This window comes from Spirillospora sp. CA-142024, from assembly GCF_050942325.1.
Taxonomy (GTDB): domain Bacteria; phylum Actinomycetota; class Actinomycetes; order Streptosporangiales; family Streptosporangiaceae; genus Spirillospora.
The window spans coordinates 8338498-8451119 of sequence record NZ_CP192077.1 but is presented as its reverse complement, the minus strand read 5'-3'; the positions used below and the strand labels follow the sequence as shown (position 1 = coordinate 8451119).

The 112622-nt window shown below is 69.0% G+C and carries 113 protein-coding genes, 4 tRNA genes and 2 pseudogenes (2 of these 119 only partly in view); 66 read left to right on the top strand and 53 right to left on the bottom strand.

Annotated elements, in window-relative coordinates; all coding sequences use genetic code 11:
* The 3 genes in view from ACQPZP_RS39955 to ACQPZP_RS39945 are tightly spaced (at most 49 nt apart) and all read left to right on the top strand, a layout consistent with a single transcriptional unit that may run on beyond the window.
* A protein-coding gene (locus ACQPZP_RS39955) for an NADH-quinone oxidoreductase subunit M (protein ID WP_433474814.1) crosses the window boundary here: on the top strand, positions 1-1472 show its 3' portion. Its footprint begins 109 nt before the window's first position; the window shows 1472 of its 1581 coding nt (coding positions 110-1581); its start codon lies off the left edge, out of view; its stop codon occupies positions 1470-1472.
* Entirely contained in the window at positions 1469-3064 is a 1596-nt protein-coding gene (nuoN, locus tag ACQPZP_RS39950; RefSeq protein ID WP_433474813.1) for an NADH-quinone oxidoreductase subunit NuoN, read from the top strand. Before ACQPZP_RS39955 ends, nuoN begins: the two co-directional genes overlap by 4 nt.
* Positions 3065-3113: 49 nt before the next feature.
* Positions 3114-4115, top strand: coding sequence for a polyprenyl synthetase family protein (locus tag ACQPZP_RS39945; protein ID WP_433479753.1), 1002 nt, complete (start codon positions 3114-3116; stop codon positions 4113-4115).
* A gap of 85 nt (positions 4116-4200) precedes the next feature.
* Here ACQPZP_RS39945 and ACQPZP_RS39940 read toward each other — a convergent pair whose 3' ends face one another.
* From ACQPZP_RS39940 to ACQPZP_RS39895, 10 genes are all read right to left on the bottom strand, one after another.
* Positions 4201-4815: a GTP-binding protein gene (locus ACQPZP_RS39940; RefSeq protein WP_433474812.1), complete on the bottom strand. Its 615-nt coding sequence runs from the start codon at positions 4813-4815 to the stop codon at positions 4201-4203.
* Positions 4796-5236, bottom strand: coding sequence for a DUF742 domain-containing protein (locus ACQPZP_RS39935; protein WP_433474811.1), 441 nt, complete (start codon positions 5234-5236; stop codon positions 4796-4798). Before ACQPZP_RS39935 ends, ACQPZP_RS39940 begins: the two co-directional genes overlap by 20 nt.
* A complete protein-coding gene (locus ACQPZP_RS39930) occupies positions 5233-5655 on the bottom strand; it encodes a roadblock/LC7 domain-containing protein (RefSeq protein ID WP_433474810.1) in 423 nt (140 codons plus the stop codon). The genes ACQPZP_RS39935 and ACQPZP_RS39930 overlap by 4 nt, the downstream gene beginning before the upstream one ends.
* Entirely contained in the window at positions 5655-8018 is a 2364-nt protein-coding gene (locus ACQPZP_RS39925) for a nitrate- and nitrite sensing domain-containing protein (RefSeq protein WP_433474809.1), read from the bottom strand. The genes ACQPZP_RS39930 and ACQPZP_RS39925 overlap by 1 nt, the downstream gene beginning before the upstream one ends.
* 326 nt (positions 8019-8344) lie before the next feature.
* Positions 8345-10045, bottom strand: coding sequence for a prenyltransferase/squalene oxidase repeat-containing protein (locus tag ACQPZP_RS39920; protein ID WP_433474808.1), 1701 nt, complete (start codon positions 10043-10045; stop codon positions 8345-8347).
* Entirely contained in the window at positions 10042-10986 is a 945-nt protein-coding gene (locus tag ACQPZP_RS39915; RefSeq protein ID WP_433474807.1) for a terpene synthase family protein, read from the bottom strand. The genes ACQPZP_RS39920 and ACQPZP_RS39915 overlap by 4 nt, the downstream gene beginning before the upstream one ends.
* Positions 10987-11009: 23 nt before the next feature.
* Complete coding sequence (locus ACQPZP_RS39910; RefSeq protein ID WP_433479752.1) at positions 11010-12359, bottom strand: cytochrome P450; 1350 nt, start codon at positions 12357-12359, stop codon at positions 11010-11012.
* A gap of 383 nt (positions 12360-12742) precedes the next feature.
* On the bottom strand, positions 12743-13096 hold the full coding sequence (locus ACQPZP_RS39905) for a hypothetical protein (protein WP_433474806.1): 354 nt from the start codon (positions 13094-13096) through the stop codon (positions 12743-12745).
* A 47-nt stretch (positions 13097-13143) separates the two neighbouring features.
* Positions 13144-13296 (bottom strand): hypothetical protein, encoded by a 153-nt coding sequence (locus ACQPZP_RS39900; RefSeq protein ID WP_433474805.1) that lies wholly within the window; start codon positions 13294-13296, stop codon positions 13144-13146.
* Between the two features lie 151 nt (positions 13297-13447).
* Positions 13448-13609, bottom strand: a complete 162-nt coding sequence (locus tag ACQPZP_RS39895) for a hypothetical protein (RefSeq protein ID WP_433474804.1) — start codon at positions 13607-13609, stop codon at positions 13448-13450.
* Positions 13610-13672: 63 nt separating this feature from the next.
* On the opposite strand from ACQPZP_RS39895, the pseudogene ACQPZP_RS39890 reads away from it, so the two are divergent.
* Both ACQPZP_RS39890 and ACQPZP_RS39885 read left to right on the top strand, forming a co-directional pair.
* Positions 13673-13864 (top strand): annotated as a pseudogene (locus ACQPZP_RS39890) (peptide-methionine (S)-S-oxide reductase); the annotation flags it as partial.
* A 118-nt stretch (positions 13865-13982) separates the two neighbouring features.
* Positions 13983-14970 (top strand): annotated as a pseudogene (locus ACQPZP_RS39885) (IS481 family transposase).
* Here the strand turns inward: ACQPZP_RS39885 and ACQPZP_RS39880 are convergent.
* On the bottom strand, positions 14967-15305 hold the full coding sequence (locus tag ACQPZP_RS39880; RefSeq protein WP_433474803.1) for an NUDIX hydrolase: 339 nt from the start codon (positions 15303-15305) through the stop codon (positions 14967-14969). The pseudogene ACQPZP_RS39885 and the gene ACQPZP_RS39880 overlap by 4 nt on opposite strands.
* Before the next feature lie 67 nt (positions 15306-15372).
* Between ACQPZP_RS39880 and ACQPZP_RS39875 the strand changes: the two genes are divergently transcribed.
* Together ACQPZP_RS39875 and ACQPZP_RS39870 are read left to right on the top strand one after the other, a co-directional pair.
* On the top strand, positions 15373-15522 hold the full coding sequence (locus tag ACQPZP_RS39875) for a hypothetical protein (protein WP_433474802.1): 150 nt from the start codon (positions 15373-15375) through the stop codon (positions 15520-15522).
* A 449-nt stretch (positions 15523-15971) separates the two neighbouring features.
* Positions 15972-17156 (top strand): cytochrome P450 family protein, encoded by a 1185-nt coding sequence (locus ACQPZP_RS39870; RefSeq protein WP_433474801.1) that lies wholly within the window; start codon positions 15972-15974, stop codon positions 17154-17156.
* A 284-nt stretch (positions 17157-17440) separates the two neighbouring features.
* On the opposite strand, the gene ACQPZP_RS39865 is transcribed toward ACQPZP_RS39870, so the two are convergent.
* The 5 genes from ACQPZP_RS39865 to ACQPZP_RS39845 form a co-directional block, all read right to left on the bottom strand.
* Positions 17441-17812 (bottom strand): MerR family transcriptional regulator, encoded by a 372-nt coding sequence (locus ACQPZP_RS39865; RefSeq protein ID WP_433474800.1) that lies wholly within the window; start codon positions 17810-17812, stop codon positions 17441-17443.
* Positions 17813-17838: 26 nt separating this feature from the next.
* Positions 17839-18591: an SDR family NAD(P)-dependent oxidoreductase gene (locus ACQPZP_RS39860; RefSeq protein ID WP_433474799.1), complete on the bottom strand. Its 753-nt coding sequence runs from the start codon at positions 18589-18591 to the stop codon at positions 17839-17841.
* A gap of 176 nt (positions 18592-18767) precedes the next feature.
* Positions 18768-19406, bottom strand: coding sequence for a class F sortase (locus ACQPZP_RS39855; protein WP_433474798.1), 639 nt, complete (start codon positions 19404-19406; stop codon positions 18768-18770).
* The gene (locus tag ACQPZP_RS39850) at positions 19393-19875 is read right to left on the bottom strand and encodes a hypothetical protein (protein WP_433474797.1); all 483 of its coding nucleotides are present in this window, start codon (positions 19873-19875) and stop codon (positions 19393-19395) included. The genes ACQPZP_RS39855 and ACQPZP_RS39850 overlap by 14 nt, the downstream gene beginning before the upstream one ends.
* 253 nt (positions 19876-20128) lie before the next feature.
* Positions 20129-20569, bottom strand: coding sequence for a hypothetical protein (locus ACQPZP_RS39845; RefSeq protein WP_433474796.1), 441 nt, complete (start codon positions 20567-20569; stop codon positions 20129-20131).
* Positions 20570-20761: 192 nt separating this feature from the next.
* Here ACQPZP_RS39845 and ACQPZP_RS39840 point away from each other — a divergent pair, with 192 nt between their 5' ends.
* Entirely contained in the window at positions 20762-21325 is a 564-nt protein-coding gene (locus ACQPZP_RS39840) for a hypothetical protein (RefSeq protein WP_433474795.1), read from the top strand.
* A 58-nt stretch (positions 21326-21383) separates the two neighbouring features.
* On the opposite strand, the gene ACQPZP_RS39835 is transcribed toward ACQPZP_RS39840, so the two are convergent.
* The 5 genes from ACQPZP_RS39835 to ACQPZP_RS39815 form a co-directional block, all read right to left on the bottom strand.
* A complete protein-coding gene (locus tag ACQPZP_RS39835) occupies positions 21384-21518 on the bottom strand; it encodes a hypothetical protein (protein ID WP_433474794.1) in 135 nt (44 codons plus the stop codon).
* 41 nt (positions 21519-21559) lie between these two features.
* Positions 21560-21820, bottom strand: coding sequence for a hypothetical protein (locus tag ACQPZP_RS39830; RefSeq protein WP_433474793.1), 261 nt, complete (start codon positions 21818-21820; stop codon positions 21560-21562).
* Positions 21817-21999, bottom strand: coding sequence for a hypothetical protein (locus tag ACQPZP_RS39825; RefSeq protein WP_433474792.1), 183 nt, complete (start codon positions 21997-21999; stop codon positions 21817-21819). The genes ACQPZP_RS39830 and ACQPZP_RS39825 overlap by 4 nt, the downstream gene beginning before the upstream one ends.
* Before the next feature lie 99 nt (positions 22000-22098).
* Positions 22099-22560 carry a peroxiredoxin gene (locus ACQPZP_RS39820; protein ID WP_433474791.1) on the bottom strand — a complete coding sequence of 154 codons (462 nt, stop codon included), beginning with the start codon at positions 22558-22560 and terminating at the stop codon, positions 22099-22101.
* A gap of 68 nt (positions 22561-22628) precedes the next feature.
* Positions 22629-23627 (bottom strand): zinc-dependent alcohol dehydrogenase family protein, encoded by a 999-nt coding sequence (locus ACQPZP_RS39815; RefSeq protein ID WP_433474790.1) that lies wholly within the window; start codon positions 23625-23627, stop codon positions 22629-22631.
* 132 nt (positions 23628-23759) lie between these two features.
* Between ACQPZP_RS39815 and ACQPZP_RS39810 the strand changes: the two genes are divergently transcribed.
* On the top strand, positions 23760-24092 hold the full coding sequence (locus ACQPZP_RS39810) for an ArsR/SmtB family transcription factor (RefSeq protein WP_433474789.1): 333 nt from the start codon (positions 23760-23762) through the stop codon (positions 24090-24092).
* A gap of 4 nt (positions 24093-24096) precedes the next feature.
* Here the strand turns inward: ACQPZP_RS39810 and ACQPZP_RS39805 are convergent, their stop codons facing one another.
* A complete protein-coding gene (locus ACQPZP_RS39805) occupies positions 24097-24771 on the bottom strand; it encodes a hypothetical protein (RefSeq protein ID WP_433474788.1) in 675 nt (224 codons plus the stop codon).
* A 169-nt stretch (positions 24772-24940) separates the two neighbouring features.
* Here ACQPZP_RS39805 and ACQPZP_RS39800 point away from each other — a divergent pair, with 169 nt between their 5' ends.
* Genes ACQPZP_RS39800 through ACQPZP_RS39790 form a run of 3 tightly spaced genes read left to right on the top strand, consistent with a single transcriptional unit; the run spans position 24941 to position 27089 of the window.
* The gene (locus ACQPZP_RS39800) at positions 24941-26041 is read left to right on the top strand and encodes a sensor histidine kinase (RefSeq protein WP_433474787.1); all 1101 of its coding nucleotides are present in this window, start codon (positions 24941-24943) and stop codon (positions 26039-26041) included.
* Positions 26038-26691 carry a response regulator gene (locus tag ACQPZP_RS39795; protein WP_433474786.1) on the top strand — a complete coding sequence of 218 codons (654 nt, stop codon included), beginning with the start codon at positions 26038-26040 and terminating at the stop codon, positions 26689-26691. Before ACQPZP_RS39800 ends, ACQPZP_RS39795 begins: the two co-directional genes overlap by 4 nt.
* 14 nt (positions 26692-26705) lie before the next feature.
* Positions 26706-27089 carry a thioesterase family protein gene (locus ACQPZP_RS39790; RefSeq protein WP_433474785.1) on the top strand — a complete coding sequence of 128 codons (384 nt, stop codon included), beginning with the start codon at positions 26706-26708 and terminating at the stop codon, positions 27087-27089.
* A gap of 276 nt (positions 27090-27365) precedes the next feature.
* Here the strand turns inward: ACQPZP_RS39790 and ACQPZP_RS39785 are convergent, their stop codons facing one another.
* From ACQPZP_RS39785 to ACQPZP_RS39775, 3 genes are all read right to left on the bottom strand, one after another.
* Positions 27366-28196: an ABC transporter permease gene (locus tag ACQPZP_RS39785; protein ID WP_433474784.1), complete on the bottom strand. Its 831-nt coding sequence runs from the start codon at positions 28194-28196 to the stop codon at positions 27366-27368.
* On the bottom strand, positions 28193-30670 hold the full coding sequence (locus ACQPZP_RS39780) for an alpha/beta fold hydrolase (RefSeq protein WP_433474783.1): 2478 nt from the start codon (positions 30668-30670) through the stop codon (positions 28193-28195). Before ACQPZP_RS39780 ends, ACQPZP_RS39785 begins: the two co-directional genes overlap by 4 nt.
* Before the next feature lie 89 nt (positions 30671-30759).
* Positions 30760-31368: a TetR/AcrR family transcriptional regulator gene (locus ACQPZP_RS39775; protein WP_433474782.1), complete on the bottom strand. Its 609-nt coding sequence runs from the start codon at positions 31366-31368 to the stop codon at positions 30760-30762.
* 145 nt (positions 31369-31513) lie between these two features.
* Between ACQPZP_RS39775 and ACQPZP_RS39770 the strand changes: the two genes are divergently transcribed.
* A complete protein-coding gene (locus tag ACQPZP_RS39770; protein ID WP_433474781.1) occupies positions 31514-34117 on the top strand; it encodes an MFS transporter in 2604 nt (867 codons plus the stop codon).
* Between the two features lie 70 nt (positions 34118-34187).
* Positions 34188-35015 carry a YceI family protein gene (locus tag ACQPZP_RS39765; RefSeq protein WP_433474780.1) on the top strand — a complete coding sequence of 276 codons (828 nt, stop codon included), beginning with the start codon at positions 34188-34190 and terminating at the stop codon, positions 35013-35015.
* A 16-nt stretch (positions 35016-35031) separates the two neighbouring features.
* Here ACQPZP_RS39765 and ACQPZP_RS39760 read toward each other — a convergent pair whose 3' ends face one another.
* The 5 genes from ACQPZP_RS39760 to ACQPZP_RS39740 all read right to left on the bottom strand — a co-directional run bounded on the left by ACQPZP_RS39760 (position 35032) and on the right by ACQPZP_RS39740 (position 42588).
* Positions 35032-35892 carry a SecDF P1 head subdomain-containing protein gene (locus tag ACQPZP_RS39760; protein ID WP_433474779.1) on the bottom strand — a complete coding sequence of 287 codons (861 nt, stop codon included), beginning with the start codon at positions 35890-35892 and terminating at the stop codon, positions 35032-35034.
* Positions 35893-36288: 396 nt separating this feature from the next.
* On the bottom strand, positions 36289-37392 hold the full coding sequence (locus ACQPZP_RS39755; RefSeq protein ID WP_433474778.1) for a 2-oxoacid:ferredoxin oxidoreductase subunit beta: 1104 nt from the start codon (positions 37390-37392) through the stop codon (positions 36289-36291).
* A complete protein-coding gene (locus ACQPZP_RS39750) occupies positions 37385-39238 on the bottom strand; it encodes a 2-oxoacid:acceptor oxidoreductase subunit alpha (protein ID WP_433474777.1) in 1854 nt (617 codons plus the stop codon). The genes ACQPZP_RS39755 and ACQPZP_RS39750 overlap by 8 nt, the downstream gene beginning before the upstream one ends.
* A gap of 426 nt (positions 39239-39664) precedes the next feature.
* The gene (locus ACQPZP_RS39745; RefSeq protein WP_433474776.1) at positions 39665-41257 is read right to left on the bottom strand and encodes a hypothetical protein; all 1593 of its coding nucleotides are present in this window, start codon (positions 41255-41257) and stop codon (positions 39665-39667) included.
* A gap of 260 nt (positions 41258-41517) precedes the next feature.
* The gene (locus ACQPZP_RS39740; protein ID WP_433474775.1) at positions 41518-42588 is read right to left on the bottom strand and encodes a hypothetical protein; all 1071 of its coding nucleotides are present in this window, start codon (positions 42586-42588) and stop codon (positions 41518-41520) included.
* A 364-nt stretch (positions 42589-42952) separates the two neighbouring features.
* On the opposite strand from ACQPZP_RS39740, the gene ACQPZP_RS39735 reads away from it, so the two are divergent.
* Genes ACQPZP_RS39735 through ACQPZP_RS39720 form a run of 4 tightly spaced genes read left to right on the top strand, consistent with a single transcriptional unit; the run spans position 42953 to position 45902 of the window.
* A complete protein-coding gene (locus ACQPZP_RS39735) occupies positions 42953-43324 on the top strand; it encodes an NADH-quinone oxidoreductase subunit A (RefSeq protein ID WP_433474774.1) in 372 nt (123 codons plus the stop codon).
* A gap of 28 nt (positions 43325-43352) precedes the next feature.
* The gene (locus tag ACQPZP_RS39730) at positions 43353-44366 is read left to right on the top strand and encodes an NADH-quinone oxidoreductase subunit B (protein ID WP_433474773.1); all 1014 of its coding nucleotides are present in this window, start codon (positions 43353-43355) and stop codon (positions 44364-44366) included.
* Positions 44363-44956, top strand: coding sequence for an NADH-quinone oxidoreductase subunit C (locus ACQPZP_RS39725; RefSeq protein WP_433474772.1), 594 nt, complete (start codon positions 44363-44365; stop codon positions 44954-44956). Before ACQPZP_RS39730 ends, ACQPZP_RS39725 begins: the two co-directional genes overlap by 4 nt.
* Positions 44949-45902, top strand: coding sequence for a complex I subunit 1/NuoH family protein (locus ACQPZP_RS39720; RefSeq protein ID WP_433464793.1), 954 nt, complete (start codon positions 44949-44951; stop codon positions 45900-45902). Before ACQPZP_RS39725 ends, ACQPZP_RS39720 begins: the two co-directional genes overlap by 8 nt.
* Positions 45903-45905: 3 nt before the next feature.
* Here the strand turns inward: ACQPZP_RS39720 and ACQPZP_RS39715 are convergent, their stop codons facing one another.
* Entirely contained in the window at positions 45906-46502 is a 597-nt protein-coding gene (locus tag ACQPZP_RS39715; protein WP_433474771.1) for a ComEA family DNA-binding protein, read from the bottom strand.
* Positions 46503-46916: 414 nt separating this feature from the next.
* On the opposite strand from ACQPZP_RS39715, the gene ACQPZP_RS39710 reads away from it, so the two are divergent.
* The 7 genes from ACQPZP_RS39710 to htpX all read left to right on the top strand — a co-directional run bounded on the left by ACQPZP_RS39710 (position 46917) and on the right by htpX (position 54172).
* Positions 46917-47363, top strand: a complete 447-nt coding sequence (locus ACQPZP_RS39710) for a 4Fe-4S binding protein (protein ID WP_433474770.1) — start codon at positions 46917-46919, stop codon at positions 47361-47363.
* 37 nt (positions 47364-47400) lie between these two features.
* Positions 47401-47946 (top strand): NADH-quinone oxidoreductase subunit J family protein, encoded by a 546-nt coding sequence (locus ACQPZP_RS39705; RefSeq protein WP_433474769.1) that lies wholly within the window; start codon positions 47401-47403, stop codon positions 47944-47946.
* A complete protein-coding gene (gene nuoK, locus ACQPZP_RS39700) occupies positions 47946-48332 on the top strand; it encodes an NADH-quinone oxidoreductase subunit NuoK (protein WP_433474768.1) in 387 nt (128 codons plus the stop codon). The genes ACQPZP_RS39705 and nuoK overlap by 1 nt, the downstream gene beginning before the upstream one ends.
* Complete coding sequence (locus ACQPZP_RS39695; RefSeq protein WP_433474767.1) at positions 48329-50281, top strand: NADH-quinone oxidoreductase subunit 5 family protein; 1953 nt, start codon at positions 48329-48331, stop codon at positions 50279-50281. Before nuoK ends, ACQPZP_RS39695 begins: the two co-directional genes overlap by 4 nt.
* Complete coding sequence (locus ACQPZP_RS39690) at positions 50278-51786, top strand: complex I subunit 4 family protein (protein WP_433474766.1); 1509 nt, start codon at positions 50278-50280, stop codon at positions 51784-51786. The genes ACQPZP_RS39695 and ACQPZP_RS39690 overlap by 4 nt, the downstream gene beginning before the upstream one ends.
* Entirely contained in the window at positions 51786-53249 is a 1464-nt protein-coding gene (locus ACQPZP_RS39685) for an NADH-quinone oxidoreductase subunit N (protein WP_433474765.1), read from the top strand. The genes ACQPZP_RS39690 and ACQPZP_RS39685 overlap by 1 nt, the downstream gene beginning before the upstream one ends.
* A 68-nt stretch (positions 53250-53317) precedes the next feature.
* Positions 53318-54172 (top strand): zinc metalloprotease HtpX, encoded by an 855-nt coding sequence (htpX, locus tag ACQPZP_RS39680; protein ID WP_433474764.1) that lies wholly within the window; start codon positions 53318-53320, stop codon positions 54170-54172.
* A 109-nt stretch (positions 54173-54281) separates the two neighbouring features.
* On the opposite strand, the gene ACQPZP_RS39675 is transcribed toward htpX, so the two are convergent.
* Positions 54282-54770, bottom strand: a complete 489-nt coding sequence (locus ACQPZP_RS39675) for a YajQ family cyclic di-GMP-binding protein (protein WP_433464784.1) — start codon at positions 54768-54770, stop codon at positions 54282-54284.
* Positions 54771-54920: 150 nt separating this feature from the next.
* On the opposite strand from ACQPZP_RS39675, the gene ACQPZP_RS39670 reads away from it, so the two are divergent.
* A tRNA-Tyr gene (locus tag ACQPZP_RS39670) sits at positions 54921-55002 on the top strand.
* A gap of 121 nt (positions 55003-55123) precedes the next feature.
* Here the strand turns inward: ACQPZP_RS39670 and ACQPZP_RS39665 are convergent.
* From ACQPZP_RS39665 to ACQPZP_RS39630, 8 genes are all read right to left on the bottom strand, one after another.
* Positions 55124-56515 (bottom strand): tyrosine-type recombinase/integrase, encoded by a 1392-nt coding sequence (locus ACQPZP_RS39665; protein ID WP_433474763.1) that lies wholly within the window; start codon positions 56513-56515, stop codon positions 55124-55126.
* Positions 56515-56712, bottom strand: a complete 198-nt coding sequence (locus ACQPZP_RS39660; RefSeq protein WP_433474762.1) for a helix-turn-helix transcriptional regulator — start codon at positions 56710-56712, stop codon at positions 56515-56517. The genes ACQPZP_RS39665 and ACQPZP_RS39660 overlap by 1 nt, the downstream gene beginning before the upstream one ends.
* A gap of 250 nt (positions 56713-56962) precedes the next feature.
* Entirely contained in the window at positions 56963-58945 is a 1983-nt protein-coding gene (locus ACQPZP_RS39655) for a DUF3987 domain-containing protein (protein ID WP_433474761.1), read from the bottom strand.
* Between the two features lie 89 nt (positions 58946-59034).
* Positions 59035-59307 (bottom strand): hypothetical protein, encoded by a 273-nt coding sequence (locus tag ACQPZP_RS39650; protein WP_433474760.1) that lies wholly within the window; start codon positions 59305-59307, stop codon positions 59035-59037.
* A gap of 144 nt (positions 59308-59451) precedes the next feature.
* Complete coding sequence (locus ACQPZP_RS39645) at positions 59452-61662, bottom strand: cell division protein FtsK (protein ID WP_433474759.1); 2211 nt, start codon at positions 61660-61662, stop codon at positions 59452-59454.
* Entirely contained in the window at positions 61659-62708 is a 1050-nt protein-coding gene (locus ACQPZP_RS39640) for a DUF2637 domain-containing protein (RefSeq protein WP_433474758.1), read from the bottom strand. Before ACQPZP_RS39640 ends, ACQPZP_RS39645 begins: the two co-directional genes overlap by 4 nt.
* A 74-nt stretch (positions 62709-62782) precedes the next feature.
* Positions 62783-63094 carry a WhiB family transcriptional regulator gene (locus ACQPZP_RS39635; RefSeq protein WP_433474757.1) on the bottom strand — a complete coding sequence of 104 codons (312 nt, stop codon included), beginning with the start codon at positions 63092-63094 and terminating at the stop codon, positions 62783-62785.
* 80 nt (positions 63095-63174) lie between these two features.
* A complete protein-coding gene (locus ACQPZP_RS39630; protein WP_433474756.1) occupies positions 63175-63342 on the bottom strand; it encodes a hypothetical protein in 168 nt (55 codons plus the stop codon).
* A 141-nt stretch (positions 63343-63483) separates the two neighbouring features.
* On the opposite strand from ACQPZP_RS39630, the gene ACQPZP_RS39625 reads away from it, so the two are divergent.
* The 3 genes from ACQPZP_RS39625 to ACQPZP_RS39615 all read left to right on the top strand — a co-directional run bounded on the left by ACQPZP_RS39625 (position 63484) and on the right by ACQPZP_RS39615 (position 65857).
* A complete protein-coding gene (locus ACQPZP_RS39625) occupies positions 63484-64350 on the top strand; it encodes a winged helix-turn-helix domain-containing protein (RefSeq protein WP_433474755.1) in 867 nt (288 codons plus the stop codon).
* The gene (locus ACQPZP_RS39620; protein ID WP_433474754.1) at positions 64347-65033 is read left to right on the top strand and encodes an HAD family hydrolase; all 687 of its coding nucleotides are present in this window, start codon (positions 64347-64349) and stop codon (positions 65031-65033) included. Before ACQPZP_RS39625 ends, ACQPZP_RS39620 begins: the two co-directional genes overlap by 4 nt.
* Before the next feature lie 359 nt (positions 65034-65392).
* A complete protein-coding gene (locus ACQPZP_RS39615) occupies positions 65393-65857 on the top strand; it encodes a phosphotransferase (protein ID WP_433474753.1) in 465 nt (154 codons plus the stop codon).
* Positions 65858-66142: 285 nt separating this feature from the next.
* Here ACQPZP_RS39615 and ACQPZP_RS39610 read toward each other — a convergent pair whose 3' ends face one another.
* Positions 66143-66766 carry a hypothetical protein gene (locus ACQPZP_RS39610; protein ID WP_433474752.1) on the bottom strand — a complete coding sequence of 208 codons (624 nt, stop codon included), beginning with the start codon at positions 66764-66766 and terminating at the stop codon, positions 66143-66145.
* A 459-nt stretch (positions 66767-67225) separates the two neighbouring features.
* On the bottom strand, positions 67226-67873 hold the full coding sequence (locus ACQPZP_RS39605; protein WP_433474751.1) for a GntR family transcriptional regulator: 648 nt from the start codon (positions 67871-67873) through the stop codon (positions 67226-67228).
* A gap of 416 nt (positions 67874-68289) precedes the next feature.
* On the opposite strand from ACQPZP_RS39605, the gene ACQPZP_RS39600 reads away from it, so the two are divergent.
* From ACQPZP_RS39600 to ACQPZP_RS39590, 3 genes are all read left to right on the top strand, one after another.
* Positions 68290-68589 carry a GntR family transcriptional regulator gene (locus tag ACQPZP_RS39600; protein ID WP_433474750.1) on the top strand — a complete coding sequence of 100 codons (300 nt, stop codon included), beginning with the start codon at positions 68290-68292 and terminating at the stop codon, positions 68587-68589.
* 532 nt (positions 68590-69121) lie between these two features.
* Entirely contained in the window at positions 69122-71734 is a 2613-nt protein-coding gene (locus tag ACQPZP_RS39595) for an N-6 DNA methylase (protein WP_433479751.1), read from the top strand.
* A gap of 14 nt (positions 71735-71748) precedes the next feature.
* Positions 71749-72741, top strand: coding sequence for a ComEC/Rec2 family competence protein (locus ACQPZP_RS39590; protein WP_433474749.1), 993 nt, complete (start codon positions 71749-71751; stop codon positions 72739-72741).
* A gap of 224 nt (positions 72742-72965) precedes the next feature.
* Here ACQPZP_RS39590 and ACQPZP_RS39585 read toward each other — a convergent pair whose 3' ends face one another.
* From ACQPZP_RS39585 to ACQPZP_RS39570, 4 genes are all read right to left on the bottom strand, one after another.
* Positions 72966-73268 carry a hypothetical protein gene (locus ACQPZP_RS39585; protein ID WP_433474748.1) on the bottom strand — a complete coding sequence of 101 codons (303 nt, stop codon included), beginning with the start codon at positions 73266-73268 and terminating at the stop codon, positions 72966-72968.
* Between the two features lie 420 nt (positions 73269-73688).
* Positions 73689-75023 carry a phospholipase D-like domain-containing protein gene (locus ACQPZP_RS39580; protein WP_433474747.1) on the bottom strand — a complete coding sequence of 445 codons (1335 nt, stop codon included), beginning with the start codon at positions 75021-75023 and terminating at the stop codon, positions 73689-73691.
* Positions 75024-75135: 112 nt separating this feature from the next.
* The gene (locus ACQPZP_RS39575) at positions 75136-76446 is read right to left on the bottom strand and encodes a tyrosine-type recombinase/integrase (protein ID WP_433474746.1); all 1311 of its coding nucleotides are present in this window, start codon (positions 76444-76446) and stop codon (positions 75136-75138) included.
* Between the two features lie 183 nt (positions 76447-76629).
* On the bottom strand, positions 76630-77229 hold the full coding sequence (locus ACQPZP_RS39570) for a hypothetical protein (protein ID WP_433474745.1): 600 nt from the start codon (positions 77227-77229) through the stop codon (positions 76630-76632).
* 554 nt (positions 77230-77783) lie between these two features.
* Here ACQPZP_RS39570 and ACQPZP_RS39565 point away from each other — a divergent pair.
* A complete protein-coding gene (locus tag ACQPZP_RS39565) occupies positions 77784-78581 on the top strand; it encodes a GNAT family N-acetyltransferase (protein WP_433474744.1) in 798 nt (265 codons plus the stop codon).
* 443 nt (positions 78582-79024) lie between these two features.
* Here ACQPZP_RS39565 and ACQPZP_RS39560 read toward each other — a convergent pair whose 3' ends face one another.
* From ACQPZP_RS39560 to ACQPZP_RS39550, 3 genes are all read right to left on the bottom strand, one after another.
* A complete protein-coding gene (locus tag ACQPZP_RS39560) occupies positions 79025-79531 on the bottom strand; it encodes a hypothetical protein (protein ID WP_433474743.1) in 507 nt (168 codons plus the stop codon).
* Between the two features lie 66 nt (positions 79532-79597).
* On the bottom strand, positions 79598-80437 hold the full coding sequence (locus tag ACQPZP_RS39555; protein WP_433474742.1) for an alpha/beta fold hydrolase: 840 nt from the start codon (positions 80435-80437) through the stop codon (positions 79598-79600).
* A gap of 46 nt (positions 80438-80483) precedes the next feature.
* Positions 80484-81083 (bottom strand): cadmium resistance transporter, encoded by a 600-nt coding sequence (locus ACQPZP_RS39550; protein ID WP_433474741.1) that lies wholly within the window; start codon positions 81081-81083, stop codon positions 80484-80486.
* Between the two features lie 71 nt (positions 81084-81154).
* On the opposite strand from ACQPZP_RS39550, the gene ACQPZP_RS39545 reads away from it, so the two are divergent.
* Complete coding sequence (locus tag ACQPZP_RS39545) at positions 81155-81886, top strand: MerR family transcriptional regulator (RefSeq protein WP_433474740.1); 732 nt, start codon at positions 81155-81157, stop codon at positions 81884-81886.
* Complete coding sequence (locus tag ACQPZP_RS39540) at positions 81880-82545, top strand: hypothetical protein (RefSeq protein ID WP_433474739.1); 666 nt, start codon at positions 81880-81882, stop codon at positions 82543-82545. Before ACQPZP_RS39545 ends, ACQPZP_RS39540 begins: the two co-directional genes overlap by 7 nt.
* On the opposite strand, the gene ACQPZP_RS39535 is transcribed toward ACQPZP_RS39540, so the two are convergent.
* The gene (locus ACQPZP_RS39535) at positions 82514-83899 is read right to left on the bottom strand and encodes an MFS transporter (RefSeq protein WP_433474738.1); all 1386 of its coding nucleotides are present in this window, start codon (positions 83897-83899) and stop codon (positions 82514-82516) included. The genes ACQPZP_RS39540 and ACQPZP_RS39535 overlap by 32 nt on opposite strands.
* A gap of 145 nt (positions 83900-84044) precedes the next feature.
* Between ACQPZP_RS39535 and ACQPZP_RS39530 the strand changes: the two genes are divergently transcribed.
* Positions 84045-84572, top strand: coding sequence for a TerD family protein (locus tag ACQPZP_RS39530; RefSeq protein WP_433474737.1), 528 nt, complete (start codon positions 84045-84047; stop codon positions 84570-84572).
* 96 nt (positions 84573-84668) lie between these two features.
* Entirely contained in the window at positions 84669-85391 is a 723-nt protein-coding gene (locus ACQPZP_RS39525) for a protein phosphatase 2C domain-containing protein (protein WP_433474736.1), read from the top strand.
* Here ACQPZP_RS39525 and ACQPZP_RS39520 read toward each other — a convergent pair.
* On the bottom strand, positions 85388-86419 hold the full coding sequence (locus tag ACQPZP_RS39520; protein ID WP_433474735.1) for a hypothetical protein: 1032 nt from the start codon (positions 86417-86419) through the stop codon (positions 85388-85390). The two genes, ACQPZP_RS39525 and ACQPZP_RS39520, sit on opposite strands and share 4 nt — an antisense overlap.
* 80 nt (positions 86420-86499) lie before the next feature.
* On the opposite strand from ACQPZP_RS39520, the gene ACQPZP_RS39515 reads away from it, so the two are divergent.
* The 9 genes from ACQPZP_RS39515 (at position 86500) to ACQPZP_RS39475 (ending at position 92303) form a co-directional block, all read left to right on the top strand.
* Positions 86500-87627: an acyl-CoA dehydrogenase family protein gene (locus ACQPZP_RS39515; RefSeq protein WP_433464776.1), complete on the top strand. Its 1128-nt coding sequence runs from the start codon at positions 86500-86502 to the stop codon at positions 87625-87627.
* An 80-nt stretch (positions 87628-87707) separates the two neighbouring features.
* Positions 87708-87780: transfer RNA gene (locus ACQPZP_RS39510), tRNA-Thr, on the top strand.
* Positions 87781-88051: 271 nt separating this feature from the next.
* Positions 88052-88125, top strand: a tRNA-Met gene (locus ACQPZP_RS39505).
* Positions 88126-88245: 120 nt separating this feature from the next.
* On the top strand, positions 88246-88410 hold the full coding sequence (rpmG, locus tag ACQPZP_RS39500) for a 50S ribosomal protein L33 (RefSeq protein ID WP_026404241.1): 165 nt from the start codon (positions 88246-88248) through the stop codon (positions 88408-88410).
* 232 nt (positions 88411-88642) lie between these two features.
* A complete protein-coding gene (locus ACQPZP_RS39495; RefSeq protein ID WP_433474734.1) occupies positions 88643-89080 on the top strand; it encodes a MaoC family dehydratase N-terminal domain-containing protein in 438 nt (145 codons plus the stop codon).
* Positions 89080-89505: a MaoC/PaaZ C-terminal domain-containing protein gene (locus ACQPZP_RS39490; RefSeq protein WP_433474733.1), complete on the top strand. Its 426-nt coding sequence runs from the start codon at positions 89080-89082 to the stop codon at positions 89503-89505. Before ACQPZP_RS39495 ends, ACQPZP_RS39490 begins: the two co-directional genes overlap by 1 nt.
* A gap of 92 nt (positions 89506-89597) precedes the next feature.
* Positions 89598-90665 carry a UDP-N-acetylmuramate dehydrogenase gene (locus ACQPZP_RS39485; protein WP_433474732.1) on the top strand — a complete coding sequence of 356 codons (1068 nt, stop codon included), beginning with the start codon at positions 89598-89600 and terminating at the stop codon, positions 90663-90665.
* A 240-nt stretch (positions 90666-90905) separates the two neighbouring features.
* The gene (locus tag ACQPZP_RS39480) at positions 90906-91487 is read left to right on the top strand and encodes a TMEM165/GDT1 family protein (RefSeq protein ID WP_433479750.1); all 582 of its coding nucleotides are present in this window, start codon (positions 90906-90908) and stop codon (positions 91485-91487) included.
* A 105-nt stretch (positions 91488-91592) separates the two neighbouring features.
* A complete protein-coding gene (locus tag ACQPZP_RS39475; protein ID WP_433474731.1) occupies positions 91593-92303 on the top strand; it encodes a GntR family transcriptional regulator in 711 nt (236 codons plus the stop codon).
* Here the strand turns inward: ACQPZP_RS39475 and ACQPZP_RS39470 are convergent.
* Positions 92300-93412 carry an adenosine deaminase gene (locus ACQPZP_RS39470; protein WP_433474730.1) on the bottom strand — a complete coding sequence of 371 codons (1113 nt, stop codon included), beginning with the start codon at positions 93410-93412 and terminating at the stop codon, positions 92300-92302. The genes ACQPZP_RS39475 and ACQPZP_RS39470 overlap by 4 nt on opposite strands.
* 222 nt (positions 93413-93634) lie before the next feature.
* Between ACQPZP_RS39470 and ACQPZP_RS39465 the strand changes: the two genes are divergently transcribed.
* From ACQPZP_RS39465 to ACQPZP_RS39455, 3 genes are all read left to right on the top strand, one after another.
* Positions 93635-94627, top strand: coding sequence for a hypothetical protein (locus ACQPZP_RS39465; RefSeq protein WP_433474729.1), 993 nt, complete (start codon positions 93635-93637; stop codon positions 94625-94627).
* 97 nt (positions 94628-94724) lie between these two features.
* Complete coding sequence (locus ACQPZP_RS39460) at positions 94725-95234, top strand: SigE family RNA polymerase sigma factor (protein WP_433474728.1); 510 nt, start codon at positions 94725-94727, stop codon at positions 95232-95234.
* Between the two features lie 3 nt (positions 95235-95237).
* Positions 95238-95987, top strand: coding sequence for a hypothetical protein (locus tag ACQPZP_RS39455; protein ID WP_433474727.1), 750 nt, complete (start codon positions 95238-95240; stop codon positions 95985-95987).
* A 160-nt stretch (positions 95988-96147) separates the two neighbouring features.
* On the opposite strand, the gene ACQPZP_RS39450 is transcribed toward ACQPZP_RS39455, so the two are convergent.
* Positions 96148-97359 carry a pyridoxal phosphate-dependent aminotransferase gene (locus tag ACQPZP_RS39450; RefSeq protein ID WP_433474726.1) on the bottom strand — a complete coding sequence of 404 codons (1212 nt, stop codon included), beginning with the start codon at positions 97357-97359 and terminating at the stop codon, positions 96148-96150.
* A gap of 302 nt (positions 97360-97661) precedes the next feature.
* Here ACQPZP_RS39450 and ACQPZP_RS39445 point away from each other — a divergent pair.
* From ACQPZP_RS39445 to ACQPZP_RS39365, 17 genes are all read left to right on the top strand, one after another.
* Positions 97662-97734 (top strand) — tRNA-Trp (locus ACQPZP_RS39445).
* Between the two features lie 122 nt (positions 97735-97856).
* A complete protein-coding gene (secE, locus tag ACQPZP_RS39440; RefSeq protein ID WP_433464765.1) occupies positions 97857-98111 on the top strand; it encodes a preprotein translocase subunit SecE in 255 nt (84 codons plus the stop codon).
* 80 nt (positions 98112-98191) lie between these two features.
* The gene (gene nusG / locus ACQPZP_RS39435; protein ID WP_433474725.1) at positions 98192-99031 is read left to right on the top strand and encodes a transcription termination/antitermination protein NusG; all 840 of its coding nucleotides are present in this window, start codon (positions 98192-98194) and stop codon (positions 99029-99031) included.
* Positions 99032-99387: 356 nt separating this feature from the next.
* Positions 99388-99816 (top strand): 50S ribosomal protein L11, encoded by a 429-nt coding sequence (rplK, locus tag ACQPZP_RS39430; protein WP_433474724.1) that lies wholly within the window; start codon positions 99388-99390, stop codon positions 99814-99816.
* A 59-nt stretch (positions 99817-99875) separates the two neighbouring features.
* Positions 99876-100592, top strand: coding sequence for a 50S ribosomal protein L1 (rplA, locus tag ACQPZP_RS39425; protein WP_433474723.1), 717 nt, complete (start codon positions 99876-99878; stop codon positions 100590-100592).
* Positions 100593-100785: 193 nt separating this feature from the next.
* Positions 100786-101658 (top strand): hypothetical protein, encoded by an 873-nt coding sequence (locus tag ACQPZP_RS39420; protein WP_433474722.1) that lies wholly within the window; start codon positions 100786-100788, stop codon positions 101656-101658.
* A gap of 153 nt (positions 101659-101811) precedes the next feature.
* Positions 101812-102663: a hypothetical protein gene (locus ACQPZP_RS39415; protein WP_433474721.1), complete on the top strand. Its 852-nt coding sequence runs from the start codon at positions 101812-101814 to the stop codon at positions 102661-102663.
* Positions 102664-102753: 90 nt separating this feature from the next.
* Complete coding sequence (locus ACQPZP_RS39410; protein WP_433474720.1) at positions 102754-103632, top strand: LppX_LprAFG lipoprotein; 879 nt, start codon at positions 102754-102756, stop codon at positions 103630-103632.
* A gap of 322 nt (positions 103633-103954) precedes the next feature.
* Positions 103955-104503 carry a 50S ribosomal protein L10 gene (rplJ, locus tag ACQPZP_RS39405; protein ID WP_433474719.1) on the top strand — a complete coding sequence of 183 codons (549 nt, stop codon included), beginning with the start codon at positions 103955-103957 and terminating at the stop codon, positions 104501-104503.
* A gap of 55 nt (positions 104504-104558) precedes the next feature.
* Positions 104559-104951, top strand: coding sequence for a 50S ribosomal protein L7/L12 (gene rplL / locus ACQPZP_RS39400; protein WP_433474718.1), 393 nt, complete (start codon positions 104559-104561; stop codon positions 104949-104951).
* Positions 104952-105448: 497 nt separating this feature from the next.
* Complete coding sequence (locus tag ACQPZP_RS39395) at positions 105449-106558, top strand: ABC transporter ATP-binding protein (RefSeq protein ID WP_433474717.1); 1110 nt, start codon at positions 105449-105451, stop codon at positions 106556-106558.
* Positions 106558-107409 (top strand): MlaE family ABC transporter permease, encoded by an 852-nt coding sequence (locus tag ACQPZP_RS39390; protein WP_433474716.1) that lies wholly within the window; start codon positions 106558-106560, stop codon positions 107407-107409. The genes ACQPZP_RS39395 and ACQPZP_RS39390 overlap by 1 nt, the downstream gene beginning before the upstream one ends.
* 41 nt (positions 107410-107450) lie before the next feature.
* Positions 107451-108257, top strand: a complete 807-nt coding sequence (locus tag ACQPZP_RS39385) for an MlaE family ABC transporter permease (protein ID WP_433474715.1) — start codon at positions 107451-107453, stop codon at positions 108255-108257.
* Positions 108258-108318: 61 nt separating this feature from the next.
* Positions 108319-109623 (top strand): MCE family protein, encoded by a 1305-nt coding sequence (locus ACQPZP_RS39380; protein ID WP_433474714.1) that lies wholly within the window; start codon positions 108319-108321, stop codon positions 109621-109623.
* Positions 109620-110651 carry an MCE family protein gene (locus ACQPZP_RS39375; RefSeq protein WP_433474713.1) on the top strand — a complete coding sequence of 344 codons (1032 nt, stop codon included), beginning with the start codon at positions 109620-109622 and terminating at the stop codon, positions 110649-110651. The genes ACQPZP_RS39380 and ACQPZP_RS39375 overlap by 4 nt, the downstream gene beginning before the upstream one ends.
* Positions 110652-111749 carry an MCE family protein gene (locus ACQPZP_RS39370; protein ID WP_433474712.1) on the top strand — a complete coding sequence of 366 codons (1098 nt, stop codon included), beginning with the start codon at positions 110652-110654 and terminating at the stop codon, positions 111747-111749.
* Positions 111746-112622: the 5' portion of an MCE family protein gene (locus tag ACQPZP_RS39365; protein ID WP_433474711.1), read on the top strand. 431 nt of this gene lie beyond the right edge of the window; only the first 877 of its 1308 coding nucleotides appear in the window; its start codon is at positions 111746-111748; its stop codon lies off the right edge, out of view. The genes ACQPZP_RS39370 and ACQPZP_RS39365 overlap by 4 nt, the downstream gene beginning before the upstream one ends.

Below are 112622 nucleotides of genomic sequence, written 5' to 3'. Positions count from 1 at the left end.
TCGGCGTCTCCCTCGTCGTCGCCGCCCTCACCGGCGTCATGGCGGCGGACTTCGACGCGGGCGGGCCGCGCTTCCAGTTCACCGAGAAGTACTGGTGGATCAAGGAGTTCGGCGTCCACTGGGCGGTCGGCGTCGACGGCGTCGCGCTGGTGCTGATCCTGCTGTCGGTGATCCTCGTCCCGCTGGTCATGCTGGCGTCGTGGAGCGAGGCCGACCGGTCCGGCGGCGTGGACGTCCCGGCGAAGCGGTCGGTGAAGACGTACTTCGCGCTCCTGCTGTCGCTGGAAGCGGCCATGATCGGCGTCTTCGCGGCGACCGACGTGTTCCTCTTCTACGTCTTCTTCGAGGCGATGCTCATCCCGGTGTACTTCATCATCGGGTACTACGGCGGCGCGCAGCGCTCCTACGCGGCGGTCAAGTTCCTGCTGTACTCGCTGTTCGGCGGGCTGCTGATGCTCGTCGCCGTCATCTGGCTGTACCCGCTGTCGGCCAAGTCCGTCGACGACGGCGGCCTCGGGCACGGGACGTTCATGTTCGACGAGCTGTCGAAGATGAACGTCGACCCGACGACGGCGAAGTGGCTGTTCCTCGGCTTCTTCGTCGCGTTCGCGATCAAGGCGCCGATGGTGCCGGTGCACACCTGGCTGCCGGACGCGGCGCAGCAGTCCCCGGCCGGTGCGCTGGTGCTGGTCGTCGGCGTCCTCGACAAGGTCGGCACGTACGGGATGCTCCGGTTCTGCCTGGAGCTGTTCCCCGGCGCCGCCAAGTGGGCGACCCCGGTCGTGCTCGGGTTCGCGGTGCTCAGCATCATCTACGGCGCGATCCTCGCGATCGGCCAGGTCGACATGAAGCGCCTCATCGCCTACACGTCGGTGTCGCACTTCGGGTTCATCGTGCTCGGCATCTTCGCGATGACGTCGCAGGGGCAGTCCGGCGCCGCGCTGTACATGGTGAACCACGGGTTCTCCACCGGCGCGCTGTTCCTCATCGTCGGCTTCATGATCGTCCGGCGGAGGTCGGCGCGGATCTCCGACTTCGGCGGGGTGCAGAAGGTCGCGCCCGTCCTCGCCGGGATGTTCCTGATCGCCGGCCTGTCCGCGCTGTCGCTGCCCGGCCTGTCGACGTTCGTGTCGGAGTTCCTCGTCATCGTGGGGACGTTCAGCCGCTACGAGTGGGCGGGCGCCCTCGCGGTCAGCGGCGTCGTGCTCGCCGCCGTCTACGTCCTGTGGATGTACCAGCGGACCATGGGCGGCCCGAAGGTGCCCGCGGTCGAGGGCATGAAGGACCTGTCCGCCCGGGAGAAGTGGGCCGTCGCCCCGATCATCGCGATCATCGTGGCGATGGGCTTCTTCCCGCAGCCGGTGCTGCACGTGATCAACCCGTCGGTGGACCACACGCTGGCCCGGGTCGACAGGCACGATCCGGCGCCGGACATCACCGGTAACGTCGCCGAGAACGGAGCCCGTCCATGAGCACCACCAGTCAGGTGAGCGGCGTCCTCGCGCAGGGGGGTGACATCCCCGCGCCGCACATCGAGTACGGGCAGATCGGCCCGCTGCTGCTGGTCCTCGGCGTCGCCGTCGCCGGCGTGCTGGTCGAGGCGTTCGTCGGCCGGAACGGGCGGTACTACGCCCAGGTGCCGCTCGCGTTCCTCGGCCTCGCCGGCGGCTTCGCCTGGACGATCGCGCTCGCGTGGCGCGACAACCCGCACCACGTCGCCGCCGAGGGCGCGCTGGGCGTGGACGGCCCCACACTGTTCATCCAGGGCACCATCCTGGTGCTGGCGCTCGTCAGCCTCCTGCTGATCGCCGAGCGGGGGAACGGCAAGTCCGGCATCGTCGGCGGCCACTTCGCCGCGCAGGCGTCCGCCCTGCCCGGCAGCGAGGCCGAGCAGCGCACCACCGAGGCCGGGATCACCCAGACCGAGGTGTTCCCGCTGATGATGTTCGCCGTCGGCGGCATGATGATGTTCCCCGCCGCCAACGACCTGCTCACCATGTTCGTGGCGCTGGAGGTCATGTCGCTGCCGCTGTACCTGCTGTGCGGGCTCGCCCGCCGGCGGCGCCTCCTCTCCCAGGAGGCGGCGGTCAAGTACTTCCTCCTCGGCGCGTTCTCCTCGGCGTTCTTCCTGTACGGGACGGCGCTGCTCTACGGGTACGCCGGGTCCGTCCGGCTGTCGGACATCTCCGCGCAGATCAGCAAGGACGCGGGCAGCGAGACCCTGCTCCTCGCGGGCGTCGCGCTGCTGTCCGTCGGGCTGCTGTTCAAGCTCGGCGGCGTTCCGTTCCACATGTGGAAGCCGGACGTCTACCAGGGCGCCCCGACCCCGATCACGGCGCTGATGGCGTCCTGCACCGTCGTCGCCGCGTTCGGCGGGATCCTGCGCGTCTACTACGTCGCGTTCGAGACGCTGACGTGGGACTGGCGGCCCTTCATGTGGGGTGTGGCGATTCTCACCATGATCGCCGGGTCGATCATCGCGATCACGCAGACCGACATCAAGCGGATGCTGGCCTACTCGTCCATCGCGCACGCGGGCTTCCTGCTCATGGGCGTGATCGCCAGCTCCCCGGACGGCCTGTCGAGCACCCTGTTCTACCTGGTCGCCTACGGCTTCACCTCGATCGGCGCGTTCGCCGTCGTGACGATGGTGCGGGACGCGGGCGGCGAGGCCGGGCACCTGTCCCGCTGGGCGGGGCTCGGCAAGCGGTCCCCGGTCGTCGCGGGCGTGTTCGCCTTCTTCCTGCTGGCGTTCGCCGGAATCCCGCTGACCAGCGGGTTCACCGGGAAGTTCGCGGTGTTCAAGGCGGCCGTGGAGGAGGGTGCGACGCCCCTGGTGATCGTCGCGGTGATCTCCTCCGCCGTCGCCGCGTTCTTCTACGTCCGTGTGATCGTCGTCATGTTCTTCAGCGAGCCGGACGCGGAAGGGCCGGTCGTGGTGGCCGGGCCGGCGACCGCGGTCGCGGTGGCCCTCGGTGTGACGGCTACTGTGGTACTCGGCGTGATTCCGCAGCCCGTTCTGGACCTCGCGGGAACCGCCACGACCCACATGTTCGTCCGGTAGGGAGTCTTGGGTGAGCAACCCATCCGCTGAGAAGTCCGGCGGGCCGGCCATCGAGGAGACCGGCCCGTTCGGGCTTCCCGTCGACGCCGCGCTCGCGGCCGACGCCAAGGAGCGCCTGGCCTCCGTGGAGGCACTCCTCCAGGAGTGCGTGCGCGGCGAGGATCCGCTGCTCAGCGAGGCCTCGCGGCATCTCGTCGAGGCGGGCGGCAAGCGGTTCCGGCCGATGCTGGTGCTGCTCGCGTCCCACTTCGGCGACCCGTCGGCGCCCGGCGTCGTCCCCGCCGCCGTCGTCGTCGAGCTGACCCACCTCGGCACCCTCTACCACGACGACGTCATGGACGAGGCGACCGTCCGCCGCGGCCAGCAGTCGGCGAACTCCCGCTGGACGAACACCGTCGCCATCCTCACCGGCGACTACCTGTTCGCCCGCGCGTCCGACCTGCTCGCCGACCTCGGCCCCGAGGCCGTCCGCATCCAGGCCCGCGCGTTCGCCCGCCTCGTCCGCGGCCAGATCCAGGAGACCGTCGGCCCCACCCCGGACGCCGACCCCCTCAAGCACTACCTGCAGGTCGTCGCCGACAAGACCGCGTCCCTCATCGCCGTCTCCGGTCAGTTCGGCGCCCTGCTCTCCGGGGCCCCCGCCCACGTCGTCGACACCGTGACCTCCGCCTGCGAGAAGATCGGCATCGCCTTCCAGCTCTCCGACGACATCCTCGACATCGACTCGGAGACCGAGAAGTCCGGCAAGATCCCCGGCACCGACCTTCGCGAAGGCATCCGCACCCTCCCGATGCACCACGTCCTCGCCGGTATCGGCTCCGGCCCGGACGACGCCCGCCTCCGCGACCTCCTCGTCCAGGACCTCACCGACGACGCACTCCACGCCGAGGCCCTCGCCCTGCTGCGCGCGCACCCCGCCATGGACCGCGCCCGCGCCGACCTCCGCCGCTGGGCCGAGGACGCCCGCACCGAACTCCTCACCCTCCCCGAAATCCCCGCCCGCGAAGCCTTCACCAACCTCTGCGACTACGTGGTAAGCCGCACGGGCTGATCCCACCCCCGCGCCCGTGTCACTACGCGGGGCCGTGTGCGGCGCCGACGTCGGTCGGCACCGCACACGGCCCCGCGTCTGTGTTTCAGGCGTTCTGGGGTTCTGGTTCTTCGGTGACTCCGCGGGACTTCATGGCGTGCAGGACGAGCTTGATGAGGACCTCCTTGCAGGAGGCGAGGCGGCGGGCGTCGCAGAGCATGACGGGAACCTTGGGGCCCAGGTTGAGGGCCATCTGGATCTCCGCCAGGTCGAAGCGCTTGGCGCCCTCGAAGCAGTTGACGGCGACGACGAACGGGGTGTTGCGGCGCTCGAAGTAGTCGACCGACGGGAAGCAGTCGGACAGGCGGCGGGTGTCGGCGAGGACGACGGCGCCGAGGGCGCCGAGGGCGACCTCGTCCCACATGAACCAGAAGCGTTCCTGGCCGGGGGTGCCGAACAGGTAGAGGACGTACTCGTCCCGCATGGTGATGCGGCCGAAGTCCATCGCGACGGTGGTGGTGTTCTTGCGCTCCACCCCGGAGATGTCGTCCACGCCGATGCTCTCATCGGTGAGGATCTCCTCGGTGCGCAGCGGCTGGGTCTCGGAGACCGTGCCCACCATCGTGGTCTTGCCGACCCCGAAACCACCCGCGATCACGATCTTGACCGCGGTGGGGAGCCGACGGGCGCGCATGTCGCGCCTAGAGGGCCCGGAGACCATCGATCACCGCCTTGTAGAGCCTGATGTCGTGCATGTCCGCCTCCGGTTCGGGTTCCTGCATGGAGACGAACCCCTTGTCGAGCAGGTCGCCGAGCATCACCCGCACGGTCGCGACGGGCAGGTCGAGATGGCCGGTGAGCTCGGCGACCGACATGACGTTCTGGCAGAGCTGGATGATCGCCAGATGCTCGGGCCCGAGCCCGATGGTGGTGTCCGGTTCAGCGTGGACCGAGACCACGAGAGTGATCAGATCGAACTTGCCGCGGGTCGGCTCGATCCGTCCGCTCGTCATCACGTAGGGACGCACCATGGGGCCGGCCTGGTCGTCGAGCCAGCGCTCCGGTGTTTCGGGCTGCGGCTGCGGCTGAAGCGACGGATCCTCCGGCCAGAGATCTGAGGTGGGATCTTCGGGCGGCATCATGTGGGGCGGCCCTCCGCGGGGGTCTCCGAACGCGACGGCGAGGTGAGATGTTCGCCCATGCTCGTGACGAGCATCGCCATCTCATAGGCGATGAGGCCGACGTCGGCGTCCTCGTCGGCCAGCACGGCGAGGCAGGCGCCCTTGCCGGCCACCGTCACCAGCATGAACTGCGACTGCATCTCGATGATCGTCTGCCGGACGGGACCGCCGCCGAACCGGGTCCCGGCACCCTTGGCCAGGCTCTGGATGCCGGCGGCCACGGCCGCCAGATGCTCGCCGTCATCCTGGTTCATCCCCCGCGAGGACGCCATGAGAAGGCCGTCCGCGGACAGCACCACCGCGTTGTGGGCGTGCGGCACACGGTGGACCAGGTCGTCCAGCAGCCAGCCCAGATCGGACGCCGAACCCGCTTTCTGCATCACTGATCGTCCTCGCCTTCAGGTGCTTCGTTGCCGCGGGCTTCGACCGCCGTCCTCGCAAGGCGGGTGCCGCGCTGGTAGGAACCCATGATCCGCTGAATCTCCTCGGGCGAGCGTCCGGGATCGTCGGGCTCGTCCGGCTCGGCGACGACCGGTTCGTCGGTCTGCAGCGGCGCCGCGAGGTTGGCCTGGGGAACCCGCACGGGCAGGCCGGATGGAGTGGTGGAGCTTTCGGACACGGCTGGCTCGTCCTCCGGGTGACTGATCTCGGGATCCGCGGCGCTCGCCACTCCGGAGACGGCGGGGGGGCCGGACTCACCGGGCGGGTCCGCCGCGGCGAAACCGCCGGTGGACGAGGCGCTGTCATGGGTGTCCGGACCGTCTGGTTCGCTGACGTCGTCCGGGACGGAGGGGGGTGGCGGCACGGCGACGAGGGCTGGAGGCGCGGGCTGCTGCCGGCTGAGCGTCGCCACTCCGCGCGTCTCCGCCTGCGTCTCCGTGGACTGGCCGCCGGTGCCGGAGGCGACCGGCGCGGGCTGCCGGACGGCCAGTCCGTTCTCAGTGGTTGTGGTGGTGGTAGCGGTGGCGGGGGCCTTCTCGGTGCCGCTCTCGACGATCAGCTCCTGCGGAATGACGACGACCGCCGTCGTGCCGCCGTAGGCCGAGCGCTTCAGGGAGACCCGCACGCCGTAGCGCTCGGCCAGCTTCGCGACGACGAACAGGCCGAGCTGGACGGAGCTGCGCAGGTTGAACTCGGGAGGATCGACGATCCGCTCATTGATCTCGGCGAGCTTGTCCTCGGTCATGCCGAGCCCGCGGTCCTCGATGTCGATGGCGAAGCCGTTGGCGACGAGGTGCCCGCCGATCTGCACGACGGTGTCGGGCGGGGAGAACGACACGGCGTTCTCGATCAGCTCGGCGAGCAGGTGGGTGACGTCGCCGACCGCGCGTCCGGCCAGTTCGACCGGGCCGAACGGCAGCACGGTGACGCGGGTGTAGTCCTCGACCTCGCCGACCGCGGCGCGGACGACGTCCACCATCGGGACGGCGTTGCGCCAGCCGCGGGCGGGGAGCGCGCCGGACAGCACGATGAGGTTCTCGGCGTTGCGCCGCATGCGGGTCGCGAGGTGGTCGAGCCGGAACAGCTCCTCCAGCTCCTTGACCTCGATGTCGCGGCGGCGCTCCATGGTGTCCAGCATGGTCAGCTGCCGGTGCACCAGGGTCTGGGTGCGGCGCGCCAGGCTGAGCAGGACGTCGCGGATGCCGCGGCGCAGTTCCGCCTGCTCGACGGCGGTGGCCAGCGCGGTCTGCTGGACCTGGTTGAACGCCTTGCCCACCTGGCCGATCTCGTCGTCACCGAACTGCAGCTCGGGGGCCTCGGCGGCCACGTTCACCTTCTCGCCGCGGCCCAGCCGCTCGACCACGCCGGGCAGCCGCTGTTCGGCCAGTTCCGCGGCGGCGTCGCGCAGCCGCTCCAGCTGGCGGACCAGGGCACGGACGGTGGTGATCGACACGATGATGGAGGCGATGACCGCGAGCAGGCCGAGACCGCCGGCCAGCAGCAGCCGGACGACGACCCCGACGCCGAGCGGCGTGGCCCGGTCGACGGTGCGCTCACCGGCCTCGTTGATGCTCTGGTTCATGTCCGCCAGCCCGGCCTGGGTGGCCTGCCGCCACTGCGCGGCGGTGACCCGCGGGAGCTGGCCCGGCCGGGTCTGGAGCAGCCGGTCCTCCATCGCCTTGATCGCCGCCAGCTGGGGGCTGGAGGTCATCTCCTGGTACTGGCGGTGCTCGGTGTCGCGCAGCCCGACCATCGCCTGGTCGAAGGCGTAGCGCCGGATGGCGATGGACTGGTCGACGGCCTGCAGGTCGTCCGAGCTGAGCCGGCCGCTCTGGAGCATGCCGGCGACCAGCGCATCCTCGCGGGTGAGCAGCTCGCCGCTACGGGCGACCGCGATGGCGGCGCGCACGACGTCGGCGAAGTCGTCGTCGTCCAGGGTGGCCATGGAGTCGTACACGCGGTACACGGTCTCGTTGATGGCCGTGTAGCTCTGGAACGCCTGGCCGCGCCCCATCGCGCCCGAGTCCACGGCCTGGCGGTAGTCGCCGAGCCTCCGCAGGAGCTTGACCGCCTCCGCCATGCGGTTCTCGAGCGCGTCGTCGGCGGCACGTTTGACCGAGGCGCTCTCGGTACGGCTGATCATGGTCGCCACGGTCTTGTCGGTCTTGCTCCGCTGGGCCACCATGGCATTGCGTTCGTGCTGGTTGGGACCGGCGAGATAGACCACGGTGAGGCGGCGCTCGTTCTGCAGCTCGACCAGCATCGGGTTGGACGCGTTCACGACCGTGTTCAGCGTGCTCACCCAGAGGAGGTTGATCCCCTCCCTTGCGGTCACCCAAGCTGCGAAGGCCCACAGAGCGGTGAGAGACAGCAGCATTGCCGCAATCTTGGTCCGCAGTCGCGAGTTGCGGAAGCGCATTGATTTAACCCAACAATAATGTCAAGGCACCCTGCAATTGGCGGAGGGGTTCCGGATGCTGGGCACGCGATGGTGGGGTATGCAGGGAATGCCGATGTCGGCCGGTTCTGTTGCTCGCAGCACCATACCAACGACCTCATAGGCGCTCAAGGTGAATCGTTTACTTTGGGGAGAGCTCAAACGCCTTCACCGAGGTTGGGTGAGGTGAATCACAGGAGAGATTCCGGGCGGTATTCCTGGAGCAGTGCGAGTGCGGCGAGAGTGACGGCGCTCACGATGGTGGCCGGGAGGTATGTATCCTTGTCGTGCCACAGTGATGGATTATTGCTATTTGATAGCATTTGTCCGATTGTTTGGGGAATGTCTGCCGCATCCGCCGTACTCCCCGCCGTCAGGGACGATCGGATGAAGGCGCCGCCGCGGGAGGCCGCACGCAGGCACTCACTCCGGAGCGACTTCCGGACCGACCCCGCGAACAGGAGGATGTGCACGGCATACGCCGTCTCCTCGATGGTGCCGTCCCAGCGCCCCCACCCCCCGTCCGCCCGCTGGGAGCCGAGCACCCAGCGGACCGCGCGGTCCACGGAACTCGCGTGCCCGGACCCGGAGCCGTACCGCTCAATGGCCAGCGCGGCGCAGCACGTGGCGTAGTAGGGGGACGCGTGCCAACGGTCCCGCCAGGAACCGTCGGCCTCCTGCCGTTCGCACAGCCAGGAGGTGATCTTGATCATCGAGGCGGAATAGCGGTGCGCCGCGGCGCCGTCGCCGGTGGTCTCCAGGAAGTGCCCGAACGCCTCCAGTACGTGCGCGTTGGTCGTGACGGATCGGCCGTTCTCGCCCTGCCAGGTACAGAAATGCGTGTCCAGCTCGTACTGCAAGAGAAGGTCGGGCGCACAGGGGCTGCCGAGGAGCGAAAGGGCATAAAGCACACCGGAGCTGGTGTCGGCGTCGGGGGGCAGGCCTTCGCCCCCTCCGGTACCGGCCTGCCCCAGAGCGGCACGCAGTTCGGCCGTCAGCCATGGCGGCGCCTTCACCGGCACCCCGGCCCGTGCCAGCCAGCTCAGCACCCATCCGCGCTCGAACTCGGTGATCGGTGTGGCCACGGGCACCGGACCTCTGTACTGAGCGACGCCGGCCTCCAGATACCGGCGAGCCCGCGTTCGGGTCTCGTCGCGCGGGTCGGGTTCATGACCGAGCCAGGCGGCCGTGGCCGCGAAGGAAGCGCCCACCGTACCCGTAGGCCCGGGCACGACGGAGCCGGTTCCACGCGCGGACTCGCCCGCGATCTCCAGCGCGTGCAGGAGCTTGGCGGGGATCGGATCGCCCCGCTCCAGTAGCTCCCGGACGACGGGAAGCAGCTCGCCGGTCATCCCGCTCGGCGCACGTAGGCGTTGGTCAGGGTCCGTCCACCCCAGCCCGGGGATCCGGCCCATCGCCCGCGCGTCCAGCCGGGCATTGATCCGTTCGATCAGGTAGGGAGCGATGTGCTCGATGGCGGGCATGTCCGGCAGGTCGAGGACGCGCCCCGGGGCGAGCCACTTCGACAGCAGCCCCAGCCCCCGCCCGGCGGCGCGCGCCATGTCGGCGACCGGTACTCCCGGCGGCCCAGTGCGGGAGGGTTCGGCGCCGAGGGCGGAGAGCAGGGCCTCGGTCGCGCTGAGGGTCGGAACCAGCGCGTACCCGTCGTCCGGCAGGCCCCAGCCGCCGTCCGGCCGCTGCCCCGACAGCAGGAACCGCAGCCGCTCTCCGTGGCCGGTCAGCCAGGGGGCCAGGGACACCAGCCTGCCGGTCTCGTACACCGACGGCGAGGACGACCCCCAGGGCCGCTCGGTCAGGTCGTCGACGATCTTCTGTGCGGACACGATGATGTCGACGAGGCCCGCGCGGTCCGGGGTCGCGTCGAGTGTCACAGCGATCCCCAGTAGTCGCTGGTGCCGTAGAACCCGGTGCTGTAGCCGATCTGGCGTTCCAGGTAGTCCACGGCCTCCGGGCACTCGCCGCGCAACGGTTCGAGCAGCGTGTGGCAGTGCCGGACGATCTCCTCGATGCGCGCGGTCAGCGTGCCGGCGTCGGCGCCCAGCAGCTGCGCGTTGAGATCGTTCCAGGACTTGTCCCGTTCCAGGGTGGCCAGGTCGTTCAGCAGCCGGAGGATCTTCTGCACCTCGCGGCTGATGACCTGGAGCCGGTCGACGTGCGCCAGGGTTGCCGCGTCACCGTTGACGATCCAGTGCGAGATGTTGACCCAGGCCGATCCGTAGTTGTCGGCGTTGCCGAGGTAGACCTCGAAGGACGGCAGGGCGCTCCGGTCGCCGGACGAGGCCGACGCCTTCCACTCCACCTCCCGCGCCCCCGCCTCCAGCAGCCGTACCAGCTGGCTCCGCCAGTCGTCGCGCAACCCGGCGAAGGCGGGGGACGCGGCGACCTCGTCACGGATGTCGGCCAGGAACCGGGCGAGCCCGTCACCGGGCGCCGGATCGCGCCCGTCGGCCACGGCGAGGCAGCGCCGGTTGAGGTCGTCGATCTCCTTCCGGCTCGTCGCCACGTGGTCGACCAGCCAGTCCAGGGCGAAGATCCACAACGAGGTGCGGTTGGCGATCCTCAGCCGTGCGGCGCTCAGCTCCGGGGAGCCGAACGCGTTGGCGCACGCGACGGCGATGAACAGGGTCCCGTCGATGGGCTTGGCGGCGAAGACATCGGGATAGGCCTCCGCGCACGCCGCCAGGTCACGGGCGGCCCGCACCGCCTGTGCCAGGACGGCGCCGTGGCCCTGTGCCGCGCGCATCGGATCGCCGGCGGTCCGCTCCGCGCTCTCCGGGGGGACACCGTTGTCCGGGGTGTCAGGGTTCGGCATCGGCTCTGACCTCGAAGCCGTTCTCAGGCGGACCGCTGGATGGGCTCCAGCGTCATCATGATCGGTTTGTCGGGCCGCAGCGTCAGACCCACCTGCGGCTTGGGCATCTCCGCCCCTTCCACCGGCCGCGTGCGGAACCGGCTGAAGATGGAGGCGAGGATCAGCTGCGCCTCGGCCTGGACGATATGCCGGCCGACGCACTGGTGCGGGCCGCCGCCGAAGGGGAAGTAGGCGTAGCGGTGGTACCCCCTCGCACGCTCGGGCTCGAACCGGTCGGGGTCGAAGCTGCGGGCGTCCTCCCCCCATATCGACTTCATCCGCTGGGTGACGAAGGGGCTGACCAGCACGGTGTCGCCCCTGCGGATCCGCACCCCGCTCAGCACGGTGTCCTCGGTGGCCACCCTGGAGAACAGCCAACCCACCGGGAAGATCCGCAGCAGCTCCTGGACGACCTGCTTGGTGTACTGGAGCTGCGGCAGGTGCTCGGCGCGGACGCGCTCGGTGCCCACCACCCGCCGGGCTTCCTCATGCAGCTTCTCGCCGACCTCCGGGTGCCCGTTCAGCAGCGGCCACAGCCAGGTCAGGGCCACGGTGGTGGTCTCGTTGCTCGCACCGAACGTGGCGAGCAGATTGCTGCGGATCCACCGGTCGTCCACCGGGCCGCCCTCCTGCTTACTGGCACGGCACAGCGCGGTGAAGATGTCATTGCCCTCGCCGGGGTCGTCGCGGTAGCGCTCGACCAGCGCGAACAAGCTGTCGTCCATCGCCTTGACGGCGGTGCGGAACGCCCGGTCGCCGGGCATGGGCACGGCCCGCGGCATGAACGGGAACAGGAACCGGTACGCGATCCTGATGACGATCTGCTGCAGGGGCGGGATCATCACATCCGCCTCGGCGCGCGTGATCTTGTCGCCGAAGAGCACCTTGACCACCGTCTCGTTGATGATCAGGTACATCTCCTGAAGCATGTCGACCGGGGTGCCGCCCCGGGCGTGCTCCTCCAGCCCGTCCACCGCGCCGTTGATCGCCTCCGCCATCAGCGCGGTGAGCTTCTTGGTGTTGTGGAGGGAGAAGACCGGCTGCAGGGTCCGCTTGCTCGCGTCCCATCCCGGACCCTCGTCCAGGATGCTGTCGGTCATCAGTTCGCGGATGGGACGCCAGTAGAGCCCGCTGCGGTCGAATCGGTCCGACTGGTGTCGGAGTATCTGTTCCACGTCCTCGGGGTCGGTCGCCAGGTACGGGCGGGAGGCCCCGAGGCCGACGCGCATCAGCCGGCCGCCGGCCTCTTCGCCCATGCGTTCGAGTTGCTGCAACGGGTCTTTGATAAATCCGAGGGCGGTCCGGTACAGAGGAAAGTTCTTGGCCCGTTGCACGGGAACGGCGCCAACATCAACGGACACTTTCGACGGCCCCCCACGAGCTCGACATCACCGGATCGCCCGCCGTGACCGCCGCTGGTGTGCGGTGAGGTACTGGCTGGGCGATTCGCGATCTCTGTCCACGTCTGCAATTCTTGGGCGTTTTGTGTATATTTCGCTGGAAGTATCACATGATCAATTAACGCGATCAAGGGGGCAGGGGAAAGAAATGTCAGCCCATTCCGGGTGGCGTTCATCACTTGCCGGACGGGTTGTCTCACTTGTTGAGCGATCCTGACAGTATTCGCCCAGGTCAAGACCCTGTTATGACGCAGCGTCAGTATTTGAACGCAATGAGTAGCGGACGCCGAAAAGGAAAAGTGCCCGCCTTATCCCGGTTACCGGCCGCCTCGGTCGGTCGGGAGGATGTCGGGCCACGCGACCCGTCCCGCCACCCGGACCTCGCCGGTCACTTTCCGTGACCCGCATCGTGCCTCGACCGGGTACGTGCTGGGCGTCGCGTCCCGCCGCACGGTGGCGGTGCCGTCCACGGTCCGTCCGGCGAACGCCTCGGACCGCGCAGCCACGTCGCCCGCGCACCCGGGCACCGAGAGGCGCACCTGCTCCCCGGGCCGCGCCATGCCGGGCTTCACCGCGACCTCGTCCTGATCGGTCGCCTCACCCGTCGCCGGGGTCAGCATGCCCGCCGCGATGAGCGCTGTTCCCAACACGGTGACGCTGACCAGACGCAACGGGAGCTCCTCGAATCCGGCATATGACGACCGGCACTCTAGCTCCTCTAAGCGGTTTCGGGCACCGCTTCCCGGCGTCCGGCGCTCAGCCCGTCCCATGTCAACGTCACCAGTGCGGGCCACACCGGCAGGACCCCCGCCCACCGGCTCGGCGGCACCTCCTCGTGGTGGGCGAACACCCCGATGGTGAACTGCAGCACGGGCCAGGTACTGCAACATGCCGATCGCCGTCAGCGGCAGCCGAATGGCCGCCGCGTTGAACAGCATCAGCGGAACCGCGGTCACGACACCCGCAGCCGCAAGCAGCGCCGCGTGCCCCGCGGCCGCGCCCATGCCGACCGCGCCCCACTGTCACGGCCGCAGCCGTTCACGGAAGATCACCACACCGAACAGCACACTGATCAAGATCACTACCGCCGCCAGCGTCAGCAGCACGCCCTGCCGTCGGCTCAGGCCGCGCACCCGGCACCGCCGTACCGCCAGCACGACGGCCACGGCGACGAGCGACCACATGATCCGCAACGTACCAGCGTGTAATGAACGAAACGTCACACGCCCATGTCATGCCCGGCCGGCATGTTCGGCTTTGCGAAGACCCAGATGGTCTCTCCGGAGAAGGCACTCCCCGGCAGGGACGAGCCCATCCCGGTACCGCCGCGCCACAAGGTCCTCGACGCCCCCCTGGCCGTCGTCTACGACCCCGCCAAGGTCACCTGCGACGACCTGCTCCGCGTCTTCTGGGAGTCCCACGACCCCACCCAAGGCATGTGTACTGACCATGGACGTTGGTAACGCGGACACGGCTGGATGATCTTGTAATGAGGGAGGGCCTCCTGGCGAGGTGTGAGTCACCACAACTTGCACCGTGAACACCAGGAGGCCCTGCATGGTCCACGCTAATGCCAAGCTCACTCCGCGGGGCCGGTTGGAGCTGGCGCGCTGTGTGGTGGAGGACCGATGGCCGCTTCGGCGGGCGGCCGAGCGGTTCCAGGTAGCGGTGACCACGGCCAAACGGTGGGCCGACCGGTACCGCCAGCTCGGAGCGGCGGGCATGGCAGACCGATCCAGCCGCCCGCATCACAGCCCGGCCCGCACCAGCGAACGCATCGAGCGGCGCATCGTCAAAGTCCGGATCACCCATCGGCTGGGACCGGCCCGGATCGCCGCCCGGCTGGGACTGGCCCCCTCCACCGTGCACCGGGTCCTGCGGCGGTACGGCTGCCCGCCACTGGCCCATCTGGACCGCGCGACCGGCCGGTCCGCCGTTATGGACATGCCGCCCCCGGCGACCTGGTCCACGTCGACGTCAAGAAGCCGGGCAACATTCCCGACGGCGGCGGACACCGTGTCCACGGCCGCCAGATCGGCGGCCGCAACAGCCAACGCAGCCAGACCGCCGAACGCAACGCCTACCGCAACCCGCTGCTGGGCTACGGCTACCTGCACACCGCCATCGACGACCACTCCCGGCTGGCCTACACCGAGATCCTGCCCGACGAGCGCAAGCACACCGCTGTGGCGTTCTGGGCACGGGCGAGGCCTACTTCACCAACTGCGGCATCACCGTCCGCCGGGTACTGAGCGACAACGGGTCCTGCTACCGCTCCCGGACCTGGCGCGACACCCTGGCCACCACCGGCATCACCCACAAACGCACCCGCCCCTACCGACCACAGACCAACGGCAAGGTCGAGCGATACCACCGCACCCTCGCAGAGGAATGGGCCTACGCCCGCCCCTACCTGTCCGAGGCCGAACGCCGCGCCGCCCTTGCACCCTGACTGCACATGTACAACCATCACCGCGGCCACACCGCCCTGGACGGCCTCCCACCCGCCAGCCGCGTTCCTAACCTCTCAGGCCAGTACAACTAGCCGAGGTGCGGCTTATCGCGGTGCTCGCGATAGTGGCGCAGCCTCAACTGCTGGGTGTGGTGCATGGGCAAGTCGTCCAACTCGTCGGCTGGCACCCCGACCAGGCCCGTGATTTCGATGTCGTACCCGGTCTCTTCCTTGACCTCCCGGACTGCCGTGTTCGGTAGCGACTCGTCCAGATTGATACCTCCGCCTGGGAGTGCCCAGAGACCGGAGTCGGCGCGTCGTTGCATAAGCACTTCGCCGTGCTCGTTGGTGGCGACTGCGGAGGCGGCCACGACCATTGAGTTCGGGGCCGGTGCTGCCGTGTCGTCGTAGTACTCGGTGCGTGCCACTGCTCACTCCTTGACGGTTTGGCCTCTGGTCATCACCGAGATAGACCGAGTCGTAGAGCGTGGTCGCGTGCTGGTGCACCTCGATACCTGGTGTACCGATCAGCGGGGCGCAGTGCATGAATGCCACGCGGCATCGGCTTTCGATGCCGCGCTGGATCAGGCCGCGCCGCTGGCACTCGATCACGCGGGCACACGACAGGCGGGCCTGCTCGCGTAGGGACTTTGTGATGACCGTGCCGATCAGGCCGCTGCTCTCTACGTCTTCGCTGTAGAGATCCTGGGGCCGCGTTGGTCGTGACCACGGTCCCACGGATGGCGCGGCCGTCCTGGAGCTTCCCGGCACGGAGTGCGCGAAGCATGGTCTCGGACTCGTCCCGGACGACGTTGCTCCTGGCAGCGGACTTGTCGTTGTCGGTGTACTCGGCGACCACCGTCCAGCCGAGTCGCCCGGCGGCTGCCGGTTGACCTTGTGCTGGTGCTGGATGTCGTGCTCGTCTCGTTCTTGGTCGGTAGAGATAGCCCTTCGCCGCTGGTCGCGCGGCGCCTGGGGTCGGTCTGCACGGACATGTCACCGCTGCACGGGTTGGTGGTAGACCTCCGATAGGCAATGATCAGTTCCGTCGGAACGCCGGGCCTCTCCAGGCTCTCTTCCCCCCGGAGGAACACATGACGCTGCATCAGATCCCGGTACCGACGGAACACATCTACGACACACAAACGCGGCTACGCGGCTTCGGGCCGGTGGTACCGATCGAACTCGTCGGTGGCGTCGTCGTGTGGGCGGTGACCACGCACGCCGCGGCGCATGAGGTGTTGGCCAACGACAAGGTGTACGCCCGCAACGCCCGCAACTGGCTCGCTCTGCACGACGGCACCATCCCGGCGGAGTGGCCGTTCCGGGCACTCGTCGAGGGCGAGCACATGGCGGTGCAGGACGGCCTCGATCACCGGCGGCTGCGCACGATGGTGAACAAGGTGTTCACCCCGGCGCGGGTGGCCAAGCTGGCGCCCCGGATCGAGGAGATCACCGCCTCGCTTCTCGACGACCTGGCCGCTGCCGGCGACGGTGCGGACCTGGTACCGCTGTTCGGCGAGGCCCTGCCGATGCAGGTGATCTGCGAACTGTTCGGCATCCCGCAGTCGGAGCGGGCGCCTTTCCGAGCCTGGACCGAAGCGGTGCTCAGCGCCAGCGCGCAGGCGGTCGAGGCGCGCATGGCGATGGTCGACTACCTTGCCCGGTTCGCCGACCGCCGGCGCGGCGACCCTCGGGACGACCTCACCTCGATGCTGATCAAGGTGCAGGAGGACGGCGAGGTCACACTGTCCGACGGCGAGCTCGCCGACCTGCTGCTCCTGTTCGTGATCGCCGGGCATGAGACCACGAAGCACCTCCTCGACAACGCCGTTGTGGCGCTGTCCTTGCACCCCGACCAGCGCGACCTCGCCATCCGGGACGGCCTGTGGGAGCAGGTCGTCGAGGAGACGCTGCGCCGCTACCCTTCGGTGCCGATGGCCATATTCCGGTTCACCACGCAGGACACGAAGCTGGCCGAGGTGGAGTTGCCCGTCGGCGCCGCGCTGCTGCTGTCGCTGTCGGGGACCGACCCGGTGCACCACGGCGCCGACGCCGACCTGTTCGACATCACCCGTACCCAAAAGGCCCATCTGGCGTTCGGGCACGGGCCGCATTTCTGCATCGGCGCACCGCTGGCCCGGCTGGAGGGCAAGATCGGGCTGGACGCGCTGTACCGGCGATTCCCAAAGCTGCGAATGGCGGTCGACCCGGCCGAGCTGGTGTACACCTCATTCACCACCTCGGGACCGGCCTCGCTCCCGGTACACCTGGACTGAACGCCGCTGGACCTGCCGGGCCAGGTCAGCTCGCCGATACCTCCGCTGTCGTCCGGCTACTCCGCGACGAAACGGCGTACGGCCAATGGGAGGAAATGCTCGCCCGCCGCCTCGTCGCCATTTGCCCGATCACCGAACTGGAGATCCTCTAGAGCGCCCGGTCGGTCCCGTTGACCTGCTCGTCGCCGCAGCTGCCGACCTGCATGGTGTCACCCTGCTGCACTACGACCGTGACTTCGACCAGATCGAACCGGTCGGCCCTACCTTCCGCTTTCGGTCTCGGGTCAGGCGACTGTGCAGATGTTCTGTCCGGTCGCCTGGTGCAGTGCAGCCGCCAGCCGGTCGCGTGCCTCGGTCTGGGCCGCAATGCGTTCGTCGAGGACGGCGAGACGATCCAACGCGATCTGGATGCCCTTGTCCGACGGTGACGCGGCTACCACGTCGCCGTCCAGACAGGGCAGGAACGCGCGGATGTCTTCGAGGGTGAGGCCGGCGGTCAGCAGGCGGCGGATGTTGCGGACCCGCACGACGACGCTTTCGTCATAGATCCGGTAGCCGTTGTGCGCCCGGCGGGAGGTGATCAGCCCTGCTTGTTCATAGTGCCGCAGCGCACGCGGTGTCGTTCCCGCGACCTGCGCCAGCTCGCCGATCCGCAACGGCTCCACCTCCCTCGCCAGTCCTATCACGCGACGACGGCTCCACCATCGACAGGGAGCACCACTCCTGTGATGAACGATGCACGCCACGAGGCCAGCCGTGTGATCGCCCATGCCACCTCCTCGGGACGGCCGATCCGACCCAGCGGCGTGTGGCCTATCTGCCACTCTCGGACCGCCGCCATCCGCTCAGGTGACAAACCCTGGTGCTCCCCGATCGGAGTGTCGATCGCTCCAGGGGCCACCGCGACCACCCGGATTCCGCGAGGGGCCAGTTCCACCGCCCAGCTGCGCGTGAGGAGTTCCAGGGCGGCTTTCGTCGCGGCATAAACCGCGTTGCCCGGCCAGGCCCGCTGCCCGATCGACGTGGTGACGTTCACGATCACCCCGCCACCGGCCTCCAACGCGGGCAACGCGGCCTGCGCCAGCATGACCGGCGCGACCAGGTTGGTCGCCAGCTGCGGTTCGATCAGGTCCCGAGTGAACGTCCCCAGTGCCCCGCCGGCAACGATCCCCGCATTGTTGACCAGCACGTCCAGCCGGCCATGCGACTCCATGACGGCACGCATGATCTCCTCGGCGGCGCCCTCGGCAGCGACGTCGGCGATCAGCGGAAGGATGCCGTCATGACCGGCAGCGGCTTCCGCCAGCGGCTCCGCTCTGCGGCCTACGGCCACCACCTGCGCGCCCATTCCGGCGAACATGCGCGCTGTCGCACGGCCTATGCCCGTGCCCGATCCAGTAACAACAACCACTTTGTCCCGCATTGAGCTGTCCATGCGGGCAATCCTCAAACCCTGCCGCCAACGACAAGGTCAAACCAGTCGCCGCCCGCCGGCCACAGCGCCCCCGAGAGATCACAACCTCATGCGTCGGACATGCCGCGCATTCCCTGCCGAACCTTTCGGGAAGATCGGGTCGGTCCTGGGTGCGGCGCTGGGCCGCTCAGTGGGTCTCAGTGGGCCGATGTCTCGCTTGCATAGGTGATGATGTTGTCGCGGTAGGAATGTGTCGCCTTGTCGAAGGTGCCGCCGCAGGTGACGAGCCTGAGCGTGGCATGGCGGGTGGGGCCGTAGACCTTCTGGGACGGGAACCGGGACTTGGCCACCTTCTCCACCGCCTCGACGGTGAACACCGCGGTCCGGCCGTCCCGGCGGGTCACCTCGACGGTGTCACCAGGCCGGAGCCTGCCCAGGTCGTAGAAGACGGCGGGACCGTTGCGGTCGTCCACGTGGCCGAGGATCACGGCCGGGCCCTGCTCACCGGGCGACGGGCCCGGCGCGTGCCAGCCCGAGATCTCGGGCCGGTCGATCGGCGGCGTTCCCGCCGACCCGTCCGAGGTCGGGCTGAGCGGTGTCACCGGCGCCCGCACCCCGATGGACGGCAGCGCGATCCGGGTGGGCTCCGACCGTCCGAGGACGGGCCCGGGGTGCCCGGCCGGCCGCGGGGAGGCGGCCCACGCGGGCGGACCGGGCGGACCCGGGTGGCCGCGCAGGGCCTGGACGATCAGCGCAAGGCCCGCGAGGAGCAGGACGGCGGCCGCCACCGCGGGGAGGCGACGGCCGCCACGGGTCCCGCTGTCAGGACCGGTCATCGCCGCGCCGGCGCCGGATCACCATCGTGCCGCCCGCCCCGAGGAGCAGGGCGACACCGGCCCCGAGGAACGCCGGGCTCGCGTGCGTCATCGCACCGCCGGCGCCCGTCTTCGCGCCTCCGCCGGGAGGCGGGGTCTTCCCGGCGATCACCGTCACCGATTCCTTGGCGGCGTTGTTGCCGCACTGGATGATGACGGGATGCGTGATCAGCGCGGCCGTCGACGAGATCTGTGCCGGGACGGTCGCGGCGCCCGCGGCGAAGTTCACGGTCGCCGTGAACGCGGGTGAGGTCACCGTTCCGGCGGTCCCCTTGCAGACCGCCGGAACCTTGACCGTCACGTTCTCCCCCCGGTGCGCCGGATCGGGTGTCACGGCCCCGGCCGCCATCGCGGGCGCCGCCAGTCCCGCGGTGGTCGCGAGACCGGCCCCGGCGATCGCGATGGCGCCGAGCGTCGTCATCTTTCGCATTTCTCCCCCTCGCGACACGGCGGCGATCCGTGACCGCTCGGTGACCGTGTCTATGAGGGGGTTCGATCCGCGGCTCCCGCGCACTGTTGGCAACGCGCTCGCAAAAATCGTCGAATTCCCCTTAAATCCGCCCGACGCGTCGCTTCACGGCGCTCCGGGCGCACAAGGCCGTCATCCTCCTGAGCCGGCCGGCCCTCACCTGCGTGGACGCCACTCGCCGTGCCCCATGACCGCTATCTCAGGGTGGCGCCGGTCAATGTTCGACGGAAACGACGATGCTGTTGGCGGCCTTTCTCCTGACCCCCAGGTTCAGGCGGGCCAGTGATTGGCCGTCGCCGCGATCGGCGATGACGACCTGAGTGAGCAGCCTGGACTTCATTCTGGCGGTGAGGGCCTTACGGGGCGCCTCGAACACCAGCTTGCCAGGCTTGGAGGCGCTGCTGGTCTTGGCGTACATCAGGACCCGCTGAGAGGTCACCACGACCCACACCGCCGGCATGGAGGCGAAGACGAACAGCCCGGCACCCCCTGTGGCCGCCGTCGTCACCAGTCCCGTGGCCAGGCCGGCCGCCAGATTCTTGCCCAAGTGCTGCTTCATTCCTCGTTTGAGTTGCGCGACGACCACAACGTTGATCGTCTCCTCGTCCTGCATATCAGCGCTTAAATGACCCCGGAGCTTGTCTTGCGCCGCCATGAAATCCCCTCGAACTCGCCCTGAATTGCGATGATCATAGAGTCCGGACACCTTAGGGAGAACCCGCCGACCGCCTCCGGCCGCATTGACTCCGGACGGGTGGCTCTCCGTTCGGTGCTCAGTGCCCGGTGTCCTGGCGGAGGCTGGAAAATCACGTGCCTGGTGTCTCGCGGGTGCATCAGAATCGCCGGCATGAGGAACGAGGAGGGTCTGCTGCTGGTGGGCTATCGGGCCGTGCCGCCATGGATCGTGCCCGCGCCGAGGGACGGTCCGCTGCTACCGCCTCGGGTTCTGACCATGAGCGATCATCTGGTCGACCCGGTGCCCGACGACGACACCTGGTTCGCATCGGCCGAAGCGGCTGCCGCGCTGACCCGGCACACGACCGAGCCCACGGCGCGGGTGATGGCGATGGGTGTTCATGAGCGTGACGCTGATGACGTGATCGGGCTCCGGTTGACCCTGGACACCGATCAACTCTGCCTTAACGAGCATGTACGAACACCCTGGCCTGCCCAGCTCCACGTGCTCGGTTATGAACTCATCGGCATTGAGGCCTGCGGCTTCCATAGCTGGCTGTGCTACGGCGAGGTTGCTTCCTGGGCTCACGGCACGCTTGGACTGCAACTCAACTCCCACGGCCTGGTGAACTCGCCGACCGATGCGGAACGCCTTAGCGAAGCTGCGGAGGAGCCGGGTTCCGGGCTCCCTCCGATCCCATGGGTGGCCGCCGCCATCGCCGTCGTGGGCCAGTGAACCGAACTGCTCACCCCATGCCGGACGGCACCGCTTCGTATTTGTAGCCGACGGAGGCTCAGCGGAGGCGGTCTGCGTCCTCTGCGGCCTTCCGGCGTTCGAAATCGTCCAGGGTGGGGTCGTCGGCGACCTCGGTCAGCAGCACAATGCCGTGGTCGCGGTCCAGTTCGGCGGCGTCCTGGACCGCGCCCAAGCGCTCGGAGTTGTCCAACGCGGTGTCGCGGGCGATCTCGGTCAGCAGCGCGAGGCCGTGACGCGGTCCAGTGCCGCTGCGTTTTCCGCCCCGTTCAGACGCTCGTGCTGGTCGAGTGTGCTGTCACGGACCAGTTCGCTCAGCAGCGCGAGGCCGCGGGCGCGCTCCGTGGTGAAGGCCAAAACCGAACCGAGGGAGAACACGTCGCTGGCAGGGCCGATGTGGGGCTCGCCGAGGATCTGCTCGGGAGACATGTAGGCGGGAGTCCCGATGACCGCGCCGGTCGCGGTGGCCGAGGTCACGTCGAGCGCGCGGGAGATACCGAAGTCGATGACGCGGGGGCCGTCGGGGCGATCAGCAGGTTGCCGGGCTTGAGGTCGCGGTGCACCAGACCGGCCCGGTGGATCGCGGCCAGCCCCACGACCAGGCCGGCGCCCAGGCGCGCGGCCGACCCGATCGGGAACGGTCCGTACTCGGCCACCGCCTGCTCCAGCGATGGACCCGGCGCACAAAGACTTTTGACTGCCGGAATTGTGTGCTGTCCCCGCCGGGCATTTCGGTCTCGCCGCCGTATCGGCGGTCAGGGGAGGGTGGCGAGTGCCTGCTTCCATGTCTCCTGGTCGCGGGCCTCGCCGGGGGAGTTCACCTCGGTGAAACGAAGGGTCCCGGACTTGTCGACCAGGAAAGTGCCGCGTACGGCCATGCCTCGGTCGGCGTTGAAGACGCCGTAGTCCTTGGCAACCGCGCCGTGCGGCCAGAAGTCGGAAAGCAGTGGGAACCGGTAGCCCTCGTCATTGGACCACGCCTTCAGTGAGAACACGTGATCGACGGAGACGCCGAGGATCTGGACGTTCTCGTTCTGGAAGCTGCCGATGTCGTCCCGGACGGCGCAGAGTTCACCGGTGCAAATGCCGGAGAAGGCGAACGGGTAGAAGACCACGAGCACATTGCGTGCCCCGCGGAAGGACGAGAGCGTTACCTCCTGGTTGTTCTGGTCCTTCAACGTGAAGTCAGGGGCCTCGGTTCCGACCTCGGGTGCCATGCGCGGGGGCTCCTCAGCTTGGGGTTGCCGGTGCGACGAGCCTAGGCGGTCCGGAGGCGGGTGAGGCGTCAGTGGTCGACGGTGACGACGACCTTGCCCACCTGGGTGCCCGATTCGATATGGCGGTGGGCCTCGACGATCTCGTCCAGGGGGAAGGTCCGGTCGATGGCGGGTTCGAAGGCGCCGGTGGCCAGGCCCGAGGAGACGAACGCGGCGGCGCGGCGCAGCCGTTCCGGGTCGGTCGTCGTCTCGTGGAGCGTGTAGGTCCGCATGTTCAGGGCGGGCATGCCGAGCACGAATCCCGGATAGGGGGTCGTCTCGCCGCTCATGGCGCCGTACTCCAGGAGCGTGCCGCCTGGGGCGACGACCTTCGCCAGGTCGATCACTCCCTGGCCGGCGACGGCGTCGAAGATCAGCTCGGCGCCTCGTCCGGCGGTCAGGTCGCGGACGCGGTCGACGAGGTTCTCCTCGGCGGTGACGATCACGTCCGACGCTCCCGCCTTGAGCAGCGCGTCCTTCTTGGCGCCGGTGCGGGTGGTGGCGATGGGGCGTGCTCCGACGCGCACCGCCGTGCGGATCGCGGCCAGGCCCACGCTGCTGGACGCGGCGGTGAGCACGACCGTGTCTCCGGCGCGCATCCCTCCGACCTCGACAAGGGCTCCATAGGACGTCAGGTACGGCATCCACACCGCGGCGCCCTCGATCGCGTCGACGCCGTCGGGGCGGTGCAGCACCGCGGCCGCGGGGACGATCGCGCGGTCGGCGTACACGCCGTAGTCGTTCATCGAGAAGGCGGGGACCACGCTGACCGGCCGGCCGGGCGCGAAGTCCGTGACGTCCGGGCCGACGGCCTCGACGACGCCCGCCGCCTCGGCGCCGAGCAAGGCGGGGAACCGCTTGACCGGCTCGATGTAGCGTCCGCTGCGGAAGAGGACCTCGGCGCGGTTGAGGCCGATCGCGTCCACCCGGATCAGCAGTTCGCCGGGGCCGGGTTCGCCCGCCTCCACATCCTCCAGCCGCAGTACCTCCGGTCCTCCGACTTCGTGGAACCGCACCGTCCTCGCCATCAGGCATGTCCTTTCGGTCAGGCGACGGCCGCGCCGCCGCTCCCACTCAAACGCAAAGTCCGATCGCTGTCAAACTTCGATGAGCATCGTACTTCGATCGGTGTCGTACCATGAGCCCGGAGGTGGCGAGCGATGGCGGTGCGGACCAGCGGGCGGGAGCGCGTCCCGCCTCACCCGGACGTTCGGGAGATCAGCCTTCAGCAGGTGCTCGAAGCCCTGGTCGACCCGGTGCGCCGCCTGATCGTCGGCGAGCTGTACGCCGTCGGCCGGGATCTCAGCTGCGGCACGATCGACCTGCCGGTCAGCAAGTCCACCGCGACGCATCACTTCAACGTCCTGCGCGAGGCCGGCCTCATCCGCCAGTACTACGTCGGCACCTCCCGCATGAACGCGCTGCGCCGCGAGGAGATCGACGAAGCATTTCCCGGGCTCCTCCAAGCAGTGGTGGCCGGGCGAAGGGACTGAGTCCTCACCCGAGGGACGAGACGTACCCCAGGGCCACGGCCGCGGCGGTCAGGGCGGCGAGACGAACGATGGCAGGGCGCGGCCCAGCGAAAAGCAGACGCAAGCCCAGCGGGACGAACGCCAGGCAAAGGCCGGCCGTCGCGACTATGGAGAGCGGCGTGGTGCCCTTGAGGACGCCGAGGGGGAGAGCGGCGGTCAGTGCAAGGGCGACCGAACTCACCGGCCCCAGGGTGCGGGTTCGGTAGGCGGCGAACGCGAGCAAGGGCCAGCCGAGCATGATGGCGAATGTCGTGTAGTGGAAGATGTGGAAACCCTGGTAGGAGGCCGCCACTGCTTGGGTCGCGGGGATGCGGCCCTGTGCGTCCACAAGCTGGAAGGCCATGTGGTCGGCGCCCGCGTGGAACGTCCGGGTGAAGAGGCCGAGAGTGATAAGGCTCCCTGCAAGGCCGGCCATCTGAGTGCCGATGAGGCGGGTTAGGGCGAGCACGCCCGGGGCCAGGGCGACGGTGCCTGCGACGAACGCGCTGTAAGACGCGGTCATGAGCGTCGGATGGTCGTCGTAGGCGGCAAGTTGGTCCGGGAAGAAGAACGCGAAGCGCACGCGGAGGAGAACCCCGGCAAGCAGTAGAGCGGGACCGAACACGAGGGATGTGCCGGCGAGCAAGCGTGTGTTGGGCATGCCCACAACGGTCTCCGAACTCGGGCAACGCGAAATCGGGCTGCTGTGGACAATCGCGCTTCATCCTGCGGCGGGCGTTCTGACGGCACGGCCTTGGCGCCGTCCTACTCCAGGACGATCCACAATGGGCTGATGTGGGCGGTGGACAAGCTCGATTAGCGTTCAGACCGTGCGTCGTGGGTTCGTGTTCGATGTGGTGGCCGCCGCCGTAGTGGTCGTGGCCGACGTGCTCGTCGCCGGCAATCTCCTCAAGGGCCGCGACGACTTCGCGCCATGGTTCCTCAGCTCTGTGTTCGTTGCAGTAGGGCTCGGCCTCGTGCTCACAGTCCGCCGCAAGTGGCCGATGGGGTCGCTGGGTGCGGCGCTGGCCATTTCGGGGGTCGCCACGGTTGCGGGTGTCTTGTGGGAACCGTTCGTCGTGGTGGCTCTTGGGCTGTACCTGGTGACGGTCAGGCGCGATTCCCGTCCGGCTCGGGCGTACTGCCTGGGCGTGGTGTCGGTTGCGGGCCTGCTCGGACAGGTCGTCCACCCGAGGTGGAGCCTCCTCGGCGCGGCCTGCTGGACGGCGGCAGGCCTCCTGCTGACCACGGCCGCGTGGGTCATCGGACGGACGGTGCGCTCACGAAGGTCGGACGCGGAGCGGCTGGAACGGCAGCGCGAGCATCAGATCGTGATCGACGAACGGCTGCGCATCGCGCGGGAGCTGCACGATGTCGTCACACATGGGATGGGCCTCATCGCGGTCAAGGCGGGAGTCGCCAACCACATCGCCGAGGAGCGGCCGGGGGAGGCGCGGGAGGCGCTCCGGGTCATCGAGGCCACGAGCCGGGAGGCGCTCACAGAGATGCGCAGGCTCCTCGGGGTCCTGAGGGACGAGACGGACGGCTTCTCAGCGCCCGCCCTGGCGGGCCTCCCCGACATGGTCGAAAGGGTGAAGCCGGCCGGTGTGCACCTGGAGTTGTCCATCTCGGCAATGGACGTCCCCGAGGGCGTCGAACTGGCCGTGCACCGGATCGTCCAAGAGGCGGTCACCAACGTCGTCAAGCACGCGGCGCCCGCCACGTGCAGAGTGGACGTCCACGAGGATCGAGGCGTGGTGCTGATAGAGGTCACCGATAACGGCCCAGGCGGGGATGTGACACCGGGCGGGCACGGGCTGGTCGGCATGCGGGAACGCGTCGCCATGTACGGCGGGCGGTTCGAAGCGGGGCCGCTGCCAGAGCGAGGGTTCAGGATCAGCGCCACGATCCCGTACAAGGCGCAGAGGTGAGCGAATCGATCAGCGTTCTCGTCGCTGACGACCAGGCGCTGCTCCGCGGGAGCTTCCGGGCCCTCATCGAGACGGCGCCCGGTCTGAGCGTGGTGGGCGAGGCCGCAGACGGGGCGGAGGCCGTTGAGCTTGCCCGGTCCCTGCGTCCGGACATCGTCCTCATGGACGTGCGCATGCCCGTGATGGACGGCATAGAGGCCACGCGCCGCATACGTGCCGACACGGATGTGCGCGTCCTCATCCTGACCATGTTCGACTTGGACGCTTACGTCTTCGCCGCGCTGCGCGCAGGAGCAGCGGGGTTCCTCCTCAAGGACACCCCACCTGCCGACCTGCTCGCGGCCGTCCACGTCGTCGCGGCCGGTGAAGGGTTGCTCGCGCCGACCGTGACACGCCGCCTCATCGAGGAGTTCGCGCGACGTCCCGAGCCGGGACGTCCCCTGCCAAGGCGGCTCGACGGTGTCACGGAACGGGAGCGCGAAGTGCTCACGCTGGTCGGCAAAGGGCTGTCGAACGGCGAGATAGCCGAACACCTGAGCCTCAGCCTGGCGACCGTGAAGACCTACGTGGGACGACTCCTTGCCAAACTCCACGCCAGAGACAGGTCCCAGCTGGTGATCGTCGCCTACGAGACCGGCCTCGTCCCCTGAAGGAGGATGGGTGGATGGAACTCAAGCCGGGGTTGCGGGCGGAACTGGTGATCGTGGTTGGGGAAACGGATACGGCCGCTGCGTTGGGGAGCGGAGACGTCGGCGTCCTGGGGACGCCGAGGCTGCTCGCGCTCGCCGAAGCCGCCACCGTCAAGGCGGTCGGTCCTCACCTGGGCGAAGGTGAGACCTCGGTCGGGACGCGGGTGGAGCTGGAACATCGGGCGCCCAGCCCGGTGGGCGCCCGGGTGACGGTCGAGGCCGAACTGCGGGAAGTGGACGGACCGCGGCTCGCGTTCGGGTTCGAGGCCGCCGACGAGCGCGGCACGACGGTGGGGAAGGGGCGTATCGAGCGGATCGTCGTGGATCGGGAGAGATTTCTGGCGCGGGCGAAGCGGTGAGACCGGATCAGTACGGCAGGAGACGGCCCGAAGGCGTCCGCAGGTCGGTAGGGCTCGGTTGACGTGGGGGCTTGGGGCGCTTGATGAGCTGCTGCCGGGCCATGGTGATCATCTCCCCCCATCGGGCCGGACTTAACCCGCAGGTCGAGTGGTTACCTCGTACGACGCGCCTGCCGTCCACGAGGTTCGCTGAGCTTATGCGACCAACACGGCCGGTTCGACCGATTTTCAGGAAGCCGTCATCGACGCAGCGCGATCATCCGGTCGCCGAACGTGTCAGGAGACGATGTCGCGTGCCCGGAAGCGGCGGAAGGCCAGAGCGAAGAGGACGGCGGCGTAGGTGATCGAGATGGCCGCGCCCTTGGCCATGCCCGCCCACTGGATGTCCGGCTGGAGGGCGTCCATCCAGGAGTACATCCAGTGGGTCGGGAGGAAGTCGCGCCAGGAGCCGAGTGCGGTGACGGCGTCCAGGATGTTGCTGACGATGACGAGCCCGACCGCTCCGCCGACCGCGCCCAGCGGAGAGTCGGTCGTCACCGAGAGCAGGAACGCCAGCGCGGCGACGACGAGTTGCGCGACGAGCGAGTAGCCGATGATGATCGCCATCCGGCCGAGCGCGGTGCTCACCGGGACGGTGCCGCCGGTCGGCAGCTCGACGTCGCCCCAGCCGAAGCCGGCCGTCCCCGCGACCAGCGACATCAGCGGCAGGCTGACGACCGCGACGACCGCGTACGAGAGGGCGACGACCAGCTTCTGGCGCAGCAGCCGGGCGCGCGGCACCGGCGCGGCCAGCAGGTAGCGCAGGGACGACCAGCCCGCCTCGCTCGCCACCGTGTCGCCGCAGAACAGCGCGACGGCGACGACCAGCAGGAAACCGGTCGAGACGAACAGGGCGAACAGGGCGAAGTTGAGCGCACTGGACGTCGCGACGTCGACCAGGCTCGGCACGCCGTCCGGCCCCGGGTCGCCGCCGAGCTTGAACGCGGCGACCAGCACCCACGGAAGGACGAGCAGGATGCCGAACGCGACCAGTGTGCGGCGGCGCCGGAACTGCCGGACGGCCTCCACCCGCAGCGGCAGCGTCCGCCGGACGTCGTAGGCGGTCATGACCCTTCTCCGATGATCTCCAGGAACGCGTCCTCCAGGCGGCGCCCGGAGCCGACGATCTCGGCGACGGGGCCGGCGGCGACGCGGCGGCCGCCCGCCATGACGACGGCGTGCGTGCAGGTCTGCTCGACCTCGGCCAGCAGGTGGCTGGAGACGATGACCGTCCGCCCGGCCGCCGCGTACCGGACGAGGACCTCCCGCATCTCTCGGATCTGCGGCGGATCGAGCCCGTTGGTCGGCTCGTCCAGGACGAGGAGGTCCGGCAGCCCGAGCATGGCCTGCGCTATGGCGAGACGTTGACGCATCCCCTGCGAGTAGGTTCGGACGGCCCGGTCCAGCGCCGACCCCAGGTCGGCTATCTGCAGCGCCTCCTCCAGATGGGCTTCGTCCTGGGGACGGCCGGTCGCGCGCCAGTACAGATCCAGATTGTCGCGGCCGGAGAGGTGGGGCAGGAACCCGGGTCCCTCGACGAACGAACCAAGCCGGGACAGCACGGGTGCACCGGGGTACACGCGATGCCCGAAGATCTGGATCGAGCCCGAGTCCGGGTGGATCAGCCCCATGAGCATGCGCAGGGTCGTCGTCTTCCCAGCGCCGTTCGGGCCGAGCAGACCCAGCACCTGACCCTTCTCCACCCGGAACGACAGGTCGGCCACAGCGAGGTGCCCGTTCTTGTACGCCTTCGTCAGGCCCGTTATCTCCAGGGGCACGTTGCTGTCCGTTTCGGCGCCGCGCCTGCGACGCCAAGGCAGGAGAATCGCGGCCGCGATGGCGAGACCGGCCACCGGCAGTCCCCACACCCATGCGGGTAGAGGCGCCGATGTCGTCTTCAACGACGGGACAGAGGGAACGGTCAGCGGCGAAACCACCTGCACCTTGTACGACGAGGGCTCGGCCGGGGTCGCGAACCCCATGTCCGTGGTGGCGATGACCAGACGCAGCCGATGCCCGCGATCGAAGCGGTAGTCCATCGCCGGGAGGGTCACCGTGACCTCGTCCCCGCCGGTCACCCTGAACGGCGCCGCGAGCCGCCGCGCGGGAGTGGCCGTTCCGCCTGGCGCGACGTCGTAGAGCTTCGCGAAGAGCGGCCCGTCCCCGTGGATTTTCAGCCGGACGGTCGCGGCCCCCGTCAACCACACCGGATGGTCCAGCGGGCGTGTGTCGAAGGTGGCGGTCTGCCCTGGCATGTCCGCCGGCAACTGGCCGCCCAGGGACCCGCCCAGGGTGCCGCCCAGCGATCCGAGCGCCCCCAGCCCGGGCAGCGCCGAGATCGACGCGGGCGACCCGCCGGCCGGGTTGAAGATCGTCTGCTCGCCGCCGCTCAGCGGCAGCGCCGAGGGCACGCCGGAAAGCCCCGGATAGCGCCGTGTCGTCGCCTCGTCCACGACGACCTCCTGGGTGGACGAGTCGAGCCCGCCGGCACGCGTCACCGTGAAACCGTCCGGCGAAGGCGGCTCGGACCGCATGAGGCGTGCGTCGAAGAAGTCGCGCACCAGCCCTTCGACCCGTGTCGTCTCGGGGTCGCCGCCGTCGTGCCCGCCCTGGAACCACACCACCGAAACGGGGGCGCCGTTCGCGGCGATCGCACGCGCGTTGGCATCGGCCTGGTCGAGCGGGAACAGCGAGTCGGCCTGACCCTGGACCAGCAGCGTCGGCACCTTGATCCGGTCGGCGACCGAGGCCGGGCTCGACCGCCGCAGAGTCGAGAGCGCCGACTCGGTCGCACGCCCCTTCTCCGCGATCTCCTGGTACATGTCGCACACCGACGGCAGGAACCGCCCGCACGCGGTCCGGGTCGCGCTGCCGGTGAAGAACAACCCCGCCCACAGCTTCTTGAACACCCCGTCCGAGGGCGCCGCACCGGCCGCGGCGTCGGGGAACAGCGCGCCCGGGAGGCTGTTCCAGGTGATCTGCGGCGCGATGGCGTCCACGCGCCTGTCGTACGCGGCGGTCATCAGGGCGATCGCCCCGCCGTAGGACTGGCCCGCCATCCCGACGCGCGGGTCGCCGGGCCCGTCGAGCAGGACGTCCGGGCGCCGCGCCAGCCAGTCGATCAGCTGCCGGGTGTCCTTCACCTCGTAGTCGGGCGAGTTGAGCGCGATCTCCCCGGTCGACCGGCCGAACCCGCGGGCCGACCACGCCAGCACGGCGTACCCGGCGCGGGCGAGTTCGCGCGCCTCGCCCGCCACGTCCCGCTTGCTCCCGCCGAAGCCGTGCCCCAGCAGGACCGCCGGGCCCTTCGCCCGGCCGACCGGCCGGTAGAACGTCGTGTCGAGCGTGACGTGCTGGTCGTCCTTCGGGCCGTCGACCACGGCGATGCGCTGCTCGGACGTCTCGACGCGGGCCGCGCCGCCCGCCGTCATGCCCCAGGCCGCGCCACCGCCCGCCAGCGCGACCGCGACCCCCGCCGCGGTCCAGCGCGCGGACCGTCCCGTCCTGCCCCACCGCGCCCGGAGCGCGCCCGCCGGCCTCATGGTCAGAACCCTATGCGGGCCGCGCGGCCACCTGCTCCGACCTGAAGTCGATCTCCGCTGCGCCCGCCGCCGTACGCCGGGCCGTCGCGTTACACCTCGCGGCGTACGGGCGGGGCGAGGGCGGCGGTGAACATGGCGGTGAGGCGGTCGGTGAGCTCGGCAGGGTCGGCGGCCCGCAGGTCGCCGAGGCCGAGCAGGCGCCGGACGGGCGCGCCGCCCATGATGATCGTGGACGCGAGCAGCGCCCGGGCGCGGGCGTCCGGCCCCTCCAGCTGCGCCACCATCGGCTGGACGATCACGTCCTCCAGGTACTGGAGCAGGATCTCCTTTACCTCGGGATGGCCGACCGACCGGTCCAGCATCCGGGACATGGCGGTGACCCCGTGCTGGTCGATCTGCCGGACGAAGTGCTCGGCGAGCCGGCGCGGCAGCCCCCCGGGATCGCCCGCGATGACGCCGCGGATCACCGACTCGCCGGCCAGCACCTCGCCGAACAGCGCCGCCTTGGAGCCGAAGTACCGGTTGACGAGCGCCATGTTCGCCTCGGCGCGGGCCGCGATCATGCGGACGGTGACGCCGTCGTAGCCGTGCTCGCCGAACAGGTCGCGGGCGGCGTCCAGGATGCGCCGCCGGGTGGCCTCCCGGTCGCGTTTCGGCCGCCGCTCCACCGCGCGCTCGGTCTCGTCCTCGACCCGCATCCCCCAAAACCCCCGGTCGCCGGCGACGTTCCGTGCCCAGTATCGGTGACGGTCCGTGCCGAGTGGTCGACGAGTTGCAAGTAAACAAGCGTCTACATAAGATACATGTAAAGCACAGGTAATTCCGCCTACGCATGGGGGCAGGGTGGCTCAGGCGAGCGCGGCGTCGCACGGCCCGGCGGCGCCGGAGCAAGCGAGACCGCAGTACACGCACCGTCAGATCCTGGAGATCCTCGCCGGTCTGATGATGGCGATGCTCACGTCGATGATCTCGACGTCGGTCGTCGCCACGGCGCTGCCGACGATCGTCGGCGACCTCGGCGGCCAGGACAAGCTGTCCTGGGTCGCCAGCGCGTCACTGCTGACCATGACCGCGTCCACGCCGCTGTGGGGCAAGCTGTCCGACATCGCCGGGCGCAAGCTCATGTTCCAGACCGCGCTGATCATCTTCGTCGCGGCCTCGGTGGGCGCCGGGCTGTCGCAGAACATCGGCCAGCTGATCGCGGCCCGCGCGTTCCAGGGCCTCGGCGTCGGCGGCCTGTCGGCGCTGGCCCAGGTCATCCTCGGGGACGTGGTCGAACCCCGGCAGCGCGGCCGCTACGCCGGCTTCATGGGCGCGGTGTTCGGCGTCTCGACCGTCGCCGGGCCGCTGCTCGGCGGGTTCATCGTGGACGCCGACGGCCTCGGCTGGCGCTGGTGCTTCTACGTGTGCGTCCCGCTCGCGGTCGTCGCGTTCCTGGTCATCCAGAAGGTGCTGAAGCTGCCGAAGGTGCGCCGCGACACCCGCATCGACGTGTTCGGAGCGTTCACCATCACCGGCAGCGCCGCGGTGCTGATGCTGGTGCTGTCCATGGGCGGGACGGAGTTCGACTGGAACTCCGAGTGGACCTACGGCCTGCTGGGCGTCGCCGCCCTGCTGCTCGTTCTCGCGGTCGTCGCCGAACGCGTCGCCCGCGATCCGATCCTGCCGCCCCGGCTGTTCCGCAACCGGACGTTCGTGCTGGCGTCGTTCGTCTCGATCTCCGTCGGCATGGCGATGTTCGGCGTGATGATCTACATGCCGCAGTACCTGCAGATCGTCAAGGGGATGAGCCCGACGGCGTCCGGCCTGATGACGCTGCCGCTCGTCGTCGGCATGCTCATCACCTCCACCGGCTCCGGGCAGATCGTCACCCGGACGGGCCGCTACAAGCTCTTCCCCGTGGTCGGCCTGCTGTGCGTCGCTGGCGCCATGTTCCTGCTGTCGCGGCTGCACACGGACTCACCGAAGCTCGTCATCGGCACGGACCTCGCCGTCCTCGGCATCGGGATGGGCCTCAGCCTCCAGATCCTCATCCTCGCAGCGCAGAACGCCTCTGCGCCAAACGATCTCGCGTCGACCACATCGGGCGTATCCTTCTTCCGCAATCTGGGAGGTGCGATGGGTGTGGCCGCGTTCGGTGCGATCCTCACCAACCGGGTGACGGACGAGATAAGCAGCGGGTTCAGTGCGGCGGGCATCCCGATGCCGGCCGGCGGGGGCGGACCCGACCTGGGCTCCCCGGCGGAGATCAAGAAGCTGCCGCCGCAGGTCCTCGGCATCATCCAGGACGCGTTCACCAGCTCGCTGGAGACCGTCTTCCTCGTCGGCGTCCCCGTGGCGCTCGTCGGCTTCGGCGCGGTGCTCCTGCTGAAGGAGCTGCCGCTGCGCGGCTCGGCGCACCGGGGCAAGGCCGAGCCGCCGGCCGGCGGGCCCGCGGACGACGCCCCGGCCGAGAGCGGTGTCGTCCGGCCCCCGTCGCCCGTCGTCCGGACGGGTGCGGTCGCCGCGGTCGGCGCCGGCAGGCACGCACGCGACGGCGGCCCGGCCGACGAGGGCCGGCTCGCCATGGCCGCCGCGACCCGGCCGGAACCGCCGAACGGCGCGTCCCCGGCCGCCCCCGGCCTGGCCGCCGAGGTGCACCTCCTCGCCCGGCAGAACGGGCAGGACGGGCAGAACGGGTCCGGCGGCGGCGTTCCCGTCCGCGGCGTCGTCCGGAGCGGCGACGGCGTGCCGGTCCCGTCCGCGGCGCTCACCCTCATCGGCGGGGACGGCCACCAGCTGGCCCGCGCGATCACCCGGGAGGACGGCCGGTACGCGCTGCCGGCGCCCGGCCCCGGAAGCTACGTGCTGATCGCCGCGACCGGCGAGCACGAGCCGCAGGCCGCGACGCTGGTCGTCGGTGGCCGGCCGGTCGAGTACGACCTGCTGCTGGCCGGCAACGGCGGCCTCGGCGGGACGGTCCGCAGCGCCGACGGCACGCCCATCGTGAACGCGATGGTCGTCGTCACCGACGTGCGCGGCGACGTCGTCGGCACGGGCCGCACCGACGCCGCCGGGCAGTACGCCTTCAAGGACATCGTCTCCGGCACCTACACGCTCGCCGTCAGCGCCGCCGCGCACCGCCCCGTCGCGATGCCGGTGGACGTGACCGGAAACGGCCAGGCGCGGCTCGACATCGAGATGCCGCCAGGCGCCCGGATCCGCGGGACGGTCCGCAACGAGTCCGGCGCACCGGTCGGGGACGCGCGGGTCACGCTGGTGGACGCCGCCGGCAACGTCGTCGCGATGGCGATCACCGGTCCGGACGGCGAGTACGCGTTCACCGACCTGACCGGCGGGCAGTACACCGTGATCGCGTCCGGCTATCCTCCGGTTGCCACCGGTCTGTCGCTTTCGGGCAGCGGGCTGGACGGCCACGACCTGAAACTCGGCTACCCGGACGAGTGACGGACACGAGCGAGCCCGGCCGCCCGCCGGCGGCGGCCCCGAACACACGAACCTGGAGTGCGGGTCGTTGATGGACGCGAACCGAGGTCTGCACGGCACGGTGCGGACGAAGGACGGCTGGGCGGTGCGGCACGCCATCGTCACGGTCACCGACCTGACGGGCGACCAGGTCGCGCGGGAGCAGACCGGGGAGGACGGCGTGCTCGCCGCCGGCCCGCTGCCCGCCGGCACGTACACGGTGATCGTGACGGCGCCGGGCTTCCGGCCGGCCGCGTCGACACTGATCGTGTCCAGCGCGGGAATCGCGGACATCGGGAAGATCGTGCTGGCCCGGGCGGGCGATGTCGAGCTGCCGCCCGCCGGCGCGTGGACGATCGACCCGGCGCACTCCATCATCGGCGCCGTCGCGCAGCATCTCGGGTTGACGAGCGTCCGCGGCCGGTTCGCCTCGTTCGAAGGCCGTATCGAGGTCGCCGAACCGGTCGAGGAGTCGACGGTCACGGCGCGCATCGAGGCGGCGTCCATCGACACCGGCAACAAGACGCGCGACGACCACCTGCGCTCCGCCGACTTCATGACGGCCGACGTCCACCCGGTCATCACCTACGAGAGCGACGGGCTGACCGGCGCCGGCCCCGACCGCTGGACGGTGCACGGCCGCCTCACCCTCAACGGCATCACGCACCCGGTCGACCTCGACATGACCTATCTCGGCAGCGGCACGGACCCGTGGGGCGGCGTCCGGGCCGCGTTCCGCGCCACCGCCGAGCTCCGCCGCGCCGACTTCGGCATCCGCTTCAACCAGATCCTTGAGGCGGGCATCGCACTGGTCGGCGAGAGCCTGAAGGTCGAGCTGGAGATCCAGGCCGTCCGGGGCGAAGAACTTCCGCAGGCGTGACTTTCCGCAGGAGTGACTAGCGGCCCTTGAGCTCGCGGACCAGCGTGTTCGCCGAGGCCCGGTCCGGCGACCCGGTCACGACGACCTTCCCGTCCGTGATCGCCATGTCGACGCGGGGCAGCGTGATCAGCCGGTCGCGGACGACGAAGGCGAGGTCCCGCCCGACCGTCGCGCGCGTCAGCCCGGCGAACGCCCGCCGGTCGACCGGGCGGAGCGTGACGGCCACGTCGTAGCCGCCCGGCTTCACCCGCGACTTCTGCACGCGCAGATCGGCGACCTTGTGGATCGCGATCCCCTGGGTGAGCCGGTAGCAGGTCACCCCGGTGGCGGACTGCCCGGTGATCCCCTGCGTCCCCGCGGGGCACTGGCCCGGCGCCGCCTGCGCGACGGGGTAGATGTGCAGCGGCGCGGCCAGCGTCACCGGCCGTGCCTGCATCGAGGACGCGATCATCGCGCCGGTCACCGCGACCGCCGCGATCAGCACGCCGAGCGTGAGCACCATGACCAGCAGCGCCGACCGGTGCTGGTCCGCGGCCTTCGCCGGCGCGACGGGCTCCCGGTAGGGGCGGCCCTGCCGCCGTGCCGCGCGGCTCCGCTTCGCCTCCGCCGCCTCCCGCCGCCGTTGGGCCGCCCGCGCCCGCCGGCGCGCCGCCTCCGTGTCCAGGGGCTGCGTCTTCGCGGCGGGCAGGACGGCCGTCGCCGGACCGCGCTCTCGCGGACTCTCCAGCGACTCGGCGGGGTCTCCGGCGCGCTCCTTTCCGACCTCCATCGGCCGGGTGCTCCCACCCGCCGGATAGAACGGCTGAGCCGCCTCGACGACCTGCTCCGCCCGCACCCCATCGCCGGACGGTATGGCGCTGCCGGATGGCATCGCCATGCCAGGATTTCCAACGGCGGCAGGCTGCGTCCGGTCGGAGGGCTGTGGCTTGCCGGCGGGCTGTGTTCTGTCGAAGGCCGGGGCGACGTCGACCGCTGGGGGCGTGCCAGGCGGGTGCGGGGCGGCCGCGGGCTCGGGCCGTGTCAGGGGACGAGTGGGCTCCTCATCGCTCGTTCGACCCTTGCTCCGGCGCGGAATGACCCGCATCGTCACCTCCCCGGCTCCGTGATCCCCCCAGTCTTTCAGGATGAGACACCGGCCCGCATCGTGTCCCGTCCAAGGCGTTCACAAAGCCTCCGTCGCCCGCCACGTGGGAACCGTGCCCCGTTCACGGGATTTCAAAGCGCGCGAAGGCCCGGCCCCGGACGAACCAGGACCGGGCCTGCGGACACGCGTCTAGTCGATGCGCCAGGTGTCGCCGCTGCCGAGCAGCGCGGCGAGGTCGCCCTTGCCCTGCGTCTCGGCCGCCTCGTCGAGCTGGGCCCGCATCAGCTCGTCGTAGGACGGGCGGTCGACGTCGCGGAAGATGCCGATCGGGGTGTGCTCGAACGCCGGCTGGTCCAGCCGCGACAGCGCGAACGCCTGCGACGGGTCCGGGTTGTGGGCGTCGTGCACGGCGATCTCGGAGGCGTCCACGTCGGCGACGTTCACGATCTCGAACGACCCGGCCGGGTTGCGGCGCAGCGCCTTGGAGCGGTCGGCGCCGAACACGATGGGCTCGCCGTGCTCCAGCCGGACGGTGACGTCGTCGCGGACGGAGGCGTCCTTGAGCGGCTCGAACGCGTTGTCGTTGAAGATGTTGCAGTTCTGGTAGATCTCCACCAGCGCGGTGCCGCGGTGCTGGGCGGCGGCCCGCAGCACCGACTGCAGGTGCTTGCGGTCGGAGTCGATGGTGCGGGCGACGAACGTGCCCTCGGCGCCGATCGCCAGCGACAGCGGGTTGAAGGGCGCGTCCAGCGACCCCATCGGCGTCGACTTGGTGATCTTGCCCAGCTCGGACGTCGGCGAGTACTGGCCCTTGGTCAGCCCGTAGATCCGGTTGTTGAACAGCAGGATCTTCAGGTTGACGTTGCGGCGCAGCGCGTGGATGAGGTGGTTGCCGCCGATGGACAGCGCGTCGCCGTCCCCGGTGACCACCCACACCGACAGGTCGGGACGGGACGTCGCCAGCCCGGTCGCGATCGCGGGCGCGCGGCCGTGGATGGAGTGGAACCCGTAGGTGTTCATGTAGTACGGGAACCGGGACGAGCAGCCGATGCCGGAGACGAAGGTGATGTTCTCGCGGCGCAGCCCCAGCTCGGGCAGGAAGGACTGCACGGCCGCGAGGATCGCGTAGTCACCGCACCCGGGGCACCAGCGCACCTCCTGGTCGGTCTTGAAGTCCTTCATCGACTGCTTGCCGTCCGCCTTGGGGACCAGCGAGAGCAGCGACCTGCCGTTCCCGTTCCCGTTGGCGGTGCCGTTGCCGTTCACGGCGCCGTTCGCTCCGTTCTCACTCACTGTCGATCACATCCTGGATGACGCCCTGCAGCTCTTCGGCCTTGAAGGGCAGGCCGCGGACCTGGTTGTAGCCGATCACGTCGATGAGCAGCCGGCCACGCAGCAGCAGGGCGAGCTGGCCGAGGTTGATCTCCGGGACGATGACCTTGTCGTAGGAGCGCAGCACCTCGGGCAGGTTGGCGGGGAACGGGTTGAGGTGGCGCAGGTGGGCCTGGGCGATGGTGCGCCCGGACCTCCTGACCCGCCGCACGGCCGCGGAGATCGCCCCGTACGTCCCGCCCCAGCCCAAAACCAGCACGCGTGCCTTACCGGACGGGTCGTCCACGGCGAGCGGCTCGATGTCGCCTGCGATCCCGTCCACCTTCGCCTGGCGGAGCCGGACCATCCGGTCGTGGTTGGCGGGGTCGTAGGAGATGTTGCCGGTGCCGTCGGCCTTCTCCAGGCCGCCGATCCGGTGCTCCAGCCCGGCGGTGCCCGGGATCGCCCACGGGCGGGCCAGGGTGGCCGGGTCACGCTCGAACGGCCGGAACCCCTCCTCCGAGGAGCCCGCCTCCGGGCCGGCGAAGTCCGGTTCGATCGTCGGCAGCGACTCCACGTCCGGGAGCTTCCAGGGTTCGGACCCGTTGGCCAGGTAGCCGTCCGACAGCAGGATCACCGGGGTGCGGTACTTCACCGCGATCCGGGCCGCCTCCAGCGCGGCGCCGAAGCAGTCCGACGGGGACTGCGGCGCGACCACCGGGACCGGCGCCTCACCGTTGCGGCCGTGCATCGCCTGCAGCAGGTCTGCCTGCTCGGTCTTGGTCGGCAACCCGGTCGACGGACCGGCCCGCTGCACGTCGATGACCAGCAGCGGCAGTTCCGTCGCCACTCCCAGGCCGATCGTCTCGCTCTTCAGCGCGAGGCCGGGCCCGGAGGTGGTGGTCACCCCCAGCGAACCGCCGAACGAGGCGCCCAGGGCCGCACCCACCGCGGCGATCTCGTCCTCGGCCTGGAAGGTCCGCACCCCGAACCGCTTGTGCTTGGAGATCTCGTGCAGGATGTCCGAGGCCGGAGTGATCGGGTAGGAGCCCAGGAAGATCGGCAGCCCGCTCTGCACCCCGGCCGCGACCAGCCCGTAGGCCAGCGCGAGGTTGCCGGTGATGTTGCGGTACAGGCCCGGCTCGTGCTCGGCCGGCTTGATCTCGTACTGCACCGAGAACGCCTCGGTGGTCTCCCCGTAGGACCAGCCCGCCTGGAAGGCCGCGATGTTGGCCTTCATGATCTCGGGCTTGCTGGCGAACTTGCGCTCCAGGAACGCCAGCGTCCCCTCGGTGGGACGGTGGTACAGCCACGACAGCAGCCCGAGCGCGAACATGTTCTTCGCGCGCTCGGCGTCCTTCTTGGAGATGTCGAAGTCCGCGAGCGCCGTCACCGTCATCGACGTCAGCGGCAGGGCGTGCACCCGGTACTCGGCCAGCGAGTCGTCCTCGACCGGGCTCGTCTCGTACCCCACCTTGGACAGGTTGCGCTTGGTGAACTCGTCGGTGTTGACGATCAGGTTCGCGCCGCGCGGCAGATCGGCCAGGTTGGCCTTCAGCGCGGCGGGGTTCATCGCCACCAGCACGTTCGGGGCGTCGCCCGGAGTCAGGATGTCATGGTCGGCGAAGTGCAGCTGGAAGCTGGACACGCCGGGCAGCGTCCCGGCGGGGGCGCGGATCTCGGCCGGGAAGTTCGGCAACGTCGACAAGTCGTTGCCGAACGCCGCGGTCTCCTGGGTGAAGCGGTCGCCGGTCAGCTGCATACCATCGCCGGAATCGCCGGCGAATCGGATGATGACACGGTCGAGCTGCTGGACCTGTTTGGTCACAGAGGAAGACCTCCTCGACGCGCAGCATCCGTCCTGGAGGAGGCGTCCAGGATCGTGATGCTACTAAGGCTTACCTTCATGGTATGTCCGGGATCGGATGGTGTTATCGGGGACGGGCCGCTCACTGGGACGAGGGCGCGCTTCGTCCGGGTGCCGGTGGCCGCGGGTCATGAAGGCTGTGCCGGGAAGGCACTGACGGGCGGCGACCGCTCCGCAGGTCCTATCAGGTGATACGACCTGTACCGGTCCCCGAGTTCATCCCGAACACAGGCAGCTGCGCTGCCGGCACAGGTCGACGTGCAGCCGTCGGACCAGGAGCCGCGCGGGACTCGTCGAGGAGCCGTGGCTCCCCTGGGGCGTGAGGTTCACGTCCCGAAGTGTAGACAGCATGAACATCGTTCCAGGGCACCGCCCCCGGCGTGGGGCTCAGGGTGTCCCTGGTGTCTTTGATGTGGCGACTTCCGGCCGCTCCGACCGCTTGACTGAGGGTTCTCCCGATACGGTCGGCGTCGACGTGGGCGTTTTCGGCTTCATGACCGCCTTGCGTTCCCTGTCGACGCGGGCGAGCAGTGCGGGCACGTCGGCCGCGTCCACCGCCTCGCCGACGACGCGGGCCGTCGCCGCGTACGGGTAGGAGCCGGGGTTGTCGAGTGCCGCGCGCATCCAGCGCCGCCACAGGCCGCTCGTGACGGTGCAGCGCAGCGTCAGCGCCCGGTTGGCCGGGACCGGCCCCGACCCGGTGCACGACCCGAGCGGCTCGCCCCTGGACGTGATCGACGCCCGCAGCGCCGCCCGCGCGCCCTCCGGCACCGACCCCGCCGGCTGGGTGAGCGTGGCCGGCACGCTCACCGTGCAGCCGGTGGTGTTCTGGTCGCAGTTGCTGAACGCCAGCGTCCCGGGCGTGAAGCGCAGGCCCGGGTCGGCCGCCCCGCCCAGCCTCGCCACCCGCGTGCGCAGCTCGGCGAACAGCGTCGCCGGGGCGGCCACGGGCGCGACGGTGAACCGCGGCGCCGCCTGCCCGGCCGGCCGTACCGCCAGCAGCCCGTGCGGCGCCGCCGCCGTGAGCAGGTACTCCGCGCCCGGCGTCTTTACCCGGTAGGCCGGGACGCCGTTCACGTTCTCCGTGGGAGGCTTCGCCGGCGCCTTGGCCAGCATCGTGGCGATCGACTTGGGGCCGAGGACGTCCGGCAGGTCGAAGCCGGGCATCGACGCGGGCGCCTTCGTCCAGCGCCCCGCGTAGTACTCCGGATGCGCGACGCCGCTCACGTAGGTCTGCCAGAACGTCGTCCCGGCCCTGATGTAGGTGACGCCGTCGATCGCTACGACCTCCGCCGTCAGCACGCCCGCGGTGAGCGTCCCGGACGCCGAACCCGCCGGCGTCACCCGCAGTTGCGCCTGGACGGGCCGCCCGCCGATCGTCAGGGTGCCGTCGTAGCGCAGACCCGTCCCGGTCGTGAGCGCCTTCCCGGCCTCGACCGTCCACGCGGGCGGCGCGGCCGCCGTGGTCGCCTTGGGCTTCTTCTTCGCCGGCTCGTCGCCCCCGGCGACCACCGCCGCGGCGACGGCGCCCATCGCGATGACGACGGCCGCCGCCCCGGCGACGACGAGAACCCGCCGACCCCGAGCCTTCCGCCCTGCCATCCCCGGAGGCACCGGGCCGCCCGGGGGAACGGGAGCACCATGCTGGAAGGCGTCCACCGGCATCGGACCGCCGGGCGGAGCCGCGAACCCGGGCGGTGGAACATCATGCCCGGACGAGTCCGCGGGCATCGCCCCGTCCACATCCATGGGGGCGTCCGGAGGCGGGGGAGCGTCCGCCGGGCTCGCCGCGGCGGGAGCCGCGTGGGACGCGGCGGGGCTCGGAGGCGTGGCGGGCTGGGGGCCCGCCACGTGGACGTCTCCGGGGTGGGGGCCGGGTGGGGCCTGGCGGTCCGGCTGGGGGGCGGCCGTCCCGGCGTCGTCCGGGGACGGGGGTCGGGAAGAGGCCGTCGGTGACGGCTCGTCCTGTTCAGCGCTCACTCGGGGCTCACTCTGCTCACTTCCGGGGCCAGGTTTCGGCCCGTCCGTCAGGCACAAAGCAAGGGGGTGGAGACGTCCCCAGGGGGAGGCCGGCCGGGGCTCTGGACCGTTCGAGGGGTTGGGTCCGGCCACCGGGGCCCTGGAGGGGCGTCCTCAAAGAGCATAAGGGTGCCCGGCGGCGCTTTCCCCCGGGCGGGGAGGAGCGCGGCCGGGCACCCTGGCGGCGGAGGGTCAGCGCGCGGGGCGCCTCACCTGCGGCCTCATTCGCTGTCGAGCCCGTTCTGCAGTGCCTGAACTTCGGAGGACGTGGCGCCGATCACCTTGTACTGGGCGTGCTTGTAGAAGGTGCCGCCGGTGGCCTTGGCCCAGCTGGTCCACGCGGCGCTCGTGACCCGGCAGCTCGCCCACTGCGAGTCGGTGCCGGTGATCGTGATGCGGGTGGTGCAGTTGCCGAGGTCGCGGCCGGTCAGCGTGCTGGCGGTGATCCGGAACCGGACGTCGATCGTGACGGGCTTCTCCACGTCGTACGGCGGACGGATCTTGGCCTCGACCGTGCAGCCGGAGTTGCCGTTGCAGCCGCCCCGCTTCCACTCGTCGACCGTCGGCCGCGCCTCGCCGTTGAACGAGTCCTTCAGCTCGCCCATGTTGGTGCGCATGTTCGAGATGACGGTCGAGGCGTCGCCGGAGTCCTTCGGGGTGACGTCCACCGCGACGCGCGGCGTGGTCGCCTCGTACCGCAGCAGCTTGGAGTCGTCGTCGTCGGTGATGTAGAGGGTGGAGGAGAAAGTGCTGAACTTCAGGGCCTTCTGCCCCTGCCAGGTCGTCTCGATCGGCTTCACGCTCGACGTCCGGGCCGAGCGGATCTTGCTCGCCAGCGCGGACGGCGACAGCTGCGTCTTGAAGTCGAGGTCGAGCTCGTCGTCGCCCAGCCGGCCCCACTGCTCACCCGTGGTGAGGAAGAACGGGTCGTCGGTGGCGGAGATCTGCCGCGTCCAGTAGGACTTGTCGGCCTTCACGAACAGCTTGCCGTCGGCCGACAGCACGGTGACCTGGTCGCCGTTCCAGGAGACCGGCCCCATCGCGCGGCCGCCCTTGGTGACGTTCAGCTCACCGCGGAGCGTGTCGCTGCCGCCGAACGTGCCCTTCAGCTGGACGACGTCGGCGGTGTCCATGTCGGCCGCCGCGGCGGTCAGCTTCTCCTCGGGGGACTTGCCACCGCCGCTGGCCACGATCAGCACCACCACGGCGATGATCACCAGCACGGCGACACCGCCGCCGACCAGGCCGATCACCAGGCCGGCGCCGCCGCCGCGCTTCGGCGGCGGCGGCATCGCGGGACCCATCGGGGAGCCGGGGGGCGGGGGGAAGAAGGGAGGCGGCGTTCCAGGGCCGCCGAAGCCGCCGGGCGGGGGAGGCCCGCCCGGACCACCCGGACCAACCGGGCCGCCGGGACCGGGCCCGCCCGGGCCCGCTGGCGGCGGCGGAGGCGGCCAGGAGGCACCGCCCGGGGATTCCCAGCCCGGGGGAGGCGGAGGGTTGCTCATCCGGTCACGTCCTTCCAGGTCAAAGTGACCCCATGAAAACCTAGTGTGCAGCAAAAGCATGACATTGTGATCCTCCGGGGTGGAGGTACGACGCCACACTCCTCGATGCTGGTCGGGAGGTACTGGATGAGACGCACGCGAGGAGGATCTGGTGCATAACTATTTCGACACATATGTCGTCGTGGTCGTGCTGCTCCTCGCCGGTGCGGGGGTCGTCGCCGGCGCGCTCGCCGCGAACCGGCTGCTGCGTCCGCACCGGCCGACCGCCGAGAAACTCACGACGTACGAGTGCGGCGTCGACCCCGTCGGCGAGGGCTGGGCCCACTCGTACGTCCGGTACTACGTCTTCGCCTACCTGTACGTGGTCTTCGCGGTGGACGCGGTGTTCCTCTTCCCCTGGGCGACGGTCTTCTCCGCGCCCGGGTACGGGGCGACGACGCTCGGCGAGATGTTCGTCTTCCTCGCGTTCCTGGCCGCCGGACTCGCATACGCGGGCAAGAAGGGCGTCCTGTCCTGGGTCTGAACCCTCCGGGCGCTGTAACAATGGCGTTGTGGGCACTATCGATCTACCGCCGCCGAGCGTGGGGCCGCTGTCGCGGCTGGCGCCCAAGCCGATCAAGTTCGTGCTCAACTGGGGCCGCCGCTATTCGCTGTGGGTCTTCAACTTCGGCCTGGCCTGCTGCGCCATCGAGTTCATCGCGACGTCGATGAGCAGGCACGACTTCATCCGGCTCGGCGTCATCCCCTTCGCGCCCGGCCCGCGGCAGGCCGACCTGATGGTCGTCTCCGGCACCGTCAGCGACAAGATGGCGCCCGCGGTGCGGCGGCTGTACGAGCAGATGCCCGAGCCGAAGTACGTGATCTCCTTCGGCGCCTGCTCCAACTGCGGCGGCCCGTACTGGGACTCCTACTGCGTGACCAAGGGCGTCGACCAGATCATCCCGGTGGACGTCTACGTGCCCGGCTGCCCGCCCCGTCCGGAGGCGCTGCTGCACGGGATCGTCCACCTGCAGGAGAAGATCGCGGTCGAGTCGCTCGGCGACCGGTACGACGGCGGCGAGCCGCTCAGCCCGCCGCCCCCGCCGCGTCCGCTGCCGGCCACGGTGCTGCGCCGCCCGCTGAAGCCGCCGCCCCCGCCGGACCTGCACGACACCTTCGAGCACTGGAGCACCCGGGCCGAGGAGGCCGCCCCGGGCGGGGGCGCCGCGGGCGAGGGCGCCGCCGACGAGACCATGCCGGTCCGGCACCTCGGGGACGCCGAAGTCCAGGCCGAGGCGCCGCCCGCCGAGCCCGCACCAGAGGCGGAACGCGCCGCGCCGCCCGCCCGGCCGGGCGACACGACGCAACCCGTCCACATGGTCCCGGACGACCAGGCCACACCCCCCGTCCGGCCGGACGACAAGACGCCGCCCGTGGAGGGGGGAGAGGCCGCGCCGCCGGTTCGGCCGGATGACAAGACGTTGCCCGTGCCGCCTGTGGAGGACGAGGCTTCGTCGCACGACCCGTCGATCATCCCCGGTCTGGCCGACGACGAGCACGACGACCAGATCGGACGGGACCGGTGAGCGCCGGGCTCGCGGAAGCCTGGGCGGGGCGGTTCGGCGACGAGATCTCGACCGAGGAGACCTTCGGCGGCCTGGCCGTCGGGGTGCCCCCGGAGCACTGGATCGACGCGCTGACCTTCGCCCGCGACGACCTGTCCTGCGGATTCTTCGACTGGCTGACCGGCGTGGACGAGGCGGCGGAGGGCTTCGCGGTCGTCGTCCACGTGTACTCGCTGGAGCGCCGCCACCATCTGCTGATCCGCACCCGCGTCCCGAAGCGGACGCCCGTCCTGCCGACGGCGACGGGCGTGTACCGGGGCGCCGCGTGGCACGAGCGGGAGACGGCGGAGATGTTCGGGATCCTGTTCGAGGGCCATCCGAACCTCGTCCCGCTGCTGCTGCCGGACGGCTTCGAGGGCCATCCGCTGCGCAAGGACTTCGTGCTCGCCGCCCGCGTCGCCAAGCCGTGGCCGGGCGCCAAGGAACCGGGCGAATCGGGGCACGGCGCCCCGAGCCGCCGCCGCGTCCGCCCACCGGGTGTGCCCGACGAAGGCGCGTGGGCGGCCGCGGCGGAGCGGCGGCCGCTGGAAGGGCAGGGCCGCGATGCTTGAGGTCGTCGGCAAGCTGGTCCTGGTCGCCGCCGCGTTCGCGCTGCTGCCGCTGCTGGTGGGGCAGGCCGAGCACAAGGTGATGGCGCACATGCAGGGCCGGCTCGGCCCGATGTACGCGGGCGGCTTCCACGGCTGGGCGCAGCTCGTCGCCGACGGGGTCAAGTTCGCGCAGAAGGAGGACGTGGTCCCGCGCGACGCCGACCGGTGGGTGTTCAAGCTGGCGCCCGGCGTGGCGATCGTCCCGTATCTGCTGGTCCTGCTCGTGATCCCGGTCGGGCCGGGCGGGCAGGTCGCGCTCGACCTCGGTCCCGGGGTCTTCTTCGCGCTCGCCGTGATGGGCGTCGGCGTGATCGGCGCGATCATGGCGGGCTGGGCGAGCGCGAACAAGTACTCGCTGCTCGGCGGGATGCGGGTCGCGGCGCAGCTGATGTCGTACGAGCTGCCGATGGTGTTCGCGGCGTCGTCGGTGGCGATGGCGGCGGGGACGCTGTCGCTGCAGGGCGTCGTCGAGGAGTGGCGCTGGTGGTGGCTGCCGTGGCAGGCGGTCGGCGGCGTGGTGTTCTTCGTCGCGGGGCTGGCGGAGCTGCGCCGCCCGCCGTTCGACATGCCGGTCGCCGACTCGGAGATCATCTTCGGCCCGTACACCGAGTACGGCGGGCTGCGGTTCGCGCTGTTCATCCTGGCCGAGTACGCCGGGATCGTGGTGCTGTGCGGGCTGACGACCGTCCTGTTCCTGGGCGGCTGGAAGGGCCCGTTCCTGAACACGGAGCTGGGCTGGCTCTGGACGCTGCTCAAGGGCGGCGTGCTGGCGTTCTGTGTGATCTGGCTGCGGGTCAGCTACCCGCGGATGCGCGAAGACCAGCTGCAGAAGCTCGCCTGGGCGTGGCTCGTCCCGCTGTCGCTCGCCCAGCTGGCGCTGACGGGCGTCCTCAAGGTCGCCGCCTGATCCTCACCTGAGGAAGATCGTGTACTCGGCCAGCTGCGGGAGGACGTCCGGCGGGATGTCGGCGTCCACCGCCATCTCCTCGGCGGACAGGAACCCGCCGGTCTGCTCGCGGCGGCGGACGATCCGGTCGGCGAACTCCGGCGTCATGCCGGGCAGCGCTTCGAGGATCTCCCGCGGGGCGTGGTTCACGTCCACGAGCCCGCCGTCGTCGTAGGTGCGCGGCACGTCGGGGCGGCCGATCCGCAGCTCGCGGGCGAGCGCCGGGTCCTCGGCGGCGAGCGCGCGCGCCTCGTCCCGCAGCGTCCGGCGGTACTTGGCGACCTCGATGGCGTGCTCGTTGGCCCGGTTGCGCGGGATCCCGCGGGGGAAGACCGACGACCGGACGGCGAACGCGTGCCCCGTGCCCGCGATCCACAGCAGGATCGCCACGAACGTGCCGAGGACCGCGAAGACCGGATCGCCCGACTGCATCATGGTCACGACGGCGGCCGTGCCGGCGCCGTAGCCGGCGGCGGTGACCCCGAGCCCCAACGACCCGCGCCGGACGGCGGCGTAGAGGAACGAGAACGGCGTTCCGTAGCCGAGGGTGATGAACGGCACGAAAGCCCACAGGATGCCCCGGGCCACCTCCGGGGCCGGCCCGGGGACGGGCGGCGGGGCGGGAGGCTGCGGCGGTGCCGGCGGGCTCGGATACGGGGACCGCCAGCCGGGCGGCGCGGGCGGGCGCCGTGCGGGCCGCCTGCGGTCGGACGCCGGGCGAGAGCGGTGACCGGGCCCCGGCTCATAAGGGCGGTCCGCGTGATGACCCACTTGCCCTCCTTGCCCGCAAACCGGCCTTTTAGCTCATGGCCTACACCCGGTTGGACGAACGTGGAACCCACCGCGTTCCCCCCAGGCTCAACGTGCGCAATCATGGGGCGCGTGGGACGGCTACCAGGAGGCGGGCTGGCCAAGGGGCTGGCGGTCACGTTGCGGACGATGACGCGGCGCTCAATAACACGTCAGTATCCGGAAGTGCAACCCGATCTGCCGCCGCGCAGCCGGGGCGTCATCGCGCTTTTCGAGGAGAACTGCACGGTGTGCATGCTGTGTGCGCGCGAGTGCCCCGACTGGTGCATCTACATCGACTCGCACAAGGAGACCCTCCCGGCCGAGGGCGGCGGACGTGCCCGGACCCGCAACGTCCTCGACCGGTTCGCGATCGACTTCGCGCTGTGCATGTACTGCGGGATCTGCATCGAGGTGTGCCCGTTCGACGCGCTGTTCTGGTCGCCCGAGTTCGAGTACGCCGAGTACGACATCGCGGAGCTGACGCACGAGAAGGATCGGCTGCGGGAGTGGATGTGGACCGTCCCGCCGCCGCAGGCCCACGACCCGTCCGCCGAGCCGCCGAAGGAAGTGGGCGCGGCGGAGAAGGCCGCGGCGCGGGCCACCCGCCGGCCCCCTGGGGCGGGAGCATGAGCGGGGCGAACCGGACGAAGCGTCGCGGGGAGCGCCCATGAGCGGCCAGGAGATCGTGTTCGCGCTGCTCGGCGTGGTCGCGGTCGGGTCCGCGATCCTGGTGGTGACGACGCGGCAGCTCGTCCACGCGGCGCTGTGGCTGGTGGTGTCGTTCGGCGCGCTCGCGGGCGGCTACCTCGTCCTGACGGCGGAGTTCGTCGCCTGGGTGCAGGTCCTCATCTATGTCGGCGCCATCGTCGTGCTGCTGCTTTTCGGGATCATGCTGACGCGGGCGCCGATCGGGGAGTCCGCCGACCTGGACTCCGGGAACCGGTGGGTCGCACTGGCCGTCGCGGTCGCCACCGCCGCCGTCCTGGTCACGCTGATGGTCATCGGGTTCCGCGACGAGCGGATGCCGCTGCACGCGGGCGGCGGGTCGGCGGACGAACTGGGCGCGAGCGTGTTCCGGACATGGGTGCTGCCGTTCGAGGTCCTGTCGGTGCTGCTGCTGGCCTCGCTGGTCGGCGCGATCGTCCTGTCCCGGTCGGACATCCGGGCGCGTCCGGAGACCGGGGCGCGGGCGGACGAGGAGGGCGACGTCTGATGCATCTCGCCTACCCCACGGTCGTCGCCGCGCTGCTGTTCTCCGTCGGCGTGTACGGGGTGCTGGCACGGCGCAACGCCATCCTCGTGCTGATGTCGGTCGAGCTGATGCTGAACGCGGTGAACCTCAACCTCGTCACGTTCGACGTCTGGTACCGGGACCGCCTGCACGGCGGACAGGTCCTCACACTCTTCACCATCGTGATCGCGGCGGCGGAGGTCGGGCTCGGGCTGGCGATCGTCCTGCTCGTGTTCCGCAACCGGCAGATGATCGAAGTGGACCGGCTGCGCGCCCTCTCCGAGGACTCCGACTCCTCCGCAGAGTCCGAGGAGTCTGAGGCGGAGGCCGGAAACCGGCCGGAGCCGGTCGAGGAGGCCGCGCCGTGATCTGGCTCTCGTCACTGGTCGCCCTCCTGCCGTTCCTCGCCGCATTCGCCGGGATGCTGTTCGGCCCGTCCCTCACGCGGGCCCTCGGCGGCTCCGGGGGCTCGCCGCTGCGGAACGGGCCGGCACTGACCGCCTGCGCGCCGGTCGCGGTGTCGCTCGTCCTTTCGGCGGTCGTCGCGTTCGCCGTGTGGCGCGACCCCGGCGAACGCACGGGCACCCTGACGCTGGTCGACACCGGGTCGGTGCCGATCCGGATCGGGCTGCAGGTGGACGGGCTGGCCGCGGTCGTCGGGCTCATGGTCTGCTGCGTGGCGCTGGCCGTCCAGGTGTACTCGGTCGCGTACATGAAGGACGACCGGCGGTACTCGTCCTACGCCGCGTTCATCTCGCTCTTCACGTCCGCGATGCTGCTCGTCGTCTACGCCGGCGACCTCCTCGTCCTGTACGCGGGCTGGGAGGTCATGGGCATCTGCTCGTACTTCCTGATCGGCCACCACTGGGAGGACCGGGCCAACTCGCGGGCGGCGGTCAAGGCGTTCCTCGTCACGCGGCTCGGCGACGTCGGCTTCCTGATCGGCTTGATCGTCCTCAGCGTGGGCGCCGGGACGTTCCAGATCGACCGGGTGATCCGGGCGGCCGGCGCCCTCCCGCACTCGACGGTGACGGCGGCCGCGCTGCTGCTGCTCGCCGGGGTCGCGGGCAAGAGCGCGCAGTTCCCGCTGCACACCTGGCTGCCGGACGCGATGGCGGGCCCCACCCCGATCAGCGCCCTCATCCACGCGGCGACGATGGTCGCGGCGGGTGTCTACGTCGTCGCGCGGCTGTACGGGGTGTTCCTCGCGGCCCCGTCCGCGCTCGCCGTGCTGGGCATCGTCGCCGTGCTCTCCATGGTCGGTTCGGCGTGCGCGGCCCTCGCGCAGGACGACCTGAAACGCGTCCTGGCGTACTCGACGATCAGCCAGCTCGCCGTGATGGCCGCGGGCCTGGCGGTCGGCGCGAAGTCGGCGGCGATCTTCCACCTGCTGACGCACGCCGCGTTCAAGGCGCTGCTGTTCCTCGCGGCCGGCTGCGTGATCGTGACGGCCGGGTCGAACATGCTCGCCCGCTACGGCGGACTGCGGCGCGGGATGCCCGTCACGTTCTGGTCGATGACGGTCGGCTTCGCCGCCCTCGCGGGCGTCCCGCCGTTCAGCGGATGGTTCAGCAAGGACGCCGTCATCGAAGCCGCCCAGCACGCGGCCACGCACGGCGGTGAGGTCGAAGCGGGCGGCTGGTTCGCCTACGCGCCCCTCAGCGAGACCTCGCGGGGGCTCGTGAAGGTCACGTCCGGGGGGGACGTCGTCCAGGCGGACCTGCCGGGTGGCGTCGCGTGGCTGGTCTATCTCGGGTTGCTGCTCACGGTCGTCCTGACGGCGGCCTACGCCATGCGGGCCTGGCTGATGACGTTCTTCGGCGAGAGGCGCGGGACGTACGAAGTGCGCGATCCGTCGAGAATCATGTCGTGGACGGTCGCGGCGCTGGCCGTCCCCGCCGCGATCCTCGGCTTCTTCGGGCTCGGCGCTCCCGAACTACGCCCGCAGCTGGGAGCTTCCGTGCTGAGCGTGGTGCTGCTCGCTCTAGGGGCGGGCGGGGCGTTTCTCGTCTGGAACCGCGACCCGGCGCTGGATCCTGCGCGCGCCCTTGGGCCGGTCCGTCCTGCTTTTGCGAGGGCCTTCTTCGTGGACGAACTGTATGCGGCGGCGATCGTCCGGCCCGTCCAGGCTCTGGCACGCCACGTCGTCCTCTTCGACCGGGGACGGGTGGACGCCGCCGTCGTCGGGACCGGACGGGGCGCGCGGCGGCTCGCCGGCCTGGTCAGAATCGTCCAGAACGGTAATCCGCAGACGTATCTCACCGGCCTGCTCGCCGGTGTCGTCGTCATCGTGGCCGCGGTGGTGATCTTCCAGTGATCTTCGTGCTGATGATGGCGATCCCGCTGGCCGGGGCGCTGGCGATGCTCGTCCCGGCGAACCGGTTCCTGCGCACCGGTTTCGCCGTCCGCGCCTTCGGGACGGCCGTGTCCGCCGCGACCCTCTTGGTCGCGATCTCGGCGATGACGGCGTTCGACTTCGACGAGACGTCCCGCATGCAGCTGGAGGTCGACCGGGCGTGGGCGCCCGCGATCGGCCTGCGCTTCCACCTCGGCGTGGACGGGATCTCGCTGCCGCTGGTCGTGCTGACCGCCCTGCTGACGTTCCTGTGCTTCCTCTACACGCTGAGGCACCCGCCGGAAGGCGGCAGGATCCGGCTGCTCACCGCGCTCCTGTTCGTCCTGGAGATCGGGATGATCGGCACGTTCGCCGCGCTCGACCTCGTGCTGTTCTTCGTGTTCTTCGAGACCGTCCTGGTCCCCATGTACGTGGTGATCATGCTGTGGGGCGGGGCGGGCCGCCGCGCCGCCGCCTACAAGTTCATCCTCTACACCCTCCTCGGGTCGGGGCTCCTGCTGGCCGGGATGCTGCTCGTCGGCGCCAAGGCGGGCACGCTCGACATGACCGACCTGGCCGCCCGGCACGGGTCCGGTCTGTCGCACGGCATCCAGATCACGGCGTTCGCCCTGATGGGGATCGGGTTCGCGGTCAAGGCGCCGATGTGGCCGCTCCACACGTGGCTGCCCGACGCGCACACGGAGGCGCCGACGGTCGGATCCGTCCTGCTGGCCGGGGTCCTGCTGAAGATGGGCACGTACGGGCTGGTCCGCGTCGCCCCGCCGCTGGCACCCGACGGAGCACGGTTCTGGGCGCCCTGGCTCGGGCTGCTCGCCGTCATCGGGATCGTCTACGGCGCGCTCGCCTGCCTCGCCCAAAGCGACCTGAAACGGATGATCGCCTACTCGTCCGTCGGGCACATGGGGTTCGTCCTGCTCGGCATCGCTACTCTCACCCCGGTCGGCATCAACGCGGCGCTGTTCGGCAACATCGCGCACGGCCTCATCACCAGCCTGCTGTTCTTCCTCGCCGGATCGGTCAAGGAACGCTGGGGCACCGGCGACATGAACGCGATCGGCGGCGGCATGCTCGGCACGTCCCCGCGGCTGGCCGCGATCCTGACGTTCGCGTCCGTCGCCTCGCTCGGACTGCCGGGCCTCGCCGGATTCTGGGGCGAGGTGCTGGCCCTCGTCGGCGCCTACCGCCCGCACGCCGACCTGCCGCGCGAGACGTTCGTCACGTTCATGGCCGTCGCCGCACTCGGCACGGTGCTGACCGCCGCCTACTTCCTGCGGATGCTCGCCAAGCTCACCCACGGGCCGTCCGACGGCGCCGCCGTCCCGCGCGGCCCGGTCGCGGCCGTCTCCCTGCAGGAGTACGCCGCCTGGACGCCGCTGATCGCGCTGACGCTGCTGGTCGGTCTCTGGCCGAAGACCCTGCTGGACGTGACCACGGGCCCGGTCCGCGCCCTGTTCGGAGGCGGCTGATGATCCAGGACGTCGACTACGCGGCGATCGCGCCGCCGCTGATCCTCGCCGTCGCCGCGATCGGGCTGCTGCTCGCGGACGCCTTCGACGTGCCCCGCCGCGTCCTGTCCCTGCTGTCCGGCGGGTCCCTCGCCGCCGCGCTGATCGCCGTGATCGCGCTGGCCGCCGGCGACCGCCGCGCCACGTTCTGCCTGCCGGACGGCCTGCGGCACGGCGGCCCCCGCTCCTGTTCCTACGTCGCGGACGACTTCACGCTGCTGTTCCAGGGGATCGTCCTCGGCGCCGCCGTGATCGTCGTCCTGTTGTCCCTCCGGGAGATCACCGATTCCAGGATGCCGGCGGGGGAGTACCACTTCCTGCTGCTCGCCGCCGTCATCGGCGCGCTGGCGCTGGTCGCCGCCCGCGACCTCGTTCTGCTCGTCGTCGCGTTGGAGACGCTGTCGCTGCCGGTGTTCGCGCTGGCCGCGCTCCGCCGCTACGACGGCACGGCGTCCGAGGCCGCCCTGAAACTGTTCCTCGTCTCGGTGATCTCCACCGCGATCATGCTGTTCGGGATCAGCCTCGTGTACGGCGCCACCGGCGCCATGCACCTGGACCGGATCGCGCCCGCCCTCTCCCGGCTGCCGTCCGAACTGGACCCGATCGCGGCGGTCGGGTCGGTGCTCGTCCTCGCCGGGTTCGCGTTCAAGGTCGCCGCCGTCCCGTTCCACTTCTGGGCGCCGGACGTCTACCAGGGCTCCCCGCTGCCCGTCGCCGCGTTCCTCTCCGTCGTGTCGAAGGCCGCCGGGTTCGCCGGGCTCGCGATCGTCCTCGCGCTCGGCCTGCCCGCGTACGGGCACGTGTGGGGGCCGGTCATCGCGGTGCTCGCCGCGCTCACCATGACGCTCGGGAACCTCGCCGCGCTCCGGCAGCGGACCGCGATCCGGCTGCTGGCCTGGTCGTCGGTCGCCCAGTCCGGCTACATGCTCGCGCCGCTCGCGGTCGGCTCGCACCGGCTCCCCGAGGCCGTCGCCGCCACCACCGCCTACGTCGCGTTCTACGCCGTCATGAACATCGGCGCGTTCGCCGTCGTGATCGGCTTCCGCCGCCGCGATCTGGACGACTACCGCGGCCTCGCCCGCCGCAGCCCCGCCGTCGCCGCCGCCCTCGCCTTCTTCCTGATCTGCCTCGCCGGGCTGCCGCCGGGCGTCATGGGGCTGTTCGCCAAAGTCGTGGTGTTCCGCGCCACCGTCGCCGGCGGCGTCACGTGGCTGGCCGTCGTGATGGCGGTCAACACGGTGATCGGGCTGTACTACTACCTCGCGTGGGCCGTCCGGCTGTTCACCCCGTCCACCGCCGGCGAAGAGCACGAGACCGCACCCGGCATGGGCGTCCGCGCCGCGATCACCGCGGCCGCGGCCGGCGCGATCGTGCTGTCGGTGGCGCCCCAGATCGTCCTGCAGACGGTCGTACAGGCCTCTTAGGCGGGAACGTTCACCCAGGTCAACCCGTTGATATTGATGGCGGAAATTCGACGGGGAGGCGGGCGGAAGTGCGGTTCAACGGCGTCAAGACGGCAGCACTGATCGCCGCGCTGTCGGCTTTGATGCTCGTCGCCGGATGGGCGTTCGGCGGCACCATGGGGCTGACCATCGCGCTGGTCATCGCGCTGGGGACCAACGGCATCGCGTACTGCTTCAGCGACCGGATCGCGCTGCGCTCCATGCGCGCCCACCCGGTCGGCGAGGTCGAGGCGCCGAGGCTGTACCGGCTCGTCCGGGAGCTGGCGACCTCCGCGCACCAGCCGATGCCGCGCCTCTACGTCTCGGAGACCCGCCAGCCCAACGCCTTCGCGACCGGACGCAACCCGCGCAACGCCGCCGTCTGCTGCACCCGCGGCATCCTCCAGATACTGGACGAGCGGGAACTGCGCGCCGTCCTCGGTCACGAGCTGTCCCACGTCTACAACCGCGACATCCTGATCTCGTCCGTCGCCGCCGCCATCGCCACCGTGATCACCTACCTGTCGCACCTGGCGATCTTCCTGCCGATCGGACGGTCCGAGGACGACGACGGCCCCGGCGTCCTCGGCGCGCTGCTGATGCTCGTCCTCGGCCCGGTCGCCGCCGCCGTCGTGCAGATGGCGATCAGCCGGACCCGCGAGTACTCCGCCGACGCGGCCGGCGCCCGCCTCACCGGCGACCCGCTCGCGCTGGCGTCCGCCCTCCGGAAGATCGACGCCGGCACCCGCGCGATGCCGCTGCCGCAGGACCCCGAACTGGCCACCACCAGCGCCCTGATGATCGCCAACCCGTTCTCCGGCGCCGGGATCGGCAGGCTGTTCTCCACCCACCCCCCGACGGCCGACCGGATCGCCCGCCTGGAACGCATGGCCGGCCGCCGCTAGAACCCGGACGAATTCAACCGAACCACTCAGGGCGCGGCCGCGTCATAACACACGAGAGCGCGCCGGCCACTTCTGCGGGGGATGGGGCCGGCGCGCTCCCTGTATGCGGCTACCGGTAGTTCACGAACTGCAGCGCCACATCGAGATCCTTGCCCTTCAGCAGCGCGATGACGTCCTGAAGATCGTCCTTCTTCTTCGAGCTCACCCGCAGCTCGTCCCCCTGGATCTGAGCCTTGATGCCCTTCGGCCCCTCATCCCGGATGATCTTCCCGATCTTCTTCGCGTCCTCCTGCGCGATGCCCTCCTTCAGGCCCACGCCCAGCTTGTGCACCTTCCCGGACAGCTTCGGCTCCCCCGGGTCGATCGCCTTCAGCGAGATGCCCCGCTTGACGAGCTTGTCCTTCAACACGTCCAGCACGGCGTTCGCCCGCTCCTCGGTGTTCGCCTGGATCTCGATCGACTCCCCCGACCACTTGATCCCGGCGTCCACGTTCCGGAAGTCGAACCGGTTCGCCACCTCCTTGGCGGCCTGGTTCAACGCGTTGTCGACCTCCTGCCGGTCGAGCTTGCTGACGATGTCAAAAGAGCTGTCGGCCATCGCACACACATCCCCTCAGCAGCACCTTCGCGACCCAGAGAGCGTATCGACTCCCCGCGATCAAGCCCACGCCCGCACGTCCCGCCTCGATGTCACACCCACTCCCACCGTCCGCTATTCTTTCCAGTGCCGTCGCGCAAGCGACACCACGGCGGGTTGCCCGAGTGGCCAATGGGAGCGGACTGTAAATCCGTCGGCTTAGCCTACGCAGGTTCGAACCCTGCACCCGCCACACCAGCAGAAACAGCCCCTGACCAGGCAAAACCCGGTCAGGGGCTGTTCTCGTTGTGTCCGGCTGTCTCTGATCGTTAACGGCGTCCTACGGGTGGCTGTGCCGAATACGTGCCGAAGTTCTAAGGCGTCTTCGGCCTGGTCGCTTCGCTGATTCGGCGCTTGGCATCCTCCTCTTGTCCGGCCACGCACTTGGCATAGACGCGGAGGAGGACAGCGACGCTGTGCCCCGCCCACTCGGCGACTTGAGCCGGAGGGACGCCCGCGCCGAGCCAGGTCGACACGGCCGCATGGCGGAGGTCGTATGGCGTCTTGGCCAACGGCGAGGCCGCCTCCCGCTCGCTCAGGGCCGCCGCCCTTGCCTTGTGCCAGGCGCCGAGGTACGTCCGGTCAGTCATGATCCCGCCGCGCGGCCCGACGAACAGCCGGCCGCCGACCGGGATTCCGAACTCCTTGATGTGGTGGCGCAGGAGCGTGACGAGCTCGGGATGGATCGGCACGGGCCGGGTCTCGCCGGGCGCCCTGTGCTTGAGTGGCTGCCTGTCTCGCGCTTTGCCGCTGTCCGTCCAGCGGGACCCGCTACGCGGTTCAGCGTGCGTCAGCCGCATCTCGCCCCAGCCGTCATCCGGCAGGCTCACGAGGTGATCGCGGCGCAGGTCCACCGCTTCCTCTGGCCTCAGCGCGGCGTAGTACATGACGGCGAAGAACGCGACCATGCGCTCACCGCGCTTGCCCTGCGTCCGGACGGCATCGAGGAGCCGCCGCGCCTGGTCGGGATTGGCGACCACCCGAAGGTCAAGCGTCTGCGCCACTCGGGGCCGAGTCCACTTCACCAGGGTCAGCGGGTTGACGGGCAGGACGCGCCGCTCGCAGGCGTACTCCATGGCGTTATTGAACGTTGCCCGTTTACGCGTCGCCGTACTGCCCGCCGCCGGAGCGCCGTCCTGGCGACGGCTCAGCCGGTCGAGGACTTGCCGCGCGAGTTGCGGGCCTTGCCGGTCGGGCGCGAAGTCGCTCATGTCGACCGTGTTCCGTTCCAGCCACCGGACTGCCGAGGCCAGGTGCTCCGGCGGTTCGGTCTCGCCGTTCTGCAAGCGTCCGCTGTACGCCCAGGCCCGCAGAGCCTCACGCAGCAGGCTGCCCGCCGGAGCGCCCTTGCCCGTGGTCAGCAGAGCCTCTGTCGCGTCCGTGAGCGCCTCAGCTATGCCCCGCCGATGATTGGGGGATGCGTACGGCCACTTGGCCGCGCAGTAGTCGAGGGAGAACGCGAACCACTTGATGGTGTTCTCCTCCCGCTCCCAGGAGAGCGGACGGCCCGTCTTCACGGCGAACGCCTCACCCATACGGGCAGCCGTGACGAGCGACGACCGGAAACTCTCGGCTTGTGCAGAGTTCCGGAACGCCTCCTTCCAGGGCTTCCGTGCGACCCTCCATCGCACGGTGTAGGTCGTGACCCTCTTCCCCTCGTAGACCTCGGTCTTGTAGACGCGGACGTCGTATGTGATGTCATCCATCAGGCGGCGTCCTCGCAGGTCGAGAGCCAGCGGTCTAGGTCTCGCCGGCGAACGCGGAGGCTGCCGTTCGGCAGCACCAGGCAGATCGGCGCGCGTCCCTTCTGGCGCCAGTCGTAGAAGGTCGATCGGGAGATCTGGAGTTCGGCGCAGACCTCGGGAACGGTGAGCTTTTTGTCTAGCTGCGTTTTGGTCGGCAACGGGCTACCTCGGTTTCTCCGGCGAGCGTGATCGGTGGGTGACCGGTGTCGTGCTTGGTGGCTGCGCACTGGTCACGGGGGGTGATGTCACGTAGGGCGGGCGGAGGTCTACAGCGGTGAAGCACGTCAGCGGAATCGAGCAGAATTCGCCGTGACCCCTTTTCTGTTGAGTTCTGCTGACGTGTTGCGCTGCTGACACCGGGTGCGGAGCCCCTGGGGACGTGACGGTCTGTGAGCGGGTGCCCGGTAGTCATCGCGTCCCCGATGTCGCGTCGGGGTGCGTCTCGTAGAGCGGTCCGGCCTTGCGGCCTCGGCCGGTCTTGGGGGCCGTGGGGACACGCCGGATCCAGCCGTGAGACTCCAGGATGCGGAGCGCCGGGTCTAGGTCCGCGACCTTCTTAAAGCGGCGTAGGGAGGACAGGACGTCGCGTGCGCCGAACTGTGTGGTTGCGGTTCGTTCGATCCATTCGAGGAGGGCACGGGCATCGGCGACGGCCGGATCCGCCCCGATGGCGTCGTATGCGGCTTGCGCGTGGACGGTGAAGTACTCGCCGATCTGACGGGCGTTCTGGAAAGTGGCGAGGCTGATCGGGCGGTCCCAACCGCCGCGGAAGTGTTCGGCGAGATGGAGCAGGGCCGCTATGCGCAGGACGGCGCCGACGTACTTGCCGCCCCAATCGGTCATGTGGGCCAGGTCGCCGGTTCCGGGGCGAAACCGTGGCTCTGTCTCGGTTAGGAGGGCGAGTGCGGCGGCCTCGGCGTCGGGGGTGAAACGCAGGGTTGCAGGCTCTGAGAGGGCGTGCAGGGACAGGATTAGGGCTGTGACGTTGACGCGGTAGGTGTCGGTGAAGTGCGGAGGGATGGGCGCGGGGTTGGGATCGCGGTAGCCGAGCAGCGACTTGGGCACGGAGTAGAGCAGCCGGCCGAGTAGTCCCTGTTCAAGGAACTGGGGCGTCTCGCCGAGGCGCGTGAGCACACCGGGTTGCGTGCAGATTCCCAAGGTGATCGTCGCGGCGGGGATGCGTTCGGAGGCGCGTCCCATGCGATCGATGCGCATTTCCTCGCCTGCGTGCCCGGACTTGAGGACGGCGAAGTTGGGAGCGCCGGAGTAACGTCCTGCGGCGATGGAGAAGACCTCGCCCTCCGGCGAGAGGATCGCGAATCGGCCGCCTTGCTCGGACAGGTGAGAGGTAAGCCGCTCAACGGTGGCGTCGTCGGAGAACAGGCACGGTTCGGCCGGAACGGTCGTCTCGTCCAGTGCAAGACGCGCTGTGGTCGCCTCGTCCAGGGCGGCGGCCTGTTGCGTGGCGTCGACGGCGCTTGCGGCGGCCTTCTCGGTCTTTTCGGCGTACGCCTCGGCGACGCGTCGGGCAATGACGGCCTCGGCAATGATGGGCTTGGCCTGCTCGACGAGGATCGTTTCAGCGGCCCGGATCGGGGCCGTCATGTGCTTGTAGACCTCGGACTTGCGGTTTCCGGGCGGCAACACGACGAGCGTGAACAGGTTCGTCGGTTCGGTCCAGGCGGGGCCTTGGACCCACACCTTGCCTCCGGCCGCCACGCCGAGAACGGCGAGGGCGAGGGATCCGGCGAGATCGGCCGGAGTCTGGGTGGCCTCGGCGAGACGAGCGGCGTACTCGCCCAGCCAGTCAGGGAAAGCCCAGACCGGGAACGTCGGCAGTTCCGGAGTCGCGGACAGAGGCGCAGGGGCCGGCCACCCCTGCGCGTCCACCGCGGCGAGAGCGGCCACTTCGGCGGCGACAGTGCCCCGGAAGTCGGATTCGGTGTCGCTGTTGGTGCCGTAGCCGAGTTGCATGAGGCGCGTCCCGGTCTCGATGACGCGACGGGCGTAGGCGAGGCTGCGAACGAGCTGGGCGTAGTACGTGGCGTTCGCAGCGCTGGGTACCTGGCTGATTAGCGTGTGAAGGTACGGGGCGCCCCCGATCCTGGCGAGTTCCCGCGCATCGATGGCGGTCGCTACGGCGACAGGCTCAAAGGGGGCGCCTCGGTCCGCCAGGCCAACGACGCCGTCCCAGATCATCCGGTGCCCGGGGCGGTAGAACTCGCTGCCGTCCAGGAGCACGCGAACCTCGGGGAGCACGAGCGGGGAGAGCATGACCGCGCCGAGAACATGCTGTTCTGCCTCGATGCTGTGCGGAAGCGGCCGGATGAACTCGGCGAGGTCGGAAGGGGTGTCCGGTTGGCTATCGACCGGGCGAAGTGGTGACGTCATGATGAAAGGGCCTCCGTCGGTTAGTGATCGGTAGGGGCGCGGCCTCGGTGCTCGTGCTTGGTGGCTGTGGCGCCGGGGCCGCTCTGTCGCTAGTGCTTGCTGCGGTTCCGGGTGTTCGCCAGGTACGTCCAGAGGCGGCGTCCGAGACGGACCTGAGCGGCGCGTCCGCCGCACTTGTCGCAGTAGCGCCACGCGCGGCCGGACGGCGAGCGGAAGCGTCCGGCGCCCCCGCACTTGCGGCACGCTCGGAACGGCCAGACGAGGCAGTGAACGACGTAGGCGACGACGGCGACGAGGGCGAGGAGGACGAACGATCCGGCGTCCGCTCCGCTGTCGCTAGCGGCGACGATGATGGGGGTCACGGGGCCTCCTGAGGGTGTTTCGGGCATGGCTGTAGCCAGGGCGCTAGAACGCTTGTTCGCTGGTCAGAGAGCGGATTGGCCGCTAGCGGGGCCGCTAGGTCTAGCGGGCGGGGGCGCTAGACCTAGCGGCGCCTGCGGCGTCGGTCAGGGCGTACCGGTCGCCTTCCGGGCGGCCTCCTGGACGTCCTCGCGGACAATGCCGCGCCGGTTCGCCCCCCTGCCGTCCTCGTCCTGCCCCCAGACTTGCCGGGTGGCGACCCCGTAGGGCTTGAGGGCGTCGGCCAGTTGCCCGGGCGTCCACCCGGCGTAGAGACCGGGGCGGAGCTCGGCGAGGCGCTTCACGACGGTTTCCGACCAGATCTTTTCCTCGCCGGAGGCGATGACGGCGGCCACGTCGTCAACGAGCGAGATTCCGGCGTCGTCGGTGGTGGGGTCCTCTCCGGCCGCGTAGCCGGTCAGGGTGCCGGCGGCCTTCCGCTGGGCCCGGGCACGCTCGCAGATGCGGTCAGCGGTCAGGTTGTCGATGTAGTACGAGCGGCCGATCTGCGGGTCGTCGGCGTCTCCGACCAGGTACCCGATGCCCTTGTCTCGGAGCCCGAACGTCGTGGCGCGGAGTCCGTTGCGGTATGCCGAGGTGCCGAGAACCATGTCGTTCTCGACCTGTCCCATGACCCGCAGACAGAACCGGATCCCGACGTTGGCAGAGACGCCGGTCGGTAGAGAGTCCTTGTCGGGGCGCTGCGTGGCCAGAAGGAGGATCACGCCGAACGCGCGGCCGAGCTTGATGATCGCGGTACAGAGTTCGGCAGCCTCAGCGCCGTAGGTCGGGTGGGCAAAGAGGTTCTGACACTCGTCGACGATGAACACCAGAGGCCGGAGGCCGAGCGACTTCTTCGCAGCGAGTTGGGGCGTGACCTTGTTCTCCGGGCACACGTCCTTGGGCAGCTTGCGGAGCGTCTGTGCGCGCCGCTCCAGCTCCTTACGGACCTCGCGGAGCGAGGCGAGGCACGCAGCAATCGTCTCGTCGTCCTGTCCGGATCCGTAGTGGTGAGCCACCTTCTCTAGGGCGGACAGGTCGCCGGAGCCCTTGAGTTCGAAGGTGCGGAGTTCGGCCAGGGAGTCCAGCGCGGCCGCCAGGGCGAGGATGCGTAGAGCGAACGTCTTGCCCATGCCAGGCATGGCCGCGATCAGCGCATTGGCGTACATGAGCGTGAGCGTGATCGTCCGGCCGCGCTGGTCGGTGCCGAACGGGATCGCCTTGAACAGGTCGGCCGTCCCTGACTTCGCCAGTGGCCACGTCGGGGGCTTGACCTGGTTCATGTCCTGGTCGCCCACCCACAGGACGAGCCGTCCGGCGTGCTGGTCGTGGGCAGGTTCCGGCCAGACGCAGCCGAGAGGCCGCCGCAGGCCGGACGCGAGGCGTTCGCGCCGGTCCATGATGTCGGTGACGGTGACCCCGTACGGGAGGTCGACGTCCGCACGCCACCCGGGACCGTCGCGCGTGATCGGTGCGGGGAACGTGATTCCGGCGCCACCCTTGCCGAGCGCCTTGTTGATCTCGCCGATGCCCAGGGCTCCCAGAGCGCGGACGATGATCTCGCTCGTGAGCTTCGGCGCCCTGGTCGACACCACGGCCGGACCCATGAGCGGCTTGTCCGCAGGGGATCCGATCCAGCCGAGAACGGCGACCAGGGCGGCGAGGGCGGTGGCCTGCGTGACACCTCCGGCCGCTGCCACGGCGGAGGCGGCGAAGCCAGCGCCGAGCAGGCCGCCGGAGGCGAGCAGACGGCGCCACCGGACGCGGTTGTCACGCTCGCGGAGCAACCGAAGGTATGTGTCGGCGTCGTTGCCGTCGACCGCGTTCAGGCGGAGCGGCAGGGCCTCGGCGTCGCACGTCCAGCGCCACGTTCCGGCGACGAGCCGCCAGAGGCCGCGGGGCGACCGAACGGCGAGCGTCCCGGCGTACAGCGGAATCCGAGCAGCATGGAAACCGGCGATATGGGTGCCGTAGTCGACAGCCCACCGAGCGGTGGTCTTCGCCTCCTCACGGTTGCGGAGCCATGGGGCGATGATCGGACGACGCCGCGCGCCTCGCCCTGCGAGGAGGCGCGTCCGGAACTCTTGCCGGCGGGGCGCGGCCTGGTCGACCAAGACCTTGCCCTCTAGGACGTCACCGTTCCCGTCGTCGGGGCCGTCCTCGGCGGGCGGGATGGCCCGACGGCTTCCGTCGTCCCCGTTGCCCGCACCGTTCCCGGCGTGGCCCGTGCGCGGCTCGTCGGCCTCGGCGTCGGTCGGCTGGTCGATGGACGGAACGGGAAGGCGGAGTACCTCGGCCATGGGCTTGCTGAAGTTCATCGGTGCCCCTCGATCGGGTCGTTTGCGGCCGGAGCGTCATCGGTGGTCGGACGGGTCGGTTCGGTCGGGGCTTCTGTCTTGAGTCGAGCGAGGAGAGCGCTGGCGCGCGCGTTGCTCACGGCCTGGTCGGCCTCGCGGAGGGCGGCGGCGACGTTGTCTCGGCTGAGAGCTACGCCGCGCGATTCGAGGTCGGCGGCGATGCGCCAGCCGAGCGGCATGAGGTCGTCCACGTCCGGGACGGCCCGCTTGCTCCGCGCGGACCGTCCGCGCTTCTTCGCGGAGGCCGTCCGCCGGTTCGTCCGCTCATCCGTCCGGGACGACGGCGCGGACGACGGCGCCTCGATCGCCGGACGGTCCTCCGCATCCGGGAGCGGGGCGGACGGACGGTCGTCCGCATCGCACGTGGCCTCGGTGTCCTCGTCGGACGTGAGTTCGCCGAGCCGGTAGAGGGCGCGAACTCTGCGCGGAGCGTGCCAGCGCCACGCAACCCTTCCGTAGGCGTCCTGTAGCTCGGTCAGAGCCAGGAGCCTTGCGCGTTCCCGGGTGAGCGCGTCCGAGTAGGAACGGATCTCCCACAGCACCATGCGGCGCCACAGGGCAGCCGTCCGGAACGGGGACAGGAACCAACGCGAGGACCGGATCCGGTCCATACGGGTTCCCGCCTCTATGCCTGCCCTTACGCGGACGACGTGAGCGGCGACTTCGACGGCGACGACCCAGAGGCACGGCACGACGGCGTGTGCGACCTTGCCGAACGCGGACGACTCTCCGGCAACGTTCATGTAGACCGTGGCCGCTGTGAGCGTCCAGGGGATGAGCCGGAGCCAGCGCATCCGCATGTCGAGCCGCGCGAGGACGATGTCTAGGGCGGCGAAGATCGCGATGCCCAGATCGACTCCCAGGGGGACCGTCCACGCGAGGAACCCGAACGAGGGACGTGCGGCCTCGGCGACCGCCGCGAAGCTGTTTACGAATCCCAGCAGGCCGAGGACGCCGACCAGGGCCGCGACGACGGCGACTGCGGCGAACTCGTTGCTGGAAAGCATTCGCGAGCGGGAAGCGGCGGCCTCGGGCCCTCCGAACGAGGGCGGCGGCGAGAGCGTTTGGAGATCGCTGTTCATCACGCAGCCTCCGCCTGCGGGGCGGTGGTCGTGTCGCGTTCGGTGAACAGCGTTTTGAGCGTCTCGGCGTCGAAGGTTGCCCAGACGCCAGGGTCCGGCGTGCCCGCAACGGCCCGGTCCAGACAGCGGCCGAGCAGAGGGCAAGAGAGGCAGACTTCTGCGGCGACCAGGAGCCGAGCGTCCTTCTCCTCCGGGGACTCGCCGGAGTCTGCCGGACCGGTGTGCAACTCCGGGTCATAGAGGCACGGCGCCTCCGTGAAGCCGAGAGTCTCGCGGGACGTGAACGAGAGCTTGGACGGGTGAACGGTCATGACATTCCTCTGCATCCGTCGTGATCGGTAGGGGCGCCGTCCCGGTCCGTGCTTGGTGGCTGTGGCCGGGACCGCTGGGCCTAGGACTGGAAGGCGGCGGCGAACTTCCCGAGCTGGTCGGTGATCCGCATCAAGATCGCGCCCGCCTGCTGGACCAGGTGTGCGGCGGCCTCGGGGTTCTTGTAGGCGAAGAGGGCGAAGACGGCGAGGGCGATGTACCGGCCGTACTTCTTGGGCTGAGGGAACACGTCGGGCCTCCCGAAGAGAGTTCCTGACTAACTTGGCTAGTCAGGCTTCTGAGACAGGATCATGGCCAACTTGGCTAGTCATGTCAACAGGTTCGGGCAGGATTTTTCTGGCTTGGCTAGTCAGCCCGTAGGCTGGCGGGCATGAGCGCAGACAGCGAATACCTCGGTGACCTGGACCCCGACGACCCGCGCACGCCTTCACAGCAGATCGCGAACAAGCTCCGCGCGGCGATCCTGACTAGCAAGCTCAAGCCGGGAGAGAAGCTTCCATCGCAGCCAGACCTGGCTACCCGGTACGGGGTCGCACGCGAGACGATCAAGGTTGCGCTGAGGACGTTGCAAGCCGAGCGCCTGATCGTCAGCCGGCAGGGGAGCGGCTCGTTCGTACGTGCCCAGACCGAGCGGCCGATCGGGCTACGGCCGCACATCGAAGCGGCCTTCGAGCGTCCGCATGTCTCGATCGACTTCGCTGGATTCTCCGGCGAGACCCTTCACAACACCCTGATTGAGGTTCTCGACAAGGTTCGTGCCGGTCGCCTTAGGCCGGAGTCTCTAAAGATCCGAATCATGATGTGCGACACGGCCGCCCCCATGGCCTTGCCGCGCAGGGTGGGGACGGAGACAGCCGAGGAGGCAATCAAGGAACGAGCGGAACGCATCACGAGGCGCGCCGTCGATGGGATCGCGGACGCCGTTCACGAACTCGCAGACATGGGTCTCATCAAATCAGCTACGGCCGAAGTGCGCGTTCACGAACTGACCCCCTCCTTCAAGCTGTACATCCTCAACTCGGAGGAGATCTTTTACGGGTTCTATCCCGTGAAGTCGCACACGATTCGCTTGAACGGCGATCAAGAGAAGATCTTCGATCTTCTCGGCAAGGATTCGACTCTATTTCACTTCTCTGTCAGTGATGACGAAACATCGAACGCGCCTCAGTTCGTTAAGGAGGCGCAAGAATGGTTCGATTCGCTATGGGAGACGATCTCCCGTGAGTACGCGCCGTGACCTCGCTAAGCGCGCTCATTCAAACGTCCAGAGCCATACTGCTTGACTTCGACGGTCCTGTCTGTCGGTTGTTCTCTGCCGTTCCGGCTCCCGGGATCGCCGACAAGATCCGCTCTTTTCTGCTTGAGCGGTCGGCGTACGTGCCGGAACCGATGATGGCGGTGGGCGACCCGCTGGTCCTTCTCAGGTGGACCGGGGATACAGCACCCCACCTCCTATCAGAAGTCGAACGGATTCAGACCGACTCGGAGATAGAGGCTGCACGTCTAGCGGAGCCCACCTCGGGTGCTGCGGAACTAATCCGCTCGTCGGGGGCACTAGGCCGCCCCGTGGTCATCGTTACCAACAACTCCACTGAGGCCGTAGCTGTCTACCTCGACCGCCTCGCCCTTGCGGCTTCCATCACCGGGATCTCCTCGCGCATCCAAGGGCGCCCTGACCTGATGAAGCCCGATTCGCATCTCGTACTCAAAGGGGCCGCGATAGCAGGGCAGTCGGCAAACGCCTGCGTACTAATCGGCGATTCCCCAACTGACATGCTGGCCGCCAAAAAAGCGGGTGCTCGCTGTGTCGGTTACGCCAAACGCAAGACACGAATCTCGGAGCTGTCCGACGCCGGAGCTGACTTCGTCGTTCAAAGCATGGAACTTGTGGCCGATATCGCGACTCAGGTAAAGGGATAGTTAGGATGGCGACGAGTGAGCCGCGGATCCCTGCCGAAGTCGTTGAAGCCGTCTCAAAGCGCTGGCCCGAACTGGCCTCGGCTTGGCTAGACACCGCTCCCGACGAACTAGCACAGATCTGCCAACGATACGAGGGCCGCTATGTACGGACCTTCAACGCTCGGTACGGGTTTGTTGTCGAAGCTGAAACAGCCTGCGGGCCGTTGGTTCTCAAATCCACACCCGATCCGCATGGAATGGATCAGGCCGAGGTTTCACGGTCGCTATCACGTATAGGCGTAGGACCACACATATACGAAGTCCTTCAAACGCCAGTGAGTATATGGACTGTAGCGAGCCGTGTCCTCCCAGGTGCCCCTTTGAAGGGTAAGGCCGTCTCGCTGGATCGCCTGGCGTCGGTGTTTCGGAAGATGCGAGATCAGAAGTCGGAGAATGACAGCCTTCCAAGCCTTGTCGACTGGTTGCGTTCCCGTCTCGATGACGAGAGCTTGAGCGACCTCGCGCCAGGCCGTTCCCAGGCTCCTCGCAGCGAGCGTCGACGGGCGACCGCGATCCTTGAAGATCTGGGATCCGACGTCTCTGGCATGGTTTGCCATGGTGACGCTTCCTCGCGAAACATCCTCCTCGGGCCTGACGAGCAGCTCATGTTGATTGACCCTCGCGGCATCAATGGCGATGTGTGTTACGACGTGGCCGTGGCCGCGTGGAAGACCGCCAGTGATGCCCCCCTACGGGACCGGGCCGCGGAGCTGGCGCGCCTGGTCGGAGTCGATACGGATCGAGTCCATGCCTGGCTCTTCGTCGCCGACGCCGCCCGTGTCTAGTGGGGGCCGGCAAGGCAGCGCCGATGTGGCTAGACCTCGTCCTCCTGGACGAGGTCTGCCGCGTGGCCGGCGCTCTTTGATGACCCCGGGGACCTCGGAGGCTGCGAAACCCGCGTCGGTTCTGCGTTCGTCCCGTACAGGCTCATAGTCCGTGGTCCCCAGTGACAGGCGACGTTGCCGTCCTCGTGAGTCCAAAAGGTCAGACGCGCATAGGAGGACTGGCGGAGAGGCTCCGCGCAGTGCCTACAGACAACCATCGGTGCACCCATCGCAACGGCGTTCGCACTACAAGCGCGGGTTGCCGATGAGGGTCCGCAGTTCGGCAGTCCACTCCGTAGGGACGGACTTCGGAAGCGCGTGGATAGTGCGCGCGGCGCGATGCCGGTAGATCGGGTCTACGGGCGTCTTCTCTCTGGCGAACGACTGCATCACGTCAGCGGCCATTTCGAGCGCCCTCCCCGGGTTGTGGGGCGCCTCGGACCATGCCTGATTGAGTCGCAAGAGCTTGCGGAATCTCATGCGCTCTTTGGCCTCGTACGCAGTCGCCTGGAATCCGGCGGCGAAGAATTCGCTCGCGCTCGGCTGCCGACGAAAGGCATGGGCGACTGCGAGTGAGTTGTACATCTGCGATGGAGTGAGCTCGAAAGCGTTGGGCTTCCGTATCTCTGGCAGGCACTGCTGCCAGTCGCGTACCTGGCGTTCATACTCGTCGGAGAGGCCGGCATGCTCCGGCAATCGCGAGTAGTGCACCATGGCTTGCGAGTGCAGCCCAGCCAGAATGAGCTTCCCGCGCCGGGTCCCCGCTTCGCCCTCGATTACTTTGACGCCGCGTACCGCTGCCCGTGATCCGAGTTCCGGCGTTCCATACCAAATTTCGGCGATCGATTCGCGATCGTAGGCACTGGCCACTGCTGCACGGTCGCCGCACTGGTAGCCGAATTCTCGTGCGACGGACGCCGATTGGCGCGCCTGCTGGATCTCTGCCAGCCTAGTGTGGAGTGTCGTGAGAAGTACCCCTTGCCACGCCATGACTCGATACCCCGCGCGTTGCCGAGTCCGTCCGTTGGCACGGTTGGTAAGGGACCGGGTGACGAGAAAGTCAGCGTGCACCTCACCTAGAAGCGCACGCGTCGACTGAGGTTGTGCAGCGGCGCGTGACCAGTCCTGAAAGATGCGAGTTTCGAAGTCGGAAATTTCGAGTCCGTTGCGTGCCAGGGCTGCACCCTGAAAGTGCATTATCTTCTCTCCTCCATTTACGACGGGCGCCAGCCCAGCGAGCGCGATCCCGGAAAGTACTTGCCTTCGCTTCATGTCGCCTCTCGTCTTCGTCGTACCGTTCGGATTCGGATTACAGGGGTGTAGATGCTCCTAACCTTCTTGTTGAGTTTCCGGGGCGCGCACAGTGTGGTAACCGTGCTGCGCATCCTGCGCAACTTTGATCGCCGTCTGAGTTCGCAGATCGTTTGCTGCTTCTGTCATCTCGATCGACCTGGCAATCAGTTGCGTGGCGTAGTCGAATGCTTGTCGCAAGTCCGGAGTCGAGCGGATTGCCGACATCGCTTCTTCGTGAGCGTCGCTAACCCTGGCCAGAATCCTTGTGAATGTGTTTGAAGGAGTAGGCGGCGAGGGCGAGGGAGATCTCAGCTGAACAACGGATCTGCTCCCTTGACGGCCATTTATGAGATCCTCGGCGACAAGTTGCCGTAAGGCGGCTTTGACGGTTTCCCGTGCGACGCCGTATTTCGTGGAGAGCTGTTGCTGAGAGGGAAGCCTTGTGCCTGGCTTCAAGTGACCAGCAAGGATTGCCGATCGGAGCTGCGCCGCGATCTGCTTCGACGGCGAACGTGAATCCTCGGGATCCAGTCCACTGAGGAGATCGTCAAGTCCCAGGGAGCGCCCGGAACGCTCGCCGGCCGATTGGCCGTCGGTCCCCGATGCAAGGGGTCCGCCGTTCATGAGCACGTCGCCTCGTCCGCGCCGCTGACGAGGGAGTCGCGCTGCGCGGTCGCCAGCCATGACGGCTCACCTTGGCTAGCCCTGCGTGCGATGACCTTGGGGTGTGGAGCGATCCTCGGTCGGGCGGCCTCCGCCAGGGCGAGCCGCTCGGCCAACCGTTGCTGTGCATCACACAGGACCCAAAGCTCTACGTCAGTCCGTGCCTCGACCTCAGATACCGCGCCCCATTGGCGCTGGTAGTCGGTGAGGCCCTCAGTCCTGGTCGCGACGTACGTCCGATCTTCGAGCATGACCGCCCAACCGCTGATCGCAGGTACGGGCTTGGCTGGCTGCATGCGTCGGCTCTCCTCAAGGCCAGTGGCGCCGGAGCGGGGCGAACTTGGCGGACAGGTGGCCAAGGAAGTGTACGTGCTATATAGAGCTATGCATAGCTCTCAGTGCCTTTATGCAGGTCAACGGGGCTCTACGTTGGTCGTGTGGGTGATCGTTCAGAGGTTCCGGAGTTCGATCCGCAGGGGCCGCAACTCGTCTACATGGCGTTTGCTGACCACATCGCGGCGCGGATCGCTGCTGGCGACCTCTCGCCTGGATCTCGACTGCCGGCCGAACGCGAGCTTGCGGACGAATACGGCATCGCGTACATGACGGTACGGCGCGGAACGCAGGAACTTCGCGACCGCGGCCTGATACTCACCGTCCATGGCAAGGGCACATTCGTAGCCGAGCCACCCCAGGACGACGCCGAGGAAGAACCCCAGGCAGGAACTGAGGACTGAGGCCCGTAGACGCCGCACGGGGGAGCTGGCCGGCAGGGTTCCCTTGACGTCAGAGGGATTCCGTGCCACCTGGAGCAGGAGCGTTGTGATCGCCCTTAACTTTCCAGGTCAGTGCAGCGCACGCCTGGCCATACGAGGACTTTCCGTTGCCGGTTCAAGGGCGCCCGCTCCGCGGCCGCCGCCAGTCGGTCCGGGCCAGGCATGCGGCCTCTCCGGGCCGGCCCGCCCCGGCCAGCCCGGCCCATGGCACCAGCCCTCATCCATGCGGCACAGCCTTCCGAGCACACCACCGACCAGTGCGGCGAGCGACAAGGCCGCGAACAACATGGTGATTCGGTCCGACCACCGCAACGCGCCATTGCGCGATGGGCAACCAACGAGCCAAGACGCCCTCGTCGGCGCGTCGCAACCGCACTTGGAGCGTGGTCTCTGTAAGTTCAAGGGCTGCCATAAGAGGTCATCAGGGACAGAAACAAGCTCCTAGGGCTAGTCAGGCACCCGAGAGTTGAGGGATGGTGATGGTGTGGCGACCATGACCCGGCAACAGCGCAGGGCCACTCTACGAGAGACCCTGGAGCGTTGTGGGTACAGCAGCGCCCTCCTGTCAGAAAACTTTCGGGTCTGGTCGCCAGAACTTGGTGTATCGCCAGCTGACATCGTTGCATTTACACGTGCTGATCAGCAGGATATGTCAACCGCAGCCATCGTTGCCGAAATTGTGGAAAGCATAGATGAGATACACCAACGTACCCTCCCAAACGCAGTAGCTCTCGCCGCTCCCGTCGCACTAGTAGCGCTCCCAGACACCTTGAGCTTGTGGGCAGTTTCAGATGACACTGATGCATCCCATGAACTAGTGGCAGCACCAATTGGCGATACAAGTTCCATTATTGCCAGGCTTGGCGCCCTCGACCCTGAATCCGTTCGTAAGATCAAGGAAAGCGGAGCACAAACGACTCTCTTTCCGCTTGACATATCCCTGCTGAGCAACGTTCGTAATCGATCACGTCGCCTCCTTGCAGACATCGTAGAGAACGTTGTCGTTAGAGTAAGTGACGCCGTCGACCCCTCACGTGAGGTGCTCTCTCCTCGACTGGTGATCGGCGCACTCGCTGCGCTCATGCTGCGTGACAAGGACATCGTTTCGCCTAATCTCCAGGGCGGTGCACTGATTGACGTGGCGGCCGCTCGCTTCTCTGGTTACTTTGACTGGCTCAGCGAGCTGAGCACAGAGGAGCAAGAGATATTCGATGAAATTGTTCGCGACCTGAGTTACCGGGTCAACTTCTCAGCTCTTGAGCCCGCCCTAGTTAGCGATGTCTATGAGCAGGTCCTGACGACTAAAGCGACGCGACGAGAACAAGGAACTTTCTACACGCCACCTGCCCTCGCGCGGCAAATCCTTAGGGCAATCCCGGTCGAGCATCTTCCGGACGGCGAGCGACATGTGTTGGATCCTGCTTGCGGATCAGGAACGTTGCTTCTTGCCGCAGCGGCACGCTTGAGGGAACTCCAGCCAATCAATCTGGATTCCGGCTCGGTCCATCACTACTTAGTGAACCATCTTCGTGGATACGACCGAGACCATTTTGCGACTGAGATTACAAAGCTGTCGCTGCTCATGACGGCGCTACCTATAGGTAATAGCTGGCAGGTACATACAGGAGACGTCCTAGACAAGCAATTGTCTAACGAGAACCGTCCGTCGATTATAGTAAGCAACCCACCTTGGAGCTATTCTAGAAAAAGAGGGCGGCGCCAAGAACGAGCCGATGACTTTATCTCGTGGATGCTGGACAACCTGAGGGAGGGGGGAATCCTCTCGTGTGTCCTACCCCTAAGTTGGCTGAATTCCGATACCAGCAAAGGTACCCGCGAACTCTTGCTGAGCCGTGCTTCGCTTATCGAGGTATGGCGCCTGCCGTCGGAGACTTTCGAGCAAACCTCTTCGGCCATCGCCCCGGCAGTAATAGTGGCCCAGAAGAAGACGGGCGCCCAGACCAACAGGACGTTCTCACTGGTGAAGAACGTGAAGGGTAGACATGCGAGCGTCAACCGCTTCTTGCGCGGCGGTCAGCCTGACCAAGCCTACCTTGTTCAACTAGGTCCAACTGGGGAAGGCATACTTGCTGGACCCGTTTCACGTTACCTAAGTAAACGTTCCGACCTTATTCGATTCGATAGCGTTGCGATCATTAGGAACGGCAGGCCGCAGAAGCCAGGAAGGCCAGAACGTTCCGCCGACGAAACGCCTATTCGCGAGTTGAGTTCGCATAGGGCCCTTCCTGGTTTCGGAGAGGCCGATCCCGACGATCTTCTTCCGGTGATGTTCCCTGAAGACTTCGACAAGACGAGTGCCGGTTCAATCAAACACGTCTTAAGCAAGAAGGTGCTGGTAACGGCGAAGCGGTGGATCAGTGATGATCCTTGGCGAGTGAAGGTTGGATACGACCTACGCGGTATCGCAGTCCGGGAAAGCTTTCATATTATCGTTCCAAACGACGCCTGGCACGGCTGGGGCGGACTCTCGGAGGAGCAGCGACTTTATGCAAGCATGGCTGTGCTCGGCTCTGGCATGTGCGCTTGTTGGATTGATGAGCATAACCCTGGACGCAACATACGAACCGACGTAGTCAAGTCTCTGCCTTTCCCAAACACGCAGGGGGCCGTAGCGGCGCTAGCCCGGGCGGGCGCGCTAATGATCGAGGCTGCGCGGAAAAAGGATCTCGGCGCGCTCACGGCAGCTGGAAGGCACCTAGAGAAAACAGTCGCTGAGGTGTACGAACTACCTGAGGTCGTACTTCAGAGCATCGCCGAAAACCTTGCCGGCCACGAAGCGCCGGAAGGAATAGTGCGCTACCCAGAAAAGCGTAACGTCGATGAGCTCGAAGCTTTCGACGAAGAAGATGTTCCCAGCTACGGGCAAGTGCTTGAAGTGGATGAAGAGCGCGGACTGCGGATATGGGTCTCAGGTGTCACACCTGAGAGTGGTTGTTGGGTCGGTATACCCCACAGCATTTCGGGTTGGTTTTGCCAACCCGAGATAGATTTCTACGTGAGCGGAAGCCTGGAAGATCTAACGTCGGCTGAGTACCGACTACATTTCTTTGATTGGGTTTCCGACCTAGGGCAAGCAACAGCTTAGACGTAGGTGGTGGGATGGCTGGAGCGGTTCTTCCCCCAAGAGCCGGGAATGCTATCGCGGAGGCCTGGTTCGTTGACATCGGACAGGGTGACTGCACGCTGATAGTCGATAATGCGAGTAGCCGAGCATTACTCGTTGATTGCCATACAAAAGACGTTAATATGGTGATCAAATTCATTCGCGCCAATCGGATATCTGTTGACACTGCGATTGTGACGCATTGGGATCGAGATCATTACGGCGGCGTGGCCCGGATAGCAGAAACGCTGCCACTCCGTAGGGTCTTTTATAACCACGACACTCTATTCCCTACGGATGGAAGTTCTGTCGGCGTAAGGAGTACCCTAAAACTCTTTCTCGGGTTAGAGCGATTCGGAACCCAATTGAGTGAAGCTAAAGAGGGGGCAGCTGAAAATATCGGTAGTGTTAGCTGGAAGCTATTAGCGCCGAGCCATAGCGAGGTCACGCGAGCTGTGGTGGCCGGTAACCGAAACATCGCTAGTGCCGTGGTACAGATTAGCGTTGGCGCCGCTAATATTCTCGTTGGTGGTGACGCTGTCGCCGACACGTGGCGACGCCTACTTTCTAATGGCCTAGTGCATGCAGATATCCTAAGATGGTCGCACCATGGAGCCGATTTAGCCGGCGACCAAAATGGACAGGTTCGAGACCATCTACTTGCGCAGATCGAGCCGGATACCGTGATCATATCGGCCGGGTCAACCAATAGGTACGGACATCCGTCGAAGGCGGTAGTAAAAGCGGCTTCAATCAAGGCACGTGTTATGTGTACGCAAGTCACGCCAGCGTGCTTCGGACACCTCAGTCAGAACGGTAATGTGTCTCCCGAAGGTCGCCAAGCGGTTGCACGTCTAGCATCTGCCGCTTGCGCTGGGACGGTGCATGTAACCATCACGGAAAATGGCGTACTGGTTGAACCCGACCACGAGGTCCTAAGTCGTCGAATCCGGCAATGGCCTCAGCCAATGTGTAACGGCGAGCATTGAAAAGCAACACGTGAGCGCTGGCCTGGTGCACCCGGTCTGATAGACAGCATAATAATGCCTTTAGCGCAATACCGGCCGGGTGCCAAGGATGTCACTAGGTGGCGATAACCTCGGCCCGGATCGGTTTGATTCCAAGGCGACAGCGCGGGCTCGATCTACATCATTCGCTCTCTTTGTGAAGTCGCAGCCCAGGACGATGATCTGATGTCGGGCCTTAGTTGTTTCTAGCTGTCCCTGATGCCGCCTTCCATCTCATGGTGATCTCTCTCAAGTGCGGCACCAGCAGGCTGGTTGAGCCTCTTTTCGGTTTCGGACTTTATTTCGATTAGGTTCGACAGTAAGAACTGTTCCTGCTTTGACAAATTGCCACCCAACTTGATTTGGTCCAGCAAGGCGTCAATGTTCTTAGATAGAACGTCCATGCAGATATTGGCCGCCTCTTCGAATCCTTCGGTAAATATTTCGCCGGTACGATCATTGGCGACTTTTCTTGCTACGTCTAGTAGAAAATCGCTTACATGTGCCATGTTGTCTCCCCGTGCTCGTTGTGGCCGATGCTGTGTCACTCAACGCTACCGTTGGCTGTACGCGGAAGCCGGGTGTCTCAGCGAGGTCCCTCGCCGCGTATGAGGGTCCAGGACGCTAAGGCCTGCAGACTTCAGCGGAGACGACGTTAGGGGGGCGGTGCCCAATGCGTGCCGAGAATCGGGGGAGCAGGACAGTCGGAGCAGGTCAGGGGAGTTTGGCGGTGGGACTGTAAATCCGTCGGCTTAGCCTACGCAGGTTCGAACCCTGCACCCGCCACCATCACGCAGAACGGCCCCTGACCAGCTAGAACGCTGTCAGGGGCCGTTCTCGTTGTTTCCCGGTAGCTCCCCACTCCTACCGGCCATTGCCGGGTGTTCACGGAACAGTCACGGAACACGGCCGGGGCGTCCGAGCGCCCTCTAGTCGACGTCCTCGACCGCGTTGTCGCCCGGACCCGTGTGAGGAGGCACCTTCGGCTTCCACTGCGAGCAGTAGGTGTGGAGCGAGTCGAAACGCCCGGTGTAGGCCGCGTACAGCGTGGCGTTCCGCACGCGGAGGATGTTCTCGTCCTGCTGGCGCAGTGCCTGGACGGTGAGGTTGTGGCTGCCCACGTACAGGCCGGACGACGTGCCCTTACTGATCTGCATGAACTTCTCGTGCATCCACGAGATGTTGTTCACCGGCCCGCAGTACCTGACGCCGCCCTCGATGTAGGAGCTGTACGCGAGCTTGTTGACCGCCGCGTAGATCAGCTCCGCCCCACCGTCCTCATAGGCGATGTCCCCGGTGAGCACTCGGACCGTACAGCCGCGCTTCCCAGCATCGATGAGCGCGTTGGCCACCGCCATCCGGACGACCCTGACGTTCGCCACGTTGATGACGTCGTCGCTGGCACTGCGCGAGCACCTCGCCGCCTTCACGTCCGCCACGACCGGATCGTTGGACGCACTCGTGCGCGCTTTCCCGGCGGCCTCCCTCCGAGGGAACGTGTAGACCTGATACTTCCCGCCGGACGGCTTGTACACGTGACTCGATCCGTAGTTGTCGAGCCGCCCCGACCTGTTCGCGAGACGGTACATGTCGTCCAAATATCTGCTGTAGAACCTGTACAGCCCGGCGTCCCGCACCGTGATGGCACTTTCGTACGAGGTCCACTCGTGCAGATTGGCGGACGCCACGTAAACGACGTTCCGCGCGACGCCTCCCCCCTTCTTCGCGACCTTGTCGATCGTCATGAACTTGTTGTGCATGCGCGAGTAGTTGTCGCCGACCTTCCGGTTGGCGGCGCATCCGCGAGTGGATATGTAGCGCCCGCTCTGCTTCGGGAACCCGCCGGCGCCGTCCGTGACCCGCTGCCCGCACGTCCGCACCGCATCGGGCGAGTCGGCGAACGCCGCCGTCAGCTCCTGGTACTGCGGCATGCCGATCTCGCTGCCGTTGATGACGACCCTGACCTTGACGCCCCGCCCCTTCGCCCTGCTGAGAGAGGTCACGATCTTGCTCTGGCTGAAGTAGTACAGCGGGAGCCGGATCGTCGCCCCGCTCGGCGCGGCGTCGATGAGGTCCTTGGCGTGATCGGAGATCACCGTGTTGTCGTCCTCGGTGAACTTCACATAGTCGTCCACCTGATCGAGAGCGATGGGAATCGCCTCATTCGGCGGATCGGCGTGCACCGGACCGGCCGGGAGCGCGGCACTCGCGAAAGCGAGCGCACTGAGAGCGACGGGCACCTTGAGGGGGAGCTTGCTGGACATCTTCAGCCTTCCGGTGGGGATCTGAGCCTCGCTGTTGGATGCCTTCTGACCGATGTCACATCCGCTGTCTTGCCAATGAGGCTAAGAACCCTCCGAACCCTCAACCAGGGCCCTAGGGCCCTAGGACCGCACAGCGGGGACCCCAACCCGAACACCTCACGCCCAAACACCAGCGCTGCCACTGAGCCATCTGGCACAGGACGGCCAGAACGCCCCCGCGCAGCTCACCGGTGTCGATGACCTCGCCGGTCCCCTCCGGTCGTCCTGGCGGGCATCGCACTCCTAGCCAGTCGCCGTCCTTGAGAGCGTCCTCGATACGGCCGTTCCACATGTGCTCGTGGCCGTCGATGCACCCGGCGTAGACCCGTAGCAGCACGTCGACGCCGTGCCCAGCGCGGCGGGCGACCTCGGGCGCCGGGACGCCGGCGTTCAGGGCGAGCGTGACGCCGCTATGGCGGAGGTCGTAGGGCCGCCCGGCCAAGGGAGAGGCCACCTGTGTGGGCGTGAGCGCCATGCCGCGGGCGAGCTGCCAGACGCGCCCGTACACGCTCTCTGAGAGCGGCCCACCACGCCCACCAGAGAACAGCCGACCGTCCGGCGCCGTCCCATGCTCGGCCAGGTGACGACGCAGCAGCCGGACGAGTTCCGGCGGGATCGGCACGGGCCGAGCGATCTTCTTCGCCCGGTGCTTCAACTGCCGTTCCTCGTGACTCGTCCCGGTGTCCGTCCACTCCGACCCGACACGGGGCGAGTTGCCGCTGAGCAAGAGCTGCCTCCATCCCTCCTCGGGCAGGTCGATGCAGTCACCCTTACGCAGGACTTTGGCCTCACCGGGCCGCATGTAGGCGTAGTACAGGCAGCCGTAGAACGCTGTGATTTCGGGCCGCTTGTCCTCGATCGCCGCCAGGAGTGCCCGAACCTGGCGAGGCCGGGCCACGACGTTGCGGTTGACCTCCTCGGCGATGGCCGGAGCTTTCCAGGCCACGCGGTCGATGGGGTTCGCCGGCAAGATGTCGAGTTCTACGGCGTAGTTGAGCGCGCCGTAGAAGATCGCTCGCTTCCTGGCGACGGTCTTCGCCGCGGCGGGCGTGCCGTCCATCTTGAGTGCGATGGTGTCGAGTGCCGAGCGGATGAGTTGGGACCGCTGCTCTTTCTCGTTGAGCGTGACGACTCGCAACGAGTTGTCCTGTAGCCACTTGAGATCTACGAACCGGCATGCGAGGTCGTACCACGTGACGGAGAGTTGGGCGCGGACCATGGACTCGGGGAGTCCCGTGTCCGTGTCGAAGCCCTCTCCCTTCCTCGCTGCCTGCATGAGCTTGGACCGGTAGTTATCGGCCAGCGCCCGTTCGGTGAACCACTTCGAGGATTCCTTGCCGGCCACCGTCCAGCGGACGCCGTGACCGCGCTTGCGGTTCTTCATGGCGCTATTGGGATCTTGAGGGCTACCTGGGGCTGACCTGCAAACACGTCACCGAGCTTGTGATCGGCACCGACCAGCGTCGGATGATCATCGCCCTGCTGCGTGCCGCCGAGGAAGAGCGGCGCCAAGGTTCAGGGTGAGGAGGGCGTCAACCGCAGTACGGCAGGCGGAGGTTCGGCCCTGTCAGCCGGTGTAGAGATCGGGTGGGCAACTGTCGCCGATGGGAGAGCCGACACGGACTTTGACCGGGTCGAAGGACACTGACCGTTCCCTTTTGCCCTCTTGGCCTTCTTGGCGGACAACTATTGTGTTCGCGTCAGCGAAGCGCACCGAGTCAAGCCGGTGGTCGCCGCTGTCAGACAAGCAGCCAAGATACTCTCGCTTGCTGAAGAAACCTTCAGTCGTTTGCAAGTACAGGCCATCCGGTTGATCGGTCAAGTTAGCTGATCGGCGGTCGGCATAGTACAGAACGATGGCGAACCGGCCATCGGCGGAAACGGTCGCAACCCTCTGCTCATTCGAGTAATCCACGAGCATCGTGGTAAGGCCGCCCCAGGCGATGCCCGCGAGGGCCGCCAGCGCCATGCAACTGGCACAGAACGCCAGCGACCAGCGTCTGACGCCACTCCATGCAATCGCCAGCCGCACGCTCGCGACGCTAAGCAGGCAGAACCCGGCGAACGCCAGCAAACACCAGAGCCAGAGCCAGTCGCCGAGGCCGATGAAGCGGAAGGGGTTGATCACCGCTGGCACTGCGGTGATCGTCAGCAGGCCGCCGATCACGAGCAGACAGTAGCTCCACCTCATCCCGGTATGATCGCGCATTCTGCGACAACATTTGGCAAGCGACGATGACACGCTGACCGTGCCCGCTCCGGGCGCTGCCTCTCGGGTGCAGCTGTCGAACACAGCCGGTTTTCCTACGGATGAGTCCTCCGGCTCGCGGGGCCTGGGGCGAGCCGGTCGCGGCCGACCGGCCGCTCTACTGGGGAAAGCTTCGTCGCCACGGCATGAATCTCCAGGTCATCACCGCCCAGGACGGAACCCTGCCCTTGGCGAACTGGCTACATCGCCAAGCCCATCCACACTCTGCAACTCCGTGAGAACTCACGGGTTCGATGAGCGGGAGCGGGGCGCTGCGGCCCGCAACGACCATGATGACGGGAGTGTGGCGGCGGGCCCTGTTCGGCGCGAGATCATGTGCGGGTGACGGATGCCATGACCGAGCCGATGCCGCTTCTAGTGTCGACTGGCACTGGACAAAACGATCTTCTGATCCGCGGCCGGCGGCCGAGTTCGGAATCTGTCCCTTCCCCCGCGTCCTGCAAGGGGCGGCAGTGGCGCTGACCTCCGGCTGGTCTCTGGCAAGTGACCCAGCCGAGTTCGTCGCGGGGGAGGAGTTCCTGCTCGCACGGGCGGCGACCAACCTCCCCGTGCTGATCGCCCTTTCGGCCCACCGGGACTCCGGCGGCGGGCGGACGCCGCCACTGTTCGGCTGGTGGACGGGCCCTGAGGGAACGGTCGGCGGCGCGTTCGTCCGGCCGTCCTTCGGCCCGCTCCTTCTCGGCGACATGCCATTGGAGGCCGCCGCCGCGCTACCCGGGTGCCTGGACGGCGCGCCTCACGCGTGGGAAGGCCGCAGCGACCTCGCCGAGGCGTTCGCGTCGGCTTGTCCCGGAAGGCCGGTAGGCCACAGAGCGCGGCTGCATCGGCTGGAGACGCTCCGGACGTGTTCGACGCCGGACGGCTTCGCGCGGCCCGCGACGCCGACGGACCACGACCTGCTGGACCGCTGGTACGAGGCCGTCACCCGGGGCCACGGCACGCCCGGCGCCGTCGCCGGCCGCCTCGCCTCCGGCGACCTGAACCTCTGGGAGACCGGTGGCCGCGTGGTGGCGGTCGCCGGGCACGGGCCCCGGATCGGCTCGGCGGTGCGCCTCGACCCGATCTACACCACCCACGAGCACCGGGGGCACGGCTACGCGACCGCCTTGGTGGCCGCCGTCACCCGCTCGCTGCTGACCGCCGGTGTGACCGAGGTCGTGCACGTCACGACCCCGGCGAACCCGGCCACCTACCAACGTCTCGGCTACCGGCCCGTCGCCGACTACCTGACGTTCTCCCGCATCGCCTGAACCCAGGCCTGGACGGAGGCGGTGAGCGTCTCCATCGGTCGGCATCCGGCCCCGCCGTGGCGGCCGGCGCTATGGGGAACGTGCTGTTCATCGTCCACGGCCAAGGATGTCTCCGGCCACCTCCAGAACGGTGACCTGAGGCGGCAGCGCGGGCTTGCTCCCGCGGCAGGTCGGCATGCTCGGCACGGACCCGCCGTAGGTGCCGTCCCATCCAAGATCGTGAGAGGAGGCGGCCCGATCGATGAGGTTGTCGGGGAGAGAGGCCGCAGGCGGCGCGCCATCGGTGTTCCCCTCGTGACGAACTATCGCGGGATCTTGAACGATTGGGCCGATGGCGTCCCGCCGACTCCGGCCGCCCTCAAAAGGGTCCCTCCATGGAGGTGGGGAACAAGTGGCTTGCGCGGTTCATCGGAGGCGTGTTCGCCGCAGTCGGGCTGACGGCTCTACGGCTCCAGCTGCTGGTTCGGGGCGAGTGCAGTGTGGGGGATCAGCTGCTCGGAGGCGTGGTGGATGAACTGGTCGAGCGCGGCCTGATAGTGGTCCCCCTGAGCATCTCGTTCGCTTCGGGACTCGGCCTTTCGGACCTGTTCGGCGGAGCTTCGAACCTGCTGTGCGGCAGCGATCAGCGATTGGTCGCCGGAGAGTAGCCGGATCTGGGTGATGGCCCGGTCGACGGCGGCTTGCAGTCGGTCGGCTTCGGCGCGCGCGTCCTGGAAGTCCTGCCCTTCCGGGCTCTCCTTCTTGCGATACCAATGAGTGAAGGCGGAACGGTGGTAGTCGGCGGCGGCGGTGACGAATTCCGTGTAGGCCGATAGGCGTTCCTGGCGTAGGCGCTGAAGTATTTCTCTTGTTTCGGCTCGGCGGCTTTGCCTGACCTGGAACAGGTAGGTCAGGGCTGAGCCGAGGAGGGTTCCGGCAACCGCGATGAGGCTGGCGAAGGAGGCGTTCACCCCGTCAGTGGATCAGAGCACGCAAAGCTTGGGAAGCCGGATGCCGTGGCGTGGAAACGTCCGAGGTCAGGTCGTGTTGTGCAGGAAGGTGAGCAGGGCGGAGGTGAGTTCGGCGGGACGGTCCTCGGGGAGCAGGTGGCCCGCGGCGTCGATGACGCGTAGGTCGGCGCCGGGGACGAGGGCGGCGAGTTCGCGGCCGCGTTCGACCGGGACCCAGGTGTCGTCGGCGCCCCAGCACACCAGGACGGGCAGGTCGATGGCCGCGTAACCGTCCTGTATGCGGTCGGTGTAGTACTGGTCGTCGCGGCGCTGGGTGAGCTGGCGGTAGAAGGCGGCCTGCCCGTCCGCGCCGAGCCATGGGGCGGTCAGGGCGTCCAGCACGTCGGCGCGCAGGCCGGGGGAGCTGGCCGTGGCGACGTACTCGCGGAGCAGGGCTCTGTGGAGCGGCCCCGGAAGTTGCCGGAACACCTCGGCGTGTTCACCGACCAGTGCGAAGAACTCGCTGCCCCAGGGTGACAGCGACACCGCGTCGACGAGGGCCAGGCGCCGGTACGGGACGCCGCGGTCCACGTGCGCGCCGAGCGCGACGGCGCCGCCGGAGTCGTGCGCGACGACATCCGGACGCGTCAGACCCCAGAACTCGATCAGTTCGGCGAAGACTCCGGCCAGCGCGTCCAGCGACAGATCCTGGCCCTCGGACATGGCCGACGCGCCGTAACCGGGCATGTCGAACACGTACACCAGACGGCTGATGGCCAGGGCGCGCGCGATGTCGCGCCAGATGAACGAGGAGAACGGCGTGCCGTGCAGAAGGACGAGGGGTTCGGCGTCCGGATCGCCCAGCCGCTCCCATCGGACCTCTCCCGCTGGGCTGTCGAAGCTGTTGCCAAGCGTCCAGTCGCTCACCGATGCCTCCCATGCCGACCCTACGACGGCGGCGTGGCGTCCGGCTTCAGAGGAGCTTGGACGGGAGGTCCGACTCGATGACGATCAGGCCGCCGATCGCGATGAAGACGGCGGGGACGAGCCACCTGCCGTACTGACCGACGAAGTCGATGATCTTCTTGTGGGAGCCGAGCCAGGAGGCCGCCAGGCACCACAGGGCGACGCCGGCGGCGAACACCGCGGTCGTGATGAGCGTGGGGCCGGTGCCGACGGTGCGGAACACCGGTGTGTAGACGGAGATGTTGTCCGCGCCGTTGGCGATCGTCACGCCGGCGATGGAGAACAGGCCCGAGGCCACGGCCGGTGAGGCGTCACGGCCGGAGTCCCGGACCGCCGAGACCAGGCCCCGGACGCCCAGGGCGAACGGGACGAGCCCGAGCATGCCGATCCAGTCGTCCGGGACGATCGTCAATCCGAGCGCGGCGACCACCGATATGAGGACCAGGGCCGCGATGCCGGCGTACTGGCCTGCCCAGATCTGCCACGTCTTCGGGGCTCCGGTCGCCCGCCCGGACAGGAAAAGGACCGTCAGGACGATGAGGTCGTCCACGTTCGTCCCAGCGAACATTCCGCATGCGGTTGCGACCGTGCCCGTGATTCCGTCCACCGGCGCGAACTTATCGGATGCCTCGGCGGCGTGGTTGACCTTGACGTTGCGTCAACGTTTGTAATGAGGGCATGCGGATCGGGGAGTTGGCCGCGCTGGTCGGAGTGTCGACCAGGACCGTGCGGCATTACCACCATCTCGGGCTGTTGCCGGAGCCGGAGCGGCGAGCGAACGGCTACAGGGAGTATCGGCTGCGGGACGCCGTCGTCCTCGCACGCGTGCGCAGACTCGTGGAGTTGGGCCTCTCACTGGACGAGATCCAGGACGTCCTCGCCGATGAGCGCGGGCGGGAACTGCGTGAGGTCTTGCGGGAACTGGACGCTGATCTGGCCAGGCAGCAGGACGCCATAGCGGCGCGGCGAGCGCGTTTGGCCGCACTGCTGGCGGACGAGGAACTGCAGGCCGATTCGGCCGTGTCGCCGCAGATGGCCGAGGTCCTGCGGGGACTGCCGAGCGGATCGCGGTTCGGGGAATTCGACCGGGAACTGCTGGCGCTGGTCGACACCGCGGTCGGAGAAGGCGAGCGGGCGCGGTTCGCCGAGATGCTGCGTCCCTTCACCGAGCCGGAGGCACGCGAGCGGATCGCCGGCATCTACGCGCGGCTGGACGCGATCGCGGACGCGGAGAGAGACGATCCGCGCATCGTCGGGATCGCGCGGGAACTCGCCGAACAGATACCGGATGAAATGGCTGCGCTGATGGTCGGGAACGACATGGACGCAAGGTGGCTGGATGCGATGTCCGCCGCGCAAGGCGAGGTCTTCCGGCAGGTCCTGGGGATTCTGCGGGAGCGGGCATGCTGAGGCTCGCGCGGCGGGCCGGGGACGGGTGGCGGGCGTCGTTTCGCGGCGTGGGTCTGCTCGTGCCCGACCGGGTGCGCAGGATCGTGGCGTTCGACCTGAAGGGAATGGTCAGCCTCGCGTTGTTCGTCACGCGGCGCAGGCATGGGGTGCCGCCGGGCGCGGTCGGAGTGCCCTATGCGGGAGCGCAACTCTTCCTGCAATTGGGATTCCTCTTCGCGATGGTCGTGGAGGTCGTGGTGGTGGAGTTGCTGTTGCGGGCCGTCGACGCACCGGAAGGGCTGCGCACGGTCTTCCTGGCGGTCGATCTGTATTCGATCCTGATCGTGCTGGCGGTCGTCGCGGCATGCGTCACCCGGCCGCACGTGCTGTCGGACGAGGAACTGCGCATCCGCTACGGAGCGTTCTTCGATCTGCGGATTCCGCGTGCACGGATCTCCTCGCTGCGGGTCGACCGGAACTTCAACGAGAGCGGCATGGTCAAGGTGCGGGACGAGCGGCTCTCGGTGGCGGTGGCCGCGCAGACGAACGTGGTCGTGGAGCTGCGGGAGCCGATGGAGATCGTCCGGCCGCTCGGCGGGCGGGCCGTGGTCCGGACGATCCGGTTCTTCGCCGACGAGCCCGGGGCCGTCACCCTGAACGCCGTCCCGTCCGGCGGATGAACAGGCACGCGACTCCGGCGGCGGCGGTGACGGCGGCCGTCATCAGCCAGGCGGCGTCGTAGTCGCCGTCCCGTCCGAGGACGGCGATCAGTGCGGCGACGCCGATGACCGTGCCGACCTGCCGCGCCATGGTGACGACCGCGGACCCGGTGGAGAAGTTCGCCGGCGGCAGCGCCGTCACGGCCGCGCCGATCAGCGTGGGCAGCGTCAGTCCGACCCCGACGCCGGTCAGCAGCATGCCGGGCAGCATCCCGGCCGCGTAGCCGTCCGCCATCCGCCACGCCCACCAGCCGATGCCGGCGGCGAACACCGCGCAGCCGGCCGCCGCGAGCGGGCCCGCGCCGGCGCGGCGGGCGAGCGGCGCGCCGCCGACCGCCAGCGCGGGCACCATGAGCGGGCCGGGCGTGATGGCGAGGCCGGTGCGCAGCGCGGACCATTCCCAGACGTCCTGGCACCAGAGCACGCAGGACAGCAGCATCGCGGCGAACGCCACCGCGAACAGCACGTTGGCGAGGGACGCGGGGCTGAACGCGGGGACGCGGAACAGCCCCAGCGGCAGGACGGGCGACGGGTGCCGCGCCGAGCGCAGCAGGAACCAGGCGACGAGGACGGCGGCGGCGAGAAGTGCGCCGGTGACCTCGATTCCGCTCCAGCTCTCGGTCTTGACGACACCGAGCGCGAGGACGGCTATCCCCGCCGTGAGTAGGGCCGCACCGAACAGGTCGGGCCGCCCGGCACGGCGGCGCGCCGCCGTGCCGGGCAGCAGCCTGCGGCCCGCGATCAGGGCGGCGGCGCCGGCGGGCGCGTTGACGAGGAAGATCCACCGCCAGTCGAGCTGGGTGAGCAGCCCGCCGGCGACGGGGCCGAGGGCGGCGGCGAGGCCGCTGATGGCGGTCCAGCCGCGCACCGCGGACACCCGTCGCTCGGGCGGCGCGGCGGCCAGCAGCAGGCCGAGCGAGGACGGGATGAGCATCGCCCCGCCCGCCGCCTGCACCACCCGGGCTCCGACGAGCCACCACACGCCCGGCGCGAGCGCGCAGCCGACGGAGGCGAGCGTGAACACGGCGATGCCGAGCAGGTAGGCGCGCTTCGCCCCGGCACGGTCGGCCAGGCCCCCGGCGGGCACCAGCAGCGCGGCGAAGATCACGGCGTAGGCGTTGAGGATCCACGACAGCGATGCCAGCGACGCACCGGCGAAATGGCCGCCGATCTGGGGCAGCGCCACGTTGACGATGAACACGTCGAGGTTGGACATCGCCACCCCGGCCGCGACGATCGCGAAGACGGCCCCGAAGCGCGCGGCCGCCCCCTGCCCGGGCGTCTGCTCCGCCGCCCGCGTTCCCGAACTGCCCACGGCCCCTCCCAGGACTCGGCTCAGTGGCACGGGACGCTAGCAACATAGAGTTGGAAAATACAACCCACCAGCTCACGAAGCGATGTGCGAGTCGGCCGTCCGCCCGGCAGGCAGCCCGAAACCTCGGCGTGGTAGGACAAAACGCATGTCGCCGACGGTGCTGCCCAGGGGTGCGGCCATCGACCTGCCCGCGGCCGAGAGATGGACGGTCGCCGCCTGCTGGAACCGGCACGCGCAGTGCGAAGTGGACGTGGTGGCGTTCGCCCTGCGTGAGAACGGCCGCGTCTCCCGCGACGAGGACTTCGTCTTCTACGGCGCGGCCGAGACGCCCGACGGGACGGTGCGCCTGGCGGCGCGCGGCCCCGCCGAGCAGGCGATCGTCATCGACCTGACCGCGCTTCCCGAGGCCGTCCGCACGGTGACGATCGCGGCGGCGATCGACGGGACCGTGACGTTCGGCGACCTCGGGCCCGTCCGGCTTTCCGCCGGACCCGGCGACGGAGGACCGGCGCACGCGCAGGCGACCCTCGACACCGGGACCACGGAGCGGACGATGCTGGTCGCCGAGGTCTACCGCCGCGGCCCGCGATGGCGGCTGCGCGTCGTCGGCCAGGGCTACGACTTCGGACTGGCCGGGCTGGCGCGCGGATTCGGCGTTGATGTCGAGGAATAGGCGGATTTGCTCCGGCACGGCGGGTGCGGGTTTTGGTCTAGCGGTCCCGCGCGGGACGGCCGACGGGGTAGACCTGCATCCGTGCAGGTGAGTTATGTGAGCGAGGCGACGCCTGGGCGGCCGAACGAGGACTTCGTGGCGGCCGGGCCCGGGTGGGTCGTGCTGCTGGACGGAGCGACGGCGCCCCAAGGAGTCGACAGCGGGTGCCGGCACGATCCGGCGTGGCTGGTGCGCAGGCTCGGCGGGCGGATCGCGGCGCTGCTGGCGCTTGAGGACGGCAAGCCGCTGCCCGATCTGGTCGCCGAGGCGATCAAGGTGACGGGGGAGGCGCACACCGGGACGTGCGATCTGCGGAATCCGGACAGCCCGTCCGCGACCGTGTCACTGCTGCGGCGCCGCGACGAGGTCGTGGAGTGGTTCGTCCTCGCCGACTCCCCGATCGTGGTGGACGTCGGCGAGGTCAGGGTCTTCCGGGACGACCGGGTCGATCACCTGCCGAGCTACACCCTGGAGGGCGTCCGGGCGTCGCGGAACAGCCCCGGCGGATTCTGGGTGGCCAGCACGAAACCGGAGGCCGCGTACGAGGGGCTGACCGGTGAGGTGCCGGTCGCGGGGCTGCGCCGGGCGGCGGTGCTGAGCGACGGCGCGTCCAGGCTCGTGGAGCGGTTCGGGCGCATGGGCTGGGACGACCTGCTCCGCCTCCTGGACGAGGAGGGCCCGCGGGAACTCGTCAGGAGGACCAGAGCCGCGGAGGCGTCGGCGACCAAGGCGAGAGGGAAGCAGTACGACGACGCCACCGCGGTCTTCGTGCGCTTCTAGCCCTTCGGAGCCGTGATGTGCGGCCACCATTCGCCGAGGTCCTCGGGCAGGTGCATTCCCTCGACGCGCATCGTGGCGGGCATCATCGGGAAGCGCCGCCCGGCCGGGAACGTCCGCTTGTAGGACGGCGGGTCGAGCACGACGACGCGGGTGCCGTTCACCACCGGGATGTCGGCGGGGACGCCCTCGTTCCAGATCATCTCGCCGTGCGCGTCCACGAGGTTCCACGGGCTGGAGATGATCGGCCGCCCGTCCGGGACGTCGGCGTTCAGGAAGCAGGCGATGATCTCCGGGGCGGGACGGTCGCCGGTCAGCCCGCCGGGACGCCCGATCAGCGCGCCCGCGAGCAGGACGTGCAGCTGGAAGTTGTCGCCGATCCCGCCGATCGTGACCGTCCAGCCCTTGCGGCTCGCGCGGTCGAGGACGAGGAGGCGCTCGCCGTCCAGGACGCGCAGCAGCGCCTGGTAGTGGTTCATCTGCCCGAGGTGCTCGCCGGCCTTCCCGGCGGTGAAGGCGAGGAAGTCGCGCTCGGAGAGGCCCGCCCGCACCGACGGCGCCGTCTGCAGGACGGTGCACCCGGACAACGCGAACTGCGGCAGCGCGAACCACGACATCATCGCGGTCACGGTGCCGTCCCCCAGGTGCGGCTCGACGGTGTCGAAGACCTGCTGGGACGGCTGCTCCTCCTGCATGTCGGGCGGCGGCTTGCCGCCGGTCGCTGCCTCCCACGCGTTGCCGAACGCCAGGGCGGCCGCGGTGACGTCGGTGATGCGGTTGACGACGGCCGCGCCTACGGGGGCGGGGTCGGCGCCGTTCTCGATCCAGGCGCCGGTGACGATGGCGAGCCAGCCGCCGAGGTTCGGCGGCGCCTCGGCGACGCCTTCGGCGAGACGGGGCAGTGCGGCGTCCATCTCGGCGGGGGAGGCCGCCTGGGACGCCTGCATGAGCTGGGGCAGGAGGTCGCTGAAGGACTGGTCCTCGACCACCGCGGCCCGGACGATCTGGTCGACGAGTTGCTGAAGCGCCATGGTCGATCACCCTGGCACAACGGCCGGGACGGGAGGGAATCCGCCCCATCATTCTGGAATTTGGTTCTAGAATGAGCGCCATGGAGCCCCAGGATTTCGCCGACGTGCTCAAGGCCGTCCGCAGCTTCGTCCGCGAGCAGGTCGTCCCCCGCGAGGAGGAGATCGAGGAGACCGACGCGATCCCGGAGCCGCTGCGCCGCACGTCCCGGGACATGGGGCTCTTCGGGTACGCGCTGCCCGAGCAGTACGGCGGGCTCGGCCTGTCACTGGGCGAGGAGGTCCGCCTCGTCTTCGAGCTCGGCTACGCCAGCCCCGCGTTCCGCTCCATGTTCGGCACCAGCAACGGCATCGCCGGGCAGGTCCTGGTGAACTCCGGGACGGACGCGCAGAAGGACGCATGGCTGCCGAGGCTCGCGTCCGGCGAGGTCATCGGGGCGTTCGCGCTCACCGAGGCCGAGGCCGGCTCCGACCCCAGCACGCTGTCCACGACCGCGGCCCGCGACGGCGACGACTACGTCATCGACGGCGCCAAGCGGTTCATCACCAACGCCCCCGAGGCCGACGTCTTCATGGTCTTCGCCAGGACGGGCGGCGCCGGCTCCCGCGGCATTTCCACGTTCCTCGTCGAGAAGGGCACGGACGGCCTCAAGGTCGGGCCGTCCGACCAGAAGATGGGTCAGCGCGGCGCCCACACGGCCGAGGTCTTCTTCGACGGTGTGCGCGTCCCCGCGGACGCCATGGTCGGGACGGAGGGAACGGGTTTCCGCACCGCCATGGCGTCGCTCGCCCATGGACGCCTCAGCATCGCCGCCGTCTGCGTTGGCCTCGCCCAGAGGATCCTGGACGAGACCGTCGCCTACGCGAAAGAACGCAGCCAGGGCGGTAAGACGATCGGCGAATACCAGCTCGTCCAAGGGCTCATCGCCGACTCGCAGACGGAGGTGTACGCCGGACGCTCGATGGTCCTGGAAGCGGCCCGCGCCTACGACGCCGGTGAGGACACCAAGCAAGGCCCGTCCTGCGCGAAGTACTTCTGCTCCGAGATGGTCGGACGCGTCGCCGACCGCGCCGTCCAGGTCTACGGCGGCATGGGCTACATGCGCGGCGTCGCCGTCGAGCGCTTCTACCGCGACGTCCGGCTCTTCCGCATCTACGAGGGGACGAGCCAGATCCAGCAGCTCGTCATCGCCCGCAACCTGCTGCGCTGACCAGCGCGGACACCGGCGAGGGAATCCGGTTCGCAACACCCGCCCGGGCCGTGTATGGTTTCACTGCGCGAACGACGCAGGCCCCTTTAGCTCAGTCGGCAGAGCGTCTCCATGGTAAGGAGAAGGTCTACGGTTCGATTCCGTAAAGGGGCTCACGGCATTCCGGCCGCCATCCGGCACACTCGGACGGCGGCCTTCGTCGTTTCCGGGGCCGACCGCCCCGATTCGCTCCGTACCGGGGCCTGTGGTACCGTCCCACCGGTTCCAGCAGGACGTTTCGCAGCTCATCGGCGCACCCGGTAACCTGGGAGACGGTCCCGCGGAGCCCGCGAGACCGATTCCCCGAACCTCACCCGGGTTTTCGCGTTTCCAGGGCTCGGTGAGCATCCGGTATCCTTGCAATCCGGTCCACACCGACCACCACGGCGGGGTAGCTCAGTCAGGCAGAGCAAGCGGCTCATAATCGCTGTGTCGCCGGTTCAAGTCCGGCCCTCGCTACTACCCATGTCTCTCATCCCCGGTCCCGGGGGTGAGCAGGCCTGGGTCGAATCGCCGGCCGCCCACCAGGGCGGCCGAGGTCCGAAGATCCATGTCCCTTACCAAGAAAGGCACTCCATCGTGGCTGCCACCGACGTCCGGCCGAAGATCACGCTGGCCTGCCAGGAGTGCAAGCACCGCAACTACATCACGCGGAAGAACCGGCGCAACGACCCGGACCGCCTTGAGATCAAGAAGTACTGCCCCAACTGCCGGACCCACCGTCCGCACCGGGAGACCCGCTAACCACGGACCCGCCGTCCGCACGGCGAAACCCGATAGCGGCGCCCGCAGCATGGCGACTTCTTCGCACGCTTGCCCCGACCCGATCAGCCCGTCCTCGTCGATGAGACCCGCGAGGGCGGGCTGAACGTCGTTCTGTTACCGTCCGTCCGGAGAGACGAACCAGCGTGCCCGGGCGGGCACCCGGGCACCGTGCGGGCACCGGGGCCCCGTTCGGCCTGGAGGGACGGACTGCATGGCACTCAACCGTGATTTCATCGGGCGGAGCTTCCCGCCCAGCGACCCGTACGAGGTCACCCGGGGGAAGATCCGCGAGTTCGCGGACGCGATCGGCGACCGCAACCCGGTCTACCGCGACCAGGAGGCGGCCAAGGCGGCCGGGCACCCCGACGTCATCGCGCCGCCCACCTTCCCGATCGTCGTCTCCCTCGGCAACGCCGCCCTCGCCGACCCCGAGCTCGGGCTGAACTACGCGATGGTCGTCCACGGCGAGCAGCGGTTCGAGTACACCCGCCCCCTGCACGCCGGCGACGTCGTCACCTGCACCGCGACGATCACCGAGATCAAGTCGATCGGCAACAACGAGAAGATGTCGGTCGAGACCGACGTCAAGACGACCGAGGGCGAGCTGGTCTGCAAGTCCTACAACACGATCGTGGAGCGGGGGGCCTGATGACCGCCAAGGTGAAGTACGCCGACGTCGAGGTCGGCACCGAGATCCCCGCGCAGACGTACGCGATCGACCGCGCGAACCTCGTCATGTACGCCGGCGCGTCCGGCGACTTCAACCCGATCCACTGGCGCGAGTCCGTCGCCAAGGCCGTCGGCCTCCCGGACGTGATCGCGCACGGCATGTACACGATGGCGCAGGGCGGCCGGTTCGTCACCGACTGGGCCGGCGACCCGGGCGCCGTCGTGGACTACGGGGTACGGTTCTCCTCTCCGGTCGTCGTCCCCGACGAGGGCGGTGCGACGCTGGAGATCAGCGGCAAGGTGGAGGAGAAGCTCGACGACGGCAAGGTCGTCGTGGCGCTCACCGCCAGGTCCGACGGACAGAAGGTCCTCACGCGCGCGAAGGCGGTCGTCAGGCTCGCCTGAGCGGAGCGGAACGGCGCACCGGCCGGGGACGTCCCCGGCCGGGCACCGGACCGGGACGCCGGCGAGGGGCACGCACGGGAGGGGAAGACGACGTGGCGGTGTTCGACGAAGACGTGAACCTGGCCGGATACACCACGCTGCGGCTCGGCGGGCCCGCCCGCCGCTTCGTCGAGGCGACGACCGAGTCCGAGCTCGTCGCCGCGGTCCGCAAGGCCGACGACGACGGCGAACCCGTCCTCGTGCTCGGCGGCGGCAGCAACCTCGTGGTGTCCGACGACGGATTCCCCGGCACCGTCGTCCACGTCGGCACTCGCGGCACCGAACGCGTCGCCGCCGAAGGCGACCGCGTCCTCGTCCGCGTCCAGGCCGGTGAGGAGTGGGACCCGTTCGTCGCCCGCTGCGTCACCGACGGGCTCGCCGGCCTCGAATGCCTCTCCGGCATCCCCGGGCGCGTCGGCGCGACCCCGATCCAGAACGTCGGCGCCTACGGGCAGGACGTCAGCGAGACGGTCGTCGAGGTCCGCGCCTACGACCGCCAAGCCCGCGCCTGCGTCACACTCGACCGCGACGCCTGTCACTTCACCTACCGGCACAGCGTTTTCAAAGGCAGTGATCGGTACGTCGTCCTGGACGTGACCTACGCGCTTCACGAGGCCGAGGAGTCGCAGCCGGTCGCCTACGCCGAACTCGCGCGGAAGCTCGGCGTCCGGCCGGGCGACCGGGTCACGCTGAAAGAGGCGCGCGACGCCGTCCTCGAACTGCGGCGCGGCAAGGGCATGGTCCTGGACGCGGCCGACCCCGACACCCGCAGCGCGGGCTCGTTCTTCACCAACCCGATCCTCGGAGCCGCCCAGATCGCCGACCTCGAACGCCGCGTCGCCGAACGCCTCGGCCCGGACGCGGCGTTCCCCCGCTACCCGGAGATCGGCGACCGGGTCAAGACGTCCGCCGCCTGGCTCATCGACCGGGCCGGCTTCACCAAGGGCCACGCCCGGGGCCCGGCCCGCATCTCCACCAAGCACACCCTCGCCCTCACCAACCCGGGTGGCGGGAGCACCGCCGACCTGCTCGCGCTGGCCCGCGAGGTGCGCGGCGGCGTCCGGGACGCGTTCGGCGTGGAACTGGTCAACGAGCCGGTCCTCATCGGGGTGACCCTCTGAGCCCGATGTGACGCTTCGGACAACGGCCCGCTGAGCAGGGGTTGATAGTGTTGTGGCGTCGAGGGGGAGTAGTCCCAATCGCGTGATCGACATACTGGCGCCGCCGACGGCGCCCGGTCGCGCGGGCCCGGTCACCGACCGCGGCGGACGAGACCTTCGGCCTGGCAGTCATGCCGGGCCGAGGTCGCGTGCGTGAGAAGCCCCCGGCCCTTCGCCCGGCATCCGAGCGAGAGGGAACCGGTGTCCGCCTTCCTCATCAGCCTGGCCGTGATCTTCGTCGCCGAACTGGGCGACAAGAGCCAGCTCATGGCCATGACCTTCGCCACCCGCTTCCGCGCCCTCCCGGTGCTGATCGGCATCACGGCCGCGACCGCGCTCGTCCACCTGGCGAGCGTCGCCCTCGGCGCGGCGCTCGGCGCCGCGCTCCCGACCGGCCCGATCTCGATCATCGCCGGCATCGCCTTCCTCGGCTTCGCGTTGTGGACGCTGCGCGGCGACGAACTGGACGACGACGAACGCGACAAGGCCCGGCGCGCCACCGGCTCGGCGATCCTCGCCGTCGGCGGGGCGTTCTTCCTGGCCGAACTGGGCGACAAGACGATGCTCGCCACCGTCACCCTCGCCGCCGACCACGGCGGCCTCCTCGGGCTCACCGGCGTGTGGCTCGGCTCGACGGTCGGCATGGTCGCCGCCGACGCGCTCGCGATCGTCGTCGGCCAGGCGCTCGGCCGCAAACTCCCCGAGCGGGTCATCAAGTACGGCGCCGCGGCCGGTTTCGCCGCCTTCGGCGCCCTCCTCCTCGCCGAGGGCCTCACGGCCTGACCCGTGGTCCGAGCCTTGAAACGGGCCCGGGGCGGGAACCATGACCGCAGGGCCCTCGACGACCGCGGGGCTCGGCCGCGGCAGGGTCCGGACGGGAGTACGACCGTGGCCCTACCCGCCCCCCTTCCCCCGCCCCGGCAGGTGCTCGGCACACGTCTCCAGCTGAGCGACGAGGCCGCCGCCCGCATCCGCGAACTGATCATGGAAGGCCGGGTCCGGCCCGGCGACCACCTGCGGCTCGAACGGCTCGCCATGGAGTTCGGCATCAGCGTCACGCCCGTCCGGGAGGCGCTGAAGTCGCTGCGCAGCGAGGGGTTCGTCCTGCTCGAACCGAGACGCGGGTTCGTCGTCGCGCCGCTGTCGAAACGCGACGTCCAGGACCTGTTCTGGGTGCAGGCCGGCATCGCCGCCGAGCTGACCGCACGCGCCGCGCCCCGGATCGGCCCCGCCGCCCTGCGCGGACTGGACGGCCTCCAGCACGCGATGGAACGTGCCAGGGACGCGCGGCGCCCCGACCTGATGGAAGACCGCAACCACCTCTTCCACCGGGAGATCAACCTGGCCGCCGCCTCGCCGAAGCTCGCCTGGTCGCTGGGGACGGCGGCACGCTACGTCCCGCGCGGCCTCTACGGGCGGCTCGCCGACTGGCCGGGCCTCGCCCTCCACGACCACGCGCGGATCCTCGCGGCGCTCCGGGACGGGGACGCGCGGGCCGCGGCGCGCGAGATGCGCGGCCACATCGTCCGGGCCGGCGAACTGCTGGTCGCGCACCTCGAACGCCGGGGGCTGTGGCGTCCCGACGCGTGCGACGGCTAGCCGCCGAGCCAGGCGTCGACCCCGGCCAGCAGCCGTCCCCGCAGATCGTCGGGGGCGGCCGAGGCCCGGATCGACTGCCGGGCCAGCTCCGCCAGCTCGACGTCGGAGAACCCGTGCTCGGTGCGGACGAGCTCGTACTGCCGTGCCAGCCGCGAACCGAACAGCAGCGGGTCGTCGGCGCCCAGCGCGATCGACGCGCCCGCCTCGAACAGCCGCCGCACCGGAACCTCCGACGCCGTCGCCGCCACCCCGAGACTCACGTTCGACGCCGGGCAGACCTCCAGCGTCACGCCCCGCTCCGCGATCCGCGACACCAGCCGCGGGTCCTCGACCGCGCGGACACCGTGCCCGATCCGGTCGGCGTCCAGCGTCTCCAGGCACTCCCGGACGCTCGCCGGGCCGAGCAGCTCGCCGCCGTGCGGGTCCGACAGCAGCCCGCCGCGCTTGGCGATCCGGAACGCGCCCTCGAAGTCGTACGCCCGGCCCCGCCGCTCGTCGTTGGACAGCCCGAACCCGACGACGCCCTTCCCCGCGTACCGGACGGCGAGCCGGGCGAGGGTCTTGGCGTCCAGCGGATGCCGCGTCCGGTTCGCCGCGATCACCACGCCGATGCCGACGCCGCTCGCCTCCGCCGCCTCCCGCGCCGCGTCCAGCACCAGCTCAACGGTCGGGGTCAGCCCGCCGAACATGGCCGCGTACCCGCTCGGGTCGACCTGGATCTCCAGCCAGCCGGACCCCTCCGCGGCCTCGTCCTCGGCCGTCTCGCGCAGCAGCCGGCGCAGATCGTCCGGCGTCCGCAGCACTGATCGCGCGATGTCGTACAGCCGCTGGAACCGGAACCAGCCGCGCTCGTCGGTCGCGTGCAGCTTGGGCGGCCAGTCCTCGACGAGGGCGTCCGGCAGGTGGACGCCGTGCAGGGCGGCGAGTTCCACGAGCGTGGAATGCCGCATCGACCCCGTGAAGTGCAGATGCAGATGCGCCTTCGGCAGCAGGGCGACGTCCGGACGGGCCGGGCCACGCGACGGGACGGGCTCACCACGGCCCGGGATGGAACGGTCCGGCAGGGCACGGTCCTGGGCCGGATGGGCTGAAACGGTACGGGCCTCCATGAGCCAATGTTGCCGGATCGACGCCGGACTCGAACCCCCGCCCCGCCAGGATCACCACACCGGACTACCTCGCATGACACGCCACGGCCATCCCGCCCATGGGCATCTCAGAAAAAACTTTGGAATCGCGTGCAACCCCCTCCGGGCACCGTGCGTATACGAGGGGCGCCAGAGAGAAACAGGCATCCCCCCGCATGCAAGACCGGGCAGAAGGGTTACACCATGATCACGCTGAAGGCCGCCTTGATCGCAGCGTCCGCCGTCGGAACCGTGGCCGTGGGCGGCGGCGCCACGTGGGCGATGACCGGCTCCCACCACGACGCCGGCCTCCAGTCGCACGGCTCCAAGGTGCCGGCCGCCACCCGCCAGCTCCAGGACGCCGCGCCCAAGGGCGCCCCGACGTGCCTCCCGGCGAAGTCCGACCTTCCGAAGGCCCCCGACGCCGGTGTGAAGAAGCAGGTCGAGCAGCACCTCAAGCAGCACCCCGTCACCAAGGACCTGCCGAAGGGCCAGCTGCCGAAGGGCCAGGTGCCCGAGGGCGCGACGAAGGACCTCCCGAAGACCGGCGTGCCGAACACCCAGGTGCCCGGCGTCAAGGCCCCGGACGGCAAGAACCTCCCCGCCAAGCCCGGCGTGCCCGGCGTGCCCGGCGTTCCCGCCAAGCCCGGCGTCCCGGCGAAGCCCGGCGTCCCGGCGAACATCCCCACCTGCGCGCCGTCCACCGGCAACCTGCCGGGCGCCCCGGCCACCAAGCCGTCCGCGCGCGTCCCCGCCAAGCCCGGCGTGCCCGCCGTGCCGAACCTCGACTGCAGCAAGCTGCAGCCGGCCGTGCAGGTCGGCGGGCCGGTCGAGAAGGCCGTCATGCTGTCGAAGGGCCTGCGCTACGTGTCGGCCGTCCCGGGCTCCGCGGAACTGCGCAAGCAGCAGATCTGCGCCATCACGCAGAAGTGGACCGGCAAGGCCGGCCAGGTGCTCACCGTCGAAACGCTGAAGACCAGCCCCGGAATGACGCAGAATCAGCTGCGCCAGGCGCTGAAGCTGCCCGAGGGCGGCACCCCGGCCACCGTGGCGGGTGTCACCACCTGGCAGGCTCCCGGTGGTAACGGGGTGCTGCTGTTCGACCCGAACGGCTACTCGCTGTTCGTCAACGGCAGCCCCGTCCTCGCCGGGAACGGGCTGAAGGACGTGGCCACCGCGCTGCACCAGGCCCGGTAACAGCACACAAAAGCGCGGGCGGGCGGCCCAGGCGCGGAGGCCGCCCGCCCTCGGCACGATGGAAATGCCGGAACTGCTCTAGCCGGGATGGAGCACTGTGGGGCGTCGAGACGACGAGTCGTTCGTGGAGTTCGTGGCGGCACGCGGCGATGCCCTGCTGCGCACCGCGGCACTGATGTGCGGGGCCCGGCAGGACGCAGAGGACATTCTGCAGACCGCGCTGGAGAAGGCGTACCGCCACTGGGGACGGCTGGAGACGGGCAGCGATCCCGAGCCGTACGTCCGCAAGATCCTGGTCAACCTGGTGATCAGCCGGTCCCGGCGGTGGAAGGTGCTCCGGGAGATCCAGATGGCGAGGCTCCCGGAGACACCGGCCGCGTCACCGAACCACGCCGTCGAGCTGAGAGGAACCCTCATGGAGGAGCTGCGCAAGCTCGGCCCCCGGCAACGGGCCGTGCTGGTCCTGCGGTTCTGGGAGGACCTCTCCGAGGCGGAGACGGCGCAGGCTCTCGGCTGTTCGATCGGAACGGTCAAGAGCCAGGCGTCCCGGGGGCTCGCCAGGCTCCGGGAACGCCTCGACAAGAACCTGGCTCCATTGGGGAGATGAGCGATGGACCTGGAGAGTGAACTGCGGAAGGCCATGGCCGAGCAGGTGGCCGAGGCGTCCGCTTCGCCGTCGCTCGTCAACGACGTCAAACGGCGGCACCGCCGCCGCAAGTCCCGCATCCACGCGGCCGCGGGGGTGGCGGCCGCCTCGGTCGCGGCCCTCGCCCTCGTGCCCACCTATCAGTCGCTCCGGGCCACACCGGCCGGGAACTCCGAGACGACCCGTCCCACCAACAGCGTCTCGGCGTTCCGGTCGCCGGAGCGACCCCCCGCTCTGGGCCTCCCCGCGTCCCCGTCCTCGAAGGGGAGGCCTGGAGCGGACGCCTCACCGAAGCCGCCGGCGAATCCGCCCGGCGACGGCCGGGAACCGCACAAGCCCGGCCTGGGCGGCGCGGTGGGCAGGCTGCCGTCCTGGATCACCTACCTGCCGGAGGGCCTGGCCGCCACGGGGCCGTGCAAGGTCTCCCGCGGCACCGAGCGCGAGACCACCACGTGCGTGTGGCGCGGCGACGGCGGCTGGGTGGAGATCGCCCTCGTGAAGAGCGGCGGGCTCACCGGGCCCCAGGACCTCGTGAAGGCGCCGGGCGTCCCCGGGCACGCGAACGTCCGCGGGATGCCGGCGCTGACCGCCGACCGGCCCGGCCCGGCCCGGCAGATCTCCTGGATGGCGCGGCCAGGCGTCGGCGTCACCGTCACCGCCGCGGGGGCGGCCAAGGACAGGCTCATGACCATCGCCGAGGGCGTGCGCCCCTGAGGACCCCGCCCCGGCGGGACGTCTCGCGGCGGAGAGGGGCCGTCCGCGGGACGTCCCGCCGGGCTTCCGGGACGGGCCCGGCGGAGGCCCGCCCACACGAAACCGGCCCCGGGCCGTGTGCGCCCGGGGCCGGTTTCGAGTTCGCGGGATTCGCGGGAGGTCAGCCCGCCTCGCCGAGCAGCTTCCCGACGCGCGAGACGCCCTCGACGAGGTCGTCGTCGCCCAGCGCGTACGAGAGGCGGAAGTAGCCCGGCGTGCCGAACGCCTCACCGGGCACCAGCGCGACCTCGGCCTCTTCCAGGATCAGCGACGCCAGCTCCACCGACGTCTGCGGCCGCTTGCCGCGCAGCTCCTTGCCCAGCAGCGCCTTCACCGACGGGTAGGCGTAGAACGCGCCCTCCGGCTCGGGGCACACCATGCCCGGGATCTCGTTCAGCATCTTCACGATCGTCTGCCGGCGCCGGTCGAACGCCTTGCGCATCTCCGCGACCGCCGACAGGTCGCCCGTCACCGCGGCGAGCGCGGCGGCCTGGGACACGTTCGCCACGTTGGACGTCGCGTGCGACTGCAGGTTCTGCGCGGCCTTCACCACGTCCGCCGGGCCGACCATCCAGCCGACCCGCCAGCCCGTCATCGCGTACGTCTTCGCCACGCCGTTCAGGACGAGCGTCCGCTCGGCCAGCTCCGGCACCACCACGGGCATCGAGTGGAACTCGGCGTCTCCGTACACGAGGTGCTCGTAGATCTCGTCGGTGACGACCCAGAGGCCGTGCTCGTCGGCCCAGCGTCCGACGGCCTCGACCTCGTCCCGCGTGTAGACGGCGCCGGTCGGGTTGGACGGCGACACGAACAGCAGCACCTTCGTGCGGCCGGTGCGGGCCGCCTCCAGCTGCTCGACGCTCACCTTGTAGCCGGTCGTCTCGTCGGCGACGACGTCCACGGGCACGCCGCCCGCCAGCTTGATCGACTCGGGGTAGGTCGTCCAGTACGGCGTCGGGACGAGCACCTCGTCACCCGGGTCGAGGAGTGCCGCGAACGCCTCGTACACGGCCTGCTTGCCGCCGTTGGTCACGAGCACCTGCGACGCCTCGACCTTGTAGCCGGAGTCGCGCTCGGTCTTCTCGGCGATCGCGGCGCGCAGCTCGGGCAGCCCGCCCGCCGGCGTGTACTTGTGGAACCGCGGCACCCTGCACGCGGTCACCGCGGCCTCGACGATGTAGTCGGGAGTCGGGAAGTCGGGCTCGCCGGCGCCGAACCCGATGACCGGGCGGCCCGCCGCCTTCAGCGCCTTGGCCTTGGCGTCGACGGCCAGCGTGGCGGACTCGGATATCGCGGCGATGCGCTTGGAGATGCGAGGACGGTCGATGCTCATGTCCCTATCGTTACAGACGGCGCGCCGTGACCCGAGCGATATATCCGGGCCGGTCACCTGTGGGGGGACGACCCCCGCACTCTTGGAAGAACGACCGGTCGGACGGGGTTCGGCGCGGCGTCCGGACGATCTCCGGCTATTCGGTTCGACGCGGGCCCCTCCGGCACGTAGACTCACCCTCCAAGTGACGCGCCACCGGTGATACGAGCCTGTCCGCACGCGGGCATCCTCGTAAGGCCGTAAGCTGGGACGCGGCACCGTCCCGATCCCATGGTCGGGCTTCTCCTTAGCCGGAGAAACGAAGGGCAGTGGCTCAATTGGTAGAGCTCCGGTCTCCAAAACCGGCGGTTGGGGGTTCGAGTCCCTCCTGCCCTGCGAGGTGCGGTGCGCGCACCCGTGCCGGCCGCGCCACGGCGGCGCCGTGGCACTCCGCGGTACGGGACCGCGCGGCAACCACATGGTGGTTGGATCACGACCTATGAGGTGAACGGCGGCAAATGGCGACCGAGACTCGCGACGAGCCTGAGGCCAAGGACGAGGGCAAGGGCAAGAAGAAGTCCCCTTCCAGGCGGACCTCGCCTGCGCTCTTCGTGCGCCAGATCATCGCCGAGCTGCGCAAGGTCATCTGGCCGACGCGGCGGGAGCTGATCACCTACACGACCGTCTCGCTGGTGTTCGTGCTGGTCATGGTCGCGATCGTCTCCGGTATCGACTACGGGCTGCAAAAGGGCGTCTACGAGCTCTTCGGCTGACGCCGCGCGGGCCGGGGCCGTACCGGGAGACCCGCCGTACCCTCGCAAGTCCATCACCGCAGACCGAGAGAAGAGTCACCGTGTCCGAGCCCTCACAGCCCTACGACGAGGCCGTTGCCGAGGCCCAGTCCGCTGCGGCTGCTGCGGCAGACCAGGCGGCGCAGCCCGTCGACGAGACGGCCGAGGAGGTCGTCTCAGCCGGCGACGCCGAGCCGGCGGACACGAAGCTGGAAGGCGAGGGCCCCGCGCCGGACGCGGCCGAGGGCGCCGCCGAGCTCGCCGAGTCCGTCGAGGGCGAGGAGCCGGCCGAGGCCGCCGAGCCGCCGGCCGACCCGTACGCCGACTTCAAGATGCAGCTGCGCCTGCAGCCGGGCGACTGGTACGTCGTGCACTCCTACGCGGGGTACGAGAACCGGGTCAAGACCAACATCGAGACCCGCACCCAGACCCTCAACATGGAGGACTACATCTTCCAGATCGAGGTCCCGCAGCACGAGGTGACCGAGATCAAGGGCGGCAAGCGCCAGAAGGTCAACGAGAAGGTCCTGCCGGGCTACATCCTCGTCCGCATGGAGCTCACCGACGAGTCGTGGGCCGCGGTCCGCAACACGCCGGGCGTCACCGGGTTCGTGGGGCTGCTGAACAAGCCGTCCCCGCTGAGCCTGGACGAGGTCGCCAACCTGCTCGCGCCCGAGCCCGAGGAGGGCGTCGCCAAGGCCACCAAGGAGCAGGCCAAGGTCGCCGCCACCGTCGACTACGAGGTAGGCGAGTCGGTCACCGTCATGGACGGCCCGTTCGCCACCCTCCCCGCCACCGTCAACGAGATCAACGCCGAACAGCAGAAGCTGAAGGTCCTGGTCTCGATCTTCGGTCGCGAGACCCCGGTCGAGCTGTCCTTCAACCAGGTCTCCAAGATCTGACGGGCCGGCCCGACCGGCGCGTGGCGCCTGGATACCGCTGTGCCCGGCCCGTCGGCCATGTCTCCACGATCTGGCCGATCCGCTCGGATCAGCGCGTATCCTGGACGGGTTGTCTTCGCCCAGGCGACGACGAACTCGGTTCTCGTGTCGCTCTTCGACGTGAGAAGCCGACGACCCCGCGCATGCGGGGATGACCCCAAAAGGTGGCTGCACTCGTCAAGGTGCGGCTCTGCTCCCCGCGCACGCGGGGATAGGGGTCGGTCAAGGTCCCAACACGGCGGTCACGTTCCGCCCGCCATGTTGCCCGGGCACCCGGGAGTCGGGACCACAGCGAAACGGAACACAGAGGGAGAGGCATGCCTCCCAAGAAGAAGATCGCCGCGCTCGTGAAGGTCCAGTTGCAGGCCGGTGCCGCCACGCCGGCGCCGCCGGTGGGTACCGCTCTCGGTCCGCACGGCGTCAACATCATGGACTTCTGCAAGCAGTACAACGCTGCCACGGAGTCCCAGCGCGGCAACGTCATCCCCGTAGAGATCACCATCTACGAGGACCGGTCGTTCAGCTTCGTCACCAAGACCCCGCCGGCCGCGCAGCTCATCCTGAAGGCCGCGGGCGTCGAGAAGGGCAGCGGCGAGCCGCACAAGACCAAGGTCGGCTCGGTCACCCGCGACCAGGTGCGCGAGATCGCCACCACGAAGATGCCCGACCTCAACGCCAAGGACCTGGACGCCGCCGAGAAGATCGTCGCCGGCACCGCGCGGTCGATGGGCATCGAGGTCAAGTAGATCACCCAGTGGAAGGGCCGGCGCTGGCCCGCACCACGAGTTCCAGTGGAGGAACGCACATGAAGCGCAGCAAGGGCTACCGCGCCGCGGCGGAGAAGATCGACCGGGAGCGGCTGTACAGCCCGGTCGAGGCCGTGAAGCTGGCCAAGGAGACCGCGGTCACCAAGTTCGACGCGACCGTCGAGGTCGCCCTGCGGCTGGGCGTCGACCCGCGCAAGGCCGACCAGATGGTCCGCGGCACCGTCAACCTGCCGCACGGCACCGGCAAGACCGCCCGCGTGCTCGTCTTCGCCGTCGGCGCCAAGGCGCAGGAGGCGGAGGCGGCGGGCGCCGACCTGGTCGGCTCCGACGACATGATCGAGCGCATCCAGGGCGGCTTCCTGGACTTCGACGCCGTCGTGGCGACGCCGGACCAGATGGGCAAGGTCGGGCGCCTGGGCCGGGTGCTCGGCCCGCGCGGCCTGATGCCGAACCCGAAGACCGGCACGGTCACCATGGACGTGGCGAAGGCCGTGACCGACATCAAGGGCGGCAAGATCGAGTTCCGGGTGGACCGGCACGCGAACCTGCACTTCATCATCGGCAAGGCGTCCTTCGACGAGCGCCAGCTGGTGGAGAACTACGCCGCCGCCGTCGACGAGATCCAGCGGCTCAAGCCGTCCGCGGCGAAGGGCCGGTACGTCAAGAAGGCGGCGCTGACCACCTCGATGGGCCCGAGCATCCCGGTGGACCCGAACGCGGTCCGCAACCTGACCGCGGAGCTCGAAGAGGCCTGACGGCACGCGACGTCACCGGACGTCACCGGGCAGGGCGTCCCCGATCCGATCGGGGGCGCCCTGCCGCGTTCTCGCGCGGATCATCGGATACAACCCCACGGACCACCGGATACAACGATCGCAGTCCGGAACCGGACAATTTGGTACCCGATTCCTTAGTTACCGGTGGGGAACCTGGTGTTGAATTGCCCGCGTGAAGCGTCGAACCGACCGGGCCATCGCCATCTCCGCCGTGACCGCGGTGGCCGTCGTGCCCACCGCGATCCTGATGGTGGTGAAGGTCGGAGGCGACGGCCCCAAGGACACGGGCGCGCTGCCGCCCGCCGCGGCCATGGCCCAGCAGGATCCCGCCAACCCCAACGGCTCGGCGTCCGGCACGGTGTCGCCCGGTGCGTCCGGGGCACCGGGGTCCGGAACGGGCGCGGGCGCCCGGCCGGGCGCGCCGGGTCCCGGAGGCGGACCGGCCGCGCACGGCCTGCCCACGGCACCGCCCCAGCCCGGCCCCAGCCTGCACTCCTTCACCCGCAGGACGGAGATGAAGGTGACGGTCGGCTCGGCCGGCGACTACGAGCACGCCACAGAGACCGCCTCGGTCACCCTCTACCCGAAGTTCGCGATGAACGCCGTCGGCGTCACGCGGACGATGAAGGGCGGCGAGCTCAGCGAGGTCACCCAGAAGGTGATCGTGCAGGGGAGCACCCTCAAGGGATACGACGGGCAGAAGTGGACGCAGTCCACGCTGACGCAGGCGCAGCTCGGCAAGCTGCAGAGCGGCTCGGACCCGCGGCAGTTCACGTTCATGATCGGGACGCTGCCCGGCATGACCGCGAGCGAGCCGGACGACGCCGGCCGGACGCGCTTCACCGCGCAGGCGCTCATGGGCGGCGTGTACGCACTGCTGCCGCAGGACGCCGCGGAGGCGTTCCGCAAGTGGATACCAGACAGCGCCGGCTGCGGGCTCGACATGTGGGCCGACAGCGAAGCCCGTCCTGCCTCGATCGCGTTGACCGCGCAGGCGCCCGGCGCGGGGTTCACCGGGTCGATGACCTTCGGTTCCTACCGCTGACGCAGCGCATACGGCCCCGCCGGACGGGTGCGGGGCGGCTACGCCGTTGGTCGTACCGTCCGGGGGGCCATTCGTACCACCGGGGGATGTAGCGGCGTTAGCGCCCCGAGACACTGGGAACACCAGCAGGGCGACAAGGGAGGCTCAACCCTCATGAACCGACGACTCGTGGTGGCGGCCGGAGGCACCGCCGTGGGTGCCGCGCTCCTCCTGTCCGGATGCAACGGGGACGGGTCGGAGAACACCGGCAACATGAAGCTCAGCGCGAACCAGGCGCTGCTGAAGGCGTCCGAGAAGACCGGTAAGACCGACACGTTCAAGGCCGACCTGACGGTGACGGGCACCGGCGACGGCGGCGGCAAGGTCCACGCCAACGGGCAGTTCCGGCTGCGCCCCTCACTGCAGTTCAGCGCGAAGCTGGACGAGTTCAGCCAGAACGGGCAGAGCGTCCCGGGCGCCAAGGGCCAGGCGATCTTCAAGGACAACGTGCTGTACGCGAAGGTCCCGCAGCTCGCCCAGTTCGTCAGCGGCGGCAAGCCGTGGGTGAGGATCGACGTGAACCAGGTGGCGCAGAAGACCGGTTTCGACGTCCAGAGCCTGGTCAGTCAGGTGCAGAAGGTGGACCCGGCCGAGCAGACGAAGATGTTCACCGGCTCCAAGGACGCCCGCCGGGTCGGCACCGAGACGATCGACGGCGTCAAGACGACGCACTACGCCGGGACGGTCACTGTCGACGACGCGCTGAACCGGCTGGACCCGCAGGCGCGGCAGAAGGTGCAGAAGTGGCTGCCGAAGGACCGCGGCAACGGCAAGATCAACTTCGACCTGTGGACGGACGGTGACAACCTGCCGCGCAAGCTCGTGTCCAAGGCGACCGGCTCGCAGGGCGAGAACGGCACGGTCACGGTCCTCTACAGCGACTACGGAAAGTCGTTCGGAGTGAACCCGCCGCCGTCGGACCAGGTGGGGCAGCTGTCCCTCGGCCAGCTCCTCGGCGGCAACTGAGCACGGTGAACCGCGGGGGCCTTCTTCGCGTCTGATGTACCGTTCGGCCCATCTCCCGGGCGTACACGACCGACCAAGGAGACCCCCACGATGATCCGTCGTTTCGCGGCCGGCGCGGCGCTGGCCACCGGCCTCGCCCTCTCGCTGACCGGCTGCCTCGGGGACGCCGGGAAGAGCGTGGACGATGCCGGCAAGGGCCTGAAGCTGACGGCCGCGCAGGTGCTCGGCAAGGCCGCCGAGAAGACCGGCCAGGTCGATTCGTTCCAGGCCGACATGACGATGCAGATGACCGGTTCGACCACCGGGGACATGTCGGCCAACGGCACCATGCAGTACCGCACCAAGCCGGACCTCGCCTACAGCATGAACTTCGGCCAGATGACGGTCGCCGGCAAGTCGATGTCCGGGATGGAGCAGCGGCTCGTCGGCCGGAACATGTACATGAAGATGCCGATGCTGACGCAGCTCGGCGGCGGGTCCAAGCCGTGGATCAAGATCTCGCTGGACGAGCTCGGCGCCAAGTCGGGCCTGAACATCGACGAGCTGCTCCAGCAGTCCCGGCAGATGGACCCGGTCCAGAACACCAAGATGCTGACGGCGTCCAAGGACGCGCGCGAGGTCGGCAAGGAGACGATCGACGGCGTCCAGACGACCCACTACACGGGCACCTACCGGATGTCGGACGCGATCTCGAAGCTGTCCCCGGAGACCCAGGAGGCGTACCGCAAGAGCCTCGGCACGACCGGCACGCAGGCCATGAACTTCGACCTGTGGGTGGACGGACGGCAGCTGCCGCGCCAGATGACGATGAAGTCGCTGCAGTCGGAGGGCGGCACGATGACGATGACGATGAAGTACCGCGACTTCGGCAAGCCGGTGCAGATCACCGAGCCGCCGGCGAGCGAGGTCACCGACTTCGGCCAGCTGATGAACCGGCTCGGCAGCGGCGGCGGGCTCCCCGGCGCCTGACCCGCACGCGGATCGTCCGAGGGACCGCGCCCCGCCCGGGGCGCGGTCCCTCGCGCGTGTCGCCGATTTGGCCAAGCCGGGGGACGCACGTATCCTGTTCCCTGCCGAAGACCGCCGGTCGTCATCTCTCACGGGGTGACCGAAGGACCCGACTCAGTTCGGGCGGCCTGCGTAGGTGAGACGAGAGCTTCCCGTATGGCCTCCGTGCCGTGCCTGGACGTCCCGTGCGCCTGCGCCCGGGGCGTTTTTTGGTGGATCGGCGTCCATGTCCCTTCGCGGACGTGGCGCGGATCGGACCACCCAGGTAATCGGAAGGAGGGCTATGGCCAAGGCCCACAAGGACGCGGCGATCGCCGAGCTCAAGAGCGAGTTCGAGAGCTCCAGCGGTGCCGTGCTGACCGAGTACCGCGGGCTTTCCGTCGCGCAGGTCAAGGAGCTGCGCGACAAACTCGGCGAGACGGCGCGGTTCCGCGTGGTGAAGAACACGCTGACCAAGCGCGCCGCGAACGAGGCCGGTGTCGGCGAGCAGTTCCGTGATCTGCTCGAAGGCCCGTCGGCCATCGCGTTCGTCCGGGGCGACGTCGTGGAGGCCGCCAAGGGCCTGCGCGACTTCGCCAAGGCGAACCCGATGCTGGTGATCAAGGGCGGCTTCATCGACGGTCAGTCGATGGACGCGGCCGAGGTCGCCAAGCTCGCGGACCTCGAATCGCGCGAGGTCCTCCTCGCGAAGCTGGCCGGCGCGATGAAGGGCTCGATGGCGAACGCCGCCGCGCTGTTCAACGCCCTGCCGACGCAGGCCGCCCAGCTCGCCGAGGCGCTGCGCGCCAAGCGCGAGTCCGAGGGCGAGGCCGCCGAGGCCCCCGCCGAATAGGCACTCCCGCGGTCCCGTACCACCCCAGATCACAAGCCATAGCGGAGGAAACATCATGGCGAAGCTGAGCACCGACGAGCTGCTCGACGCGTTCAAGGAGATGACCCTTCTCGAGCTCTCCGAGTTCGTGAAGCAGTTCGAGGACGTCTTCGACGTCAAGGCCGCCGCGCCGGTCGCGGCCGTGGCCCAGCCCGTCGGCGGCGGCGCCGTCGGCGGTGGCGAGGAGGCCGTCGTCCAGGACGAGTTCGACGTCATCCTTGAGGGTGCCGGCGACAAGAAGATCCAGGTCATCAAGGAGGTTCGCGCCCTGACGAGCCTCGGCCTCAAGGAGGCCAAGGACCTGGTCGACGGCGCGCCGAAGCCGCTGCTGGAGAAGGTCAACAAGGAGACGGCCGACAAGGCCAAGGAGGCCCTGGAGAAGGCCGGCGCCTCGGTCACCGTCAAGTAGGACGCTCCAGAGCACCGGAGCCCGCGCGGCTCCACGGCTCTCTCGGGAGGCGGTCACCCCGGTCGGGGTGGCCGCCTCCTTTTCTGTGCCGAGGTGACAAACACTTGCGGGAAACCGTGCGCGCCGACGGGTTGTGCGGTTCTCGACCGGCGGCGTAGCGTCCCATCCACACGCTGTGGCCACCTGGGTCGCGCACGCCTCAACGGTGACGGCGGACGTCCGGTCGCGGCGGCCTGACGGCACCCCCTTGAGACGACGCTTCTTGGACCACTAGTCTCATCGGCGCCGTAAGTAACGATTGTCTTACGACGTCGCATTTAGCCGCTGATCTGGGCCGGAACCCCTTCCATTTGGACAGGGGGCCGCTACGGTAGTGGAACCCGATCTGGCTACCGGACGGTAGCAACACGGCGGACACAGGGTGTGACGACAGAAAGAGCCTGAGTGCTACTCGCTCATTGGTTCGGGATTCCCCCGGCCTGGACGAAAGGTGACGAGTGGGCGTCGAGATCAGAGTCGAGGGCCTGACCAAGTCCTTCGGCCGCCAGGTGATCTGGCAGGACGTGTCGCTGACCATCCCCTCAGGGGAGATCTCCGTCCTCCTGGGTCCGTCCGGCACCGGCAAGTCCGTCTTCCTGAAGTCGCTCGTGGGGCTGCTCAAGCCCGACCGCGGTCACATCTGGATCGGTGACCGCGACCTGCCGTACCTGCCCGAGTCGCAGCTGTACGACACCCGGAAGCAGTTCGGAGTCCTGTTCCAGGACGGCGCGCTGTTCGGCTCGATGAACCTCTTCGACAACATCGCCTTCCCGCTCCGCGAGCACACCAAGAAGTCCGAGTCCGAGGTCAAGCGCATCGTCCTCGAGAAGATGGAGATGGTCGGCCTCCTCGGCGCCGAGCACAAGCTCCCCGGCGAGATCTCCGGCGGCATGAAGAAGCGCGCCGGGCTCGCCCGCGCACTGGTGCTGGACCCCGAGATCCTCCTGGTGGACGAGCCGGACTCCGGCCTCGACCCGGTCCGCACCGCCTTCCTGAACCAGGTCTTCATCGACCTCAACGCCCAGATCGGCGCGACGTTCCTGATCGTCACCCACGACATCAACACCGCCCGGACCGTCCCGGACAACATCGGCCTGCTGTACCAGCGGCACCTGGCGATGTTCGGGCCCCGGGAGATGCTGCTGTCCAGCGAGGAGCCGGTCGTCCGGCAGTTCCTCAACGCCAGCAAGGTCGGCCCGATCGGCATGTCCGAGGAGAAGGACGAGTCCGAGCTGGAGGCCGAGGCCAAGATGGGGCTCGACTCCGGCAAGCTGCCGCCGATCCCGCCGCAGCAGATGCCGAGCAACGGGCTGCTCCGCTCCGGGATGCACGCCCCCGGCGCCTGGTGCGCCGCGCACGGCGTCACCCCGCCGCCGGGCTCGTTCATCGACGACCTCGGCCGCAACTGGGTCGAGGAGTGGCCGCGGTACGTGGCGTCCATGGCGCCCGTCGGCGCGCCCGCCGGCGGCGGGCCGGGCGGCATGCCGCCCGCCGGCCCGGCCCCCGGCGGCCCCGGTCAGTTCCCCGGCAACCCGCCGCCCGGCCGGCCCGGGGGTGCGGGGTACTGATGTCCGCTCCTGAAACCGGCATCGGCGCGGGCCGGCGGGGCGGGAAGGGCGGCGGTGCCGCGACGTTCCGGAAGATCGGCGACGGCGCTGCCAACGTCATCGTCCGGGAGCCCGGACGGTTCTTCGCCCTGTGCCTGGACACCGGCCGCGCGACCTTCAAGTGGCCGTTCCAATGGCGTGAGTTCATCCAGCAGGCCTGGTTCATCGTCAGCGTCACGGTCGTCCCCACGATGCTCGTCGCGATCCCGTTCGGCGGTGTGCTGTCGCTGCAGGTCGGCGGGCTGATCCGGCAGCTCGGCGCACAGTCCTACACCGGCGCGACCGCCGTGGTGGCGATCGTCCGGGAGGCCAGCCCGCTGGTCACCTCGCTGCTGGTCGCGGGCGCCGCCGGGTCGGCGATGTGCGCCGACATCGGCTCCCGGAAGATCCGCGAGGAGATCGACGCCATGGAGGTGCTGGGCATCAACCCGCTGCACCGCCTGGTGGTGCCGCGGATGCTCGCCTGCGCGTTCGTCGCGCTGTTCCTGAACGGGCTGGTCTCGGTGGTCGGCCTGATGGGCGGCTATTTCTTCAACGTGATGCTGCAGGGCGGCACCCCCGGTGCCTACCTGGCGTCCTTCAACGCGATCGCGCAGCTGCCCGACCTGCTCCAGGCCGAGTTCAAGGCGTTCGTGTTCGGCATCACCGCCGGCCTGGTCGCCGCCTACAAGGGCCTGAACGCCAAGGGCGGTCCGAAAGGCGTCGGCGACGCCGTCAACCAGACCGTCGTCATCACGTTCATGCTGCTCTTCCTGGAGAACTTCCTGATCTCCACGCTGTACTTCCAGTTCGTCCCGTCGAAGGGGATGTGATGGCTGCCCCTGGAAAAGCGGGAAAAGCGGTCTCCCGGGTTGTGAACGCGCCCCTCGACCGGCTGGACGACTTCGGCCACCAGATGTCGTTCTACGCTCGCGCGTTCGCGTGGGTGTTCCGGGTGCTGCGCCGGTACCGCACCGAGGTGCTGCGGCTGCTGGCGGAGGTGAGCCTCGGCACCGGCGGCCTCGCGGTGATCGGCGGCTCGGTGGTGATCGTCGGCTTCATGACGTTCTTCACCGGCAGCCAGGTCGGCCTGCAGGGCTACGAGTCGCTGAACCAGATCGGCACGGCCGCGTTCACCGGGTTCGTCGCGTCCTACTTCAACACGCGTGAGATCGCGCCGCTGGTGTCGGCGCTCGCGCTGTCGGCGACGGTCGGCTGCGGCTTCACCGCCCAGCTCGGCGCGATGCGGATCTCGGACGAGATCGACGCGCTGGAGGTCATGGCCGTCCCGTCGATGCCATTCCTCGTCACCACCCGGATGCTGGCCGGGATGATCGCGGTCGTCCCGTTGTACATCGTGGGCCTGCTCGCCTCCTACGGGGCTACGCGGGTGATCGTGACGATGTTCTACGGCCAGTCGACGGGCACCTACGATCACTATTTCCATTTGTTCCTACCGCCGTACGACATCTTGTGGTCGTTCGGCAAAGTGATCATTTTCGCGGTGCTGGTGATGCTGATCCACTGTTATTACGGCTACCACGCGTCCGGCGGCCCGGCGGGCGTCGGCGTCGCGGTGGGCCGCGCCGTGCGCACCAGCATCGTGGTGATCAACGTGGTGGACCTGATGCTCGGCATGGCGATCTGGGGCACCGCCACCACCGTCCGGATCGCGGGGTGAATGGGATGAGCGGAGCGAACCGGGGGGCGTGGGGGGTCGTCCCCCCACAAGGGAGACGCTCATGAGCCAACGTGTGCGGTTCCGGGTGCTCGGCATCTCGATGATCATCGTGATCGTGCTGCTGCTGGCGCTGACCGTGGCGCTGTTCAACAAGGCGTTCACGCCGGTGCTCAAGGTGACGGTGACGAGCGAGCGGGCCGGGCTGCAGCTGCTGCCGCACTCGGACGTGAAGGTGCGCGGACTGATCGTCGGCGAGGTGCGCGGCACCGACGCCACCGCGAACGGCGCGACGCTGCATCTCGCGCTGGACCCGGGCAAGGCCAAGCTGATCCCGCGGAACGTTCAGGCGCGGCTGCTGCCGAAGACGCTGTTCGGCGAGAAGTACGTGGACCTGGAGATCCCGGCCCAGGCCGCGCCGGCGGGGCTGCGCGAGGGCCAGGTGATCCCGCAGGACCGCTCCCAGGCCGCCGTCGAGGTCGGCAAGGTGCTGGACGACCTGCTTCCGCTGCTTCAGGCGGTGAAGCCGGCGGAGCTGAACGCGACGCTGAACGCGCTCGCGACGGCGCTGCAGGGCCGCGGCGACCAGATCGGCCGGAACCTGGAGGAGGCCGACGAGCTGCTGCGCAAGATCAACCCGCAGCTGGGCACGCTGGTGCACGACCTGCGCGGCCTGGCGGACGTGTCCGACATCTACAGCGCCGCGGCGCCGGACCTGCTGCAGACGCTGCGCAACCTCAACGTGACCAGCCGGACGATCACCGACAAGAGGGCCACGATCGAGCAGCTGATCCCGGCGACCACCGCGCTGGCCGAGGACGGCGACGTGTTCATGCGGCAGAACGGGCCGAAGATCATCGGCTTCAACATCGCCAACCGGGACGGGCTGGACCTGGTCGCCCGGTACTCGCCCTCGCTGCCGTGCGTGTTCGCCGGGCTGATGAAGATCAGGCCGGAGGCCGAGCGGGCGGCCGGCGCGAACGGCTCGAAGACCTTCAACCTGACCGTGGAGATCGTCAAGCCGCGGCCGGGCTACAAGTACCCGCTGGACAAGCCGGAGGCCCGCGACCAGCGCAACCCGCGCTGCTACGGGCTGCCGAACCCGAAGGTCCCGGGCCCGGACTACCTGGCGCTGGACGGGACCCAGGACGACCTGTGGTGGAAGAACCCCGATGACCCGAACGGCGGCGGAAGCCGGGGCCGGGCGATGTCGAACGTCTTCGTGGACCCGGGCTCGATGAGCGAGAAGGACAAGCTCAAGAGCATCCTCGGGCCGCTGACGCGGACCCCCGCCGACCAGCTCTCCGACGTCTCCGCGCTGATGTTCGGCCCCCTGCTCGCGGACGGATCGGTGGTGACCGTCAAGTGAGGACGACGAGCGCTGCGATCAAGCTGGCGATCTTCGTGGTCGTCACCTCGCTGGCCACCGGCGTGCTGGCGATGACGATCTCCAACATGCGGTTCCGGGAGACCACGACCTACAAGGCGATCTTCTCGGACGTGACCGGGCTGCTGGACCACGACGACGTCCGCGTCGCCGGAGTCCGGGTCGGCCAGGTCGAGCACGTCGAGCTCTACAAGGGGAGCCAGGCGAAGGTCACGTTCAGCCTGCAGAAGGAGGACGTCTTCAAGGCGGGGCTGCCCTCGTCCACGCAGGTGCAGATCCGCTACCGCAACCTGATGGGCCAGCGGTACCTCGCGCTGACCGACGGCGCCGGGCAGGTCGACGACTACCTGAAGCCGGGCGGGACGATCCCGATCGCGCAGACGAAGCCGGCGCTGGACCTGACGACGCTGTTCAACGGCTTCCGCCCGCTGTTCCGCGCGCTGGAGCCGAAGGACGTCAACACGCTCGCCATGCAGATCATCCAGGTGCTGCAGGGCGAGGGCGGGACGATCAACAGCCTGCTCGCGCACGTCGCGTCGCTGACCAACACGCTCGCCGACCGGGACAAGGTCATCGGCCAGGTGATCGACAACCTGAACACCGTGCTCGGCACCATCGACGAGCGGCATACCGAGGTCAACCAGCTGATCACGGATCTGCGCGGGTTCGTCAGCGGGGTGTCCGGCGACCGCAGGGCGATCTTCGACTCGGTCTCGGCGATCAACGACCTGACCGGCACCACGCAGGACCTGCTCGCCGACGCCCGCCCGGACATCCGCAACGACATCGCGGGGCTGCGCAAGCTCACCGCCACGTTCGACGCCAACGGCAAGGCGATCGACCAGGGCCTGAAGCGGTCGCCGAAGCGGCTGGAGGGGCTGGTGAACATCTCCTCCTACGGCTCCTGGTTCAACATGTACATCTGCGGTTTCGACGCGAGGGTGCGGCTGCCGGGCGGACCGGTCTACCAGACGCCGGCGATCGTGAACGAGAACGCGAGGTGCAAGTAGATGAGGATCCCGTTCCGGGAACGCAACCCGGTCCCCATCGGGCTCTCCGCGTTCGCGATCATCATCGTCCTCCTCGTGGTGGCGATGAACCTGGAGAACATCCCGTTCATCTCCGGCGGCACCACCCACACCGCCGCGTTCAAGGAGGCGGCCGGGATGAAGGCCGGCGAGGAGGTCCGCATCGCGGGCGTCAAGGTCGGCAAGGTCACCGGGCTCGAACTCGACGGCGACCACGTCAAGGTCACCTTCCGGGTGGACGACGGGGTGAGGCTCGGCGAGCGCACCGAGGCCGACATCAAGATCAAGACGATCCTCGGCGCGCACTACCTGGCGCTCACCCCGCGGGGCCGGGGCAGGCTCGGCCACAACATCCCGATCGAGCGGACGCACACCCCGTTCGAGGTCGTGCCCGCGATCAGCGAGCTGAGCCAGCGGGTCGGGGCCATCGACGTCCAGCAGGTCGCGAAGTCGTTCGACGTGCTGTCGGACACGTTCAAGAACTCGCCCGAAGAGGTCCAGGCGTCGCTGCAGGGGCTGCGCCGGCTGTCGAACACGGTCGCGTCCAGGGACGACGAGCTGCACGAGCTGGCCGGCAAGGCCAAGGACGTCTCCAAGCTGCTCGCCGACCGCAACCAGGACTTCGCCAAGCTCGTCCAGGACGGCGACAAGGTGCTCCAGGCGGTGCAGGCGCGGCGCGCGGTCATCCATCAGCTGCTGATCAACACGGTCACGCTGTCGCAGCAGGTGAACGCGCTGATCAACGAGAACGAGAAGCAGTTGCGGCCGATGCTGGACAACCTGGCGAAGGTGAACGCGATCCTGCTGAAGAACCAGAACAACCTGGACCGGATCCTGCAGCTGTTCGCGCCGTTCGCCCGGCAGTTCACCGACGTCACCGGCACAGGCCGCTGGTTCGACTCGTGGATCCAGAACCTCATCCCCATCCCCGCATCGATCCAGAACCCGCCGAGCGGCGGTGGGACGACGACCAAGAAGCAGGGCGGCCAGCTGGGCAACGGCTCGCCCGGCACCGGCCAGACGCCCGGCAACGGCCAGACCGGCGGCAACCGCGACAACCCGTTGCCCTTCCTCCCGTGAGCAGCAGGCAGGTTCCCGTGCGCAACTCAGCGACCATCCTCCGCCTCGGCGGCGCGATCCTCGCCGTCGCGGTGCTGGCGGCCGCGCTCCTGCTGATCTTCCAGCAGCCGAAGCAGCGCCACCTGACGGCGTACTTCACCAAGACCGTCGGCCTCTACAAGGGCGCGGACGTCCGGATCCTCGGCATCCCGGTCGGCGAGGTCACGAGCGTCGAGCCGGCCGGCGACTCGGTCAAGGTCGAGATCAGGTACGACGCCAAGTACAAGGTCCCCGCGAACGCGCAGGCCGTCATCGTCAACCAGACGCTGGTCGCCGACCGGTACGTCCAGCTCACCCCCGTCTACAAGGGCGGCGGCGTCCTCGCCGACAGGGCGACGCTCGGCACGAACCGCACCGCGGTCCCGGTCGAGGTGGACGAGATCGGCGGCAACCTGAACGAGCTGTCCCAGGCGCTCGGCCCGCAGGGCGCCAACGCGCCGGGCGCGAACGGCGAGGCGGGCTCGCTGTCGCGGCTGCTGCAGGTCGGCGCCGCGAACCTGAACGGGCAGGGCGACGACATCCGGCAGACGATCGCGGACGCCTCCCAGGCGCTCAGCACGCTGAGCACCGACCGCGGCGACGTCGCCGAGACGATCAAGAACCTGCGGATCATCACCGACGCGATGAAGGCCAACGACCAGCAGATCAAGTCGTTCTCCGGGCACCTCAACGGGGTGTCGGGGCAGCTCGCGGGGGAGAAGGAGGAGCTCAGCGCGGCCCTCAACACCCTCGCCCCGACGCTGCGGAACGTGCAGCGGTTCGTCAAGGACAACCGCACCGAGCTCGCCGCCAACGTCCGGCAGCTCGCCCAGATCACCGGCGTGCTGGTGAAGG

Coding starts and splice junctions, on each gene's coding strand:
- nuoN (WP_433474813.1), top strand. CDS start 1,469: ATGAGCACCACCAGTCAGGTGAGCGGCGTCCTCGCGCAGGGGGGTGAC.
- ACQPZP_RS39940 (WP_433474812.1), bottom strand. CDS start 4,815: ATGGTCTCCGGGCCCTCTAGGCGCGACATGCGCGCCCGTCGGCTCCCC.
- ACQPZP_RS39935 (WP_433474811.1), bottom strand. CDS start 5,236: ATGATGCCGCCCGAAGATCCCACCTCAGATCTCTGGCCGGAGGATCCG.
- ACQPZP_RS39930 (WP_433474810.1), bottom strand. CDS start 5,655: ATGCAGAAAGCGGGTTCGGCGTCCGATCTGGGCTGGCTGCTGGACGAC.
- ACQPZP_RS39915 (WP_433474807.1), bottom strand. CDS start 10,986: ATGCCGAACCCTGACACCCCGGACAACGGTGTCCCCCCGGAGAGCGCG.
- ACQPZP_RS39895 (WP_433474804.1), bottom strand. CDS start 13,609: ATGTGGTCGCTCGTCGCCGTGGCCGTCGTGCTGGCGGTACGGCGGTGC.
- ACQPZP_RS39870 (WP_433474801.1), top strand. CDS start 15,972: ATGACGCTGCATCAGATCCCGGTACCGACGGAACACATCTACGACACA.
- ACQPZP_RS39860 (WP_433474799.1), bottom strand. CDS start 18,591: ATGGACAGCTCAATGCGGGACAAAGTGGTTGTTGTTACTGGATCGGGC.
- ACQPZP_RS39855 (WP_433474798.1), bottom strand. CDS start 19,406: ATGACCGGTCCTGACAGCGGGACCCGTGGCGGCCGTCGCCTCCCCGCG.
- ACQPZP_RS39850 (WP_433474797.1), bottom strand. CDS start 19,875: ATGCGAAAGATGACGACGCTCGGCGCCATCGCGATCGCCGGGGCCGGT.
- ACQPZP_RS39845 (WP_433474796.1), bottom strand. CDS start 20,569: ATGGCGGCGCAAGACAAGCTCCGGGGTCATTTAAGCGCTGATATGCAG.
- ACQPZP_RS39840 (WP_433474795.1), top strand. CDS start 20,762: ATGAGGAACGAGGAGGGTCTGCTGCTGGTGGGCTATCGGGCCGTGCCG.
- ACQPZP_RS39820 (WP_433474791.1), bottom strand. CDS start 22,560: ATGGCACCCGAGGTCGGAACCGAGGCCCCTGACTTCACGTTGAAGGAC.
- ACQPZP_RS39815 (WP_433474790.1), bottom strand. CDS start 23,627: ATGGCGAGGACGGTGCGGTTCCACGAAGTCGGAGGACCGGAGGTACTG.
- ACQPZP_RS39810 (WP_433474789.1), top strand. CDS start 23,760: ATGGCGGTGCGGACCAGCGGGCGGGAGCGCGTCCCGCCTCACCCGGAC.
- ACQPZP_RS39805 (WP_433474788.1), bottom strand. CDS start 24,771: ATGCCCAACACACGCTTGCTCGCCGGCACATCCCTCGTGTTCGGTCCC.
- ACQPZP_RS39790 (WP_433474785.1), top strand. CDS start 26,706: ATGGAACTCAAGCCGGGGTTGCGGGCGGAACTGGTGATCGTGGTTGGG.
- ACQPZP_RS39785 (WP_433474784.1), bottom strand. CDS start 28,196: ATGACCGCCTACGACGTCCGGCGGACGCTGCCGCTGCGGGTGGAGGCC.
- ACQPZP_RS39780 (WP_433474783.1), bottom strand. CDS start 30,670: ATGAGGCCGGCGGGCGCGCTCCGGGCGCGGTGGGGCAGGACGGGACGG.
- ACQPZP_RS39775 (WP_433474782.1), bottom strand. CDS start 31,368: ATGCGGGTCGAGGACGAGACCGAGCGCGCGGTGGAGCGGCGGCCGAAA.
- ACQPZP_RS39765 (WP_433474780.1), top strand. CDS start 34,188: ATGGACGCGAACCGAGGTCTGCACGGCACGGTGCGGACGAAGGACGGC.
- ACQPZP_RS39760 (WP_433474779.1), bottom strand. CDS start 35,892: ATGGCGATGCCATCCGGCAGCGCCATACCGTCCGGCGATGGGGTGCGG.
- ACQPZP_RS39740 (WP_433474775.1), bottom strand. CDS start 42,588: ATGCCGCCGCCGCCGAAGCGCGGCGGCGGCGCCGGCCTGGTGATCGGC.
- ACQPZP_RS39720 (WP_433464793.1), top strand. CDS start 44,949: ATGCTTGAGGTCGTCGGCAAGCTGGTCCTGGTCGCCGCCGCGTTCGCG.
- ACQPZP_RS39705 (WP_433474769.1), top strand. CDS start 47,401: ATGAGCGGCCAGGAGATCGTGTTCGCGCTGCTCGGCGTGGTCGCGGTC.
- nuoK (WP_433474768.1), top strand. CDS start 47,946: ATGCATCTCGCCTACCCCACGGTCGTCGCCGCGCTGCTGTTCTCCGTC.
- ACQPZP_RS39685 (WP_433474765.1), top strand. CDS start 51,786: ATGATCCAGGACGTCGACTACGCGGCGATCGCGCCGCCGCTGATCCTC.
- ACQPZP_RS39675 (WP_433464784.1), bottom strand. CDS start 54,770: ATGGCCGACAGCTCTTTTGACATCGTCAGCAAGCTCGACCGGCAGGAG.
- ACQPZP_RS39665 (WP_433474763.1), bottom strand. CDS start 56,515: ATGGATGACATCACATACGACGTCCGCGTCTACAAGACCGAGGTCTAC.
- ACQPZP_RS39655 (WP_433474761.1), bottom strand. CDS start 58,945: ATGACGTCACCACTTCGCCCGGTCGATAGCCAACCGGACACCCCTTCC.
- ACQPZP_RS39645 (WP_433474759.1), bottom strand. CDS start 61,662: ATGAACTTCAGCAAGCCCATGGCCGAGGTACTCCGCCTTCCCGTTCCG.
- ACQPZP_RS39640 (WP_433474758.1), bottom strand. CDS start 62,708: ATGCTTTCCAGCAACGAGTTCGCCGCAGTCGCCGTCGTCGCGGCCCTG.
- ACQPZP_RS39635 (WP_433474757.1), bottom strand. CDS start 63,094: ATGACCGTTCACCCGTCCAAGCTCTCGTTCACGTCCCGCGAGACTCTC.
- ACQPZP_RS39625 (WP_433474755.1), top strand. CDS start 63,484: ATGAGCGCAGACAGCGAATACCTCGGTGACCTGGACCCCGACGACCCG.
- ACQPZP_RS39605 (WP_433474751.1), bottom strand. CDS start 67,873: ATGGCTGGCGACCGCGCAGCGCGACTCCCTCGTCAGCGGCGCGGACGA.
- ACQPZP_RS39595 (WP_433479751.1), top strand. CDS start 69,122: ATGACCCGGCAACAGCGCAGGGCCACTCTACGAGAGACCCTGGAGCGT.
- ACQPZP_RS39590 (WP_433474749.1), top strand. CDS start 71,749: ATGGCTGGAGCGGTTCTTCCCCCAAGAGCCGGGAATGCTATCGCGGAG.
- ACQPZP_RS39585 (WP_433474748.1), bottom strand. CDS start 73,268: ATGGCACATGTAAGCGATTTTCTACTAGACGTAGCAAGAAAAGTCGCC.
- ACQPZP_RS39580 (WP_433474747.1), bottom strand. CDS start 75,023: ATGTCCAGCAAGCTCCCCCTCAAGGTGCCCGTCGCTCTCAGTGCGCTC.
- ACQPZP_RS39575 (WP_433474746.1), bottom strand. CDS start 76,446: ATGAAGAACCGCAAGCGCGGTCACGGCGTCCGCTGGACGGTGGCCGGC.
- ACQPZP_RS39545 (WP_433474740.1), top strand. CDS start 81,155: ATGCGGATCGGGGAGTTGGCCGCGCTGGTCGGAGTGTCGACCAGGACC.
- ACQPZP_RS39540 (WP_433474739.1), top strand. CDS start 81,880: ATGCTGAGGCTCGCGCGGCGGGCCGGGGACGGGTGGCGGGCGTCGTTT.
- ACQPZP_RS39530 (WP_433474737.1), top strand. CDS start 84,045: ATGTCGCCGACGGTGCTGCCCAGGGGTGCGGCCATCGACCTGCCCGCG.
- ACQPZP_RS39520 (WP_433474735.1), bottom strand. CDS start 86,419: ATGGCGCTTCAGCAACTCGTCGACCAGATCGTCCGGGCCGCGGTGGTC.
- ACQPZP_RS39515 (WP_433464776.1), top strand. CDS start 86,500: ATGGAGCCCCAGGATTTCGCCGACGTGCTCAAGGCCGTCCGCAGCTTC.
- ACQPZP_RS39495 (WP_433474734.1), top strand. CDS start 88,643: ATGGCACTCAACCGTGATTTCATCGGGCGGAGCTTCCCGCCCAGCGAC.
- ACQPZP_RS39490 (WP_433474733.1), top strand. CDS start 89,080: ATGACCGCCAAGGTGAAGTACGCCGACGTCGAGGTCGGCACCGAGATC.
- ACQPZP_RS39470 (WP_433474730.1), bottom strand. CDS start 93,412: ATGGAGGCCCGTACCGTTTCAGCCCATCCGGCCCAGGACCGTGCCCTG.
- ACQPZP_RS39465 (WP_433474729.1), top strand. CDS start 93,635: ATGATCACGCTGAAGGCCGCCTTGATCGCAGCGTCCGCCGTCGGAACC.
- ACQPZP_RS39455 (WP_433474727.1), top strand. CDS start 95,238: ATGGACCTGGAGAGTGAACTGCGGAAGGCCATGGCCGAGCAGGTGGCC.
- ACQPZP_RS39450 (WP_433474726.1), bottom strand. CDS start 97,359: ATGAGCATCGACCGTCCTCGCATCTCCAAGCGCATCGCCGCGATATCC.
- secE (WP_433464765.1), top strand. CDS start 97,857: ATGGCGACCGAGACTCGCGACGAGCCTGAGGCCAAGGACGAGGGCAAG.
- rplK (WP_433474724.1), top strand. CDS start 99,388: ATGCCTCCCAAGAAGAAGATCGCCGCGCTCGTGAAGGTCCAGTTGCAG.
- rplA (WP_433474723.1), top strand. CDS start 99,876: ATGAAGCGCAGCAAGGGCTACCGCGCCGCGGCGGAGAAGATCGACCGG.
- ACQPZP_RS39415 (WP_433474721.1), top strand. CDS start 101,812: ATGAACCGACGACTCGTGGTGGCGGCCGGAGGCACCGCCGTGGGTGCC.
- ACQPZP_RS39410 (WP_433474720.1), top strand. CDS start 102,754: ATGATCCGTCGTTTCGCGGCCGGCGCGGCGCTGGCCACCGGCCTCGCC.
- rplJ (WP_433474719.1), top strand. CDS start 103,955: ATGGCCAAGGCCCACAAGGACGCGGCGATCGCCGAGCTCAAGAGCGAG.
- rplL (WP_433474718.1), top strand. CDS start 104,559: ATGGCGAAGCTGAGCACCGACGAGCTGCTCGACGCGTTCAAGGAGATG.
- ACQPZP_RS39390 (WP_433474716.1), top strand. CDS start 106,558: ATGTCCGCTCCTGAAACCGGCATCGGCGCGGGCCGGCGGGGCGGGAAG.
- ACQPZP_RS39380 (WP_433474714.1), top strand. CDS start 108,319: ATGAGCCAACGTGTGCGGTTCCGGGTGCTCGGCATCTCGATGATCATC.
- ACQPZP_RS39370 (WP_433474712.1), top strand. CDS start 110,652: ATGAGGATCCCGTTCCGGGAACGCAACCCGGTCCCCATCGGGCTCTCC.